Genomic DNA, 113,853 nt, shown 5'->3' on the forward strand with positions numbered 1-113,853 from the left:
GGCGCCCAGGGTGTGGCCCATGTAGCTCTTCAGGGAGCTGATCGGCATGCGGCTGCCGAACAGCGCGTGCGTGGCCTGGGTCTCGGCCAGGTCGCCCTGCTGGGTGGCGGTGCCGTGTGCGTTCACGTAGCCGATCGCGTCCGGCGCCAGGCCGGCGTCGTCGAGCGCCAGCTGCATCGCCACCTGCATCGTGGCCGCATTCGGCTGGGTCACGTGGGTGCCGTCGCTGTTGGTGCCGAAGCCGACCAGTTCGGCGTAGATGGTGGCGCCGCGCGCCAGCGCATGTTCGTACTCTTCCAGGATCAGGCAGCCGGCGCCCTCGCCGATCACCAGGCCGTCGCGCGCGCGGTCGAAGGGGCGCGGCGTGGCCTCGGGCGTGTCGTTGCGGGTGCTGGTGGCGAACAGGGTGTCGAACACCGCGGCCTCGGTGGCGCACAGCTCCTCGGCGCCGCCGGCGATCATCGCAAGCTGCTTGCCGCTCTGGATCGCCTCGAAGGCGTAGCCGATGCCCTGGCTGCCCGAGGTGCAGGCCGAGGACGTCGTGAACACGCGCCCGGTCACGCCGAAGAACACGCCGATGTTCACCGGCGCCGTGTGCGCCATCATCTTGATGTAGGTGGTGGCGTTGATGCCGCGCGTGGTGCGCTCTTCCATCATGCGCCCGAAGTCGCCGATGGCGCTCGGGGTGCCGGCCGAGGAGCCGAACGACACGCCGACCTGGCCGCTACTCAGGATGGGATGGTCGAGCAAGCCCGCGTCCTGCAGCGCCAGTTCGCTGGCGCGGGTGGCGAGCAAGGCCACGCGGCCCATGCTGCGCGTGGTCTTGCGGTTGAAGCGCGGCGACAGTTCGAACGGCATGGCCGGCGCACCCAGGCGCGTGTTCAGGCCTTCGTAGTCGGCCCAGTCATCCATGCGCACGATGGCGTTCTGGTAGGCGCCGAGGCGCGCGCGGACCGTGGCCCAGTCGTTGCCGAGCGGGCTGATGCCGGCCATGCCGGTGACGACGACGCGGCGCTTCATGCCAGGCCTCCGTTCACCGACAGCACCTGGCGCGTGACGTAACCCGCGTCTTCCGACATCAAATAGCTCACCGCCGCCGCCACTTCGTGCGGCCGGCCGACGCGGCGCGCCGGGATCATCTTCAGCGCTTCTTCCATCGGTACCTCCTCGATCATGTCGGTCTCGATCAGGCCCGGCGCCACGCAGTTGACCGTGATGCTGCGCTTGGCCAGTTCCAGGGCCAGCGCCTTGGTGGCCCCGATGATGCCGGCCTTGGCTGCGCTGTAGTTCACCTGGCCGCGGTTGCCGACCAGGCCCGATACCGAGGCCATGGTCACGATGCGGCCGGGCTTGCGGCGCTGGACCATCGGCATCACCAGCGGGTTCAGCACATTGAAGAAACCGTCGAGATTGGTGCCCAGCACCTGGTCCCATTCCTCGCCGGTCATGGCCGGGAAGGCGGTATCGCGCGCCACGCCGGCATTCGCCACCACGCCGTAGTAGCAGCCGTGGGCCTCGATGTCGGCCAGCAGCGCGGCGCTCGCCGCATCGCGCTCGGCGATATCGAACTGCAGCACGCGCGCCTGGCCGCCATCGGCCTGGATACCGGCGGCGACCGCATCGGCTTCCTCGCGGCGGCTGCGGCAATGCACGACCACCGTGTAGCCGTCGCGCGCCAGGCGCTGGGCGATGGCCTTGCCGATGCCGCGCGACGAGCCGGTCACCAGCACACTCTTGTCCTTACTACTCATTCTGAACTCCGTTGCAAAAACTCTTCAACATTTTCTGGTTGGAAGACGGTGATCGTGGCCGTGGCCAGTTCCCGGCCCGTGGGGCCGTCTTCAATGCGGCAATCGAAGGCGCCCAGGCCGTTCTCGCCCTGCAGCGCGCGGTGCACGTGAATGGTGAGCACGCTGCCCAGCGCAAACGCCGGCACCGCGCAGGCGTAGCGCCGCGTGCCGAGCAGGAAGCCGACGCGCACCGGTTCGCCGCGCTGCGTGGCCAGGTAGCCCGCGTGCGCGGCCACCGCCTGCGCCATGTACTCGACGCCGACCCAGGCGCCGACCGCGCCATCGGCCAGGAACATGGTGTCAGGTCCGATGCGCACCTCGGCCGTCAGGTTTTCCTCGTCGGCCGACACAAAACTGCCGAGCAGCGACATGGCGCCGCTGTGCGGTACCAGGCTGTGGATGTCGGGCATGTTCATGCTTTTCTCCCGAACACCAGGGCCGCGTTCGAGCCGCCAAAGGCAAACGAATTGCTCAGCGCGTAGCGGATCGGGCGGTCCAGGCGCGCGCCGGGCGTGGCCACGTTCAATGCCGGCAGTGCCGGGTCGGCCGTGCCGTCCCACAGGTGCGGCGGCAGCTTGCCCTCCGGGTTATCGTCCTGCATCGCCAGCCAGCAAAAGGCCGCCTCCACCGCTCCCGCCGCGCCCAGCGTGTGGCCGGTGAAGGGCTTGGTCGAGCTCACGGCGACTTCATGACCGAAGAGTTCGGCCACGGCGCGCGATTCCATGGCATCGTTCTGCACGGTCGCGGTGCCGTGCAGGTTGATGTAGTCGATGTCGCCCGCCGCGATGCCGGCGCGGCGCAAGGCCTCGTTCATGGCGATGCGCGCGCCGCCGCCTTGCGGGTCGGGCGCCGACATGTGGTGCCCGTCCGAGGATTCGCCCCAGCCGCACAGGGCGACCGCCGCCGGCTCCCTGGTCATCAGGAACAGCGCGGCGCCCTCGCCCAGGTTGATGCCCTTGCGGCTGGCGCCGAGCGGATTGCACGGCACCTCGCTCACCGATTCCAGCGCGCTGAAGCCGGCCACCGTGAAGCGGCACAGCGTATCGACGCCGCCGCTGACCACCGCATCGACCAGGCCCATGCGGATCAAACGCGCGGCGCTGGCCATGGCCTTGGCGCTCGACGAGCAGGCGCTCGAATGCACATAGGCCGGGCCGGCGGCGCCGAGTTCGCGCGCCAGGAACAGGGCCGGCGAAGCCATCTCCTGCTGGCCGTAATGGAAGTCCGCGGGCAGCGCGCCCGTCTCCAGGTGCGCCGCCAATGCCGCTTCGGTGGCGCCCACGCCCGAGGTGCTGGTGCCGATGATGACGCCGACACGGCCCGCGCCATAACGCGCAATTGCGGCGTCCACCGCCGGGCGGATCTGCGCCAGCGCGGCCAGCGCCAGCGCGTTGTTGCGGCTGCGCAGGGGCAGCGGCAGGTGGTCGAGATTCGGCAGCACGGCCTCGGCCTGGCCCAGCGGCAGCGGGCGGCCCGGCGAGCAGGCGTCGGATACGGCCAGGCCCGAGCGCGCCTCATCCAGCAGGCGGCGCCTGATCGCCTCGCGCTCCGCGCCCAGCGCGCACACCAGTGCGCATTCGTTCAAATAGACCATCTCGGTTTTCATTCGCTCGCCGACACGATGGTCAGCTTGTATCGGTAGCGCTGGTTGTCCAGCACCGCGGTGCCCTGCCAGCGCGGCAGGCCGCTGTATTGGATCGTCGCCACGACTTCACCGTTCAGCTTCAGGGTGCGGCGCAGGCCTTCTTCGGAAATGGTCCAGCCGGCCGGCAGCACGCGCGCGATCTCGGCCACCGGCCACAGGGTCAGCTGCACGTCTTCGAGCACGTCGGCGGCGCGCACCTGGGCCGGCAGCATGGCGTGGCGCCATTCGGTGAGCTCCTTGCCGTCGTACTCCAGGCTCAGCACGCGCATGCCGAGCGCCAGGCCGACCAGGCTGACCTTGTTCGCGTCGACTTCGAGCGCGGCGTCGAGGTCGTTGGTATTCCCGGCGCGCTGCACGGTCAGGTGCTGCTGCACGCTGATGGTTTCGCCCAGCGCGCCCGGGGCCAGGCGCAGGCCAAGGCGCGCCGGGCCTTCTTTGGTGGCGCAGCCGCCGAGAGCGATGGCCGCAGCGAACAGCGCAACTGCCTTAAACGAGGACAGGCTTCGCATGGATGGTTTCCTTTTTCACGATGAAGCACGGGGCGGCGAACCAGACCAGGGTGGTCCCGACCAGCATGGTCATGCCAAAGGCCTGCAGGGCCGGCGTGCCGCTCAGGCCCAGCAGGCCGAATGCGAGGATGGCGCTGGCCGCCGACAGGCCCACCGCCAGCCAGGGCGCATCCCCGGCATGTTCGGTGTCTTCCTGCATGAAGATGCCGTAGTCGACACCCACGCCCAGCAGCAGCATCAGCGCCAGCACGTGGAACAGGGTCAGGCTCTGGCCGGCAAAGCCGAGGAAGGCAAGCGTGGCGATGCTGCCCAGGGCGGTCGGCGCCAGCACGCGCCAGGTGCGGCCCTTGTATCGCGGCAGCAGCACCAGGAACACCACCAGGTAGGCACCCAGCACCACCCAGCCCATGTCGGCGCGGTAGCGGCCCAGCACCGAGGAAATGCCGCCGACCTTGTCGACCCATTGCACGCCCTGCAGCCCGTCGCCCGCCTGGGCCAGCACCGGGATCGAGGCGTAGCGCATGCCGCGCAGGGCGACGATGCTGGCGTTCACGCCCTCGACTTCGCCCAGCCACAAATGGCGCCAGGGCTGGCTGGCCGGGGTGCGCATGAAGGCGTCCAGGTCCATGGGGCGGCCGTTGGCGCGCAGGTGTGCGGCGGTGGCCGCGGCCCATGCCGGGTCTTCGCCGATCTCGCGGCCGAGCGCGGCCAGCGGACCGTCCGCGTCCAGCAGCTTCTCGTTCACCAGCGCCAGGCGCGCGGCCTGCGTCTGCCGTGAGGGCACCCAGTTCGACAGCGCCTGGTAGCCGGCGATGTGGCCCTGGACGATCAAGGCATCCAGGCGCCGCTTGAGCGCTTCCTCGCGCTGTAGCACCTCTTCGGCATTCGCGCCGCGCACCAGGTAGTACTGCACCGGGCTTGGGGCGTCGAGCAGCTTGCCGAGCTTGATCTGGTCCCCGATCAGCCCGGGCGGCGAGGATTGCAGCGAGCGGATGTCGTCGTTGGTGGTCAGGCGCGACCAGCCCAGCGCCGCGAACAGGGCCATCGCGGCCAGCGGGAGCGTGGTGCGCCAGCCCTTCGCATAGCGCGGCCAGGCCAGCACCAGGCCACGGTAGCGGCGCGCAAGCCAGCCCGGCTTCAGGGTGTCGGCGTGGATCAGCACCGGGAACCAGCACACCACGGTCAGCCAGGCGAACACCAGGCCCAGGGCCGAGAACACGGCCATGTGGCGCAGGCCGGGGAAAGGCGTCAGGGCCAGGCCCAGGTAGCCGATGCCGGCGGCCAGCAGCGTGAAGCCGAGGCCAGGCAGCAGGCGGCGCAGCAGGCGCGGCGAATCGAGCGTCTTGTCGGCGCCGAGACGGTGGCAGAGGAAGTAGATGCCGTAGTCCTGGGCCACGCCGATCAGGCTGGCGCCGAACACCAGGGTCAGCAAGTGGATGCGGCCGAACAGCAGCCAGCACAGCGACAGCGCGCCGAGGAACCCCACGCCGATCGACAGCAGGGTCAGGCTGATCGGCTTGACCGAGCGGAAGGTGAGCCAGGTCAGCAGCACGATGCCGACCAGCGAACCGACGCCGATGGTGTGCACTTCGCGGCTGGCCTGGGCGCCGGCGGCGGCCGCGTGCAGGACCACGCCGGCGGTGATGATCTCGCTCGACGGCACGGCGTGCATCGCGGCGGCCTTGGCCGCGTCCAGCAGCGGCACCACGCTTTGCTGGGCGCCGAGCGAAAAGGCCGAGGGTTTCAGGGTGTAGGTGAGCAGCACGTACTCGCGGCCCTCATTTTCCCCATTCGCGGCCACGAACAGGCGGCCGTCGCGCGGACGCACCGGGGTCTCCCTGGCGCGCTCCTGGGCCCAGCCGGCGAACAGCCCGAAGGGGTCGTCGCGGAAGGCGCCGAGCTTGGGGCCGGAGAAGGCGCTGTACAAACGTGCCAGCGCGGACTCGGTCCAGAACCGGGCCGGCTGCTCGCGCAGTTCTTTTTCCTGCGCGGCGCCGATCAATACCGCCGCATGCGGCTGCAGGCTGGACAGCCAGTTGGCCTGGGATTCGTCGCCCATCGCATCGAACGTAATCAGCCCGGCATGCGGCTGTAGCACTTTGCGGTAGGCATCGGCGGCCTGCCCCGCGTCCTTCCATTCTTTTGCGCCGACCAGCACCACCACGCGCTGCTGGGCGCTGTCGACCATGTGGGTGAACGACTGCTGCAGCACCGGATCGCGCTCGTCGAGCGGCAGCAGCGCCAGGATGTCGGTATCCGGCGTAATGCGCTGGCCCAGCCACAGCCAGGCGTTATGCCCGAGCAGCAGGCAGACCACCAGCGCCCACAGCAGGGCCAGGCGCTTGCTTGCGTGTCCCTGCATGCTCACAGCAGCGCCGCCTCTTCCGGCAGCATGGCGCCGGCGCCGGTCTTGATGTCGGAGAAGGTGATGTCGGTACGGTCGCCGCTTTCCTCGGCCATGTGGATGGTGCGCACGTAGGCGCCGCCGTCGAGCGAGATGGCGCCGACCGCGCGCGCCAGCGCGGCATTGCGCGCCTTCAGCGACACCTTCCAGCTGTCGTTCGTGGCCGAGCCCTCGACCTCGAACAGCGCATCGAGCTGGCCCAGGTCGCCGGCCAGCAGCGAGAACAGGACGCCGTTAATCATGCGCACGGTCGGCTCCTGGCTGGCGTCCAGGCGCATCGCCACGCGCTCGCCCTGCAGGTGGACGATCTCGTCGCGTTTCAGGCGCAGCGTGTTCGGGAAAGGCTTCAGGGTGCGCCACAGCACGCCCTTGCCGGCCACCACGCAGAAGCGGCCGCTCGAGGCCAGCGGCTTCTTCATGCCGGCCAGGGTCTTGGTCTGGCTGAAGGTTCCGCACAACTGGTCCGGCTTGGCCAGCATGGCCCCGATCTTCGCAATCGGGGCAGCTGCATGGGCGCCGGCGCAGGCCAGGGCCAGCGTGGCAGCAATCAGGATGCGTTTCATGGTGCGGGTACTCCCAGTTTCTCGAACAGGATGGCGGGCGAGGCGAAGCACATCTCGCCGCTATGGACGTCGACCGCCACTTGCGTGGTGGTGGCACGGTTCAGGCGCTTGCCGCTGGCAGCGTCCGAAATCAGATAGTCGATGCGCAGGCGGTTTTCCCACTCGACGATCTCGGCGCGCAGCCGCAGGCGCTGGCCGAAGGTCGCCGGACCGGCATAGCGCAGGTTCATCTCGATGATCGGCCAGGCGTAGCCCGACTCCTTCATCTGCTCGTAGTTGTAGCCGATCTGGTCGAGCAGCGCGCAGCGCGCCACTTCCAGGTATTTCACGTAGTTGCCGTGCCAGACGATCTGCATCGGGTCGAGGTCGAAGAACTGGACCTGCATCTCGACTTCGGCCCACCAGCGGCTCGGTTCCTTCGATTTACGCATACAGGCTCCAGGCCTGGTCGCGGATGCGGCCCAGCAGCAGGCTCAATTCCGGGTCGAGGCGGCGGTCTTCCAGCACCGGCGCCACGTCCTGGCCGAGCAGGTCCATCATGCGCGCCAGCGGCGCCGGCAATGCACGCGCCGTTTCTCCATTCGTATCCAGGCGCTGGCGCAGCCACACGCCCTGGCGCACCGTGACCAGCAGCGCCGCCGCCACCTGTTCGGTCAGTTCCAGCACGCGCAGACAATCGCGCGCGGCAATCGTGCCCATGCTCACCTTGTCCTGGTTGTGGCATTCGGTCGAGCGCGAGAACACCGAGGCCGGCATGGTCAGCTTCAGCGCTTCAGCGGTCCAGGCCGAGGCGCTGATCTGCAGCGCCTTCAGGCCATGGTTGATGGCGGCGCGCTCGCCGGTCATGCCGGACAGATTGGCCGGCAAGCCCTGGCTGTAGCGGGCGTCGACCAGCAGCGCCATCTGGCGGTCGAGCAGGTCGGCCAAATTCGCCACCGCGTTCTTCATGCCGTCCATGGCAAAGGCGATGTGGCCGCCGTAGAAGTGGCCGCCGTGCAGCACGCGCTCGCCTTCGGCGTCGATGATCGGGTTGTCGTTGGCGCTGTTCAGTTCATTTTCGATGGACTCGCGGAAGAAGGGCAGCGCATCCGCCAGCACGCCGATCACGTGCGGCGCGCAGCGGATCGAATAGCGGTCTTGCAGGCGCTTGCCGTTGCGCTCCAGCTGGCCGGCATACTCCAGGTCCTGGCGCAGCCAGGCCGCGACATTCTGCATGCCGGCGTGGGGCTTGACCGAGAACAGGGTTTCGTCGAAGTGGTGATCATTGCCGTCCAGCGCGAACGAGGCCAGCGCCGTGATGCGCGTGACCAGGCGCGCCAGGTAGTCGGCGCGGTCCCAGGCCAGGCAGGCCAGGCCCGTCATGACGGCGGTGCCGTTCATGATCGCCAGGCCCTCCTTCGGGCGCAGTTGCAACGGTTCGATGCCGGCCTCCTTCAGTGCCTGGCCCGCCGGCACCTGCACGCCATTGCGCAGCACTTCGCGCTCGCCGCACAGCACCGCCGCCAGGTAGGACAAGGGCGTCAGGTCGCCGCTGGCGCCGACCGAACCTTCGCTCGGGATCAGCGGCAGCAAGCCGGCGTCGAACAGGCGCACGATCTGTTCCAGCAAACCGACGCTGACGCCGGAAAAGCCTTTCGACAGCGAGGCCAGGCGCGCGCCCATCACCGCGCGCGTCTGCGCCGGCGTGAGCACCGCGCCCAGGCCGCAGCCGTGGTAGGTGTACAGGTGGTGCGGCAGCTCGGCCACCAGCGACAGCGGCACGGCCACGGTGCAGGAGTCGCCATAACCCGTGGTCACGCCGTAGATGGCGCCGTCCTCGCGCAGCAGGCGGTCCAGGAAATCGGCACCCTTGGCGATCGCGGCGCGGAAGGCAGGGTCATCGGACAGCTCGGCGCGGGCCGTGCCGCGCGCCAGGTCGACGATGTCCTGCAGCGCCAGGCGCTCGCGGTCGAAGCGCACGGTGCGCTGCGGAGTATTGATGTCAGTGAGCTGCATGGACGGGTTCCGTTCCGGGTAGATGCCAAAAATCGTAGAAGTTGAACCACTCCAGCGGCGCCCGCCGGGCATGGTGTTCGAGGCGCGCGGCGTACTGCGCGGCCAGTTCGGCCAGCGCCGCTTCGCGCCCGCGGCGCGGCAGCGTCACGCGCTCGCGCAGCAGTTCGAAATGCAGTTCGTGGCCGCTGGCGAACAGCGCGTACATCGGGCAGCCGAGCACCGAGGCCATCACGTAGGGGCCGACCGGGAAAGCCGCGTCGTGGCCAAGGAAAGGGGCGACGGCCACGCGCGGGTTGTCGGACACCGGCACGCGGTCGCCGGCGATCACCACGAATTCGCCGCGCTCGATGCGCTCGGACAGCATCATCGCCATGGCCGGCGTCATCTCGGTCACCTGCATCAAATTCAGCTGGCTGCGCGGGTCGAGTTTCGCCAGCATGTCGTTGAAGGCCTGGGCGTGGCGGGTGTGCACCAGCACGTTGATTTTCAAGCCGGGCGTGCGCAGCGAGAGCGCGCGGCACAAGTCCAGGTTGCCCAGGTGGGCGCAGACCAGCAGCGCGCCGCGGCGCTCCCCGATCATGTTCCACAGCGGCTCGGCGCCGTGGATGCGCACTTGCTTGAAATCGTACAGGCCGCCCCAGAGCAGCATCTTGTCGAGGATGGCTTCGGCAAAGGCGCCGAAGTGGCGCAGCACGCCCATGACACCGCTCGGCGCGCCGGCGCGGGCCAGGTAAGTGGACGAGGCGCGGCGCGCCCGCCCCTGGGTCAGCACGTACCACGCCAGCACCGGATACAGCACCACGCGGAAGGGCCAGCGCCCGAACACGCGGCAGACCCAGAACAACAGGCGCATGCCGCCCACGAAGCTGGCTTCGTTGATGGCGGCCCAGTGGCGCGAATCGTGTGGACGGCTCAGCGCCATCTGCGCACCAGCAGGGAAGGAATACGCGGCAGCATGCCGAAGAACAGGGCCACGTGCATGCGTGTGATCAGGACGTTGTCGGTCCAGGCCTGGAAGTGGGACACGCCGTCTTCCGGGTATCCGACTTTCGTCGGCAGGTTCACGACCTCGACACCGTCCCAGTACAGGCGCACCAGGATCTCGATGTCGAAGTTCATGCGCAGGCCGAGGCGGCGGCGCTTGGCCAGCGCCAGCACCGGCGCCACCGGATAGACGCGGAAGCCGCACATCGAATCGCGGATCGCCAGCGACAGCGTGTTGATCCAGACCCAGACGTGGGTCAGGTAACGGGCGTACAGGCGCAGCGCCGGCACCGATTCGTCGTAGACCGGGCAGCCGGCCACCACCGCCTGCGGACGCGTACGTGCGGCCTCCAGGAAGCGCGGGATGTCGGCCACCGCATGCTGGCCGTCGGCGTCGACCTGCAGCACGTGGCTGTAGCCTTCGCGCGCTGCGCGCGCAAAACCGGTCAGCACGGCCCCGCCCTTGCCCTGGTTGACCGTGTGCCGTTCCAGCACCACGCGGCCCGGGTGCAGCGCGGCCAGGCGGTCGAGTTCGGCTGCGCAGGCGGGCGAGCTGCCGTCGTCGACCAGGATGCAGGGCATGCCGTAATCGAGCACCTGCGCCAGCACCTTGCCGATCGCATGCTCGTGGTTATAGACGGGAATGACGACGCAGGCGTTGAACACGTCAGGCAGCCCTGGCAAAGCGCAGCAGCGAGTGGCAGTAGCCGATGCCGTCGCGCGCGGTCACGAGTTCCAGGCCGGCCGCTTTGGCCAGGCGGATGTAGTCGTCGCTCTCGTACACCTTGCTGTTGCCGCTGGCGAGGTTGTTGAAGTAAGGCGAGGTATTGATCAGGCAGTAGGAGGCGATGTCGTAGCGCTGGCGGTCCCAGAAGGTGTCCATGATCAGGACCTGGCCGCGCGGGCCGAGGGCGGCAGCCGCCCGCTCCAGGATCGAGGCGATTGCCTCTTCCGAGAAGCAGCTCAGGAACTGACTCATCCAGATCACGTCCATGTCCGCTGGCAGCGCGGCAGCCTTGTCCAGCAGGTTCGTCGGATGCAGGGTCGCGCGTTCGCGCAGGCCGGCTTCCTGCAAATGCTTGTCGGCCACCGCCAGCTGGCCCGGCAAGTCGACCAGGTGCAGTTCGATGCCGGCGTTCGCCTGCAGGGCAGCCAGCGTGAACTTGCCGGTGTTCGCGCCGATGTCCATCACGCGGCTCGGCGCGGTGGCAAACACGTCGGGCAGGATGTCCGGGAAGGAGGTGTCCGAATAATAGTGGTCGAACGCGAACCAGCTGCTGCGCGCCGGTTCCGGCAATTGCGACAGGCCTTCATAAATGGTCGGCCACTCGCCGAAGACCTTCAGGCCCAGCGGCTTTTGCTGGTCCAGCGTCTGCTCGAGCGAGAACATGGCCTGGTAGCAGACGTCGTGGTTGAAGTCGATGTTGATTTGCGTGATCGGGTCGGTGAGGACGACGAAGCCGGCCTTGTCGAGCGCGTAGCTGCCCTCGCTCAGCAAGACCACGCCGGCGGACAGGCAGGTTTCCAGCACCACCTTCAGCACGTAGGGCGTCCATTGGCCGGTGGCCGCCAGCTCCTCGACCGACAGTCCCGCCTCGCCGGCATCGGCGATGGCCTGCAGCATGCCGCGCTTCCAGGCATAGCGCACGCACTGGAACACCACCGGGCCATAGGCGATCTTCTGCGCTTCGAAACGGGCTTCGAAGGCACTCTGGCGCTCCGGCGAAAACTTCTTGTTCAACATGCTGTATCAGGTCCCCAGGAGTATGCGGCCGCTGGCATGGGCGCCGGCGTCGGAAAAGTAACGGAAGTTCAGGCTGTTTTTATTCGTGTCATGGACCAGTTCCAGCTGCACCGGGTGGCCGGGACGGATCATCTGCTGGAATTTCAAAGCGTTGATGCCGGCAAAGCCGCCGCCCAGGCCCAGGTACTGCCTGCCGTAGGCAATCGCCCAGTCGACCTGCACCACGCCCGGCAGTACCGGCGCCACGCTGAAGTGGCCGTCGAAGTACAGCAGGTCGGGCGGCACGGTGAGTTCCAGCAGCACCCGCGCAGGGGCCTGTTCCAGCACGCGCAGCGCTGGGCGGCGCGGGCGAGCATCCTGCGTCGGCTCCAGCAGCGCCAGCAGCAGCGCCTGGGTGGTCTTGCCCTGGGCATTCACCGGCAGGCGCTCGAGATAGCGCCAGCGGCGCGGCAGCGCCACCGCCTCCACGCTGGATACCAGCAGCGTGCGCAGGCGCGTGTTCATGGCGTTCTTGCCGCCCGCTTCCAGCAGCGCGGCGCCCTCCCCGGTCAGCACGACAAAGGCGGCCAGCGACTGGCGCTGGTGGCTTTCCTGGTGCCCAGCGGTGAGCGCGAGCACGCGTGCTTCGCGCACCAGGCCGCCTGCCACGAGCGCCGCCTCCACCGCATCGAGCGAGACGCGCTTTTCTTCGATCTTGACGATGCGGTCGGCACGGCCGCGCAGCAGGAAGCGCCCGCCATCCAGGGCTTCGACGCGGTCCGACAGGGTTTGCCAGCCGCCTGGTCCGGCCTGGACCGAATCGACTTCCAGCAAGCCATCGTCGCCCGCGCGCCAGTGCACGAAAGGCAGCGGGCTCCAGCCCTCGTCCGGTTGCTGTCCGCGCTGGCGCCAGCCGATGCCGCCGGTCTCCGAGCTGCCGTAGACTTCGATCGGCGCCTGGCCGAGCAGCGTGCGTGCGTGAATCGAAGCGTCGGCTTCGAGCATGCCGCCGGACGAGAATACGGCGCGCAGCCGGTCGCGCGCGCCCTGCCAGTCGAGGTGCTCGGGCAGGCGCTTCAGGTGGGCCGGGCTGCCGAGCAGCACGCAAGGCCGCTCGGCCAGCGCGCGCGCCAGGGTTTCCGGGTATTCGTGGCGCTCGGCGTGGATCGCGCGGCCGGCCGTCAGGGGCCAGAGCACGCGGAACAGCAGGCCGTAGATGTGCTGGTGCGAGACGGTGGCCACTACCTCAGCGTCGCCCAGCTGCGCGCCGAACCGGGTGTCCAGTGCCTCGATTTCGCCGGTCAGCTGCGACAGTTGCTTGCGGATCGGCGTCGGCGCGCCAGTGCTGCCCGAGGTGTAGACCACCATGGCCGGGAAGTCCGGCGCCGGCGCGGTCCAGTCGATGTGGCCATCGGCGCCCTCGGCGGGGACGGCAGGCGCGCAGGATGCCGGGAACTCGCCCCAGAAGGCACCCACTGCGCCAGCCAGCGCGGCGCAGTTGGCCGGCAGCGTGTCGGCCGGCATCCACACGGTTTTGCCGGACAGCCAGGCGCCGGCCAGGGCGGCGCCGAATTCCAGGCTGTCGTCGAGATACAGGGCGATGTGCGTGGCGGAGGTAGCGCGTCCGAGCGCAGCCCAGGCGCGCACGCGCGCCAACCATTCGCCATGGGAGACCGGCTGGCCGGCGCGCCGGCCAGCCAGCGCGTTCACATCGCGCGTGGCGAGACGGGCAAACAAATCAGACATGATGCAGCCGCTTGAAGCGTATGCGCAGCAGGTATTCGCCGCCGAACATCAGCCCCATCAGCAGATAGGAAATCACGCCGGTGTAGAGCGACCACACGGCTTCAGAACAGAACAGCGCCGTGCCCAGTGCAATCGCGCCGTTCACGACAAAGAAAGCGCACCAGGCCTGCGTCACGCGGCGCGTATAGGCCACGCCTTCGGGCGGCAGGTCCGGCTCGCGCAGGCGCGCCAGGCGCTCGACCATCGAGGGGCCGTGCACCAGGCTGTAGCCGAAGGCGGCCAGCAGCGCCCCGTTCACCAGCACCGGATACAGCTTCAATGGCAGCACCGCGTTCGAGGCCACCGCGACGGCGACCAGCGCCAGCGCACCCGCGGCCGACCAGCGCGCCGAGGCGTTGATTCTCAAGGCCGGCAGGCGCACGGCGACGGTCGCCAGCAGCAGGCTGGCCAGCCAGCGCGGCTCGACCGCGCCGTGGCCGAACCAGATCGCCAGCGGATACAGCAGCGTCAGCGCCGCCGCGAGGACATTCCAGACCACTGTTACGCCGGCTGCTCTTCGGCCAGGCCGGCCGGCGCCAGGTTGGACACTGCCAGGTCGGACAAGGCATCGACGACGTCGCCGATGGTGCGGATGGTCTTGAACACTTCCGGCGCCAGGCGCTTGCCGGTCATCTGCTTGAGTTTCACGGCCAGGTCGACGGCGTCGATGCTGTCGATGTCGAGGTCGGCGTACAGGTTCGATTCCGGGGTCAGCGCGTCGCGGTCGAGTTCGAACATCTCGGCCAGCAGGTCGGCGGTCCAGACAAACAGTTCGTCGCGGTTCATGTCGTTAATGGCTACCATGGCCTTCTCCTACTTCTTGCGGTTAGCTTCAATCATCGCTGCGAGCGCGCGCACCGATGCGAAATGGCGGCGCGTTTCCTGCGACTCCGCCGACAGCGTGATGCCGTAGCGCTTCTGCAGCGCCACGCCGATCTCGAGCGCGTCGATCGAATCGAGGCCCAGCCCTTCCACGAACAGAGGCGCCTCGCTGTCGATGTCGGCGGGAGCGATGTCTTCCAGCTGGAGGACGTCGATGATCAGTTCCTTCACTTCCTGTTCAAGCATGTTGCTGGCCTTCTTCCAAAAAAAGATGTTGCAGGTGTTCGGTGAGGCGGCGCGCGGCCAGGACCTCGCTCACGCCGGTGTCCCTGAAGCGCTCGACGCCGATGTCGTCCAGCACCTCGATGCGAAAGCTGGCCTGGCGCGGCGGCACGTGCCACCACTTGTCGCCCTTGCCGAGCGTGGGCGGCGTGCAGGTGATCAGCACCGGCGTCACGGCGCGCGCGCCGCGCACGGCGATATTCGCGGCGCCGCGTTTCAGCTGCATGGCGCCGCCGCGCGGGGTGCGCGTCCCTTCCGGGAACACGATCAGGTTGCCGCCGGCGCGCAGCGAGGCGATGCAGTCGTCGACCAGCTCGGGGCCGCGGTCGTTGCAGATGTAGCGCGCCGCGCGCACCGGGCCGCTTGTGAACGGGTTGTTCCAGAGGCCGCCCTTGACGATGCAATCAGCGTTGCGCACAAAGGCGATCAGGAACACGGTGTCGATCAGGGTCGGGTGATTTGCCAGGATCAGCTGGCCCTGGCGCTCGAGCTTGTCGAGGCCGTGGATTTCGTAGCGCAGCACGCCAAGGCCGCGCATGATGGCGACAAAGGCGCGGAAGCTGGCGCGGATGGTGGCGCGCGCCGCATGCATGCGCGCCTGCGGGTCGCGCAGGCACAGCGCCAGCAGCGGGAACACGAGCACGCGCAGCAGCAGGCCGCCCAGGCCGAACAGCGCGAAGCTGATGCCGGTGGCGAGCACGCGCCAGCCGTGCCAGAGCCGCTCACGCATCGCGGCTCCAGGTCCAGCGCATGGCGCCGGTGTCGCGCACCAGCGCGGGCGTGGCGCCAAGCTGGAAGCGCAGCACATCCAGGCCGCCCGGCGTGCTCGCCGTCTCCCCGGCCTGCGCGCCCTGCCAGGACAGGCGCAGCGGCTTGGCATCGGCCGCGGTCATGAGCCAGGCAAAGGCCCAGGGCTGCTCGTCGCAATCCTCGAAGGCGGCAAACAGGCCCGGCAGCGGCGCGTCGCAGGCGACCAGCAGCACGCGCGGCGCGCCGTCGGCCAGCATGCCGCAGGCTTCGATCACGGCATGTTCGACGGTGGCGCTGCCGCCGGCCAGGGCCACGTGGTTGGCGCGGTCGGCGCGCGCGATCGAGAACAGGCCGGCGCTGGCGTTGTGCACGGCCAGGCCGAAGGCGGTGGGCGACAGGGGTTCGCCGCGCGCCAGGTCGCTCAGGAGTTCGATGGAGCGCGCCACCTCGCCGTGGCGCGAGCAGAAGACGGTGGGCACGTCGGCCTGGCCTTCCAGGCAGTCGTAGGCCACTTCGAGCGCCATGCGGCCGAGGAAGCCGGCGCGCCGGCGCAGCATGGCGGGCATGGCGGCGACCTTCGGCTCCTCGCCCATGGCGATGGGCCAGGGCGTATCAACCCACGCGGCCCATGCGTCGGACGAAGTCACGCCAGGGGCCCAGGCAGCGTGCCGGGCAATGGAGAAGGCGACTTCGTGAGTGGACATAGACGAGAGATGCGTAGGAAGTGAGGGCGAATTCGACAGCAAGGTTCAATCGTGCGACCGGGTGTTGCCGTTCAAATTATAATCGCGCGACTTGCCTTCGAGAACAATGTCGCTAGTGGCAAGCCTCTTTTGCAACACTTGACAGTCGACGTTTATGCAGCGGGGATGCGCTTTCCGGTTGCCGGTTCCGAAAGCGCGTCATATTGCCACATCGCAAGGTGGTAAAAACTCACACATTTTCACAAGCGACGGGATTACAACGGTCTGGCTATGGGGCTTGACGGTTGAGTGGTGTTAGCACGTAGATGGGACGAAGCGTATCCCGTACGGTGGGCACTCCGTGCCCACGCGGTACGTGCGCATGCTTGCACCCGTGGCCGTGAATTGCCGCTCCCCGGCTTCAAGCGGAGCCGGTCGCCGTGCCTGGTTTGTCGTGGATGGAGGCGTTTCGAGCGATGCCTCGCTGCTGCGGACTGGCGGAGGGGTGCGTACCGCGTGGGCACGGGGTGCCCACCGTACGGGAGACGTTTCCGCTTCGGCTAGTTGCGCGAATGTAGAGGTTACAGGTGCCAATAAAAAAGCGCCCTCCGGGCGCTTCGCATCATGCAGCCGGCAGCAGGCTGCGTATCTCATCCGGCAGCGGCACCGACTTCTCCGCCGCGAAATCGACCCAGACGATCTTGGCCGCGCCTTCGGCATGCAGCGCGCCGGCCTCGCCATTCGCCTCCACGAGGCGAATCTCGTGCGACACCTCGAAGCTCGACCGTCCCGGCGGACCGGCCCAGGACGTGACCTCGATCTCGGCCGGGTATTTCAATTGCTTCAGGAACGAACACTGCGCATTGATCAGCACCGGCCCGCTCCTGCTCGGGTCGGGCAAGGCGCCCACCTGTTCCAGCCAGGCGATGCGCGCCGTTTCGATGTAGCGGAAATAAACCGTGTTGTTGACATGGCCCATGGCGTCCATGTCGCCCCAGCGGACGGGCATCCGCATCGTGTGTACCAACTTCTTGTTGCTCATGCTTCCTGCTCTTGTTGCTAAAAAATCGGTGCTGCAAAAACTTACTGCGCCGTCATGCCGTCGTCGGCCGTGATGATGGCGCCGTTGATGAAGTGGGCTTCCTCGGCTGCCAGCAACAGCAGCAGGCCATCCAGGTCTTCCGGCTTGCCCGGGCGCTTGCGCGGCAGCAGTTCGATCAGCTTCTTGCCCTGCTCGGTCTCGAAATAATCCTCGTTCATCTCGGTGGAAATGTAGCCAGGGCAGATGGCGTTCACGTTGATGCCGTACTTGCCCCACTCCACCGCCATTGCCTTGGTCATCTGCACCACGCCGGCCTTGCTCATGCAGTAGACGCCGATCTGCGGCAGCACGCGCAGGCCGGCCACCGAGGCGATGTTGACGATGCGGTGCTGCTTGCGCGGGTCGCCCTTGGCGCGCTGGATCATGCGCTTGGCCGCCTGCTGCGCCACGAAAAAGGCGCCGCGCAAATTGGTGTCCATGATGTACTGGTAATCGTCTTCGGTGACGTCGAGCAGGCGCTGGGTGCTTTGCACGCCGGAGTTATTCACCAGGATGTCGATCGGGCCGGCTTCGGTTTCGGCGTGGGCAATCGCCGACTTGATGCTGGCCAGGTCGGTCACATCCAGCGTGACCACGTGGGCGGCGCCGCCGTCGGCCTCGATTTCGGCGCGCAGCTCCTTCAGGCGCTCGATGCGGCGCGAGGCGAGCACCACCTGGGCGCCGGCGCCGGCCAGGGCTTTCGCGAAGCGCGCCCCGAGGCCGCTCGAGGCGCCGGTGACCATGGCGATCTTTCCTTCAAAATTCACTTCAATGCCCACGTTGGCTCCTGTCTGGGGTGGCGCTGCACGGATGACTATGAAGGCATAATGATGTCATAAAACGCAGCCGCGGACCGCCGGGATTAGATTAAGGCACCTAAAAGTTGCCCTAAACCGGCGTGCCACATTGCAAACGGCAGCAAAAACCCGCACACTCGTGCTTAAATTTTTTTAACCCATTTTACGACCATGACAGAGCCTACCAACATCCTCGAACAATACGGACCGCGCGAAGCAATGGAGTACGACGTTGTGATCGTCGGCGGCGGCCCGGCGGGCCTGTCGGCGGCGATCCGCCTGAAGCAACTGGCGGCGGAAAAAGGCCAGGACGTCTCGGTCTGCGTGCTGGAAAAAGGCAGCGAGGTCGGCGCCCACATCCTGTCGGGCGCGGTGATGGACCCGATCGCGCTGAACGAGCTGTTCCCGAACTGGAAGGAACTCGGCGCGCCGCTCAACACCCCGGTCACCGAAGACCAGGTGCTGTTCCTGACCGAGACCAAGTCGTACGCGACGCCGGGCTTCATGGTGCCGAAGTCGCTGACCAACCACGGCAACTACATCATCTCGCTGGCCAACGTGACGCGCTGGCTGGGCCAGCAGGCGGAAAACCTGGGCGTGGAGATCTTCCCCGGCTTCCCGGCGGCCGAGATCCTCTACAACGAAGACGGCTCGGTGAAGGGTGTCGCCACCGGCAACATGGGCGTGAAACGCGACGGCGAACCAGGTCCGGACTTCCAGCTCGGCATGGAGCTGCACGCGAAGTACACCTTCTTTGCCGAAGGCTCGCGCGGCCACCTGGGCCGCCAGCTGATGGCCAAGTACGACCTGAACAAGGGCAAGGACCCGCAGGTGTACGGCATCGGCATCAAGGAACTCTGGGAAATCGACCCGGCCAAGCACAAGCCGGGCCTGGTGATCCACACCGCCGGCTGGCCGCTGCCGACCGATACCTATGGCGGCTCTTTCCTGTATCACCTGGAGAACAACCAGGTGGCCGTCGGCTACGTGGTGGGCCTGTCCTACCAGAACCCGTATCTGTCGCCGTACGAGGAATTCCAGCGCTACAAAACCCACCCGTCGATCCGCGGCTACTTCGAAGGCGGCAAGCGCATCTCCTACGGCGCGCGCGCCATCACCGCGGGTGGCTTGCAATCGCTGCCGAAGACCGTGTTCCCGGGCGGCGCCCTGATCGGCTGCGACGCCGGCTTCCTGAACGTCAGCCGCATCAAGGGCAGCCATGGCGCGATCAAGACCGGCATGCTGGCTGCGGAATCGGCCTTTGCCGCACTCGGCGCAGGCCGCCAGCACGACGAACTGACGAGCTATCCGGAAGCCTTCAAGAACTCCTGGCTGCACGAAGAACTGCACGTGGCGCGCAACTTCAAGCCGTGGATGAGCAAGGGCCTGTACCTGGGCACGGTGATGACTGGCATCGACCAATTGATCTTCAAGGGCAAGGCGCCATGGACGCTGCGCCACAAGCACGCCGACAACGAATGCCTGCGCCCGGCCTCGGAATTCACGCCGATCGTGTATCCGAAACCGGATGGCAAGCTGACCTTCGACAAGCTGTCGTCGGTGTTCATTTCGAACACCAACCACGCGGAAGACCAGCCGGTGCACCTGACTCTCAAAAATCCGGCGATTCCGGTCGAGGTGAACCTGGCCAAGTACGCCGGCCCCGAGCAGCGCTACTGCCCGGCGGGCGTGTACGAGTACGTGAAGACCGATGCGGGACAGGACCGCTTGCAGATCAATGCGCAGAACTGTGTGCACTGCAAGACGTGCGACATCAAGGACCCGACGCAGAATATCGTGTGGGTGACGCCGGAGGGTGGCGGCGGGCCGAATTATCCGAATATGTAATCGGATCGCCCCTTGGAAAGACAGCTCGCTTTGGCGGGCTGTTTTTGTTTGTGGCGGTGGGGTGTGCATGGACACGAAAGACCGCGTGGGCACAGGTGCCTGGCGCGGCCCGGCCCACCCTACATCCGCTCTGGGCCACACTGCGCTAGGTACTCGTGTCTTGCTTTGGTAGGGTGGACACCTGTGTCCACGCGGTACGGCATGCGATCGTTCGAAACGTGGGCAATATCAGGCACGCTGACATTTGTTACCTAAGCACAACAAATGTCCACCCCGCCTCGCTGGTGACGCACATTATCCATATGCAATAATGCGCGCCATCAATTTCACCCACCTTTCCTCCATGCCAAGCTCCTTCCGCCGCGCCCTGCTCTGCACCGCCCTCGCCTGCGCTTTCACTCATGCCAGTGCCCAGACCACGCCCTCCTACCTGATGACCCGCCTGGCCCAGCTGCCCGAATTCAGCCGTGCCGCCAGCACCACGGTGGTCTACGGCACCGTCGACCTCGGCGCGCTGTACACGAAGACCGACCACGCCGCGGGCAAGTGGCAGATGCAAAGCGGCGGCACCTACAGCTCCAAGCTTGGCTTCTACGCATCGGAAGATCTGGGCGGCGGCCTGAAGGCGGAGATCAAGCTGGAAGCGGGCCTGAATGCCGACGACGGCAGCCAGCAGGCCGCGGCCCTGTTCAACCGCGAATCCTGGGTTGGCTTGCGTTCGGCCACCTGGGGCACGGTGCGCATCGGTAACCAGATCAATGCGATGCTGCCGCTGTTCATCGATCCCTACGGCCTGCCGGTCACGAACTCGGTCTACACCTGGGTCGGCGGCGGCATCATGCAGACCCCACGCGGCCTCGGCTCGAACACCGACCTCGGCCCCGGCGCGGCGACGATTCCGGTGCGCGTTCCGAAGTCGATTACCTACGCCACGCCGCGCGTCGGCCCGCTGTCGGCCCAGTTCATCTACGCCACCAACCCGACCGGCACCAACGAACCGCGGACCGGCGCGCGCGGCGGCGTGCTGTCGTACAACAGCGGACCGTTCTACCTGGCGGCCAGCCTGACCCAGGGCTTCAGCAGCCCGGTCGTGGTCACAGCCGGGACGCCTGCGCGCAGCGTCCGCACGGATATCCCGTCGGTCGGCGCGATCTTCGACAATGGCCGGCTGGTGTTGTCGACGTCCTGGGTCCAGATCAAGCCGCGCGAGGCGCAGAGCGGCGAGGCCTCGCTGGTGACGCTGGGGCTGATCGTGCCGCGTGGGCAGTTCACCTACCGGGCCTCGGCCGTGTACCGCGATACCGAGCGGGCGCGCGATTTTTCCGGCCAGCTGGCCGAGTCGTCGGCGCTGGGCATCATGCTGGGCGCGGATTACGATTTGTCGCGCCGCACCGGCTTGTACCTGCGGGCCGGGTCGGTGCGCAATTTCGGGGTGTCGACGGTGATCCTGAACGGCACCGCCCTGCCGCTGGTGGCAGGGACGACGATGCCGCAGATGGGAATCGAGACGCGGACGCTGGCGATGGGCGTAACGCATCATTTCTGATGCGGATACGCCGCGGCCGCTGCATGCAGCAAGATGCGCGGCGTGCCGCGCCAGGGATCGTTAATAGCTCATGCGGCGGCCATGGGAGCCGAAGCGGTGGCCGACCACCAGCGTGGTGCTGGCAACCAGGCTCGACAAGCCGATGACCAGCTGCACCAGCCTGTCCGCCGGCAGCAGCCAGTATTGGCCCGGCGGCGGCTCGGCGCCGGTGGCCGCCGTGATCAGGGGCGCGATCCAGGCCGCGTCCGGCTCGACGTCGAGCACGATGGCGTCCTCGCCGGTCTGCAGGTAGATGTCGCCGCCTTCGGCCAGCGTGAACTTGACGCCATAGCCGGTTTCCTGCGGCTTGATCAGGTCCTGCATCGCCTGGTCGTGTTCGGCGATCCAGAGCTCGACATCCTGCGGGGTCTCGAGGTGGATCCAGGGACGGGGACGAAAGCGCGGCGGGGTGTCTTGGGATTCGTTTGATGCGGTCATGACATGCGATAAGAATAACGTAAGAGCCGTATGCTACGGCATTTACATGCATGCGTGTGCCGCGGCTTCAATCGTCGACGATGGTGACGATGCGCGGCGTCACCACATCACCCTCGATCAGCAGTTCGGCGCAGGAAACCGGAAGCGTGAAGCGGCGGCGGCCGGCGCTACCCGGATTGACATACAGGACGCCGCCGCGCTCGCTGCAGGCCGGCTTGTGCGAATGACCGGAGACGACCACGCGCACCCCGGCCGCGCGCGGGTCGATGTCGAGTTCCTTCAGGTCGTGGATCGCGTACAGGGTCACGCCCGCGCAGTGCAGCGTCGCCGTCACGGGGATGGCGGCGGCCCAGGCCTCGCGGTCGTTGTTCCCGCGCACCACGGTCAGGGGCGCAATGCGCGCCAGCTCGTCGAGGATGCCGGGTTTACCGATGTCGCCGCCGTGCACGATACGGTCGCAGCCGGCCAGGAAGCTCAAGGCTTCCGGGCGCAGCAGGCCGTGGGTATCGGAAATCAGGCCGATGCGCACGGCCGCGGGCGACGCCATCAATGGCGCTTGGCAGTGGCCATCTTCGCCGTCGTGTAGATCGAGTACAGCGCGGCCAGGCCCACCACCACGTACACCAGGCGTGTTGCCGGGCTGCCCGGGCCAAAGATGGTGGCGACGATATCGACGTCGAACAGGCCGACCATGGCCCAGTTCAGGCCGCCGATGATCAGCAGCGCCATGGCCAGGTAATCGAGCGCCGACATGGCGGAGCGGCGGCCTTCGCGCAGGGCGAGGCGGCGTTCCGGGCTGGTGCGGCGGTCCATCGTGGGTGCGTTCATCGTTGCCATCGTTTTCTCCTCGGATCGAATGAGTCGGGATGCGTCGATACGGCGGCGCAAGCGGCGCCGCACACCCCTACGATAGCAAGAATCGCTGCGAACCGGCGCACCGCGGTGCGATCATCCCTTCCAGGTGCGGTTCAGGCCGGTATCGGCGTGAATCCAGCCGCCTTTCGGGCCGGAACGGTAGTAGTACCCCACCCCACCGGTACGGAAGCTGCGCACGAGGCCGCCCAGCACTTCCTCGTTCAGGCTGGCGATGCGGATGTCGGCCGCCTTCCCCGTCATGTGCAGCGACTTGCGCGCGGCGGGCACGCCGGCTTCGATCAGGCGTGCGTTCGAGGCCGGGGTGCGGTAGCCCGACAGGATCTCGAGCGGCTGCTCGAGGCCGTAGCGGGCGATAAAGGCCTGCGTGCTCCACAGGATTTCCAGCAGCTTCGGATCGATCGGCGCGGTCTGCTTGCCATTCACGTCGCGCAGCAGGTGGCACAGTTGCTGGTAGGCGGAATCGATCATCTCGCCGTCCTTCCAGTACAGGATCTTGGCCTTTTCGCCACTGGCCGGACGGGTGACGGTGAGCGTGCGCGGCTTGACCCAGAAATCGAGGTCGAGCAATTGCGCGTCGAACAAATCGGGAGGCGGAGTCAGGTCGGCCGGCGCTGCCTGCGCTGCAGCCTGGGCACTGCCGATCAGGGTCGGGCTCAGGACGCCGAGGGCGGACAGGTGCATGCCCTGTCGAAGGAAATCTCTACGGGAAGACATAAGCTACTCATCGATGCGAAGTTGCGTACTATAACTTAACAACTTCGCACAAAGAAGTGCTTACTTGTTGCTTATTGACTGCAATTACAAAATCGTTTGCCTTGTTTCGCTGCAACCGCTGGATCGATATCCAGTGCTTTCCACAACAGGTTGCTTTCCATACCAAAGCAGGACCTTTCTAGGCCCGCATTCGTGTAGCCATGGCGCTCGAAAAATTGCGCCGCGCTGTGCGGGCTGTGCAGGTGCAGCTTGCGGATGTTCCAGGTACGCGCCTGCGTTTCCAGGGCCGCCAGCAGGGCGCGGCCGACGCCGATGCGCAAGGCGTCCGGCTCGACGTAGCACAGCGGCACCTTGCCGGCCTGGGTTAGCAAGGCCAGGCCGAGCAGCTTGCCGTCCTGCTCGGCAACGATGGCGTAATTGGTCGGCGCGGCGAACCAGGCGGCGACATTTTCCGGCGTCTTGTTGCCGAGCCAGGTGTCGAGCAGCCCTGGCTGGTCGCGATGATCGGCCTCGCAGCCGAGCGCGATCGAGCGGCGGAGCAAGGCGCAGGCGGAAGCGGCGTCGGCCGGTGCTGCTATGCGAATATCGATACCCATACCATCTAACCTGTACATCCTTGTCTCACTATTCTTTTGCAAAGCGCTTTTGCAAAGCGCTATCCCGTCGGGGTAACGCAATGACCGGACTATACACCGAAAGCGGGTTCGTCTGCCGGAAGCCATGCATACCTCCGCCCAGGCGCGCGCAGCTTCTAAGCATATGACGAAAGTATTCTTCCGTTTCGTGCCGAAATTAAGGAACATGCACACTGTCCCAATAGCATACAAAAAGCGAGAACATATGCCGAATCAACACTTCCTGCCCCTGCGCCGCCTGGCGCTGTCGCTTGGCGTCGCACTGGCCCTGGGCGCCGCCCTGCCGCTGAGCGCAAGCGCCGCCAACGTCGAGCTGCTGAACGTGTCCTACGACGTGGCGCGCGAGCTGTACAAGGATATCAACCCGGCCTTCATTGCCGACTACAAGAAAGCAACCGGCGACACCGTCAACATCAAGCAATCGCACGGCGGCTCGAGCAAGCAGGCGCGCGCCGTGGCAGACGGCCTGGAAGCCTCGGTCGTCACCATGAACCAGGCCAACGACATCGACATGCTGGCCGACCGCGGCCTGGTGGCCAAGGACTGGGCGAAGAAGTTCCCGAACAATGCGGCGCCCTACTACTCGACCATGGTGTTCCTGGTCCGCAAGGGCAATCCGAAAGGCATCAAGAACTGGGACGACCTGGCCAAGCCGGGCGTGCAGGTCGTGATCCCGAACCCGAAGACCGCCGGCAACGGCCGCTACACCTACCTGGCGGCCTGGGGTTCGGTGCTGAAAAAGGGCGGCAACGAAGCCCAGGCACGCGACCTGGTCGGCCGCATCTTCAAGAACGTGCCCATCCTTGACGGCGGCGGCCGTGCCGCCACCACCACCTTCACCCAGCGCCAGATCGGCGACGCGCTGGTGACCTTCGAGAACGAAGTCAGCATGGTGCGCAAGGAATTCGGCGACAACTTCGAGGTCGTGTATCCGCAAGCCTCGATCCTGGCCGAATCGCCGGTGGCCGTGGTCGACAAGGTGGTCGACCGCCGCAACGTGCGTAAACCAGCAACGGCTTACCTGAACTTCCTGTACTCGCCGGCCGGCCAGGAAATCGGCGCCAAGCACTTCCTGCGCGTGCGCAACGAAGCCGTGATGAAGAAGTATGCGGCGAACTACAAGCCGATCTCGCTGTTCACGGTCGACGAGCTGTTCGGCGGCTGGCGCAACGCCCAGAAGGTCCACTTCGACGACGGCGGCGAATTCGACAAGATCTATCAGCCGAAGTAATCGGCTTGACGAAGCAGTCAGCTTCTTGCAACTCTAAAAAGGCCCTGCAGCAACGCAGGGCCTTTTTTTCGGGAAAATATGCATATCAGGGTCGTTTTTTCCTGTGCGCCATAGACATAGGGAAATGGCGATGCTATCTTTCAAGCTTCGGTGTGCCTTACAGCAAGACGCGATGCCGCCCTGGCATCCTGGCCCTCAACCCGACTCCCCATTCCGACACCATGATGAAAAAACTGTTCGCTGCCGTCCTATTGTCGATCTCGTCTGCTGCCGCACTCGCGGTGCCGTTCGGTTCGCAATCGGTCCTGGTGGTGGAAGATGACACCGGCAAGGTCCTGCTGGAAAAGAACGCCAGCGCCGTCATGCCGATCGCCTCGCTGACCAAGTTGATGACCGCCATGGTCATCCTGGACGCGAAGCAGGACATGCAGGAACTGATCGAGATCGACCGCAGCGACGTCGACACCCTGAAGCACAGCAGCTCGCGCGTACCGGTGGGCGCCAGCATTCCGCGCGAAGACGTGCTGCAGCTGGCCCTGATGTCCTCGGACAACCGCGCCGCCGCCTCGCTGGCCCGCACCTATCCGGGCGGCGTGCCGGCCTTCAAGGCCGCCGTGCGCCGCAAGATCGCGGCGCTGGGCATGACCAACACCGTGATCGAAGAGCCGACCGGCCTGTCGCCGAACAACCGCTCGACCGCGGCCGACCTGGTCAAGATGGCGAACGCCGCCAGCGGGTACAAGGAAATCACCGACCGCACCACCGATGCCAAGAACCTGGTCAGCATCAACAGCCGCGAAGTCGAATTCCACAATACCAACCGCCTGGTCGGCGCCAAGGGCTGGGACGTCGGCCTGTCGAAGACCGGGTACACCCAGGAAGCGGGCCGCTGCCTGATCATGAGCATCAAGGCCGCCGGCAAAAACGCGACCATGGTGCTGCTGAACGCCGGCGCCTCGTCGGCGCGCATCATGGACGCGCTGAACATCCGCCGCTACATCAACGGCAAGGACCCGGTCGTCGCCAGCGCCCCGCGCGCCGTCAAGATGAAGGCCAGCAGCCGTGCGCCGCGCATCAAGGCCTCGAGCGGTGGTGTGAAGATGAAAGCCAAGGCTTCGAGCCGCAGCAAATCGAAGGTCGTGGTGACGCCGAAGAAGAAAAAGGCGGTCGTGACGCGCAAGCGCCGCACTTGATCCGGGGCCGCCCGCGGGCGCCTGCATCAACCGACAAAGGGACTTCCGTTAGCGCGGCAGTCCCTTTTTTTGGCTTGCGCTAGCTTCGTCCCCTACCCGGCGGCCCGTGCAACCGGCGCCATCAAGGTAAAACCTTTCAGCGGCAGCCGCATCGACACGGCCGCCGCGATCACCAGCAGCACGCCGGACATCCCGAAGGCGACCCAGTGCGTGCCGAAGCGGTCGAAGGCCCAGCCGCCCAGCCAGGAGCTGAGCATGGCGCCGACCTGGTGGCCGAGATAGGCGGTGCCGTACATCACGCCGACCAGGCGCACACCGTAGATATCGGCCAGCATCGCCGACGAGGTGGCGATGCTGCCAGCCCAGACCATGCCGCCAATGGCCGCGGCGATATACAGCTCCCAATGGGTGCCGACGGCCAGCAGCGCGAAGAAGCCTAGGCCACGCACCAGGTAGATGGTGCCGAGGATGTTGCGGCGCGGCAGGCGGTCCGACAGCCGGCCCAGCACCAGCGTGCCGAGGATGGCCACCAGGCCGATCAGGCCGATACCGTACGAGCTGGTCATGGCATCGAAACCATGGTCCATCAGCATCGGCACGCCGTGGGTGCCGAGCAGGTTCATGCTGAAGCCGCAGGCGAACAGGCCGATCACGATTTTCCAGAACGGTGACGTCTGGACCGCCGCAACGAACGTCAGGCTGACCGCCGGTGCCTTGCTACCGGCCTTGTGGACGCTGACCTGCTCGGGCAGCAAGTCGGTATGCTCGGGCGCCCCCTCGCGCATGCACAGCAGCGCCGCCGGGACGGTCACCACCGTGAACAGGATGGCGAAGCCGATCAGCGTCGATTGCCAGCCGATCGCGTGGATGGCCGCGGTGAGAATCGGCGTGAGCAGCGCCATGCCGGCCATCGATCCGGTGGACAGGAAGAACAGCGCCATGCCGCGCTGGCGGGTGAACCAGCGGCTGATGATGGGCGTGAGCGCCACCGGGCTGGTGAAGCCCAGACCGACCGACATCAGCACGCCGAACGCCAGCAGGAAGGCCAGCGGCGAGCGGGCGTTCACGGTCCAGATCACCGAGCCGAACACGACGGCGGTGCCGAGCAGCAGCACGAAACGGGTGCCGAAGCGCCCGACCAGGTAACCCGCCAGCGGCATCGCCAGGCCATAGCACAGCATGCCGATGGCGATGATCGAGGCCAGCAGGCTGCGGCTGAAGCCGAGGTCCTCGACCATCGGCAGGAAGAAAGGCCCGATGCCGAGGCGCATGCCTACCGTGAGCGTGGTCAGGAGGGTGGCGGCGGCAACGATGTTCCAGCCGAAGTACCAAGTGCGATCAGTCATCATGCAAAACCAGTCATCGTGGATCGCGGCGCCGATGGCGGCGTTCCGGCGCGTGCAACCATGTGAAAGCACGCCGCTCGGTGGCGGCGCTTGAAACAGACCCTGCCCGCAATACTATCGCCGGCTTTCCTGGCAAATACCATCGTCAAGCCTGTAGCTCAGGGCGACGGCATACGTCCCTGCCGAGTAACGGGTGATCAGCAGCCCGCTCGTCGTGTCGTAGGTTCCGCCATTCAGGGCCCGATCGGTGAAGCATACCTCCAGGTCCTCGATGCCGTCGTTGTTGACGTCGCGCCGCCCCACGATTTTCAGTTCATACAACCATTTGCCCGGCGTCTCGAACACCAGTGTATCGTTGGTGGCCCGGCTGGCTTGCATGCCGAAATCGGCGAAGGTCCTCTGCGCCGGAGTGCGCCGTGGCCCAAACGAGCTCCGGATACTGGCCAGGTCGAATTGCTCGGCCAGGAAGGACCCAAGTCCATGCGCGGGGAAGTGACTCGTCACCGGTGCGGCGTGTACCTGCCCCATCATGACCAGTCCGGCCAAAGCTGCAATGCGGAAATTGTTCATCGACGCTTTCTCTCTATCGTTTCGAAAACTCGGATACAGCAGAGGCCGTGTCTGAATCCCAGACCCGACCCCGGCTGTTCTATTGACCGCCTAATTGCTCTGCTTGTTTGCCGCTTATTTGCTGCTTATTTGCTGCTCATTTGCTGCTTATTTGCCGCTTATTTGCCGATCACGACCGGCTCCTCGAAGCCCAGCTCCTGCATGCGCGGCAACTGGGTCTTGGCGTCGCCCACGACCAGCCAGACCATCTTCGACGGGTCCAGGTACTTCTGCGACAGCGACTGGATCTGCGGCAGCGTCATGGCCTTGACGATGGCTTCGCGGTCCTTGACGTAGCTGGCGCGCCAGCCGAACTTGCTGATGTTGTCCAGCATGTTCAGCTTCGCCGCCGAGGTCTCGAAGGCGCGTGCATTGCTCTTCACCAGAAAGTTCCTGGTCGTTTCCAGGTCAGCCGCCGAGTAGGTGGCCGGGTATTCCTGCAGCACCTGCTTCACCAGCTGGGCCGACTCGAGCGTGACGTTGCTGCGCACGCCGCTGGCAATGGTGAAGGGGCCGGCGCTGTCGCTGCCCGTAAACGAGGAGTTGATGCCGTAGGTGTAGCCCTTGCCCTCACGCAGTTGCTGGGTCAGGCGCGAGGCGAAGCCGCCGCCGCCGAGGATGTAGTTGGTCACGATCGCCGGGTAGAAGTCCGGGTCGGTGGCTGCCAGCGCGCGGTAGCCGATACGCAGCACCGACTGCTTGGCATCCGGCACGTCGACGAAGTAGACCCTGGCCGGCGCCGGGGCCGGTGCAGGCACGGCGGCCGGCAGCGCGACCGGCTTGGCCTTCCACTCGCGGTTGAGTTCGGCCAGCGAACGCGTCACCGTCGCCTTTGGCAAGGCGCCAACGACGTGCATGCGCGCCACCGAAGGCGACAGGTTGGCGCGGTAATACGCCTTCAGGTCGTCGATGGTGATCGCATTCACGCTCTCCACCGTGCCCAGGATGTTGCGCGAACGCGGGTCGTCCTTGCCATACACGAGCTTGCCGAAGTTCAGGCTGGCCACGGCATTCGGCTCGGCTTCCTGCTGGCGGATCTGGCTCAGCACGCTCTGCTTGATGAGCGCGAATTCCTTCTCGTCCCAGCGCGGCTGCAGCAGGATTTCCTCGACCAGGTCGAGCGTTGCCGCATAGTTGCGGGCCAGCGTGGTGACGCCGATGCGCACGTCTTCGTTGCGCGCGAACACGCTGATGTTGGCGCCCAGCTGCTGGATCGCTTCTTCCAGTTCCTGCGGCGTTTTCTTCGCCGTGCCCTGGGTCATCAGGCGCGCCATCAGGTTGGCCACGCCCACCTTTTCCGGCTTGTCGAGCAACAGGCCGCCGTCGATGGCGATGTCGAACTCCACCAGCGGCACTTCGTCGTTCTCGATGCCGACCACACGCATGCCGTTCGCCAGCCTGGTGTCCCACACCTGCGGCACCTTCACCACCGGCGCCGGGCCGTAGGGCGGCTCTTTGCTGCGGTCGATCTTCGACGGGGTACGGGCGTATTCGGCGCTCGCGCTCGGATCGACCGCGTTCTCGGCGCCCTGCACCACCTTTTCCTCGACCACGTCGGCCTTGCTGGAACCGCTCAGGGCCAGCGCCAGCTTGCCGCGCGGGACAAAGCTGGTCGCAACGTAAGGCTTGCCCTTGATGTAGGTGTCGTACACGCGGCGCACGTCGGCCGTGGTGACGGCCAGGGTCTTGCGGATGCCTTCTTCGATGTGGCCCGGGTTGCCGGTCAGGTAGTTGTATTCGGCCAGCAGCGCCGACTTGCCGAGCACGCTCGACACCGCGTTATAGAAACGCGTCTCAAGGCCGGCCTTGATGCGGTTCAGGTCGCGCTCGGAGATGCCTTCCTTCTCGAACTTGGCAAAGGCGTTGTCGATCGAGGCGGCCACGTCGTCGAGCGGCTTGCCTTCGAAGGCGCGCACCTTCAGCATGAACTGGCCGGCCAGTTCCGCCGTCTGGTTGCCCATCTGGACGGCGGGCGCCAGCTTGTCGTCTTCCACCAGCACCTGGTAGAACGGGGCGCGCTTGGTGTCGGACAGGTATTCGGCCAGCACTTCCAGCGCGTACGAATCCGGGTGCAGGTCCTCGACCGTCGGCCAGGCCATGGTCAGCTCGGGCAGCTTGGCGAAGTTGTCTTCGTGCGCCAGTTTCACGGTCTGCTTCACCACGCCGGGCCGCTTGGCCATGGCCTGGATCGGCGCGCCGCGCTTGATCTCGCCAAAATACTTCTCGACCCACTTGCGCGCCTGGGCCGGATCGAAGTCGCCGGCAATCACCAGGGTCACGTTGTTCGGCACGTACCACAGGCGGTAGAACTCCTTGACGTCGTCCAGGGTCGCGTTCTGCAGGTCTTCCAGCGAGCCGATCACCTGCCAGTTGTAGGGGTGATCAAGCGGGTACAGGGCCTTGTTGATGACGTAGCAGGTGTGTCCATACGGCGCGTTGTCCACGCCCTGGCGCTTCTCGTTCTTGACGACCTGCTTTTCCTTGGCCAGCACCGGCTCGGTGACGGTGTTGATGAACCAGCCGAGTTTATCAGCTTCGGCCCAGATCATCTTTTCCAGCGCATCCTTCGGCACCGTCTGCAGGTAGTTGGTGCGGTCCTGCGAGGTCGAGCCGTTGGCGCCGGAGCCGCCGATGCGCGCCGTCATCTTGTCGAGGCCGCCCTTGCCCAGGTTTTCCGATTCCAGGAACAGCAGGTGTTCGAACAGGTGGGCAAAACCGGTGCGGCCGGCCTTTTCGCGCGAGGAACCCACGTGCGCGGTCAGGTTGACGGCCACCACCGGGTCGGAACGGTCGATGTGGAAGACCACGTCCAGGCCGTTGGGCAGGGTGAACTTCTGGAAGTCCACTTTCAGGCCGGCTTGCGATGCGCTGGCCGCCGGCTTGCCGGCGGCGTGGGCCGGCGCCAGGGCGGTCGACGCGAAGGCCGACGCAATGCATGCGGCCAGTATCAGCTTCGATGGAATAGTCTTCATGCAATCAGATCCTCAGGATAGAACGGTGCGTTACAACACAGGTTATAGATAGTATTGCAATTTCCTGATTGCTACAATCTTGACGCCGGGGCCGATCATTTGCCGGGCGTGTTGGGGCAATGCCGCGCTTTCCCCGCAAAAAATCGTTGCGGCCGCTAATCCGCTATTTGCCAATTTGAAACAGTGCTAATCTGGCTGCTTTCATCACGCGAGGGCGATCATGTTCAAGAGACTGGCAGCGGAAGCACTGGGGTTCAGCGATATCGGCGTCATTGTCGGCGCGGCCGATTACGACAAGGTCGATGCGGACGATTACCTGTTCAGCGAAGACGGCGAGCAGATCTTCTTCCTCATCAAGAGCAAGAAGGACGAATACTGCTTCACCAACCTCGCCCTGATCCACGTGGACGGCGACTCGGCCGTGTCCTCGAAGCGCTCGATCAAGCGCTACGATTATGCGTCGTACCAGATCACCGACGTCAGCATCGAAACCGCCGGCACGCTGGACATGGACATCGAGCTGAAATTCAACCTGGAAGGCACGAAGTTTTCGATCGACGTGAAGAAGAGCTTCATCGAGCAGCTGAAGGATATCTATAAAGCCCTGATCACGATCGGCAAGCAGCAAAAGCGCAATGCGCTGTCGCGCGATAACGCCCTGCGCGCGCTCGATGCCACAGCGTCGGTGCACAAGCTGAATATCGCGCCGGGCGCGGGCAGCCTGGTGAGCCAGTATGGCGAACTGCTGGAAGCGCTGAATACGGCGATGTTCGATACGCACACCAAGCGCGATTTCAGCGACGTGTTCGCCAGATACATTCACAATTGAGCAGGCGGCGCGCCGGGCGCTGTCGCTTACCGGGGCGGCGGGCGGTGCCCGCCTTGCATGCATGCGCGACAGTTGTAGGAAAAATACTACAAAGCAATGATTTTGGGATGTCGGAAACTTTCCGTGAGGCTACAATAGCGCGTCTTTCACCCAGTCAACAATACGCATCATGAACGCCATCGATTCCGCAGCGATCACCGAGCAGTCCATCCCCGCGCCGGCAGCGCCGTCCAGCACGCTCAACTGGTATCCCCTGCTCGGCCTGCTGATGATCGTCCTGGGTGCCATCGCCGTGTATACGCCGCTGGCCCTTTACCTGCTCCGCGATTGATGCACCTGGCGGCGCTCAGCCGCCAAGCAGGGCACGCAATCCACTCGCACGGTGCGTCCTGCGCGCCACCGCCTCCGCCAGCACCGACCCTGCCGGCGACACCAGCGTGAACTCCGCACTCGCACGCGTGATCCCGGTGTAGACCAGCTCGCGCGTCAGGATGCCGTGCCGGTCCTCGGGCAGCACCAGCACCGTGTGCCGGAATTCCGAACCCTGCGACTTGTGCACTGTCATCGCGAACGCCGTCTCGACGTTGCGCAGGCGCGTGGCCAGCACCGAGCGCACGGCGTCGCCTTCCATGAAGTACACGCGCAAGGATCCCGGCCGGGCCGGGTCGCTCAGGGTCAGGCCGATGTCGCCATTGAATACGCCGGTGCCGTAGTCGTTACGCGTCACCATCACCGGCCGCCCGACATACCATTCGCCACCGCGGCGCAGCAGGCCCGCCGCTTCCAGGCGCTGTTCGATGGCGGTGTTCAAACCCGATACGCCCCACTCGCCTTCGCGCACGGCGCACAGGATGCGGAAGGCCTCGAAGCGCCCCAGCACCGCACGCACCCAGTCCTCGTGGGCGCTGCCCTCGGGGCGGTCCACCAGCAGCTCCAGGTAGGGCTGGTAGCCCTCGAGCGCCAGGTTGACCACGTGGTGCTGGTGCGCGCGCTCGATCCAGCGCACCTGGGCCGCATCGGCGCCGCGCAGCACGGCTTCCGCGCCCTCGGCGTCGCCGGCGTTCACGGCCAGCGCCAGTTGCCCGATCGGTCCGCCGAAGCGGCGGCTGTGGCGCAGCATCACGGTCTGCTGGGCCAGCGGGCCGGCGTGGCCGAGGAATTCGGCCGGCAGCTCCTCGCCGCTGGCGCGGTGCACGTAGTCCGCAGTCTCGGCGCTGTAGCCGCCGCGCTGGGCGTCGTGGCACAGGTCGCCGAGCACGGCGCCGGCTTCCACCGAGGCCAGCTGATCCTTGTCGCCCAACAGCACCAGCATGGCGCCGGGCGGCAGCGCATCGAGCAGGCTGGCCATCATCTCCAGGTGCACCATCGAGGCTTCGTCGACGATCAGCACGTCGACGTCGAGCGGATTGCCGGCGTGGTGGGCGAACGAGCGGGTGTCGGGCCGCGCACCGAGCAAACTGTGCAGGGTGCGGGCGGCGCCCATGCGCTCGGTCAACTGGCGCAGCGGCAGCGCTTCGCCCACGCGTTCGGCCAGCTCGCTCAAGGCCTTGTCGATCGACTGTTTCAGGCGCGCGGCGGCCTTGCCGGTCGGCGCAGCCAGGGCGATGCGCTGGCGCGCGGCATCCGGGGCGGTGGCGAACAGCAGCGCCAGCAGGCGCGCCACCGTGTAGGTCTTACCTGTGCCGGGGCCGCCGGTGATGATCGCCACCGAGCCGCGCAGGGCCACGGCGCAGGCCAGCTTTTGCCAGTTCGGCTGTTCGCTGGCGCGCTGCGAGAAAAACAGCAAATCGAGCCAGGAATGGACCTTGGCCGTGTCCACCGACCGGGTGCCGGCGGCGCGGGCGCGGATGCTGGCCGCGACCACGGTCTCGTCGCGCCAATAGCGGCGCAGGTACAGGCGCTCGCCGTCGAACACCAGCGGCTCGCCGTAATCGAGGTCGCCCACCTTCCACACCTGTTCGCAGGCCGCGATCTGGCTGGCCCAGGCCCTGGCGGTCTTCGGCAGCGGCGCCACGGTGGCGGCCAGGCCCTGCCACTGCTCCCCGGTCCAGCCGAGCAGGCTGGCCGGGTCACCGGCCAGGTCGCTCAGTTGCAGGCAGCTGTGGCCGCGTCCTTCGAGTTCGGACAGCACGGTGGCGGCCAGCAGCATCGCCGGCGAAGCACCTGTCGATGCGCGCCCCAGCGAGGCAACAAAGCGCGCAAAGGCGCCCGACAGGCGGCGCAGTTCGCCGGCCTCGGTCAGGCGCGCCACTTCCAGCCACAGGGCGCCGATTTTTTCTTCTTCTGTCATTCGAAACTTCCATTCGCAAGCAGGCGGTCCAGGCCGTCGAGCAGCACTAGGTCCGGCTCCAGCACATAGCAGCCGTGGGTCGCGGTGTTGGCGATCCCGCGCAGGAACAGGAACACGGCGCCGCCCAGTTGTTCGGACGGGTCGTAGTGGTCGCCGAGGCGGCTTTTCAGCAAACGGTGCAGGGCCAGCATGTAGATCGCGCCCTGGATGTCGTAGCGGTGGCCGGCCATGCCCTCTTCCATCGCGCGTTTGGTATAGGCGGCGTCGCTCGTGCCGAGCGCGTTCGACTTGTAGTCGAGCACCCAGTAGCGGCCCTCGTGCTCGAACACCAGGTCGGCAAAGCCCTTCAGCATGCCGTGCAGGGCGCGCTCGGGCAGGGTCGGGCGCGCGACGTTGCCGAGCAGGCGGCGCCGGCACAGGCGATCGAGTTCGCCGATGGCCAGCTCCTCGCTCGGGAACCAGAACTCCATCTCCGGCAGCGGCGCCTCGATCTCGGCCAGGCTGGCGCCGAACGGCGGCAGGCGCGTGGTGGCGATCATGCGCAGCCAGGCCAGGGCGTCGTCGAGGCGGTTGCCCCAGCCGGCGCGCTGTATGCGCTGGACCAGGCGCGATTCGAAGCCCGGGTCGTCGACGGCGAAGCCTTCCTGGGCCATCCATTCCAGTTGCTCGTGCAGGAAGTTGCCCGGCACCGAGCCGCGCGGGAAGCGGTGCCAGGGGGCGTCCTCGCCACGCGGGGCGGCCACCGCCACTTCCTCTTCTTCGAGCAGGGTTTCCTCGGCCGCGCGCTGCGGCGGCGCCGTGGTGTGGCGCGTGATCGAGGTAAACGAGCCGACCGCCCAGTTGCGCTCGAAGCGGGCGTCGAACGGCGCCGGCTCGATTAGCGGCGCGCGCGTTTCCACGCGCTCGAGCATGGTGCAGCCGTCCAGGTCGTCTTCCAGGGTATGCAGTTCGATGCCGCTGCATTCGCCGCGCAGGCGTTCCAGGTGCTCGGCCAGGTGCGGCACCGCAACCGCGTTGCCGCCGCTGAGCAGGTAGCCGAGCGCCGACTCGTGCAGGCGGTTCTCGCCCTTCCTGCCGGCGGCAACGGCCGCCACGCCGAGCCACAGGAAGTGGCGCGCGCGGGTCAGCGCCACGTACAGCAGGCGCAGGTCTTCTTCCAGGCGCGCGCGGTCCACCGCTTCCAGCGCCGCATCCGACAGGGCCAGGTCGATTTTGCGCCCGCCCTCCTCGTCCACATAGTCGAAGAAGGTGCGGTTGCGGCGCTCGGTCTTGCGCGCGGTGACGGCGAACGGCAGGTAGACCAGTGGGTACTCCAGGCCCTTCGACTTGTGCACCGTGATCACCTTCACCAGCTCGGCGTCGCTTTCCAGGCGCAGCACGCGCTCGTCGCCGCCCTCGCCCAGGCCTTCCACCTGCTCGGCGAACCAGCGGATCAGGGCCTGCTCGCCATCGAGCTGGCCTGAGGCTTCCTGCAGCAGCTCGGCCAGGTGCAGCAGATTGGTCAGGCGCCGTTCGCCGCCGGGTTCGCGCAGCAGGCGTGCCGGCAGGCCGAGTTCGTGGATGAAGCGGCGCAGCATGGCCAGCACGCCCTGGCGCTGCCAGCAGTTGTGCAGGTTCTTCAGCTGCTCGACGCGGGTTTCCCACGCCGTTTCGTCGCTGGAGAGCAGCGCCAGTTCGGCCAGCGGCAGCCCGGCCGTGCGCGTGGCCAGCGCCGCGCGCGCCAGGGCGCCGTCGAGCGGATTGGCCACCGCGTGCAGCCAGCGCAGCACGTCCTGCGCTTCTTCGCTTTCGACCACCGAGTCCTTGTCGGACAGGTAGACGCTGGCCACGCGGCGCCGCATCAGGGCCTGGCGGATGGCCGCGGCTTCGCGCCGGTCGCGCACCAGGATGGCGATATCGGCCGGCATCAGGCGCGTGAACGTGCTCCCTTCCCTGAAACCAACCGCCTCGTCGTTCAGCAGCTTGACGATGTGTTCGGCGCAGTGGTGAGCGAAAAATGCGCGGTATTCGTCCGCCTTCATGTCTTCGCGCGCGCTGGCGCTCATGGTCAGCGCCTGGTAGGGTCCGTCGACGCCGACCAGCTCGGCCTTGCCGCCGGCCGCTTCGACCGGCTCGAACGGCAGCGGATTTTCCTCGCCCTTGCGGAAGCGGAAGGCGCCGCTGGCATGGCCCGGATGCGACGGGTCCCGCTCCGCGTACTCGAACACGCGGTTCACCGCCTGCACCAGCGCGGCGGTGGAACGGTAGTTGGTGCCGAGCTGGTAGTGCCGGCCCGCGGTGGCGCGGCGCGCCGACAAATAGCTGTGGATGTCGGCGCCGCGAAAGCCGTAGATCGACTGCTTGGGGTCGCCGATCAGGAACAGGCCCTGCTCCGGGTCGTTCGCGGCCACGCGGTACAGCAGGTCGAAGATGCGGTACTGGTCGGGCGAGGTGTCCTGGAATTCGTCGATCAGCGCCACCGGGTACTGGGTGACGATGCGGCGGCGCAGGGCCTCGCCGTTCGGTCCTTCGAGCGCATCCTTCAGGCGCACCAGCATGTCGGCAAAGCCGAACTGGCGCGTGCGCTGCTTGAGTTCGGCCATGCGCGCGGCGATGTGGCCGGCGGCGTGGCGCAGCAGCGCGTGGGCCAGCGGGTCGATCGCGTCGAGCGCCGCGCGCAGTGCTTCGGTGCCGTCGAAGCAGCCCGGGACCTCGGCGCTGAATCCCTTGCTGAAGGCGTCCTCGATGCCGTGCGGCGTGAGGCGCTTCCAGGCGGTGTCGCTGAATTTGGCGGCGTCTGGTGCCAGCATGGCCGGGTCGGCGGCCCAGGCGCGCAGGGCGTCGAACCACTTGACCAGCGAATCGGCGCGCATCTTGTTGCCGTTGAAGCACTTGGGGTTCAGGTCGCGCTGGCCGGCGATCCAGCGTTCCATCTCGTCGGCGCGCTCGGTCCAGCCTTTTTTCAGGCGGGCGAGTTCCGCCTGCTGGCTGCGCTGCACGCGCGCCACCAGGGCGGCCAGCGGCTCGGGGTCGGGCGCACCCAGCACCGCCGTGCGGCCAACCAGGTCGCGCACCGCGCCTTTCAATGCCTCGACGTCGCGCCAGGTGTCGATCACGGCGGCCAGCGCGTGGCTGCTCAAAGGGTAGACGTGCTGGCGCCAGTAATCGTGGGCGGCATCTTCGAACAGGGCGCGCTCGTCGCTCACCAATTCTTCGTCGAATAAACTGCCGCTATCGAAGGCGTGTTCGCGCAGCATGCGCTGGCACCAGGCGTCGATGGTAAAGATCGCCGCTTCGTCCATGGTTTCGGCGGCCAGCACCAGGCGGTGGGCGGCGACGACGCGCGCGCTGTCGTCGGCGTAGCTCGCAGCCAGGTCCTGCAAATAAGGGTCCTTGCGCGCCGGATCGTCGTGCCCCAGTTCGCCGCGGAAGTAAGCCGCGGCCTGGACCAGGCGCTCGCGCACGCGGTTCGACAGTTCGCGCGTGGCGGCGCGGGTAAAGGTCATCACCAGGATGTCCGAGGGCAGCAGCGGGCGCACAAAAGCCGCGTCGCCGCCATGGCCCAGCACCAGGCGCAGGTAGAGCGCGGCGATGGTCCAGGTCTTGCCGGTGCCGGCGCTGGCCTCGATCAGGCGCGAGCCATGCAGCGGGAATGCCAGGGGGTCGAGCAGCTGGCTCATGCTTCTTCTCCATCGAGCTTGGTGATGTCCACGCCCTCCAGCCAGCGCGCCAGTCCTCCATACACTTCGTCGGCCAAGGCGGGCCAGTTGCCGCTTGCGCTCAGGTGCGCGAAATCGGGCCAGAGGCGCGCCAGACACGGGTCGGCCACTTCGCCCGAGACCTCGAAGCCGCCTTCGTACACGGCGCGCGCGTCGCCATCCTGTACCTGCGCCAGCGCGGTCTTGCAGGCCAGCGGCAGCGGCGCGTCGAGGTTGCGGCGCCACAGGCGCGCCAGGTTCGCCAGCTCGTCGCGGGCGGCGGCGCTGTCGATCGGCGCCATGGTGACCACCGCGTCGCGCGCGACCAGGTAGCCGGTGATGGGCGTCGAATCTGCCGCAGCGGCTGCGCCGGCGGCCAGCTGGCGCAGCCAGGGCACGATCAGCTTGTCGCCGCGCGGCTTGCCGGTCTTGTCGAGCACCTTCGAGGAAATCTGCATCAGCCAGGCGGTTTGCTCGCCATTGCTGCGCAGGCGGTCGATCCAGTCGTCGAGCAGCAGGCCGCCAAGCTCCAGGCTCACCGCCAGCTTGGGCGCCGCCTGCGGGAAGCGCGCGCCGAGGCGCAGCCAGGCGCTTCGTACCGGCACCAGGCCTTCGACCAATTGCTCCTGCCACTGGCGGCCCAGCAGGCCGATCGGCAGCACGCCTTCGCGCGCCAGGCGTTCGGCGCGCGCGTCGAGCGTGGTGCGCACTTCGTCGAGTTCCTCGGGCTTGCCGGCGTCGTCGAGCAGGCTGTCTTCCAAAAAGTAGCGTTCGAGGGCATCGAGGGCGAACGGTTCCTCGTCCTCGCCGATCACCTCGGCCTCGCCGAACATCACGCCCAGGCGGCGCCGGAAGAAGTAGCGCGCCGGCTGCTTCAGGAAGCTGGCCAGGTCCGACAGTTTCAGGCGGAACTCGGAATCGAGTTCATACGGCGGCAAATCGCCGGCCGCGCCGCCTTCCTGCGCGCCGTGCGCCGCGCGCCATTCGCGTGCATAGGTCAGCAGGCCGCCTTCCTCGAAGTAGCGGCGGCTGAAGGGCTGCAGCGCGTGCTCCACGGTGATGTCGTGCAGGTCCAGGTGCCAGCCCAGCTTCAGGTAATCGCGCAGCTGCGACACCAGCACCGACGGCGGCTGCTCGCTGTTGTCGCGCACGTTGCGGCCGACCCAGCTGATGTACAGCTTGTCGCGCGCGGCCAGCAGGGCTTCGAGCATCAGGTAGCGGTCGTCGTCGCGGCGCGAGCGGTCGCCGGGGCGGTGCATGCCGGGCAGCGCCAGCAAATCGAAGTCGGCCTGCGGCGCGCGGCGCGGGAAGTCGCCGTCGTTCAGGCCGAGCAGGCACACCACGCGGAAAGGCACGGCGCGCATCGGCATCAGGGTGCAGAAGGTCACGCCGCCCGAGACGAACTGGTGGTTCAGGGTCGGCTGGTCGATCTGGCTCAGCCAGGCTTCGCGCAGCACGGCCAGCGGCACCGGCTCGTCGAAGCCGCCCGCCTCCGCCATTTCGAGCCAGCATTGCAGGCCCTCGTTCAATTGCGACAGGGTCAGGCGGTCGCCTTCCTCGCGGCCGTCGAAGAAGGTGGACAGCAGCTCGCGCGCCTCCGCGCCCCACTCCGTAGGGGTGCGCGGCTGGGCCAGGCGCGCGCGCCAGTCCAGCAGGCTTTCGACCAGCTGGGCCAGCGAACCGGCCAGGGCGGCGTCCAGGCCGCCGACTTCGGCGTAGGGCTCGATGTCGCCGTAGCGTTGGCCGGCGCCGCTGGCGTAACCGAGCAGCATGCGCCGCACGCCGAAGATCCAGGCATTCTGTTCGCCGGCGGCGCCCAGGCCCAGGCCGGCACGGTGTTCGCCGTCCAGGCCCCAGCGCACGCCGGCGCCTTCGATCCAGTGGCCGAGCGTGGGCAAATCGTCTTCATGCAGACCGAAGCGGGTGGCCACGGCCGGCACGTCGAGCAAATCGCGTACTTCGCTCTGGCGGCAGCGCTGCTGCGGCAGGCGCAGCAGCCACTCGAGGGCGACCAGCAGCGGATTGACGCTGCGGTCGCGCGTGTCGCCGATCTCGAAGGGGATGTAGCGCGGGTCGCTCCTGCGGTGCTGGTCGAACACGGCGTGGATCGCCGGCGAGAAGGTGTCGATGTCGGGCACCATCACCACCACGTCGCGCGGGCGCAGCGTGCCATCCCGGGCGAACATCGCCAGCAGCTGGTCGTGCAGCACTTCGACTTCGCGCTGGGTGCTGTGGGTAACGTGTAACTCGATCGAACGGTCTTCAGGCTCGGGCGGCATCTGCGGGTGCTCGGATAGCGGCAACAGGTCGCGCACGGCCGCCTGCACCTGCTGCAGCAGGGTCTCGCCCTGGCCGTCGGAGAACAGGTCGATGCGCAGCTTGGTCATGCCGGCGGTTTCGGGGCGCCCTTCCTCGTTGTCAAATTCGTCGAGCATGCGCACGAAGTCGCGCCCCTGCCGGCCCCAGCTCGCCAGCAGCGGGTGGCTGTGCGCGTGCAGTTCCTCGATGGGGAGTGAAGCCAGGTCGATACCGCCGCGTTCCGGATGGCGCTTATGGGCCGCCTTCAGCAGTTCGCGGCCCTCGATGATGTCGCCCCAGTAGAACTGGCAAGGGTTTGGCACCGCCAGCAGCACCTGGGTGTGGCGCGACAGCGCGGCGATCGCCTGCAGCGTCTGGTACGGCAGGGCCGACATCCCGAACAGCACCACGCGGCGCGGCAGGCGGTGCTTCGGCTGGTCGCCCGAGAGGATCGCGGAAACGAAGACTTCGTGGATGGCGGCGCGCCCGGTGCCGCGCTGCATGGCCGGCACGCTCTCGTGCACCGCGCGCCACAGGCGCGCCTGCCAGCACTGGTCGGCGCTAAGGGGCACCGGGTCGCCGCCTGCGCGGCGCAACTGGTCGCGGCCGATTTCCCAGTCCGTCAGCCAGTCGGCGCGGTACACCTGGTACTGGTCGTACAGATCGGCCAGGCGCTCGGCCAGCTGCAGGCGCCGCTCGGGGCAACCGTCGCCCAGGAAGTGGGTGAGCGGCGCGAACACGGGTTCCTTCAGCAGCGTCGGCAAGAGACGCATCAGGCGCCAGGTAAGCGGGTCCTTGTCGAACGGGGAACGGGTGGGCACGCGCTCGCGGCCCAGGGTGGCGCGGTAGGCTTCCCACAGGAAGCGCGCCGGCAGCGCCACGCGCGTGGCGGCGCACACGCCCAGGTCCTGGGCCAGGGCAATCTTGAGCCACTCGGCGAAACCGTTCGACTGCACCAGGATCGTTTCCTGTTCCAGCGGCCCAAGCGGGTGCGTGCGCAGCCAGTCGAAGACGGCTTCGCGCAGCATTTCCATCTGGTTGCCGTGCAGGATCAGCAGGCCGGGCGTGATAGTCGAGGACATGGTGAAAGTGGGCGCAGTATGCTTGGGCAGTTCGGCGCCACAGCATACTCTTTTTGCCCCGCCGGCGGAAGGCGGCCGGTGCTTCAGCGATGATCCGTCGCGCGCGCGCCAAGTTCCGCCGCGACCTGGCGCTCCAGCCGTGCAAACAGGCTGCGCAGGCGGGCCCCGAGGGCACGCGCCTGGGCCACGGCGCCGCGCGCGTGCTGCTGTTCGAGCTCGGCGCAGACCTCGCCGAAGGCCATCGCGCCCACCGCCCTTGCCGACGACTTCAGGCGGTGCGCCACCGCGCCGGCGCGTTCCAGGTCGCCCGACGCCAGCGCGATGTCGATCTCGGCCAGGCCTTCGCGCGCGCTGTCGAGGAACATGAAGGCATATTTACGCAGCTTTTCCGGGTTGTCGCCGAAGGTGGCGGCGAGCACGGCGATGTCCAGCAGGGGCGCGGCGCCGCCGGCGTTCTTCCCCTCGCTGCGCGGCGCGGTCTCGGGAGCACGGGCGTCCGGCATAGGGGCGTCCGGCATACGGGCATCCGGCGCAGGGGCGTCCGGCATATAGGCGTCCGGCATACGGGCGTCCGGCGTACGGGCATCCGGCACCGTGACGGCCGCCTGCGCCGCCGCGCCGCGCCGGATCGCGCGCGCAATGGTCGCCGCCAGGTGTTCGGGCGCCACCGGCTTGGTGAGGAAGTCGTTCATGCCGACCGCCATGCAGCGCGCCTGGTCCTCGACGCCGGCGTTCGCGGTCATGGCGATCACCACGGTGTCGGCCAGGCGCGGGTCGGCGCGGATGCGGCGCGTGGCCTCGAAGCCGTCCATCACCGGCATCTGCACGTCCATCAGCACGCAGTCGAACATCTGGCGGTACATCTGCACCAGGGCCTCGGCGCCGTTGTTCGCCACCACCACCGTGGCGCCGGCCTCGCCCAGCAGCTCGCGCCCGACCTGCTGGGAGAATACGTTGTCCTCGACCAGCAGGATGCTGCGCCCGTCCAGGCGCGCCGGCGCGCTCGGCGCCGCCTGCTCCACGCGCCGGCGCGGCTGCTCGTCGCGGCCCAGGCGCGCCGTGAACCAGAAGGTGCTGCCGCGCCCCGGCACGCTCTCGACGCCGACCTCGCCGCCCATGGCCTCGGCCAGCTGCTTGCTGATCACCAGGCCCAGGCCGGTGCCGCCGTAGCGCCGCGTGGTCGAGGGGTCGGCCTGGTGGAAGGACGTGAACAGCCGTCCCAATTCCTCGGGCGCGATGCCGATGCCGCTGTCCTCGACCTCGAAGCGCACCAGGGTCTCGTGGCCGAAGGCGTTCAGCGAGCGGGCGCGGATCACGACGCTGCCGCGCTCGGAAAACTTGATGGCGTTGCCGGCGAAGTTGAGCAGCACCTGCTCCAGGCGCAGCGGGTCGCCGCGCAGGGGCCGCGCCAGTTCCGGCGCGATGTCGAATTCCAGGCGCAGGCCCCTGGCGGCTGCCGCTTCGCCGAGCTGGGTTTCCAGGCCCTGCATCAGGGTGTCGAGGCGAAATTCGAGCTGCTCGAGCTCCAGGCGCCCTGCCTCGATCTTGGAAAAGTCGAGGATGTGGTTGATGATGCCCAGCAGGTGCTGGCCCGAGTGGTAGATTTTTTCCAGGTAGTCGCGCTGCCTGGGGTCGGGTGCATTTTTCAGTGCCAGATGGGTCATGCCGATGATGCTGTTCATCGGCGTGCGGATTTCGTGGCTCATGTTCGACAGGAAGTCGCTCTTCGCCTGGTTGGCGGCGTCGGCCTGGGCCTTCAGCTGGTGCAGCTCGGTGACGTCGGTGGCCACGCACAGCACTCCGCTGACATCGCCCTCCAGGCGCACCGGCACCTTCACTTCCCACAGCTGCAGGGTGGCGCCGTCGGGCAGCTCGACGCCGACCTGGCTGGCGCGCCGGGTGCCGTCGAAGACGTTGCGCTCGCGCTGCCAGGCGGCGTCGGCCTGGGCCACGGACATCACCTCGCGGTCGGGGCGCCCGACGATGTCCTCGGCCGGCTTGCCCAGGGCCAGCGCCATCTTCGCGTTCACGTAGCGGTAACGGCGGTCGCGGTCCTTCATGTAGACGTAGGCGTCGAGGTTGTTGAGCACGGTGTCGAGCAGGGTGCGCTGGTCGATCGCGCCGCGGCGCGACCAGTACAGCGACAGGAACAGGCTGTACACCAGCAGGGTCCCGAGGAAGCCGCCGGCCAGCGCCAGCCAGGGGAACCAGCGGTCGAAAGGCGAATACAGCTCGCTCTTGCGCGCGCTGAAGTGGGCCTTCCAGAGCGAGCCGCTGAAGTCGACCGGCAGCACGGTAGCGAAGCGCGTGTCGTCGCGCCGCGCCGTGCGCACACCGGCGTCGCCCGACAGCAGGCGGTCGTCGGGCGCCAGCGCCAGCCGCGGGCTCTGCGCGGCCTTGTCGGCCCCGCTGCCCTGGCTGGCCGCGAACAGCGACAGCGTCAGGGCCGGCCCCTGCTGGCCGGAGAGCGCGCGCTCGACCATGGCCTGCACCGAGAATGCCACGCCCACCGCGCCGGCATAGGCGGCGCGCCGGCCCGCCACGTCGGTCGGGGCGGCATCGGCCAGGTAGACCGGGGCGCGCATGCCGAGCGCGATGTGCGGCGCCGGCAGCGCCACCTGGATCGGGTGGCCCGAGGCGCTCATGCCGCCGCTGTCGCGCGCCCGCGCCATGGCCTCGGCCACCGGGCGGGCGGCGCTCAGGTCGACGCCCAGCTTCTCGGGCAGCATCTCGGGCGGCTCGATGTAGGTCAGCACGTTGTAGCTGGCACGCCGGCCCGCCGGGCGGATGTCGAATTCCGGGTAGCCGCCGGGTTCCAGCGTACGGTCGGCGCGCACGGCGGCGACGAAGCTGTCGCGTTCGGCGTCCTTCACTTCCTGGGAAAACGAGACGGCATCGATGGCCGGGTAGTTGGCGCGCACGTCGAGCAGCGCCACGTAGCGGTGGAACTGCAGGCGCGTGACCGGCGTTTTGCTCGACGAGAACAGGGCCGCCAGCGCGCGCGTGACCTCGGAATACGACTTGATGGAATTGGCCAGGCGCTCCTGGGCGGCGTGCGCGCGGTTCTCGAAACGGCGCCGCGCTTCTTCCTCGACGTTGCGGCTGGCGCCCATGTGCAGCAGCGCGCCGACCAGCAGCGCCAGCCATGCTCCCGCCGCCCACGACACGATGCGGGTGGTGCCGCGCGCACCAAAGGCGGCGCCGATGCTGCGGGGGATCGAAAGATTCATCGCATTGCCCTGCCAGGTCGCTTACTGATGGGTACGATAATTCATTGGTAATATACGCGATCAGTGCGCCGGGGGGCGCTCGACAGTAAATACACGAACATGCGAAAAATGGCAGCGAAAGTAGTGATCGGATTGGCGGCAGGATTGGGCGCAGGACTGGCAAGCGCGGGCGACGCGCCGGCATCGGCATCGGCACCCGCGCCGGCATCGGGTGCGGCCGACCCGCACCTGTGGCTGGAAGACGTGGCCGGCGACAAGCCGCTGGCCTGGGTGCGCGAGCACAACGCGGTGGCCGAGCGCGAACTCGGCGGCGCGGCCCACGAGGCACTGCGCGCGCGCCTGCAGACCATCCTCGACGCCAGGGAGCGCATTCCCTACGCCAGCAAGCACGGCGACTACCTGTACAACTTCTGGCGCGACGCCCAGCACGTGCGCGGCATCTGGCGCCGCACCACCCTGCTTGAATACCGCAAGGAAGCCCCGAACTGGGAAACCGTGATCGACCTCGACGCCCTCGCCCGCAGCGAGAACGAGAACTGGGTCTGGGCCGGCGCCTCCTGCCTCGAGCCGCGCGGCGACCGCTGCCTGGTGTCGCTCTCGCGCGGCGGCGGCGACGCCCAGGTGGTGCGCGAGTTCGACCTGAAGACGCGCGCGTTCGTGGCGAACGGCTTCGCGCTGCCGGAAGCGAAGAGCAGCATCGCCTGGATCGACCAGGACACGGTCTTCGTCGGCACCGACTTCGGCAAGGACACGATGACCACCTCGGGCTATCCGCGCATCGTCAAGGAGTGGAAGCGCGGCCAGCCCCTGGCCAGCGCGCGCACCGTGTACGAGGCCGGCGCCACCGACTTGTCGGCCTCGGCCAGCCGCGACCTGACGCCCGGCTACGAGCGCGACTTCGTCTCGCGCCAGATCGACTTCTATACCTCGGAACTGTTCCTGGTTGATGCCGGCAAGCTGGTCAAGGTCGACAAGCCGCTCGACGCGAACGCCTATGCGGTGCGCGACCAGATGCTGGTCGAACTGCGTTCCGACTGGACGACCGGCGGGCGCACCTGGCCGCAGGGCAGCCTGCTGGCCATGAACTTCGACCGCTTCATGCGCGGCGAGCGCGATTTCGAGGCGCTGTTCACGCCGAGCGCCACCACCTCGCTCGACGGCGTGGCGGTCACGAAGAACGCGCTGCTGCTGACGGTGCTCGACAAGGTCAAGAACCGCGTGGTCGAACTGCGCCGCGTCGGCAACGCCTGGCAGCGCCGCGACGTCGCTGCGCCCGGCATCGGCACCCTGGGCGTGTCGGCGCTGGATCACATCGGGTCCGACCAGTATTTCCTGACCGTGACCGACTTCCTGAACCCGACCACGCTCTACCTGGGCGAAGCCGGCGCCGATGCGCGCGAGCGCGTGAAGGCCATGCCGGCTTACTTCGACAGCAAGCCCTATACGGTGACGCAGCACGAGGCGAAGTCGAAGGACGGCACCCTGGTGCCCTACTTCGTGGTCATGGACCGCAAGGCGAAAATGGACGGCAAGAACCCGACCGTCCTGTACGGCTACGGCGGCTTCGAGGTCTCGCTCAAGCCGTCGTACAGCGGCTTGATCGGCAACGCCTGGCTCGAGCAGGGCGGCGTGTACGTGCTGGCGAACATCCGCGGCGGCGGCGAATTCGGCCCGCGCTGGCACCAGGCGGCGCTGAAGGAAAACCGGCAAAAGGCCTACGACGATTTCATCGCCGTGGCCCAGGACCTCATCGCGCGCAAGGTCACCAGCCCGCGCCACCTCGGCATCATGGGCGGCAGCAACGGCGGCCTGCTGGTTGGCGCCACGCTGGTGCAGCGCCCGGACCTGTTCAACGCCGTGGTGTGCCAGGTGCCGCTGCTCGACATGGCGCGCTACCACAAGCTGCTGGCCGGCGCCTCATGGATGGGGGAGTACGGCGACCCGGACGATCCTAAGCAGTGGGAATATATCTCGAAGTATTCGCCTTACCAGAACGTGTTCAAGGACAAGCACTACCCGCGCGTGCTGTTCACCACCTCGACCCGCGACGACCGCGTGCACCCGGGCCACGCACGCAAGATGGCGGCGCTGATGCAGGAACAGGGGCATGACATCCTGTACTGGGAGAATACCGAGGGCGGACATGGCGGCGCGGCCAACAATGCGCAGGCGGCGCGCATGTGGGCGTTGACGTATTCGTTCCTGCTCAAGCAGTTGAAATAAGACGAAGAAGCGCCGCTCCTCGCGGCGCTTTTTTTCGTTGACGGTGGATATCGTAGGGTGGGCACCCCGTGCCCACGCGGTACGTGCGCCTCCATTTTGCGTTGGCGGCGACGTGTCGCTCGAATCGCTCGACAACGGCCCGCGGCCATCGCATGCCTTGCGGGCGACACCTCCCCGCCGCTGACTGCGGATACGTGCGTACCGCGTGGGCACGGAGTGCCCACCCTACGTTCGTGCTGCGGGCCTCGATAACGTCATCACGACGCGCATGGCGCCCCTCAACTCGCCAACCGCCGATCGAACAACACCCTGCACGTCGGCTCGATATCCACATACAGCGCCACCGCCGTCTCGACCCCGATCACCAGCGGCGGCCCGAGGCGCTCGGTCACCACGCCGGCCCTGCGCAGCAGCCGTTCGATTGCCGTGGTGGTCACCGTCACGTAGCGCTCGATTCCCTGCTCGTGCCCGTAGCGGATGATCGCGGCGATCGACTCCATCGTGATTTCCGAGAAGCCGAAGTGGCTACAGCCCTCGGTTTCGATGGCGAAGCGCGACAGTTCCCAGATGTGTTCGTCGCACGGCGCCGGCTGGCCGTGCAGCAGCTGGGCGAAGGAGTCCTTCAGCATGTAGGGGCCTTCGGTCGGCAGGATGCGCCAGCAGCCGCGCAGCACGCCGCCGCCCGGCTCGCGCATCATCATGTAGTGCGGTTCCAGGGCGTCGTAGCCGTCGATCTCCATTCCCGAGAGCACCGGCACTTCCCAGCCCAGCCGGCCCTGGAACACTTTTGCGCGAAGCGTGTGCATTTCCCACAGATCGCGGGATTTGAATTCGCGCCGTGCTGCGATATTGATCTGCAGTACCATGTTGTTCTCCCTGTGTCGTGAATGAAAAAGTATGCGAAGCGCATAAAGAGTCATGCAATATGGGCAGCATGGGAACTAGCAGCTCTGCTAGGTGGGCTATGGGGAACGGGAGTGGAATACTAAGGTTTTGCTACCGAACAACCAGGAGACCGCATCATGCCGAACGACTTCGTAAGCGAAACCATGCTGGCCCGCCCGCAGCTGCAGCCAGCCCTGCACCAGCCCCCGCGCGCGGCGCACGTGGACCTGCGCCAGTTCCGCATCAGCAAGCGCGAAAGCCAGGAAAAGTTCTGGGGCCGCTTCGGCGTGACCCAGTCGAGCGGCAGCCGCTTCGAGACGGGGCTGGCGATTCCGGCCCCGGTGGCGATCCTGCTGAAGCTCTACGTCAACGGCAAGCTCAACGATGGCGATCTTCAGGGCTGATCAGCCCGAGCGCAATCGCCTTCACCACCGCCTGCTGGCGGGTGTTGACGTTGAATTTCTGGCGCACGTTGGCCAGGTGGAAATTGACGGTCGCCTCGGAACAATTGGTGATCTTTGAAATTTCCCAAGACGATTTGCCCGCCATGACCCAGTTGAGCACTTCCAGCTCGCGCCGGGTCAGGCGTGGCACCGGCTCGCTGCCGAGGCCGTTGTTCATGAAGCGGATCGCCGAGGCGAACGCATAATCGCGCACCAGGGTCAGCGTCGGCATCACATGGTCGATCGAGCGTGTGAAGTCCTGGTTCGCCGGCGCATCCGATGCGAAGCTGAGCACGCCGAATTCGCCGTTAGGCCCATGCACCGGCAGCGTCACGCCGGTACGAATCCCGTAGGCACAGGCTTCCTCGTACAGCGCACGCCCCTCTTTCCCGGCAAAGGTGCCGGGTTCCCAGACGATCGGCAGCGTGCTGCTCAGGCAATGGTCGACCGTCGGGTCGACATAGGCCAGGCGCTCGGCATCGTAGTGTTCTCGCCATGCCGACGAATAATTGCTACGCAAAAAAGCGCGCTCGAATTGGGCATGGCGCGAGCCAACCATGCCATACAGCACCTGATCGAAGCCGAGCTGGCGTGCCAGCCCGAACAGGATCTGGCTCCAGACGCCAGGATCCTGTATCTCCATCAGCTGCACCAGTTGTGCAGTCTCGACCATGTGTGCTCGCTTCTGACTGAAATGTGAAATCACAATGGTAATCCAATCGCCCGCCAGCATAATGCAAAATGGCAATTTTATTAAGTCGCGGCGATGGAATGTGAGAATTCGTGGTCGTCATCCGACAACACAATTTTGTTAAATAAAAGAAATACGGATGACGTTGGTATTTTTACTCCAAGTAATACGGTTATGTCCATTACTTATTTCAATCGTGCAAGAAGACGCTCTGCCATCATGTGATAAGGATTTCAGGCGCACCGCTTATATTGACCAGGCATGCAGCAAGTTCACCGCACCCAATCAAACGTGCGCCACGCGTTTGCCGCCTGGGCTAAGCTCCGCGCGCCTGTATAAAAATTATTTCAATCCTGCAAGACTTTCCAGTGCGTACTTGACTTGACCCTGCACAAGCGTATCGTTGAATACTTTCCGTTTAACAGTTTCTATGCGCTTAGCCCAGTGGCACGAGCACATGGCGCGACTGGCCCGGCACGGCCGCCAGCCGCATACAACACCGCACCCACCCTACTTTCCACAACGAGGATTTACCGTCGATGAACACCATGACCGACATGGCTGAACAGCTGGATGTCAAGCTCCTGCTGACGACGCTGATGGCCCTGAAAAAAGGCGACTTTTCGGTACGCATGCCTTCCGACTGGACCGGCGTCTCGGGCAAGATCGCCGATACGCTGAACGACATCATCGAGACCAAGCAGAAGATGGTCGAAACCGTCACGGAAGTATCGCGCGTGGTCGGCCGCGAAGGCCACCTGACCCAGCGCGCCGATGTGCCGGGCGTGGTCGGCGGCTGGAGCACCATCATCAGCTCGGTCAACACCCTGATCGACGACCTGGTTCGCCCGACCACGGAGATGGCGCGCGTCATCGGCGCCGTGGCGAAAGGCGACCTCTCGCAGACCATGGCGCTCGAAGTCGACGGGCATCCGCTGAAGGGCCAGTACCTGCGCGCGGCGCAAACCGCGAACACCATGGTCGAACAGCTCTCCTCGTTCTCCTCGGAAGTCACGCGCGTGGCGCGCGAAGTGGGCACCGAAGGTAAACTCGGCGGCCAGGCGCAAGTAAAAGGCGTGGCCGGCACCTGGAAGGATCTCACCGACTCGGTGAACTCGATGGCGGGCAACCTGACCTCGCAGGTGCGCAACATCGCGGAAGTGACGACCGCCGTGGCGAACGGCGACTTGTCGAAGAAGATCACGGTCGACGTGCGCGGCGAAATCCTGCAATTGAAGGACACCATCAACGTCATGGTGGACCAGCTGCGTTCCTTCGCTTCGGAAGTCACGCGTGTGGCGCGCGAGGTCGGCACCGAGGGCAAGCTCGGCGGCCAGGCCTATGTGCCGGGCGTGGGCGGCACCTGGAAGGACTTGACCGACAACGTTAACTTCATGGCCTCGAACCTCACCGGCCAGGTGCGTAACATCGCGACCGTGACCACCGCGGTGGCGAACGGCGACCTGTCGAAGAAGATCACGGTCGACGTGAAGGGCGAGATCCTGGAGCTGAAGAACACGATTAACGTGATGGTCGACCAGTTGTCCTCGTTCTCGTCGGAAGTCACGCGCGTGGCGCGCGAGGTCGGCACCGAGGGTAAACTCGGCGGCCAGGCGCAGGTGAAGGGCGTGGCCGGCACCTGGAAGGACCTGACCGACTCGGTGAACTCGATGGCGGGTAACCTCACGGGCCAGGTGCGTAACATCGCCGACGTGACCACCGCCGTGGCGAACGGCGACCTCTCGAAAAAGATCACGGTCGACGTCAAGGGCGAAATTCTCGAGCTGAAGAACACCATCAACGTGATGGTCGACCAGTTGAACTCATTCGCCTCCGAGGTGACCCGGGTGGCGCGCGAAGTCGGTACCGAAGGCCGCCTCGGCGGCCAGGCCAACGTGCCGGGCGTGGCGGGTACCTGGAAGGACTTGACCGACGGCGTGAACTCGATGGCGGGCAACCTGACGGGCCAGGTGCGTAACATCGCGGAGGTGACCACCGCCGTGGCGAACGGCGACCTGTCGAAGAAGATCACGGTCGACGTGAAGGGCGAGATCCTGGAGCTGAAGAACACGATTAACGTCATGGTCGACCAGCTGTCTTCCTTCGCATCGGAAGTCACGCGCGTGGCGCGCGAGGTCGGCACCGAGGGCAAACTCGGCGGCCAGGCCTATGTGCCCGGCGTGGGCGGCACCTGGAAGGACTTGACCGACAACGTCAACTTCATGGCCTCGAACCTCACCGGCCAGGTGCGTAACATCGCGGCGGTGACCACCGCCGTGGCGCGCGGCGACCTCTCGAAGAAGATCACGGTGGACGTGAAGGGCGAAATTCTCGAACTGAAGGACACCATCAACGTCATGGTGGACCAATTGTCGTCGTTTGCGTCGGAAGTGACGCGCGTGGCGCGCGAGGTCGGCACCGAGGGTAAACTCGGCGGCCAGGCCAACGTGTCGGGCGTGGCCGGTACCTGGAAGGACTTGACCGAGAACGTCAACCAGCTGGCGGCAAACCTCACCAACCAGATGCGCGCGATCGGCGAGGTGGCCACCGCGGTGACGCGCGGCGACTTGTCCCGTTCGATTCAAGTCGAGGCGCGCGGTGAGGTGTCCTACCTGAAGGACAACATCAACGAGATGATCCGCAACCTGAAGGAAACCACGCAGAAGAATGCGCAGCAGGACTGGCTGAAGACCAACCTGGCGCGCTTCACGCGCCTGCTGCAGGGCCAGCGCGACCTCGAGGCGGTGACCAAGCTGATCCTGTCCGAGCTGGCGCCGCTGGTCTCGGCCCACCACGGCGTGTTCTACATGATGGATTCGCAGGACGACGACGCGCGCCTGCGCATGATCGCCTCCTACGGCTACCGTTCCAGCCGCAAGCTGCCGACCTCCTTCCTGCCGGGCGAAGGCCTGGTCGGCCAGTGCGCGGTCGAGAAGACCCGCATCTGGCTGCTCGATGTCCCACGCGACTACATCGTGGTGTCCTCGGGCCTGGGCTCGGCGCCGCCGAACAACATCGTCGTGCTGCCTATCCTGTTCGAGCAGCAGGTGAAAGCCGTAATCGAGATTGCCTCGCTGGATCGCTTCACCGAAACCCACCTCTCCTTCCTCGACCAGCTGATGGAGTCGATCGGCGTGGTGTTGAACACGATCGAGGCGAACAGCCGTACCGAGTCGCTGCTGACCCAGTCGCAGTCCCTCGCCCAGGAACTCCAGCAGACCAACCAGGAGCTGGCGGAAAAGGCGCGCCTGCTCTCGGAGCAGAATATCGAGGTGGAACGCAAGAACCGCGAGGTGGAACAGGCGAAACTGGCGCTGGAAGAAAAGGCGACCCAGCTGGCGCTGTCCTCGAAATACAAGTCCGAGTTCCTGGCGAATATGTCGCACGAACTGAGGACGCCCCTGAATTCGCTGCTGATCCTGGCGCAGCAGCTGTCCGACAACCCGGAGGGCAACCTCTCGGGCAAGCAGGTGGAATTCGCAAAGACCATCCACGGCTCGGGTTCCGACCTGCTGACCCTGATTAACGACATCCTCGACCTGTCGAAGATCGAGTCCGGCACCGTCACGCTGGACGTGTCGGAATACCGCTTCTCGAACCTGCGCAACTACGTCGACCGCACCTTCCGCCACATGGCCGAAGCCAAGCACCTCGGCTTCCACGTCGGCCTGGCGGACAATTTGCCGACCGCCGTGATGACCGACACCACGCGCCTGCAGCAGGTGCTCAAGAACCTGCTCTCGAACGCCTTCAAGTTCACCAGCCACGGCCAGGTGTCGCTCGACATCAGCCTGGTCACCAGCGGCTGGACGGCGGACCACCCGCACCTGCTGCATGCGGACGCGGTGCTGGCCTTCTCGGTCAGCGACACCGGCGTCGGCATCCCGCAGGACAAGCTGCAGCTGATCTTCGAAGCCTTCCAGCAAGCCGACGGCTCGACCGCCCGCAAGTACGGCGGCACCGGCCTGGGCCTGTCGATCTCGCGCGAACTGGCGCGCCTGCTGGGCGGCGAGATCCGCGTCGAGTCGACCGTCAACGCCGGCTCCACCTTCACCCTCTACCTGCCGTACAACCGCGCCGGCTTCATCAACTACGAAGCCACCACGCGCCAGCCGCAGCAGGCACGCCTGGCGCCGCCGGCCCTGCCGGCCGCACGCAGCGCACCGCTGGCCTACGGCACGTCGGAAACCGAGGGCGGCACCATCGCCACCATCGAAGTACCGGCGCCGGGCGGCGGCCTGGTCGAATACGCCTCGATGCTCGACGACCGCGCCCTGATCGCCCCGGGCGACCCGTCGGTGCTGATCGTCGAGGACGACGACCGCTTCGCCAAGGTGGTGCTGGAGTACGCACGCGAGAAAAACTTCAAGGCGATCGTCACCCACCGCGGCGACTCGGCCCTGTCGCTCGCGCGCGACTACCTGCCGTCGGCGATCCTGCTCGACATCGATTTGCCCGACATCGACGGCTTCACGGTGCTGGACCGCCTGAAGCGCGACCCGAGCACGCGCCACATCCCGGTGCACGTGATGTCGTCCCTGCGCGAGCGCGAGCGTGCGCTGCGCCAGGGCGCCATCTCTTACCTGAACAAGCCGGTCGAACGCGAGGCGCTGCAGGAAGAATTCACGCGCATCCAGAAGTTCCTGATGGGCGGCAAGCGTTCGCTGCTGGTGGTGGAAGACGACATGGCCCAGCGCGAAGCCATCGTCTCGCTGATCGGCGACGCCGATCTGCGCATCGTCACCGCCGTCGACGGCAAGTCGGCCCTGGAAGCCCTGGGCGCTTCGCACTTCGACTGCATGGTGCTGGACCTGACCCTGCCCGACATCTCCGGCTTCGACCTGCTCGACCAGATCGGCAGGCAGCCCGAATTGCGCGATTTGCCGATCGTGATCTACACGGCCCAGGAATTGAACCGCAAGGAAGTCACCAAGCTCAAGAAATACGCGAAGACCATCGTCATCAAGGATGCGCGCTCGCCGGAACGCCTGCTCGACGAAACGGCGCTGTTCCTGCACCGCTCGCACGCTTCGCTGCCTGAACTGCAGCGCAAGATGCTGGAAGATATCCACGCCCAGGACGGCGGCCTGGCCGGACGCAAGGTCCTGATCGTCGACGACGATTTGCGCAACATCTTCGCCCTGTCGTCGCTGCTGGAGCGCCAGCAGATGCAGGTGTCGTTCGCCGAGAACGGCCGCGACGGCATCGAGGTGCTGGAAAAGGACCCGGGCATCGAGATCGTCCTGATGGACATCATGATGCCGGAGATGGACGGCTACGACACGATGCGCGCGATCCGCCGCATCCCGAAATTCAAGTCGCTGCCGATCATCACCCTGACCGCAAAGGCGATGAAGGGCGACCGCGACAAGTGCATCGCCGCCGGCGCCTCGGACTACATCACCAAGCCGGTCGACGTGGCCCAGCTGCTGTCGCTGATGCGGGTGTGGCTGCATTGAGCACACCGGTGTCTCCCGCTGCCTGCGGCGCCGGGTCGACGATCGACCCGGCGCTCGAGGCGCTGGAAATCGCCCTGCTGCTGGAGGCGCTGCACGCGCGCCACGGCGACGATTTCCGCGACCACGACCGCGCGCTGGTGCGGCGCAGGCTGCTCGGCGTCATGGCCGAGCGCGGCCTGGCCACGGTATCGGGTCTGCAGGAGCGCGTGCTGCACGAACCCGGCGCCGCGGCCGCCGTGCTGCGCGCGCTGGCGCTGCAGCAGGGCGCCCTGTTCGACGACCCGCCGCGTGCCAGGGAGGCGCGTGCGGTGCTGGGAAAGTGTTTGTCCTCGGCCCCGGTGCCGAAGGTGTGGCTGGCCGACTGCGCCGGCGCCGGCCAGGCCTGGGCGCTGGCGATCCTGCTGTCCGAGGAAGGGGTATTCGCGCGCACCGAGCTCTTTGCCACGGTCGCCAACGAGGAGTTGCTGGCCGAGATGCGCGCGGCCTCGCTTGACGCCGCCACCTTGCCCGCGCTGCAGGCGCAGTACCGGCATGGCGGCGGGGGCGGCCGGGTAGCCGATTATTTCGAGGTGCGCGACGGCCGCGCGGTCCTGCTGCCGCACCTGCGCGCGAGCATCACCTGGGCCAGCTACAGCCTGGCGACCGACGCCTCGTGCAACGAATTCCAGGCCATCGTCTGTTGCCGCGACCCGCGCGACTTCGGCCCCGCCCTGCGCCAGCGCGTGCTGCGCCTGTTCCACGAGAGCCTGGCGCGTTTCGGAGTATTGGGAATCGGCGGCGAACTGAGGGCCGGCGACGCGATCGCGGCGGCCTACCAGCCTGTCAGGGGCTATCCGGCCTGGTACAAGCGGGTGGCGTGATGGCGGGTGATGTCATGCGGGGAGGACGGGCCGCGCCGGCTGGCGCGGCCCGGAAAACTGCTTAACCGACCAGGCGGATCGTCATCGGATAGCGGTAGGTCTCGCCGTTGCTGGCCTTGACGGCGGCCAGGATGCAGAGGATCAGGTTAGCCAGGATCACGATCCACAGCAGGAAGATGCCGATCAGGACGAACGAGAGGATGAAGCAGACGACATAGGCGATCACCAGCGTGATCTGGAAGTTCAGGGCCTCGCGCGCATTCGCCGTCGTGAACTCATCGCCGCTGCCCTTCTTGATCAGATACACGACCAGCGGCGCCAGCCAGCTGAAGAAGATCGCGCCGATGTGCACCAGGATGGCGAGCGTCTTGTCGCCGGTTTGCGTCGTCGCGACGGGGGTGTGTTCCATTCTGCTTCTCCTCGATAGGTAGTGGTGTGGTTCACCAGGCCGGGCCGGATGATCCGGGCCATTATACGTACGATTGCAAAACGGAAACTATCAAATTGTCACCGCCGGCGGACTATCTCGCCGGCTTCGCATGCCGCCGCTTACTTCGACGCCTGTGCGCTCGGCCGCGCCGCAATGCGGTCGCGCCAGGCCTGCAGGTGGGCCATGCCTTCCTCGCCCGGCCGGAATCTCAATAGCCCGCGCCCGAACTCGAGGGCGCAGAAGGCCGTGATGTCCGCGACCGTGAAGCGGTCTCCCGCCACGTACTCCTGGCGCGCCAGCAATTGGTCAAGCCAGCGCGCGGTGATGCGCATCTTGTCGCCCTGGGCCGCGCCGTAGTCGGCGAACTGGGGCTGTTCCAGCACCGCCAGGGCCGGGTGGGTGTGGCGCGCGGCGCTGGCCGTTTCCAGCAGCAGGTGCAGTTCCATGCGGCGGTCCGCCATCTCGATAAAGGCGCGCTCCTCGAAGTCCGCGCCCATCAGGTTCGGCTCCGGATGCAGGCCTTCGAGGTAGGTGCAGATCGCGCGCGCTTCGCTCAGCACGCGGCCGTCGTCGAATTCCAGCGCCGGCACCCGGCCCAGGGGATTCTTGCCCAGGTAGGCTTCGCTGCGGTGCTCGCCCTTCATCAGGTCGACCATCACGGTGTCGATGCCGGTGATGCCCTTTTCGGCGATGAACATGCTCACGCGGCGCGGATTCGGCGCATGGCTGCTGATATACAGTTTCATGGGTCTCCTTTGTTGATTGTTGACTGCCTGGCCAGATCATAGCGCAAGCCTGCGCCACCGGCGCAGCGAAGTTGATGGATTGACACCTTCCTGCTTTCGGGCCAAGATGCCCGCGCACGGCCGCCTTCCGCCGCCGGCTCCACGACGAAAGCCCCCATGTACCGCAGCCTGATGTCCCTCGCCGTCGCCCTGGCCCTTGCCGGCGGCGCGGCCGCCTCCGCCCCCGCCCCCGCCTTTGCCGCACCTGCACCAGCACCCGCATCCGGCAGCGCCGCCGCCAGCACGACCACCCAGCTTCCGCGTGGCGTGCGTCCGCTGCACTACGACATCGCGCTCGTGCCGGACGCCCAGGCCTCGCGCTTCACGGCCCGGGTGGCGATCGACCTCGAGGTCGCGGCGGCGACGTCCAGCATCACCCTGAACGCGGCCGACCTGGCCTTCGCCGGCGCTACGTTGACGGCGAAAAACGGCGTTCCACAGACCGCCCGCATCGCCGTCGACGAAGAAGCCCAGACCGCGACCTTCCGCTTTGCCAGGCCGCTGGCGAAAGGCCGCTACCGCCTGGCCATCGACTACAGCGGCGTGATCGGCACCCAGGCCGCCGGCCTGTTTTCCCTCGACTACGACGGCGAGACCGGCAAGCGGCGCGCCCTGTTTACCCAGTTCGAGAACTCGGACGCGCGGCGCATGGTCCCGTCCTGGGACGAGCCGGCCTACAAGGCCAGCTTCGCGTTGGAAGCGACGGTGCCGGCCGGCGAGATGGCGGTCAGTAACATGCCGGTGAGGTCCACCACCACCCTGCCCGACGGCCGCGTGCGCGTGCGCTTCGCCGACTCGCCGAAGATGTCGACCTACCTGCTGTTCTTCGCGCTGGGCGACTTCGAGCGCGCCACGGCCAGCGTGGACGGCACCGAACTGGGCGTGGTCACGCGCCGCGGCGCGCTGCCGCAGGCCGCCTTTGCGCTGGACGCCTCGAAGGCGATCCTGCGCGAGTACAACGATTACTTCGGCATGCGCTATCCGCTGCCGAAACTCGACAACGTGGCCGGCCCGGGCCGCAGCCAGTTCTTCTCCGCGATGGAAAACTGGGGCGCCGTGTTCACCTTCGAGTACGCGCTGCTGCTCGACCCGAAGATCTCGACCCAGTCCGACAAGCAGGAAATCTTCATTACCGCCGCCCACGAGATGGCGCACCAGTGGTTCGGCGACCTGGTCACCATGGCCTGGTGGGACGACCTCTGGCTGAACGAGGGCTTCGCCTCGTGGATGGAAAGCCGCACCACGGCGCGCCTGCACCCGGAATGGAACACGGCCCTGAACGCGGTGGGCGTGCGCGACGGCGCGATGGTGCGCGATTCGGTCGCCACCACGCACCCGGTGGTGCAGCACGTCGAGACCGTGGAGCAGGCCAGCCAGGCCTTTGACGAGATCACCTATTCGAAGGGCGAAGCCGTAATCCGCATGCTGGAAGCCTATGTCGGCGAGGATGCCTGGCGCCGCGGCGTGCGCAGCTACATGCGTGAGCACGCCTACGGCAACACGGTCTCGAACGACTTGTGGCGGAGAATCGAGGCTGCCGCCGCCAAGCCGGTGACGGCCATCGCCCACGACTTCACGCTGCAGCCGGGCGTGCCGCTGATCCGCGTGGCCGACCCGGTGTGCAAGGACGGGCGCAGCACCGTGGCGCTGGTCCAGGGCGAGTTCTCGCGCGACCAGCCGGCGCGCAAGCCGCTTTCCTGGCGCGTGCCGGTGATCGCGCAGATCGCGGGCGGCGCCGCGCAAGGGCGCACCCTGGTCGCCGGCGGCAAGGGCAGCGTCAGCCTGCCCGGCTGCGGCGCCGTGGTCGTGAACGCGGGCCAGAGCGGCTACTACCGCACCCTGTACGCGCCGAAGTCCTTCGCGCAGCTGGCCGGCGCCTTTGCCGGCCTGGCGCCGATCGACCAGCTCGGCCTGCTGGCCGACAGCTGGGCGCTCGGCATGGCCGGCCTGCAGCCGGCATCGAGCTTACTCGACCTGGCCCAGGCCACGCCGCCCGGCGCCGACCCGCAGGTCTGGGGCCGCATCGCCGCGACGTTTGCCGCGATCCACGCCCAGTACGCGGGCGATCCCGCCGGCCAGCAGCGCTTCGACGCCTATGCCCTGGCGCGCCTGGCGCCGGTAATGGCGGACATCGGCTGGAACGCGGTTGCAAACGAAGCGACGCCGCGCACCAACCTGCGCGCCCAGCTGATCGAGGTGCTCGGGCACCTGGGCGACCCGGCCACCCTGCGCGAGGCGCGGCGCCGCTACGCCGCCATGGCGAGCGACCCGCAGGCCGTGCCGGCCGCGCTCAGGAAGAGCATCCTGGCGGTCGTGGCCGCGCATGCCGACGCCCCGACCTGGGACGCGCTGCGCGCCGCCGCCCGCGCCGAAGCCTCGCCGCTGGTACGCGACACCATGTACGGCCTGCTGGCCACCGCCAACGATCCGGCCCTGGCCGCGCGCGCGCTGGCGCTGGCCATTACCGGCGAGCCGGGCGAGACGATCGGGGCGGAGATGATCTCGACCGTGGCCGAGACCCACCCCGACCTGGCCTTCGACTTCGCGCTGGCCAACATGGCCGCCGTGAACGAGCGCATCGACGCCAGCTCGCGCAGCCGCTTCTTCCCGGCGCTGGCGCAGGGGTCGTCGGACCCGGACATGGTGGGCAAGGTGCGCCGGTATGCCGAGGCGAACCTGGCGCCGGAAGCCCGGCGCGACGCGGAGACGGCGGTTGCGGCCATCCAGGACAGGCTGAAGGTGCGCGGGGAGCGGGTGCCGGAGATCGATGGGTGGTTGAAGCGCAAGGGGATGTAAGGTTGGCGTTCGAGGGCAGTGGCCGCCGGGTGTTCGCGGCGTCGCTTGTGACGCTCGTGGCGCTGTTGCGTGAGGCATGATTGGTACGCATGATCCGCGTGGGCACGGGGTGCCCACCGTACGGTCACCACTATCAGCGAGTTCACGCAAAACCCAGGTACGCGGCGTGTCCCGTACGGTGGGCACTCCGTGCCCACGCGGATTCAACACACCGATAACAGCACAGGCAACAGCCCCGATAACGCCTGCCAACCGCCCTGAAACGTCCTACTCCACCTCCACCTGCCCCACCCCGCGCGCCTCCAGCCACGCATCCAGCTCCCCCGCACTCCCCGGCGCCACATGCAAGCCCAGCTTACTGCGCCGCCACAGGATATCCGCCGCAGACCGCGCCCACTCGTGCTCCACCAGGTAGGCCACCTCTACCGCATACAAACCCGGCACCACTTCGTCCCCTAGATCCGCCAGCGCATTCCTGCGCGCCAGCAGCAGGTCGATCCGCGTCCCATACGCCCGCACCCAGCGCCGCAGCAGTGCCGGCGGCACCCATGGATATTTCACCGCCTGGGTCGCTTCCCAGGTCCCGAACTCGAGCACCCCGCGCTTGTCCGGCCCGCGCCCGTACAGGTCGCCGCCCGGCAGGCAGGCTCCCGCCGTCCAGGCCGGCGCGCGCATGCCGAGTGCCGGCCCGATCCAGTCCACCGCCTCCTGCGCCAGCTTGCGGCTGGTCGTGATCTTGCCGCCGAACACAGACAGCAGCGGCGCCCCGTCGCTATCGGTGTCGAGCCGGAAGTCGCGCGTCACCGCCGCAGCCGCCCCTTCGCCAACGCCATCCTGCACCAGCGGCCGCACCCCCGCATAACTCCACACCACGTCGCCCGGCGTCACGGCGCGCACGAAGTAGCGATTCGCCAGCCGGCACAGGTAGGCGATTTCCTCGGGGCCGATCGCCACCCGGTCCAGGTCTCCCGTGTAATCGACGTCGGTGGTGCCGATCAGCGTGAACGCTCCCTCGTAAGGCAGCGCGAACACGATCCGCCCGTCGGGATGCTGGAAGATATACGCCTGCTCGTGCTCGAACAGGCGCGGCACCAGGATGTGGCTGCCCTTGATCAGGCGCAGCGCGCCGCGCGCGGGCAGGTCGGGCAAGCCGTCGAGGAAGCGCGCCGCCCAGGGCCCGGCCGCGTTCACCAGGCAGCGCGCTCGTACCTGCAGCCTGGCGTCATCCTGCACCAGGGTGGCGATCCAGTACGCGGCATGGCGCTGCGGCGCCAGGCAGCGCGTGCGCGTGAGGATGGTGGCGCCGCGCTCGCGCGCATCGACCGCGTTCAGCACCACCAGGCGCGCATCGTCGACCCAGCCGTCGGAATACACGAAGCCGCGGCCATAGTGCGGCTGCAGCGCGGCGCCTGCCGGATGCGCGCGCAGGTCGACGGCCTGCGAGCCGGGCAGGATTTCGCGCCGCGCCAGGCGGTCGTACAGGAACAGCCCGGCGCGGATCAGCCAGGCCGGGCGCTGGCCGCCGTCGTGCGGCATCACGAAGCGCAGCGGGCGCATGATGTGCGGCGCACTGCGCAGCAGCACTTCGCGCTCGGCCAGGGCCTTGCGCACCAGGCCGAATTCGTAGTGCTCGAGGTAGCGCAGGCCGCCGTGGATCAGCTTGCTCGATGCCGACGAGGTATGCTGGGCCAGGTCGTCCTTTTCGCACAGCAGCACGCGCAGGCCGCGCCCGGCGGCGTCGCGCGCGATGGCCGCGCCATTGATGCCGCCGCCGACAATCAGCAGGTCGCAATCGATGTGGTTCATTCGGTGCTCCGAAAACGCAACCGGTCCAGTGTAGGTCTGCCGCCCCGCCCCATGTTCGCACAGATCAAGCGGGGCGTTGCACGCGCCGATGTGTAGAATCGCAGCATGATGACGAGATGCACGCAACAACCGATGTGGGAGCCCCGGTGCTGATGGAGCAACAACGCGCCTGGGTGCGCATGCCTTCGGGCAAACGCCTGGATTTACTGAATCCCACGCCCTTCGACTGGGACGACGCCGACCTGGCCCTGGGCCTGGCCCGCACCTACCGCTGGGGCGGGCACTCGGCCTGGCCGCTGCCGCTGTCCGTGGCCCAGCATTCGATCACCGTCATGCTGCTGCAGCGCGCCGCGCTCGGCGGACGGGTCGACCCGTTGCTGGAACTGCGCGAACTGCTGCACGACGCCGAGGAAGGCCTGCTCGGCTTCGATGCGCTGTCGGTCATCAAGCCTTTCTTGGGCGAAGGCTTCCGCGCCCTTACCAAGCGCCTGGAACACGCGGTCTTCCTGCGCTATCGCCTGCCCTCCTGGACCGCAAGCGAGCATGCCCGCCATAAGCGCGCCGACCGCCTGGCCGCCGCCAGCGAGGCGGTGCACGTGGCCGGCTGGTCGCGCGAGGAGGTGCGGCGCACCCTGAAGATCCGCGCCGCCGTGCTGCAGGACGATCCGCTGGCAGCGGTGTACGGCGGCCAGCCCTGGGAACCCTGGCCGCCGGCCCTGGCCTGCGAACGCTTCCTGGCCGAGCTCGACCGGCTTACCCGGCTGGTGAGCGAGGGCGAACATGCCTGAGCAGGACATCGCCCGCGCCGCCGCCCTCATTGCTGGCGCCGACGCCCTGCTCATTTGCGCCGGCGCCGGCATGGGCGTCGACTCCGGCCTGCCCGACTTCCGCGGCGACGCCGGTTTCTGGAAAGCCTACCCGGCCCTCGGCGCGGCGCGCACGCCCTTCCACGAGATTGCCAATCCCGCCAGCTTCCGCGCCGACCCGGCGCTGGCCTGGGGTTTCTATGGCCACCGCCTGGCCCTGTACCGCAGCACCGTCCCGCACGCCGGCTTCGGCATCCTGCTCGATCTGGCGCGCGCCATGCCGCAAGGCGCGTTTGTGTTTACCAGCAACGTCGACGGCCAGTTCGGGCGCGCCGGCTTCGGCGAGGACCAAATCGTCGAGTGTCATGGTTCGATCCACCACCTGCAATGCAGCCAGCCCTGCAGCGATGCGATCTGGCCCGCCGGCGCCTTCCTGCCCGAGGTCGACGCGGCCGCCTGCCGCCTGCGCAATGCGCCGCCGCGCTGCCCGCATTGCGCCGCATTGGCGCGGCCGAACATCCTGATGTTCAACGACAGCGCCTGGATCGACACCCGCACCGAGGCGCAGTATGCGCGCCTGCAGGCCTGGCGCGCCGGCGTGCGGCGCCTGGTGGTGGTCGAGCTCGGCGCCGGCGTCGATATTCCTTCGGTGCGCCGCATGAGCGAACGGCAACGCGCGCCGCTGGTGCGCATCAATCCGCGCGCGCCCCAGCTCGATGGCGCCGGCGGCGTCGGCCTGGCGCTGGGCGCGCGCGATGCGCTGGACCGGATCAGGCAGGCACTGGTGGGAGGACGCCCTCATCAGGCTTCAATGGTCTCGCCGTTGATCTTTTGCCGCAGATCAACACCTCGCCTCTAAATCCTTGATTTTATTAGGATTACACTGATATCCACAAGAAATGTGGATAAGTGTGTGGAAAAGCATCCCTTGACAAGCCGCAAGCGCAGTATTGATGCGGGTTTCAACAAAATGCCCGTTCCGGAGGCAAAAATAAGTCCCTTTAAAATCAAGGACCTGCACGAACCCGCTTTGGGCGTTGCGCAGCCTTATCAGAAAATTCCTACAGGGCAGCTGCGCAGGGGATAAGTCATCAAATCAGCTTCCGCTGATCCTCATTTTTGCCACATCGGCAAGCCCATCTTTTCTTTATTTCCAGGCATTGCGCGCGCGGTCGCGCACCAGCATGCGCACGCTGTCCGGCATTGGTTTACGCGACTGGGCCAGGTCGGCCGTCATCCACACACACTCCTCGAAATGCTTGAGCATGGCCGGCGTCACGAAGCGGGTGCGCGCCGCGTACATGTGGCGGTCGCCCATCTGCGCCTGCTGCTTCACGTAAAAGCGGTTCGGCACCACCAGGTGCAGGTGCTCCTTGGCGCGTGTCATCGCCACGTACAGCAGGCGCCGTTCTTCCTCGATCTCGTCGGCGCTGCCGGTGCTCATGTCCGAAGGAATGCAGCCATCGACCACATTCAGCACGTGCACCGATTTCCACTCCTGGCCCTTGGCCGAATGGATGGTCGACAGGATTACATAATCCTCGTCCAGCAGCGGCGGGCCGGCGCGGTCGCTGGTCGCTTCCGGCGGGTCGAGCGTGATCTCTGCCAGGAAACTTTCGCGATTGCCATAGCCGCCGGCCAGTTGCGCCAGCTGGTCGAGGTCGGCGGCGCGCACCGGTGCATCGTCGTGCAGGCGCTCCAGGTGCGGCTGGTACCAGTCCTTGGCCAGCTCGATGTCGGCCGGCCAGCGCAGGCCGGGCGTGCGCAGGCGGCGGTAGAGTTCGACAAAAGCTTGCCAGTCGCCCTGCGCCCTGGCCGGCACCTCGAAGGCTTCCACCGCCGCCAGCGCTTCCGGCGCTTCGGCCACGGCGTCGAGCAGGCGCGCGGCGGTGGCCTGGCCTATGCCGGGAATCAGTTGCGCCACACGGAAGCCGGCCAGGCGTCCGTTCGGATTCTGGGCAAAGCGCAGCACGGCCAGCACGTCCTTGATGTGCGCCGCTTCCAGGAACTTCAGGCCGCCGAATTTCACGAAGGGGATATTCCGGCGCATGAGTTCGAGTTCCAGCGCCGCACTGTGGCTGGCGGCGCGGAACAGCACGGCTTGCTGGGTAAGCTTGATGCCGGCTTCGCGGTGCTCGAGAATGCGATTGCAGACCCAGCGCGCCTGCTCGGCTTCGTCAGGAATCAGGATCAATTGCGGCAAGGCAGTCGCGGCCTTGTCGGTCCACAGGGTCTTGGCGTGGCGCTCGAGCGCGGCGGCGATCACGGCGTTCGAGGCGTCCAGGATCGGCTGCGTGGAGCGGTAGTTGCGCTCGAGCGTGATCATGGCGGCGGGCTGCGAAAACTGCGTCGGGAAGTCGAGGATGTTGCGCACGGTGGCGCCGCGGAAGGAATAGATCGACTGGGCATCGTCGCCGACCACCATCACGCCCTGCCCGTCGGGCTTCATGCCGGTGATGATGCTTGATTGCAGGCGGTTCGTGTCCTGGTATTCGTCGACCAGGATGTGGTCGAACAGGGCGCCGAGCTCCGGCCCCAGTTCCGGGTCGGACGCCATTTCCGCCCAGAACAGCAGCAGATCGTCGTAGTCGAGCACGTTCTGCTCCTGCTTGGCGTCGACGTAGGCGCCGAACAGGCGCTTCAGGTCGCCTTCCCATTCCGCGCACCAGGGAAACATGCCCTGCAGGACCAGGTCGAGCGGCTCGCGCGAATTCACCACCCGCGAATAGATCGCCAGGCAGGTGCCCTTCAGCGGAAAGCGCTTCTGGGTGCCGGTCAGTCCGATCTCGTGGCGCACCATGCCCATCAGGTCTTCGGAATCGCCGCGGTCGTGGATGGTGAAGGATTCGTCCAGGCCGATGCGCCTGGCGAACTCGCGCAGCAGGCGCGCGCCGATGCCGTGGAAGGTGCCGGCCCAGGGCAGCGTGACGGTCCCGTTGCTGCCGCCGATGATTCGCTGCAGCACATTGCCGGCGCGCTGGCTCATCTCGTTGGCGGCGCGCCGCGAAAAGGTCAGCAGCAGGATGCGCTGCGGGTCGGCGCCGCTCAGGATCAGGCGCGCGACGCGGTGCGCCAGCGTGTTCGTCTTGCCGGACCCGGCGCCGGCCACCACCAGCAAGGGGCGCGGGGCTGCCACGCCGATGTCGTGCTCGACCGCAGCGCGCTGGTCGGGATTCAGGCTGGCAAAGGGGTCGTCGATGGTGGCATCGAGGGACGGATCGGTGGCGGCGGCAGTCATGGAAGCGATGGCGATGATGAACCAGCGCAACTGTATATCTGTCCAGTAAGCGTGCGCAAGTGCATTTTCGCTACGCAGCCGACGAAGTTGTCGTAAAAAGGCTGCGTTCGCATTAGAGCCACTTCAAACGGCTTGCGAAGAGTGTGTGCTAAGTCTTCGGAAACAAACGGGTTTTCTGGATATCCACAAACTTTGTGAATAACTTTGTGGAAAACGCGGGGCTTGACATCGCGAAAGCGTGTCGGAATGCGGCTTTCAACAAAATGCCCAAACCGGAGGCAAAGCCGAAGCCACGTAAAATCAATGACTTGCACGCATTTGCGCACTCTGGGAAGAAAACCCGTCGGAATTACGAAAAAGAAATTTTTGTGTATAACCGGGCTTACCCGAAATCCACAAAATTGCTTTGTTTGCAATCTAAATCCGAACTGTAGAGCAACTTTACTGGCGAGAACGGCGCCGGGCGGGTTCGAGCAGCACGCGTTCGATGACCGTGCGGGCGATATCGCGCGAGCGCAGGTATTCGACGGCAGACATGGTGTTGGCGCTGCACTGCACGGCGATGCCGTCGTCCACGATCGCGCGCTGGTGCATATCGGTACGTTCTTCTGCGACCATGCTGCGCAGGATGGCTGGAGCCTGCTTCATCGTTCCCCCGGGCTGTCGTGGCTGATCATCGGACATTGCTTGGTATCTTTGCTTGCGTAACGAGTATTGTTCACTCATGGCCAAAGTCAATGTCATTCTCGTATTCGACTGCATAAAGTTGTGTAGGCATGCCAAACGGCAGCGTAGCGCCGCTGTCCGTACAAGGCGCCTAGAATGGCTGCGTTGATCCCCATTCCACTACCAGCGAGGCAGCGATGAACACGACACCGCAACCGGACCTGAACCCCGGCGACGAAGCCGCTCCCGGCACGCCCGGCGCCGGCGAAGACATTTGCGACGCCTGCTCCGGCAGCGGCAAGCTGGGCGACGGCAAGCCCTGCCCCGAGTGCGGCGGCAGCGGCAAGGTGATGCGCGGGATCGGCGGCGGCTGAGGCCCTTGCCGCCGGCGCACGCCTGGCGCTGTCTCGTGACAGAAATAGCAAGTAGCGTCTTAGTTCCGGGTAACATCGGGGGATGACTCCTGCGCCATCCGCCGACCGCCCGCGTCCTGCATCCCTGCGCCACCTGTTCGTCGCCTTCACGCTGCTGGCCCTGCAAGGCTTCGGCGGCGTGCTGGCCGTGGTCCAGCGCGAGATCGTCGAGCGGCGCGGGTGGCTGACCCAGGCCCAGTTCAACGATGCCATTGCCCTCGCCCAGGCATCGCCGGGACCGAACGTGCTGTTCGTGGCATTGATGGGCTGGCAGGTCGGCATGAACGCCGGCAGCACCACGGCCGCCTTCCTCGGCGTGGCGGTGACCATGCTCGGCATCATGCTGCCCTCGACCGTCTTCACTTACCAGGTCGCGCAGTGGGGCCACCGCAACCGCAAGCTGCGCGCCGTGCGCGCCTTCAAGCAGGGCATGGCGCCGGTGGTGATCGCGATGCTGCTGTCGACGGCGTGGATACTGGCCAGTTCGGCCGGGCGCGGCGTGGCGAACTGGCCGCTGTAGACCCTGGCGCTGGCAAGCTGCGTGGTGATCTGGCGGACCAGGCTGCACTTGCTGTGGGTGCTGGGCGCGGGGGCCTTGCTGGGGGCGCTCGGTATCGTGTAAGCGGCTGGCGGCTTTTTCTCTCGACCATCATGCGTTGTACCGCGTAGGCACAAGTGCCTGCGCGGCCCGGCCCACCCTACAAAAACCGCTCGATAGACGATTCGGTCGCTCAAGCGTCATGGGTTCGTAGGGTGGACACCTGTGTCCACGCGGTACAACGCATGTCGGTCGAACATCAACCGACGTCCCACACGCAAACGGACACATAACGTCCGCTACCACCGCCCCATGCCAAACTGGCATACTTGCACCATCGATCACACGACGGATACCACCATGCCCCAACTCCTGAGCGAACACGCCTGCTTCGGCGGCGTCCAGCGTTTCTACCAGCACGACGCCAAGGCCATCGGCCTGCCGATGAAATTCTCGGTCTACCTGCCGCCCGGCCACGAAGGCAAGCAATTGCCAGTGCTGTTCTACCTCGCCGGCCTCACCTGCACCGAAGAAACCTTCATGACCAAGGCCGGCGCCCAGCGCGTGGCCGCCGAACTCGGCATCATCCTGGTCGCCCCCGACACCAGCCCGCGCGGCGCCGGCGTGCCGGGCGAAGCCGACAGCTGGGACTTCGGCGTCGGCGCCGGCTTCTATGTCGACGCCACCGCCGAGCCCTGGTCGCGTCACTACCGCATGTACAGCTACATCCTGGAACTGCGCGAACTGGTGATGGCGGAATTCGGCGCCGACCCGGCGCGCTGCGGCATCTTCGGCCACTCGATGGGCGGCCACGGCGCCCTGATGCTGGCCCTGCGCAACCCGGACTTGTTCCGCTCGGTCTCGGCTTTTGCCCCGATCGCCGCGCCGACCCGCTGCCCCTGGGGCGAAAAGGCCTTCGGCGGCTACCTGGGTGCGGATCGCGAGGCCTGGAAAGCCTACGACGCCACCGAACTGGTGGCCGGCGGCCCGGTGCGCTTCCCGCAAGGCATCCTGGTCGACCAGGGCCTGGCCGACAAGTTCCTGCCGGACCAGCTGAACCCGGACGCCTTCGAGACCGCCTGCCGCGCCGCCGGCCAGCCGCTGGAACTGCGCCGCCATGCCGGCTACGACCACGGCTATTACTTCATCTCCACCTTCGTCGAAGACCACCTGCGTTTCCACGGCCGCCAGCTCGGCTGAGGCCTCCGGCAGCCGCAACTCACCATGCCCTGCAACGCCCGCCGCGTTCCAGCCTGACGCCGTCAGACCATCCGGAACGCGCCCGGGTTCCCTTCCGCTCCAGGTTCGCTGGCGGCGCGCAAAAACCCGCGCGCATGCCCCTGCAAACCCGTCCCGCACGCCTTGAAAACGCCGCGCCACTGCCCTATAAATCAGGTGCGGCGGTCCTGCCGCCATCTCAACCATGCACAAGGGAGGCCTATCATGAATCTCGTCAGGAGAGGCAGTACACCACTGCCGGCTTATCGTCCCAATTCGGTCGAAGAAGGCTTCGGCCGGCTCGTCGAAAGCATGTTCGAAGACTTCTTCGCGCCCTTCGGGTCGTCGGCAAGCCGCTGGCGCGAAGCCGATGCCGCCGTGCCCCGGCTCGACATGACCGAGACCGAGCAGGCCTATGAAATCCAGGCCGACATGCCTGGCGTAAACAGGGAAGACCTGAAGGTCGCCATCGACCGCCAGCGCGTCACCATCGAAGGAGAATGCCGTCAGGCAAACGAGCGGCGCGAGGGCGAAAACGTGGTGTATTCTGAACGTTCAGCACGCAAGTTCATGCGCAGCTTCAGCTTGCCGACCGAGGTCGACGACGCGGCGGCGCAGGCGAAACTCGAGAACGGCGTCCTGCACCTGACGCTGCCCAAGAAACAGGGCAGCGAGGCGCGGCGCCTGACCATCGGCTAATCGTCCGCGCCTTCGTCCGCGCCTTCGCCTCGACCTTGCGGGCAGGCCCGGCGCCACATGCGCAAGCGCACGCACATGACAGACGCACATCGCTTCAGGAACCGGGCGCAGGCCGGCAGGCTGCTGGCGAAGCAGCTGAAGGCTCACGCCCGGCGCCCCGGCACTGCCGAGGCCGGTGCCATCGTGCTGGCCTTGCCGCGCGGCGGCGTGCCGGTGGGCTACGCGGTGGCGGCGGCGCTCGGCCTGGAGCTCGATTTGCTGCTAGTGCGCAAGCTCGGCCTGCCCTACCAGCCCGAGTTCGCCATCGGCGCGGTCGGCAGCGGCGGCGTGCAAGTGCTGCAGCCGGGCGTACCCGGCCTGATGGGCGTGACGCAGGAACAGGTCGACGCGATCAGCGCGCGTGAACTGGCGGAAATCGAACGCCGCGCGCGCCTGTACCTCGGCGGGCGGCCCGAGCCGGCGCTGGCGCAGCGCCCGGTGATCATCGTCGACGACGGCATCGCAACCGGCTCGACGATGGAAGCGGCAGTAAAAATTGCGCGCGGGCGCCATGCCGCGCGCGTGATCGTGGCGGTGCCGGTGGCGCCGCCCGATACGCTGGGCCGGCTCGAGCCCGAAGTGGACGAGCTGGTCTGCCTGGTGGCGCCGCTGCGCTTTCGCGCGGTGAGCCAGTGGTACGACGCGTTCGATCAGACGAGCGACGCGGAAGTGCAGGATTTGCTGGCGATGGCCTGGAGCAAACAGGCCTCGCCCCTTTGACAAGCAAGCTAACGGAAAGGAAAAACGATGAAACATACCCGCACCGAGACCGGATACGAAGCAGGCGACCTTGCCAAGCTGCTGGGCGGCGCCGCCGCCGGCGCCCTCCTGATGTACATGCTCGACCCCGACCGCGGCAGCGCCCGCCGCTCGACCTCCACCGCGGCCCTGCGCAACGCCGGTTCGCGTACCGGCAGCGCGCTCGGCAATGCCTGGCACGGCGTCAGCGAACGCATCGGCTCGCTCGCGCACAGCGCCGCCGACAGCGCGGGCGACCTGTACGACAAGGCCGGCAGCAGCGCCGGCGACCTGGCCGACGCCGCCGGTTCGCGCGCCAGCCGCGCACTCGAGGCGGCCAAGCCCGACGGCGCCGCCCACCGCGCCTGGGACAACACCGTCGACAGCGTCTCGCGCATGGCCAGTTCCAGTGCTTCCGATCTCGATGCCGCCACCTCGCGCCTGGGCCGCCTGGCCAGCCAGGCCGGCAGCAGCGTCATGGGCGCCCTGCATCTGAACGACCGCGACGACCTCGCCTCGCTGCTGCGCAACCCGGCCGTCGTCAGCGGCGGCCTGCTCGGCATCTTCGGCCTGATGCGCCGCTCGCCGCTGGTCGGCGTGCTGGGCCTGGCCGGCCTGGCGCTGGCGGCGCGCAGCGTTGGCAATCCAGGTGGCGGCTATGAAAACGGCAACGGTCTGCTCTCGAACCTGATGGGCAGCCGCCGCAGCCGCGGCCAGAGCGTCGACCTGGAAAAAACCATCCGCATCGACGCCTCGCCGGAAGACGTGTACGAACTCTGGAGCAACTACGAAAACTTCCCGCGCTTCATGTCGCACGTGGTCGAGGTACGCGACACCGGCCGCCGCCGCTCGCACTGGGTGGTGCAGGGTCCGGCCGGCAGCCAGTTCGAGTGGGATGCGGTGCTGACCGAGCAGTCGAAGGGCAAGCGCCTGGCCTGGCGCAGCGAACCGGGCGCGCAGATCGCCAACGAAGGCTCGATCACCTTCGAGCCGCACCGCGGCGGCACCCTGGTCACGGTGCGCCTGTCGTACACGCCGCCGGCCGGCATCGTCGGCCACGGCCTGGCGGTGCTGCTCGGCGCCGACCCGAAACGGCAAATGGACGATGACCTGGCGCGCATGAAGCACTTCGTCGAGCGCGGCGTGATCCCGCGTGACGCGCAGGCCAACGCCCCGTCGCGCGATAACGGGCGTGCAAAATCCGGCAGCCGCTTCCTGCATTAAGGCGAGGGAGCGCATGGTCACGGCAACCGACATCGGCGCGGCCGCCCTGGCCGACGCCGCCCACCCGCTCACCGGTGGGCCCGGCGACTACGACGCCCTGCTCAATCTCGTGGGCGACGCCCGCTTCGTGCTGATCGGCGAAGCGACACACGGCACCCATGAGTTCTACGAGGAACGGGCGCGCATCACCCAGCGCCTGATCCGCGAGAAGGGCTTCACGGCCGTGGCGGTCGAGGCCGACTGGCCGGATGCCTACCGTGTCAACCGTTACGTGCGCGGCGAGGGAAGCGACCAGAATGCCGACGAAGCCCTGTCCGGCTTCGAGCGCTTCCCCGCCTGGATGTGGCGCAATACCGACGTGACCGCCTTTGTCGACTGGCTGCGCACGCATAACGATGGCCTGCGCGCCGGGCCCAGGGTCGGCTTCTACGGGCTCGATTTGTACAGCCTGTTCACCTCGGTGCGCGAAGTGCTGGACTACCTCGACAAGGTAGACCCGACCGCGGCCGCGGAAGCGCGCCGCCGCTACGCCTGCTTCGACCATTACGACGAAGATAGCCAGCACTACGGCTACGCCACCGGCGTCGGCCTGTCCGAATCCTGCCAGCAAGGCGTATTGAAGCAGTTGCAGGAACTGCAGGGACGCGCCTTCGATTACATGCAGGCCGATGGCGCATCGAGCGAAGACGCCTTTTTCTACGCCCAGCAGAACGCACGCCTTGTGAAAAATGCCGAGGAATACTACCGGACCATGTTCCGTGGCCGCGTGTCGTCCTGGAACCTGCGCGACAGCCACATGGCCGAAACCCTGGACGCGCTCACGCGCCACCTGTCGCGCGACGGCGAGCCGGCCAAGATCGTGGTCTGGGAACATAACTCCCACATCGGCGACGCCCGCGCCACCGATGTCGGCAACCTGGGCGAATGGAATGTCGGCGAACTGGCGCGCAAAGCCTATCCGGGCCAGACCTGCTTGATTGGCTTTTCTACCTACGACGGCCACGTGACGGCGGCATCGGCATGGGACGGCCCGGCCGAGCGCAAGCGCGTGCGCCCTGCCCTGCACGGCAGCTACGAGGAATTGTTGCACCACGTCGGCCTGCCGCGCTACTGGCTGAACCTGCGCGACGACACGCCGGTGCGGCGCATCATGATGGAGCGTCGCCTGGAACGCGCGATCGGCGTGCTGTACTTGCCGCGCACCGAGCGCCAGAGCCATTACTTCAACGCCCAGATGGCCCAGCAGTTCGACGCCGTGATCCACATCGACCGCACCGAAGCGCTGGTGCCGCTGGATGCGACCAGTGGCTGGCATTCGGGGGAACCGCCGGAGACCTACCCGGAAGGGATCTAGAAATCAGGCCACGGCAGCCGAGCCGGCGTCCGGGCCTGATTGCTCGATGCACCTCGGGCGACCCGGATACTTGTTCAGCTCTGCCGTGTACCGCACTCGGTACAAAACTTGGTTCCCGGCTGCAGCAGCGTCGGGCAACTGATGCAGGACACCTGCTGCGCCATCTTGAATCCGCATTCCGGACAAAACTTGGCGCCGTGGGTCTCGGCGCGGCATTGCGGGCAGACCAGTTGCATGGCTTGCGTGACGTCGCGCCGGGCGCCGCGCACCTTGCCTTCGTCGTTGGCAATTTCCGATGCGGCACTGACTTCGCCCTGGGCGCGGGCCTGCGAAATCTTCACGTTGACGTTCGGCGCGCAGTTGTAGCAGAGGCCGTTCTGGCTGTCGAAGCAGGTGGCGCACACATAGTCGTGGCAGTTGCCGCAGCGGTTGAAGTGGGCCTTGCCGGCCGCGATGGCTTCCGTAAACGCTTCGTCGCGTGCGCTGTGCCAGCCGGCCTGCGCCATGCCGGACAGCACGTTGCTGGCATTGCCCAGCATGCCACCGAACATGCTCGCCCCTTTTTGCAGCCAGCCCGAGGCCTGGGCGCTGCGGTAGGGCTTGAAGTGCGTGCGCCAGCGGTCGCTGCAGCGCTCGCAATAAAACTCGAACTGGAACCCGGCGTCGACGCCTTGCGAATCGCTCAGGTCACGGTAATTGTTTGAGAACTGCATTTCCGACATATCGGTGGCCACTTGTCTGTACAGGGAGAAGCCGATTATATCCACTTAGCAAAAAAACAGCAGCTTCCCGCCGCGCCCGGACCGCAAGCGTCGCATGGCCGCCACGCCGCGCCTGTACCGCACATCCAGGGAACATGAGGTCGCGCCCTGCCACACTTGACGCGCACCGCCTTGCAACAATTTGCTAACAATAAACTCATCGACCTGTATTTTTTTCTTGTCGGCTTTTGGTAGCATGCTCAGGTTTATCATCCGGCAAGGAACGGTTCATGAGTAAATTTACGCTGAATATCAACGGCAAGCGCCAGCAAGTCGATGTCGAACCCGATACCCCGCTGCTCTGGGCCCTGCGCGATTCGCTCGGACTCGTCGGCGCCAAGTATGGCTGCGGTGCCGGCATGTGCGGCGCCTGCACCGTCCACATCGACGGCGTGCCCACCCGTTCCTGCCTGATGCCGGTCTCCAGCCTGACCACGCAAAAGATCACCACCATCGAGGGCCTGGACAAGCAGCACCAGCACCCGCTGCAGCAAGCCTGGCAGGAACTCGACGTGCCGCAATGCGGCTACTGCCAGTCGGGCCAGATCATGACCGCCTGCGCCCTGCTGAAACAGCACCCGAAGCCAAGCGACGCCCAGATCGACGAGGCCATGGCCGGCAACCTGTGCCGCTGCGCCACCTATACCCGCATCCGTGCCGGCATCCACCGCGCCGCCGAGATCGCGCAAAATGGAAAGGGCAAGGCATGAACGCGCCGCTATCACTTTCGCGCCGCCGCTTCCTGGGCACGAGCGCCATCGGCGCCGGCGCCCTGGTCATCGGCTTCGGCCCGACCGGCGCGCTGGCCGCGCCGGGCAACGCCTCTGGCGCCGCCAGCTTCGATCCGAACGCCTTCATTTCCATCGACCGCAAGGGCATCGTCACCCTGGTGTCGAAGCAGCCGGAAATCGGCCAGGGCATCAAGACCTCGCTGCCGATGGTCATTGCCGAGGAACTGGAGATCGACTGGAAGGACGTGCGCATTGTCCAGGGCGACCTGAATCCGGCCTACGGCAGCCAGGGCGCCGGCGGCTCGACCTCGACACCGACCAACTACGAGAACTTCCACCGCCTGGGCGCGGCGGCGCGCACCGTCCTGGTGCAGGCCGCGGCCCAGACCTGGAAGGTTCCGGTCAGCGAGTGCAGCGCCGCGCATGGCGCCGTCGTCCACGGCCCGACCAAACGCAAGCTCGGCTACGGCGCCCTGGTGCCACTGGCCGCCACCCTGCCGGTGCCGGACGCGGCGCAGGTGCAGCTGAAGGACCCGGCCAGTTACAAGCTGCTGGGCACGCGCATCGGCGGCGTCGACAACGCGGCGATTGTCAGCGGCAAGCCGCTGTTCGGCATCGACATCCAGCTGCCCGGCATGCTGTACGCGGTGTACGCCAAGTGCCCGGTGTTCGGCGGCAAGCCCGTGAGCGCCAACCTGGACGCGATCAAGGCCATGCCGGGCGTGAAGGATGCCTTCATCATCGCGGGCAGCGACAACCTGAACGGCCTGCGTCCGGGCGTGGCCATCGTCGCCACGTCGACCTGGGCCGCCTTCAAGGCGCGGCGTGCGCTGGAAGTGAAATGGGACGAAGGCGTGGGCGCCGGCCACAGCTGGGCCGACTTTGCCGCCCAGGCCGGGGCCGCTGCCGGCAAGCCGGGCACGACCACCCTGCGCAAGGATGGCGACGTTGCCGCCGCCTTTGCCGGGGCCGCGAAAACAATCGAGGCCAGCTACCGCTATCCCTTCATTTCGCACGCCAGCATGGAGCCGCAGAACTGCACCGCCTGGTTCAAGCCGACCGAAGGCACGCTGGAACTGTGGGCGCCGACCCAGAACCCCGGTTCCGGCCAGGCCCTGGTGACCACCACCTTCGGCATTGCGAAGGAAAAAATCACCCTGCACATCATCCGCAGCGGCGGCGGCTTTGGCCGGCGCCTGAGCTCGGACTTCATCGTCGAGGCGGCAGCCATCGCGCAAAAAGTGAATGCCCCGGTGAAGCTGACCTGGACCCGCGAAGACGACTTGCAGCACGACCATTTCCGTCCCGGCGGCTTCCACCACCTGCGCGGCGGCGTCGACGCCAACGGCAAGCTGGTCGGCTGGCACAACCACTTCGTCACCTTTGCCAACCGCGTCGAGCGCGACGGTAAAAGCATCCTGCAGCCGGGCAGCGGCGGCAGCCTGTCCGGCGACGAATTCCCGGGCCGCTGGCTGGCCAACTGCCTGCTGGAACAAACCGCCCTCGAATGCCGGATTCCGATGGGTCCGTGGCGCGCGCCGGGCAGCAGCGTGTTTTCCTGGGTCTTCCACAGTTTCATCGACGAACTGGCCCACGCGGCCGGGCGCGATCCGGTGGAGTTCCGCCTGGAACTGCTGGGCGACAAGGACATCGTCGCGGGCACCGGCGAACGCGGCCAGCCTTACAGCGTGTCGCGCATGCGCAATGTGCTGAAGGAAGTGGCGGAGAAGTCGGGCTGGGGCAAGAAGACTTTCGCCAAGGGGCAAGGCGCGGGCGTGGCCTTCCACTTCAGCCACCGCGGCTACGTGGCGGAGGTGGCCGAGGTCACGGTGTCGAAAGAAGGCCAGCTGAAGGTCGACCGCGTGGTGGTGGTGACCGACATCGGCGCCCAGATCGTCAACCTGAGCGGCGCCGAGAACCAGGTGCAGGGCTCGGTGATCGACGGCTTGTCGACGCTGATGTATCCGGAACTGAACATCGAGAAGGGCCGTGTCGTGCAAAGCAACTTCCACGACTACAAGCTGCTGCGCATGCCGGACACGCCGACGAAGATCGACATCCACTTCCTGAAGACGGATTACCCGGTGACGGGCCTCGGCGAACCCGTGCTGCCGCCGCTGGCGCCGGCCGTGTGCAATGCGATCTTCGCGGCGACCGGCAAGCGGGTGCGTGAGCTGCCGCTCAGCAAGACGGACTTGAGCTGGAGCTGAGCGGCGTTTGTTCCGGTGGGTTCACGCGGAAATCGACCGTAGGGTGGACCGGGCCACGAAAGGCGGCTATGCCGTCCACGCGTTCAACCACAGGAAGATTCGTCGTAGGATTGCAGACGCTAGTTGAACGCGTGGACGGCGAAGCCGTCCACCCTACAAGGCTACAGGGCCGAGCCGCTGCGCTGGGCGGCGGCGTGCGCAGGGTCGTTGTCCTTGCCGCCGTGGTACTCGATGATCTGGGCGGCGCGGGCCGCCTGCGCGGCATCGAGCGTGGTGACGGTAATGATGCACTTGCCGATCTCCAGCCCCGGCGTGTACACATCCTTGTAATCGGTGCCGCCCTTCACGGCCGGCGAATCGCCCACCGTGAAATTCGCTTCCGAGGGACCGGCTTCGTCACCGGTATGGCTGATCTCGATGCCGTTGGCATCGAATCCTTCGCCCAGCAGCGCCTGGCGTGCGCGCTCGGCTTCTTCGACGGTTTCCACTACACGTACGATCTGGTTCATGGCTGCTCCATTGTTACGGTTAAAACAACCGTACCAGAATCGGGCAGGCGGCGGCGCTCAGTCGGGGATCACTGCGGTCACCTCGATCTCGACCCGCGCCCGGTCTTCCATCAAGCCCGCCACCTGCACCGCGCTCATCGCCGGATAGTGGCGCCCGATGAGGTCGCGGTAGGCCGCGCCCAGTGCCGCGCCGGCGTCCAGGTATTCGCGCTTGTCGAGCACATACCAGGTCATGCGCACGATGTGCTGCGGTCCGGCCCCGGCCTCGGCCAGCACCGCCAGGATATTCGCCAGGGCCTGGCGCGCCTGGCCGACGAAATCGTCGGTCTGGAAGCGTCCTTCGGCATCCCAGCCGACCATGCCGCTGACGTGCACCTGCACGCCGCGCGCCGCGACGCCGTTCGCATAGCCTTTCGGGCGCGGCCAGCCCGGCGGCTGCAGTATCCGCAGCAGCTCGCTCATGGCGCGCTCCCGGCCAAGGCTTCGCCCAGCAGCTCGCGCGCGATGATCAGCTGCTGCACTTCGCTCGCGCCTTCGTAGATGCGCAGCGCGCGGATGTCGCGGTACAGCATCTCCACCGGCTGGCCGCTGACCACGCCGAGCCCGCCAAACAGCTGCACGGCGGCGTCGATCACGGCTTGCGCGTGCTCGGTGGCGGTCAGCTTGGCCATCGCCGCCGCCTTCGTGACCCGTTGCCCGCGGTCGCGCTCCCAGGCGGCGCGGTAGGTCAGCAGCGCGGCGGCGTCGATCTTCGTCGCCATGTCGGCCAGCCTGGCCTGGGTCAGCTGGAAGTCGGCCAGGGTCTTGCCGAACATGCGGCGCGACCTGGCCCGGGACAGGGCTTCGTCGAAGGCGCGCCGCGCGAAGCCGAGCGCGGCGGCGGCCACCGAGGTGCGGAACACGTCGAGCGTGGCCATCGCCACCTTGAAGCCCTGCCCGCCCGCGCCGATGCGCCGCCCCGCGGGAATCCGGCAGCTCTCGAAGCGCAAGCGCGCCAGCGGGTGCGGCGCGATCACCTCGATGCGTTCGGCAACCGTGCAGCCCGGCGTATCGGCGTCGACGACGAAGGCCGAGATGCCGCGCGCGCCCTCGGCCTCGCCCGTGCGCGCGAACACGACGTAGAAATCGGCGATGCCGCCGTTCGAGATCCAGGTCTTTTCGCCGTCCAGCACGTAGTCGTCGCCATCGCGCCGCGCGGCGCAGGCCAGGGCGGCCACGTCCGACCCGGCATCCGGCTCGGACAAGGCAAACGCCGCGATCGCGGAACCGGCGGCCACGCGCGGCAGGTAGCGCGCTTTTTGCTCCTCGCTGCCGAACAGCGCGATCGCGCCGCTGCCCAGGCCCTGCATGGCAAACGCGAAGTCGGCCAAGCCGGCATGGCGCGCCAGGGTTTCGCGGACCAGGCAGATGCTGCGCGTGTCGATGGCATCCTGCGCCCCGCCGTAGCCGCGCCCGCCGACCGCGTGGCGCAGCCAGCCGGCTCCACCAAGTTCGGCCACCAGCGCGCGGCAGGCGGCGTCGACGTCGTGGCCATGCCCCATCGACAGGTGTTGGCCGGCCCAGGCATCGAGCTCGCGCGCCAGCGCGGCGTGGCGCGGCTCGAAGAAGGGCCAGTCGAGATAGCTCGTGTCGCTCATTCAGTCTCCTTCAGTCGCCTCGGTCGCCTCAGTCACCTTCGAAGCGCGGCGTCTCGCGCGCCACGAAGGCGTGGTAGGCGCGGTGGAAATCGTTGGTCGCCATGCAGATCGCCTGCGACTGGGCCTCGGCCTCGATGGCTTCGTCCACGCCCATGTTCCATTCCTGCTGCAGCATCTTCTTGGTCATCGCATGGGCGAAGGTGGGACCGGACGCCAGTCCGGCGGCAAAGGCCCGGGCCTCGGCCAGCAAGTCGTCCGGCTCGACCAGGCGGTTCAAAAAGCCCCAGCGCTCGGCCTCCTCGCCACGCAGAGTGCGTCCGGTGTAGAGCAATTCGGCGGCCCGCCCCTGCCCGATCACGCGCGGCAGCAGCGCGCAGGCGCCCATGTCGCAGCCGGCCAGGCCGACCCGGGCGAAGAGAAAAGCGGTCTTGCTGCGCGCGGTGCCGTAGCGGATGTCCGAGCCCAGTGCCAGCATGGCGCCGGCGCCGGCGCAGACGCCGTCGATGGCGGCGACGATCGGCTGCGGGCAGGCGCGCATGGCTTTCACCACGTCGCCGGTCATGCGGGTAAAGGCCAGCAGGCCGGGCATGTCGAGTTCGGTGAGCGGCCCGATGATCTCATGCACGTCGCCGCCCGAACAGAAATTGCCGCCACTGCCGGCCAGCACCACGGCGCGCACGTCGTCGGCCAGCGCCAGCGCGCGAAACAGTGCGCGCAGCTCGGCATAGGAATCGAAGGTGAGCGGGTTCTTGCGCTCGGGCCGGTCGAGGGTGAGCGTGGCCACGCCCTCCTCCACCTCGAACTGGAAATGCTGGGCCGGGTAGCCGGCCAGGCTGCCGCGGTGGCCGGGCAGCGCGTGCGGCTCGCCCCTCAGGTAACGCATGGTGTGCTCCTCGTTCAGGTGTCGGAAGGCCGCGCCGGCGGCACGGCGGCCTGCTGGCGCTCGCGCTCGAGATTGCGTTCGAGCTGCAGCTTGCCGGCCCGGTACTGCTTCGGCCAGGCCGCGCCGGTATAGCCGATGCGCGCCGCCTCGGTCAGGGTCCAGGCCGGATTGGCCAGGTGCGGGCGCGCCACCGCGCAGAGATCGGCGCGGCCCGAGGCGATGATGCCGTTGGCGTGGTCGGCCTCGTAGATCGACCCCACGGCAATCGTCGGGATGCCCGCCTCGTTGCGGATGCGGTCGGCGAACGGGGTCTGGAACATGCGCCCGTAATGCACTTCCTCGAGGCGGCTGACCTGGCCCGAGGAACAGTCGATCATGTCGGCCCCGGCGGCGCGGAACAGGCGCGCGATTGCCACCGCGTCGTCGGGCGTGATGCCGCCTTCGACCCAGTCGTGGGCCGAGATGCGCACGCTGATCGGCAGGTCCTGCGGCCAGACGGCGCGCACGGCCGCGAACACCTCGAGCGGGAAGCGGCAGCGGTTGTCCAGGCTGCCGCCGTAGCCGTCGCCGCGGCGGTTGGTCAGCGGCGAAATGAAGCTCGATAGCAGGTAGCCGTGCGCGCAGTGCAGTTCCAGCCAGTCGAAGCCGGCCTCGCGCGCCGCCAGCGCCGCGCGCACGAAGTCGGCGCGGATGCGCAGCATGTCGGCCCGGCTGGCCTCAAGCGCCCATTGCGACACGCCCGCGATGTACTGCTGGCTTGACGCCGCCACCAGCGGCCAGTTGCCGGTGACGAGCGGCTGGTCGATGCCTTCCCAGGCCGGCCGGGTCGAGCCCTTGGCGCCGGCGTGGCCGAGCTGCACGCCGATCTTCGCATCCGAGTTCTGGTGCACGAAGTCGACGATGCGGCGCCAGGCCGCCGTGTGTTTTGGTGCATATAAACCCGGGCAGCCCGGCGTGATGCGGGCGTCGCTTGACACGCAGGTCATCTCGGCCATCACCAGCGCCGCACCACCGAGGGCGCGCGCGCCCAGGTGCACCAGGTGGTAGTCGCCCACCAGGCCGTCGACCGCCGAATACTGGGCCATGGGCGAGACCACGATGCGGTTCTTCAGCACCACGCCGCGCACCCGGTAGGGTGTGAACATTGGCGGCGGCGCGGCTTCCTCGTCGTCGGGCGCATGATGGAAAGTATCGCAGCGCGGCGGTTGCCCGGCCTGCTCGCAGGCGCGCCGCGCCAGCCAGCGCTCGAAGCCGGCCACGTAGGCCGGGTCGCGCAGGCGCAGGTTTTCGTGCGACAGGCGCTGGCTGCGCGTGAGCAGCGAATACGCGAACTGCTCGGCTTCCATGGCGCTGTAGCGCGCCACGTTCTCGAACCATTCCATCGAATTGCGCGCCGCGCTCTGCAGCTTGAGCACCTCGACCGCACGCGCGGCGCGGTAGCCGTCGAGCACGGCGGGCAGCTCGGCCGCCGTACGGCCGCGGCAGCGCACGGCGAGTTCGATCGCGTCTTCCAGCGCCAGCTTGGTGCCCGAGCCGATCGAGAAGTGGGCGCTGTGGGCGGCGTCGCCGAGCAGCACGATCGGCAGGCAGCGCCCGTCGAGATCTTCCCAGTGCACCCACTCGCGGCACACCAGGCGCGGAAAGCGCGCCCACATGGCCGCGCCGCGGCTCTCGATGCGGTCGTGGCCGGCGGCGGCCAGCAGCGGGTGGCCGTCCAGGTGGCGTGCGAACAGGCGCTCGCAGAAGGCCAGCGTCTGGGCGGTGTCCAGCCCCTCCAGCCCGGCGGCCCGCCACACGCTTTCCGGGGTCTCGACGATGAAGGTCGAGGTCGTGTCGTCGTAGCGATAGGCGTGCGCCTGGAACCAGCCTTCTTCGGTATGCTCGAACGCAAAGGTAAACGCATCGAAGCGCCTGGTGGTGCCGAGCCAGACGTAGCGGCAATGGCGCTGGTCGATCTGCGGCTGGAAGGTGGCCGCGTGGCGCGTGCGGATGCGGCTGTGGATGCCGTCGCCGGCGAGCAGCAGGTCGGCATCGAAGCGGCGCGCCAGGGCCAGCTCGTCGTCCACCGGGGTGTCGAACAGCAGGCGCACGCCCACTTCCTCGCAGCGCGCCTGCAGGATGGCCAGCAGGCGCCGGCGGGCGATGCCGCAAAAGCCATGGCCGCCAGACGTCACGGTGCGGCCCTTGAAATGGATGGCGATGTCGTCCCAATGGTTGAAGGCGCCGAGGATGGCCGCGGCGCTGGCGGCATCGGCGGCCTGCAGCTTGCCCAGGGTCTGGTCCGAGAACACCACGCCCCAGCCGAAACTGTCTGCGCGGCCGTTGCGCTCGACCACGGTCACCTCGTGCGCCGGATCGTCCTGCTTGAGCAGCAGCGCGGCGTACAGGCCGGCCGGTCCACCTCCCACGCACACGATCTTCATTGCAGCTCCGGTTATCGATCCTGCAGCATATTAGATGAGCATATAGTTTAGATGTCAAATACTTCCACGAAGGCCGTGAAAAAAATCGCCGTGGCTGCGTTGCCCCGTGGCGCCCTGCGCTCTTCCTGGCTTCGGCCGGCCCCTGCCCTGAGGTTTGTTTCACATCCTCTACAAACGGGGCCCCATGCTTCGATTGGGCGCCGCTATTGACCTGGAATTTAGTACAATCAGGAAATGTTGTGCTGGCCGATACACTGAGAAACATTTGGAATCGCCTTTTCCTTTTATAAGAACGATGAACATCTCGCAAAGGATTGCCCACTCCCGCCCACTGGCCTCTCGCGCCATGCACGGCCGCGTCGAACGCCAAGCCCTTGGCGGCTGGACTCACGCGACCGGCGCCCAGGCAATCGTCGACGCAAGCCACGAGCACCTTTCGTTCGGTACCGCGCACGCCCGCTTTGCCGCGCAGCGCAACGGCGTGCGCCGCGTGATGGCCTTTGGCGACCGGCGGGCCGCGCTCCAATGAAGCCGTCCGCCTCCTTCCTGAAGCTGAGCAGCCTGCGCAGCCGGCTGATGCTGCTGGTCGCGCTGGCGATCCTGCCGCTGGCGGTGATGACCGTGGTCGGCGGCATGCGCGAGCGCGAGCAGGCGGTCCAGGCCTCCGAGGAAAACCTGCGCCGTCTGACCAACCTGGCCGCGGCCAACGAAGCCCAATCAATCGAGCGCGCGCGCCAGATCCTGGTCGACCTGGCCAGCGTGCCCGACCTGCTCGGCCCCACGGCCGGCTGCAACGCCCTGCTGGCCGATGTCCTCGACCGCAACGAAGGCTACGTGAACTTCGGCCTGATCCAGCTGAACGGCGACGTCAGCTGCAGCGCGGTGCCGATGCTGCATCCGGTGAACCTGGGCGACCGCAGCCACTTCAAGCGCGCCATCTCGGAACGCCGCTTCATCGCCGGCGACTACGTGTTCGGGCGCGTGATCCGGCGCCACACGATCAACCTCACCTACCCGGTGATCGACCGTTCCGGCACCGTGGCGGCGGTGGTATTCGCGGCCATGGACCTGGCCGGCCTCGACACCTTCGTGAACGACATCAACCTGCCGCCCGGCTCGGTGCTGGTGACGGCCGACGCCAACGGCACCATCATCTCGCGCCGCCCCGACCCGGAACGCTGGTTCGGCTCGCGCGTGCCGGCCCGCCTGCGCGAGGCGATGCAGGGCGCCGGGCGCCGCGCCGTGGTGATCCAGGACGAGGACGGCGTCGAGCGCCTGCACACCTTTGCCCGCGTCGGCGCCCCCACCCTGTCCGACTACACGGTGACGATCGGGATTCCGACCGAGATCGTCACCGCCGGCGCGCGCCGCGCCCAGCTGATGTCGCTGGTCGGCCTGGCCGCCACCACCATGCTGGCCCTGCTGGCCGCCTGGCTGGCCGGCGACGTGCTGATCGTACAGCGCGTGCGCAAGCTGAAGGACACCGCGACCCGCATCGCCGCCGGCGATCTCGATGCACGCTCGGGCATCGCCTACGAGCGCGAAGAGATCGGCCAACTGGCCGAGGCCCTGGACGGCATGGCCGCCATCCTGCAGAAGAAGGAAGCCGCGCGCGGGCTGGCCGAACGCGAACTACGCGCCGCCGACCAGCGCAAGGACGAGTTCCTGGCGATGCTGGCGCACGAGCTGCGCAATCCGCTGGCGCCGATCAGCACCGGGGCGCACCTGCTCAAGCTGCTGCACTCGGATAACGCCCAGATCACGCAGACCTGCGCCATCATCGCGCGCCAGGTCGAGCACATGACCGGCCTGGTCGACGACCTGCTGGACGTGTCGCGCGTGACGCGCGGCCTGGTCTCGCTGTCGACCCAGGTCCTCGATTTGCGCAAGGTGGTCGACGACGCCGCCGAGCAGATCCGGCCCCTGATCGCCACGCGCCGCCACACCGTGGTGCTCGACCTGCCGCTGGACGCCGCCACCGTCAAGGGCGACCACAAGCGCCTGGTGCAGGTGGTGGCCAACCTGCTGAACAACGCCAACAAGTACACGCCCGAAGGCGGCCGCATCGAACTGCGCCTGCGCCAGGAGGATGGCGACTACGTGCTGACCGTCAGCGACGACGGCATCGGCATGGAGCCGGCGCTGGTGGCGCGCGTGTTCGACCTGTTCAGCCAGGCCGAGCGCACCCCGGACCGCTCGCAGGGCGGCCTGGGCCTGGGCCTGGCGCTGGCCAAGAGCCTGGTCGAGCTGCACGGCGGCAGCGTGCAGGCCGAAAGCGCCGGCCTGGGCAAGGGCAGCAGCTTCACGGTGCGCCTGCCGCGCCACACCCAGGACCTGCCGGTGTCGATCGCCCAGAGCCGCGGCCAGGCCACCGCCGCCACGCCCCTGAAGGTGCTGCTGGTCGACGACAACCTCGACGCCGCCCACACCCTGCAGCTGTTCCTGGGCGCCGGCGGGCACACGGTGGAAGTGGCCTATTGCGGCGCCGACGCGGTGGACGTGGCGCGCGTGTTCGAGCCCGACGTCTGCCTGCTCGACATCGGCCTGCCCGATTTCGACGGCAACGAACTGGCGCGCCGCCTGCGCCGCATGCCGCAGTCGACCGGCGCCACCCTGATCGCCATGACCGGCTACGGCCGCCAGCAGGACCGCGAAGCGGCAATGGCGGCCGGCTTCGACCACTACATGGTCAAGCCAGTGAATACGGTGGAACTTTCCGACCGGCTGGCGGAGGTGGCGGCGCAGCAGCATCCGCGCTAGCGCACCGCGTCAACCAACCACGAGCCCGGCCCAGCGAACGCTGCGCCGGGCTTTTTCTTGCCCGCGTGTTAATCCTATCCCGCACCGCAGCACGATTGAATTTCAGAAAATCAACTTTCTGTATTGACTCCTGTATAATTTGAACAACAACCAATCAAGCAATTGAAGCCTATGCATGACGGGTGCTAGCATGCGTCATTACACCTGACCTTGCTTTCCCGCCTAGCCGGGCCATGCTCCATGATCGACAACCATGCCCGCCCACGTATGCCTTCCCTGCTGCGCCAGCTGAACCACCAGTTCCTGCGCTTTGCCGCCGCCGGCGCGCTGGGCACCGCCTGCCACTACCTGGTCCTGCTGGCCCTGAGCGCCGGCGCCGGCATCGCCCCCGGTCCTGCGGCCGCCTGCGGCGCCCTGGTCGGCGCCGTCGTGAACTACTGGCTGAACCGGAACCTCATTTTCCGCAGCGAGCGCCGCCATGCCGAAGCCCTGCCCCGCTTTGCCGCCATGGCCCTGTTCGGCGCGCTCCTCAATGGCCTGATCGTCGGCGCCCTGGCGCGGCTCGGCCTGCATTTCATGGCGGCGCAGGTCTGCGCGACGCTACTGGTCCTGGTCCTGAATTACGTGATAAGCAAAAAATGGATATTTCCAAGCCAACGATGAATACCCTCGCCCAGCCCGCGGTGCCCGATTCGCTACTGAACCCCGCCCTGAATCCGCGCCCCGCCGCGCACCTGCCCAGCATCTCGGTGGTGGCGCCGGCCTACAACGAGCAGGAAGTGCTGGGTGAATTCCACCGCCGCGTCAGCGAGGTACTGGTAAAACTCGGCTGCGACTACGAGATCGTGCTCGTCAACGACGGCAGCCGCGACCGCACCCTGGCCCTGATGCACGCCCTGCGCGAGCGCGACCCGCACGTCGCCGTGGTCGATTTGTCGCGCAACTTCGGCAAGGAGATCGCCCTCAGCGCCGGCCTCGACCACACACGCGGCGAGGTCGTGGTGATCCTCGACGCCGACCTGCAGGACCCGCCGGAACTGATCCCGGCCATGCTCGAGGGCTGGCGCGAAGGCTACGACGTCATCTACGGCGTGCGCACCAAACGCGACGGCGAAACCTGGTTCAAGCAGCTCACCGCCAAATACTTCTACCGCTTCATCAAGTCGGTCAGCCGGGTGCAGATCCCGACCGACACCGGCGACTTCCGCCTGATGACGCGCCGCGCCGTCGAGGCCGTGGGCAAGCTGCGCGAGGAGCATCGCTTCATGAAGGGCCTGTTCGCCTGGGTCGGCTTCCCGTCGCGCCCGCTGCATTACCGACGCGAAGCGCGCGTGGCCGGCACCACCAGCTGGAGCTACTGGAAGCTGTGGAACTTCGCCCTCGAGGGCATCACCTCGTTCACGGTGGCGCCGCTGAAGGTGGCGACCTACCTCGGCCTGTCGGTGGCCGTGCTGGCCCTGCTGTTCGCCGCCTTCGTGATCTGGAAGGCGCTGGTGTTCGGCGAGCCGGTGCGCGGCTACCCCTCGCTGATGGCGGTGGTGCTCTTCCTCGGCGGCGTGCAGCTGATTTCGGTGGGCCTGCTGGGCGAGTACGTGGGCCGCATCTTCAATGAGGTCAAGCAGCGTCCGCTGTACCTGGTGAACCGCCTGCTCGGCTCGGACATGGGCGCGGCCGGGGCAGAATCGCCGGCCGCCGCCCAGCATGGCTCGCTGCCCGAGGCCCAGCCCCGGGTGCATCCATGACCCTGGCGCGTCGCCAATCCTGGCCGGGCCTGCTGGCCATCTGCGCCATGACCGTGCTGCTCTGGCTGTACGCACTGGCGACGCTGCGCCTGCCCTACCAGGTCGACATGCTGGTCCACCTGCGCTGGGCCGAACAGTTCCTGGCCGCGCTGCGCGAAGGCTGGCTGCTGCCGCGCTGGGCATATGCCTCGATCGAGGGCCTGGGCGACCCCACCTTCTTTTATTACCAGCCGCTGTTCTATTACCTGACTAGCGGCCTCCAGCTGCTCGGGCTGCGCAGCGAAGCGGCGCTGGTCGGCGCCGCAATGGTCCCCTCGCTGCTGCTCGGGATCGTGGTGCGCCAGCGCTTCCTGCGCGGCTACCGCCCCGGCCCGGCGCTGGCGGGCACGCTGTTCGTGCTGGCCTGCCCGGTGCTGCTGTTCCTGGCGGTGCAGATGGCGGCCTATCCCTGGACCCTGGCCCTGCCCTTCTGCCTGCTATTCGTGGCCGAGAGCGTCCGCACCGGACCCGGCGCGCAGCCGCGTGCGCCGCAGCTTGCGCTACTGCTGGCCCTGGTCTGCCTCAGCCACCTGCTGAGCGCCCTGATGGTCCTGGCCTGCACCGGCCTGGCACGCCTGGCGCTGGCCTGGCCGACCCGGCGCACCCTGGCCAGCCACCTGCACTGGAGCGCGGGCGTGCTGCTGGGCCTGGGGCTGGCCGCCTTTTTTGTGTGGCCAGCCGTCACCCAGCTGCACCTGATCAACCCGGACGGCTGGACCGGCGGCGCCAACTTCGACTGGCGCCGCGCCTTTGCCCTGCCCACCTTCTCGTTCCTGGCGCACGGTTTCCGCTGGTTCGCGATCCAGGGGCCGCTGTCGTTGCTGGCCCTGGTGCTGTGCCTGTTCGTGCTGTATTCCAGCCGCCGCGCCGCCACGCCGGGTTCGGCCGGGGCGCGCAAGCTCGCGGTCGCGGCGCTGGCGGCAATGCTGCTGGCGAGCGAACTGGCGTACCCGCTGTACGCGCTGCTCGAGCCGATGCGCAAGATCCAGTTCCCCTACCGCTACATGTTCCTGGCCCTGCTGCTGGCGAACATCGCGCTCGTCATCGAGCTCAACGAAGGCGCCTGGCGCCGCTGGAGCACGCCCCTCCGGGTGCTGGCCGTGGCCCTGATGGCGGCGCAATGCGCCATGACCCTGCAGCTGCAGCTGGGCATCGTGCGCGGCGGTAAACCGATTCCCGAAGCGGCCAGCTTCATGCAGGGCCGATTTGGCCAGCCTGAGTACATCCCGGCGGTGCGCGGCCCCGAGTGGAAGGCTTACCTGGCCGGCGGCAAGCTGGGCGGCGAATGCGCACGCCTGGGCATCGCCTGCAGCCAGACCCTGAACCGGACCCACGAGCTGGCCTTCGCCATCGACACGCCGCGCCCGGTCGCGCTGCGCCTGCCACTGCTGGCCTATCCGGCCTGGACCATGACGGTGGACGGCGAACGGCGCCCATTGGCGGCCGACCCGGCAACCGGCCTGGTGCTGGCAAACCTGTCATCCGGCCGTCATACGGTGGCGCTAAGCTGGGTTGGATTGCCTGCGGAAACGGCGGGACGCATCGCCAGCGCCCTGGCCTGCCTGGCGTGGCTGGTGTGGTTCCTGGCTCTACGTCGCCGTGCGCGGACGGCGCCGGTGGCGCTGGAAGCCGGCGCCGGGCGGCTCATGCATACTGGATAAACAGGAACCGGGCGAGGAGCGCGGCGCGGGGAGGCCGCGCACGGTTGGTGACGGCTGGAAAGTTGACCACCATGCTATGATCCGCAGTATTTTTTTGGCATTTTTTCATACCATGCGCACACGTGTCTGCATCACCATCGATACCGAATTCAGCATCGGCGGCGCGTTTTCCAACGCCGCCCGGACGCCCGTTGCCGAGCCCCTGGTCTGGTGCGAGGTCGGCGGCCAGTCGCAAGGCCTGGGCTTCATGCTCGACACCTTCGGCCGCTACGGTGTGCAGGCCACGTTTTTCGTGGAAACCCTGCAGCGCAATTATTTCAAGCACGACCCGATGCGCGCCATCGCGCGCCAGATCCACGACCAGGGCCACGAGGTGCAGCTGCACTCCCACCCCTGCTGGACCATGTTCCAGCGCGACGACTGGCGCGAAGTGGCGAGCAAGGGCCGCCCGAAAGACAATTACCACAGCCGCGACATCGACGACTCCGCCGCGCTGATCCAGCAAGGCATCGACACCTTTGCCGACTGGGGCCTGCCGCGCCCGCAGGTTTTCCGCAGCGGAAACATGCACCACGACGACGCCCTGTACCAGGCGCTGGCCAAGGCCGGCATTCCGTATGCCTCGAACGTGGCGGTGGCGATCTTCGACTGCGGCGACGCCAAGTACCGCCTGTACAGCGGCCAGCACGAGCGCCACGGCGTGCGCGAATTCCCGGTGCTGACCTTTGCCGACTGGGCGCTGGGCAGCAAGCAACACATCAAGTCGCTGACCATTGCCGGCTCCAGCTTTGCCGAAACCCGGCGCCTGCTGGAACAGGCGCGCGCCGCCGGCATCCCGCTGGTGGTGATCCTGACCCACCCCTTCGAATACGTGCAGAACCGCGACCTGGCCTTCAGCCAGACCCGCACCAACAGCCAGACCCAGCGCCGCCTGGTCCAGCTGTGCGCCTTCCTGCACGAGAACCGCGACCGTTTCGACGGCTGCGGCCTGGCCACGGCAGCGAATGCGCTGCCGGTATCGGCCCCGTCCGCCGGCAACATCCTGCTGAAGGGCGCCCTGCGGCACACCGTGCCGCGCATGGCGGCCCAGGTTGCCTATCACAAATACGGCCGCTGGCTGCTCTCGCGCAAGCACGGCCCCTATACCCGTCCCACATGAAAGAAACGATAGACCGCCGTTACGGCACCTGGCGCGGCATGATCCGCGCCGCCCTCGCCCACCTGGAACATGCCACCGGCCGCCTGCGCAGCTTTGCATTGCGCGACCCCTCTGGCGTCCGACGCGCGGTCTTCGTTTGTCACGGAAATATCTGCCGCAGCGCCTTTGCACACATGGAAGCCATTCGCCACGGCCTGAACGTGGCCTCGCTCGGCCTGTCGACCAGTACCGGCGGCCGCTCGCCGAAACAGGCGCTGGCCGCGTCGGCGCGCGCCGGCGTCGACATGACCGCCCACCGCGCCACCTCCTGGCCCGACTTCAAGGTGCTGCCGGGCGACCTGTTCCTGGTGATGGAAGTGCGCCAGGCCCACGAAGTGCGGCGCCGCCTGGGCCCGCGCGACGACGTCCAGGTCGCCCTGCTCGGCATGTGGTGCAAGCCGCCCATGCCTCACCTGCACGACCCGTACACGCTGGGCGACCCGTATTTCGACACCTGCTTCGTGCGCGTGCGCGAAGCCGTCGCCAATCTCAGCCTTGATCTGCCGAACGCGCGCATCGAACCACCGACTACCCGTAACAAGACCGCCTGATGGACCGCGCCCAGATACCTGCCACCGCTTCGATTTCCACCCTTCCCGCCGTCGTATTCGGCATCGACACGCCGATCGGCCTGACCATCGTGCGCGACCTCGGGCGCCACGGCGTGCCCGTGTACGGCGTGGCCCGCAACAACGAAGGCCTGGGCCTGTCCTCGCGCTGGCTGCGCCGCGGCCTGGTGCGCGAGGCCGGCGAGGAGGCGCAGGTGGCGCAGCTTGTGAAGCTGGGCCAGGAACTCGGCACGGCCTGCCTGTTCGCGGTATCCGAGGGCGACATCGCGATGCTGAACCGGCACCGCGCGCGCCTCGGCAATTTCAAGATCATGTTCGCCGACCAGGCGCGCCTGGACAGCGTCTTGAACAAGGACCGCACCTACGAGGCCGCCGCGCGCGTGGGCGTACGCGCCCCGCGCAGCGAACAGATCACGCGCCTGGAGGAGCTCGACGCCCTGTGCGGCGTGCTGCGCTTCCCTGTGGTGCTGAAGTGGGCCAATCCGCACGGCGTCGGCGCCAGGCTGCGCCCGCACGGCCTGACGGTCGCCAAGACCCACTACTGCGACACGCCCGAGCAGCTGCGCGCCTACATGGCGCGCTTTGAACCGGCCGGCATCTGGCCGCTGATCCAGGAATACTGCGCCGGCTACGGCCTGGGCCAGTTCGTGCTGATGAAGGACGGCCAGGCCCACTACACCTTCCAGCACCGCCGCCTGCACGAGTGGCCGCCCGAAGGCGGCTTTTCCAGCCAGTGCGAATCGGTGGCGCGCGAGCAGCACGCGGCGCTGATGGAAAAGTCGATCGCCCTGCTGCGCGAGCTGGCCTGGGAAGGCATCGCCATGGTCGAGTACCGCTACGATCCGGTGCGCGACGAGGCTGCGCTGATGGAAGTGAACGGGCGCTTCTGGGGCAGCCTGCCGCTGGCCTACCACGCCGGCGCCAGCTTCCCCTGGCTGTGCTACCGCCTGTTCGGCCTCGGCGAGAACGTTGTCAACACGCCCTACCGCAGCGGCGTGCGCTGCCGCTTCATGGTGCCCGAGACCAAGCGCCTGCTGCGCATCCTGTTCGGGCAAAGCAAGATCAAGGACAAGACCATCCGCTTCCGCCGCCTGCCCGAGCTGGCCGGCTATTGCCTGGATTTCGTACGGCCGTCGAGCCGCTACTACGTGTTCGAGGCGAACGACCCGAAACCCTTCGTCAACGACGTGCGCAACATGCTGGGCAAGGCGCTGAAGGGTGCACGCTCTCGCGGCCAGGGAAACTGACAATTCGACAATGCCGTATCATGGAGGCTCGACGTAACAGGGAGACTCGATGGAATCGGTAAGTGTGGTGCTGGCAATGCTGCTGGCGGTAATCGGCAGCGGCTACCTGGTACGCATGCTGCCTTTCGGCGTGCCCCTGCCGCTGGTGCAGATCGCCCTGGGGGCCGTCATTTCCGGCGTGTTCGGGCATGGCGTGACGCTCGATCCCGAGATGTTCTTCCTGTTGTTCCTGCCGCCGCTCCTGTTCCTGGACGGCTGGCGCATCCCGAAGGTGGGCCTGTTCCGCGACAAGGGCACCATCCTCGAACTGGCCCTGGGCCTGGTGATCTTCACCGTGGTCGGCGCCGGCTTCCTGATCCACTGGCTGGTGCCGTCGATGCCGCTGCCGGTGGCCTTTGCCCTGGCCGCCATCGTGGCGCCGACCGACCCGGTGGCGGTGTCCGCGATCACCTCGCGCATCCACGTGCCGCACCGCCTGATGCACATCCTGGAGGGCGAATCGCTGCTGAACGACGCCAGCGGCCTGGTCTGCTTCCGCTTCGCCGTGGCTGCCGCCATGACCGGCGCCTTTTCGCTGGCCAACGCCTCGCTCACCTTCCTGTGGGTGGCGCTGGCCGGCATCGCGATCGGCGTGGCGATCACGGTGGCCGTCTCGTTCGTGCAGCGCGTGATCGGCCAGCGCTTCGGCGAGGAGCCCGGTTCGCCGATCCTGGTCAATCTGCTGCTGCCTTTCGGCGCCTACCTCGTGGCCGAACACATCCACGCGTCGGGCATCCTGGCCGCGGTGGCGGCCGGCATCACCATGAGTTACGTGGAACTGTCGGGCCGCGCCCTGGCCACCACCCGCGTGCGCCGCGCCGTGGTCTGGGACACGGTGCAGTTTTCCCTGAACGGCGGCATGTTCGTGCTGCTCGGCGAGCAGCTGCCCGAGATCATCGAGCGCGCCCTGCGCCAGGCCGGCCCCGACGCCGCCCTCACACCCTGGAAACTGTTCGGCATCGCCCTGCTCATCAGCCTGGCCCTGATCGTGCTGCGCCTGTTGTGGGTGTGGGTGTCGCTGCGCCTGACCCTCCTGAACGCGCGCCTGCAAGGCCAGAAAGTCTACAAGCCCAACTTCCGCCTGGTGCTGGCGACCTCGCTGGCCGGCGTGCGCGGCGCGATTACCATGGCCGGCGTGATGACGCTGCCGCTGGCGCTGCCCAGCGGCGCCGCCTTCCCGGCGCGCGACCTGGCGATCTTCTTCGCCAGCGCGGTGATCATCGTCTCGCTGATCGTGGCCAGCATCGGCCTGCCGCGCGTGCTGCGCGGGCTGGAATTGCCGGAAGAGTCGACCGAGGAAGCGCAGGAAGACCTGGCACGCCACAACGCGGCGGTGGCGGCGATTGCGGCGATCGAACGCGTCGGCCATACCCACCTGGGCGACAGCGAGCACGCCGACGTGCACGCCAGCGCGGTCGACCACGTGCGCGGCATCTACGAACACCGCCTGGGGACCGGATTGGCCGCGAACGAGCCCGCGCGCATCCGCGTTGCGGAGCAGGCCGAGCGCGAGTACCGGCTGGCGGCGCTGCAGGCCGAGCGCGAGGCAATCCTGGCGCTTACGCACCAGCGCAAGGTGTCGGACGATATCGCAAGGAAGGTGCTGCGCGAGATCGACTTGGTGGAGGCGCGGTATCGCTAGTGAAAACAGCCGGGGTCAAGTCTGACATTCGGACGCGAGCTCGGCTGTAGTAAGCTGTTTTTCCTTGTCGATCAGCTGGACGCAGGGATCGTTTTGAAAACATGCTGCCGTTGATCGAGGTTACGGCTGAGGCCGTGTCCGAATGTCAGACCTGCCCCCCGCTGCGTCATCTCAGCAGCGCCAGGTTGTACTGCAAGCGCTCGGACAGAAGCTGGCGCCAGGCGCCATCGAGCACCTGCGCGGCTTCGTCGAAGCTGCCGCCGATCCGGTCCAGCAGCGCATCGAGCCAGGCAGCCGCTTCCTCGCGGCCACCAAAGCCGAAGCGATGCGCGTCTGCCAGCACCGCCTCGCGCGCAATGTCGAAGCGGCCGGTCGACAGCTGCATCGCCAGGTAAGCCGGCGTTTCGACCGGATTCGGCACCACGTCGAATGCCGGCGCCAGACGCCACCCTCCGTCATCGGCATCGAACACGATGGCATGGTTGCGCGGATGGTCGTCGTCGTTCCCGCAAACTGCGTTGAACACCATGCGGCCGAACAGTTCGCGCCGGTCTTGCGCCGGGGCGCCGATCCAGCGCAGTTCTTCGGCCAGGCGCGGATAGCTCCAGCGGTCGTTCGACAAGTTGCCCGGATATTCGGTCTGCAACAGGCTGGCGGCGCTGACGCACAGTGCGCGCCGTTCCCGGTTGCGGTCGAAGCGCAATACCCGTACCGCACTGCGTCCGCCTTGTCCGGGTGCAGCCGGGTGCAGGACCGTCGGCGCAAAGCGCAGGCCGCTGGCAGCGCCCCACTGCCGGGCGAAGTGCTCGAGACGCGGGATATCGGCCACATCGCTGGGGAGGCCGGGTTTCACCAGCCAGTAGCCGCCTTCTTCGTCCTGTAGCGTGGCCTTGGGACGGGCGCCGCCGACGCTGGCGGTTTCCACCAGGCGCCGGCGCAGCCGCGCGTGCACGGGCGGCTGCTGCGCATTCAGGGCAGCGAGTTCCTCGACGACCTGCTGCAGCTGCGGCAACTTGGGGATGGCCAGCGCCGCCACCGAAGGCTTAGGCCGCGTACCCACAGCCAGCGCACCCCAGCGGTCAGCATTGCTGGCCAATATCAGATAGCGCGCCATGGGCGTATTCTGGGGAAGATTGTGCTCGCGGCGCAGCAAGGCCTGGCCCCAGCCATCCGGACAGGCGTCGCGCAACACGTCGTGCAGGCCGCCATAACGCGGCGCTCCAATCTCGACGTCAGGGTGGAAGGGCAGGTTCAAGGGATCGATTGCCCAGTTGAGACCGGCGTCGACATAACTCGGGGCATACCTGAAATAGCCAGTGCCTTCCATGCCGGCCTGGTAACGCCCCACCGTGACCCAGTCACCCGTATCAGGGCGCTGGAGGTAGACAAACAAAGGTTTAGAAGTAATCAACATTTGTTTTCACTCCATCAGGGGTGCGCACTCGCCTGTTTCCAGTGTCCTGCCAGAAGACCGGGTCCAGGGCCGGAGCGGCTTTGTCGATCACACCCAGTATCAGCAGCGCCGTCATGTAGATGCCAACGCCGGCCCCAGGGTCGCCATGCTCCAGGCGACGCAACGTGGCCTGCGAAATCCCCATCCGTTCGCACAGGTCCGCTGCCTTGACGCGCTGGCGCAGACGCTGGGCATGAATACACCGGCCCCAGACATTCAGGCGTTCAGCAACCAGACTCGGCAAATCCTGATTATCAAGCAGCTTTTTCGGCATCTCCTACCCCTTATAGATAAGGCATTATAAGCAATAAAAGTAGTTCTATGATAGGCAAACCGATACGGGTATGTCTATAGATGGATTTTTAAGTTTCGTAAGACGCTATCTATGATCTAGTCGGAAAGTACTTCGAGTCATCGCCGCCAGATGCGGCGCGACTGGCCGGCATAGGCATGCCTGGTATCTCATACTGTTTTGTACAGTGCGGTCCCGAACAGTGCGCAACAGCGGAAAGCGTAAGATCGATCCCAGGCACCACTTCGGACCGGTAACGACGATGAGCACAGACCCAGCCGCAGACACCACCCTCCCCCTCGCCGACCCGCCGGCCGCTGCGAAAGCCGCCGGCCTGCGTTACGTGAGCGACAGCAAGCCCGGCATCCGCCGCGAACAGGATGGCGAGGGTTTCCGCTACCTCGACGCCAAGGGCGAGCCGGTCGAGGACGAGGCCACCCTGAAACGCATCAAGTCGCTCGTCATCCCGCCGGCCTGGACCGACGTGTGGATCTGTTCCCAGGCCAACGGCCACCTGCAAGCCACCGGCCGCGACGCGCGCGGGCGCAAGCAGTACCGCTACCACCCGAAGTGGCGCAACGTGCGCGACGAAGTGAAATACGAGCGCATGATCAACTTCGGCAAGGCCCTGCCGACGATCCGCGCCGAAGTCGACAAGGCCCTGAAGCAGCCCGGCCTGCCGCGCGAGAAAATGCTGGCGACCATCGTCTACCTACTGGAAGCGACCATGATGCGGGTCGGGAACGAGGAATACGCGCGCACCAACAAGTCCTTCGGCCTCACCACGCTGCGCAACCGCCACGTAAAGGTCGACGGCAGCGACGTCGAATTCAAGTTCCGCGGCAAAAGCGGCGTGTACCACAAGATCCACGTGCACGACCGGCGCCTGGCCCGCATCATCCGCAGCACGCGCGACCTGCCCGGCCAGGAGCTGTTCCAGTACATCGACGAGGACGGCGAGACCCACAGCATCGACTCCTCGGATGTGAACGAGTACCTGCGCACCATCACCGGCGAGGACTACACGGCCAAGGACTTCCGCACCTGGTCGGGCACGGTGCTGGCGGCGCTGGCGCTGCAGGAATTCGAGAAGTTCGATTCCGAAACCCAGGCCAAGAAGAACATCGTGCGCGCCATCGAATCGGTGGCCGAGAAGCTCGGCAACACGCCCTCGATCTGCCGCAAGTGCTACGTGCACCCGGCCGTGCTCGAGTCCTATCTCGAAGGCTCGGTCGTGGAAGCCATGCGCGAACGCACCGAGCAGCATTTGAGCGAAGACCTGCACGCGCTGCAGCCCGAGGAAGCGGCGGTACTGGCGATGCTGCAGCAGCGCCTGAAGCACGAACAGGAAAATCCATCGCCGCCGGCGCGCAGCCAGCGCAAGGCGGCTTGAGCCAATCTATCGAAAGGAACACGCATGAGCGCAAACGAGCAGGCAGATTTCAAGGCAGGCAGCTTCACCATCGAGCAAGTCGCGGCCTTCGAGCACCAGGTCACGGGTGTCTCGGTGTCCGAGGACAACCGCATTTTCGTGAACTTCCCGCGCTGGACCGAAGACACGGCAGTATCGGTGGCCGAAGTGCTGGCCGATGGCGGCGTCAAGCCCTACCCCGACGCGGAATGGAACGCGTGGCGCAATGCGAAGAAGGACGAGGTCTCGCCCGAGGACCACTGGGTCTGCGTGCAAAGCATCGTCGCCGATGGCCGCGGCAGCCTGTGGGTGCTCGATCCGGCCGCGCCGGCGCAAAGCCACATGGTGTCGGGCGGCGCCAAGCTGGTGCAGATCGACCTGGCCAGCAACAAGGCCACCCGCACCATCGCCTTTGACGAAGACATCGCCCCGCAAGGCTCCTACCTGAACGACGTGCGCTTCTCGCCCGATGGCAAATACGCCTACATCACCGATTCCGGCGTGGTCGGCGCGATCATCGTGGTCGAACTCGAAAGCGGCAAGCCGGTGCGCCTGCTCGACGGCGACGATGCCACGCAAATGAAAAAAGGCCGGAACGTGAAGGCCGACGGCGAAGTGCTGCGCCGCCCGGACGGGCGCGGCGTCGAGTTCTCGGCCGACGGCATCGAACTTTCCGGCGACGGCGCATACCTGTATTGGCAGGCGATCAAGGGCGACACCCTGTACCGCATCCCGACCGAGGTGCTGTACACGACGGGCATGGCCGGCGGCGACGTGTCGGGCAGTGTCGAGGAATACGGCCTGAACGAGGTGGCCGACGGCCTGTTGATCCCGAAGGGCACGAACGTCATGCTGTTGACGTCGGTGGAAGTCGATTCCATCCGCGCCCGCAACCTCGACGAAGGCCCGCAGGCGCCTATCCGCACGCTGGTGCAGGACGAACGCCTGCGCTGGCCGGACACCTTCTCCCAGGGTCCGGACGGCACGGTGTACGTGACCACCTCGCACATCCAGGACTCCGCCTTCTTCAAGCCGGACGCGCCGCCGGCCCTGCCGACCCAGCTCTGGAAGCTGAGTCCGAAGAAAGGCTGATCAGCGAATCAAATACGTCGTCACCTTCCAGCTGCCGTCCGGCAGGCGCATCGGGACCACGGTCTCGGTGACGCCGGCGCGGTTGGCGAAGTCGGTGGCGTACTGGATCACGACGTATTCGCCTTCCGGCACGCCGGGCAGGGTCTTGGTGAAGTTGGCCGAGGTCTGCTTGCGCGACTTCACGGCGCCCAGCGGAGCCCGAGCGTCGGTGCCGACCTTGTTCCACATGTCGCGCGTGATCGCGGACTGCATCACGGGCGCGCCCGCGTCCCAGGCTTCGGCGGCCTTGCCGGCATCCATCACGGCGAGCCAGCGGGTGGCAGCATCAAGAGCGGGGGCGATCTGCGGTGCCTGGGCAGCGGCTGGGGACGCAGCAGCCGCAGCCTCCTGCGCATGCAGGGCGGGCGTGGCGAAGGTGGCAGCCGCGGCGGCGGCGGAAAACACGATTGCGGCGATGGCTTTCAAGTCGTTCTCCTTTGGTTGGGGCTTGCAGGATGTGCAAGCACGAGAATAACAGAAGCCCCGCCCTGCTCTGCCAATATGCAGGGCAGCGGTAACGATGCTGTCATATTTGCTACCTAGACTGGCATCTTCGAATCACTCCGTGGCCCCGCATGGACAAGAAGGTGCAACCCGAATCGCCGCCCCAGCCAACCCTGGACGATGGCGCCCCATTCCTGAACCGCGAACTGTCGCTGCTCGAATTCAACCGCCGCGTGCTGGCGCAAGCCGAGGACGAGCGCGTGCCGCTGCTGGAACGCCTGCGCTTCCTGTGCATCGTCAGCAGCAACCTCGACGAGTTCTTCGAGGTGCGCGTGGCCAGCCTGCTGGCGGCCCAGCAGCTCGAAGGCGGCCCGGACGGCGTGGCCGATAACCTCGACGTGACGCTCGGCCGCGCCAGCGACGAATGCCGGCGCCTGATCGCGCGCCAGTACGGCCTGCTGAACGACACCATCCTGCCGCGCCTGTCCGAGCAAGGCATCCGCCTTCTGCGCCGCAGCGACCGCAACGCCGCCCAGCGCGCCTGGGTCAAGCAGTACTTCGACCGCGAAGTGCGCCCCCTGCTCACGCCCGTCGGGCTGGACCCGGCCCACCCCTTCCCGCGCGTGATCAACAAGAGCCTGAACTTCATCGTCGAACTGTCGGGCAAGGACGCCTTCGGGCGCGGCACGGGGATTGCCATCATGAAGGCGCCGCGCGTGCTGCCGCGCGTGATCCGCCTGCCCGACGAACTGTCTGACACGCCGGGCGCGGCCTACTGCCTGCTGTCGTCGGTGATCCAGGCCCACCTGCCGGACCTGTTCACGGGCCGCGAAGTGGTGGCCTGCTCGCAGTTCCGCGTCACCCGCAACAGCGATCTGTGGGTGGACGAGGAGGAAGTGAAAAACCTGCGCCAGGCCCTGCAGAGCGAACTGCACAGCCGCCAGTACGGCTTTGCCGTGCGCCTGGAAGTGGGCCGCAACTGCCCTGCGCATTTGTCGGACTTCCTGCTGGAGCAGTTCTGCATCGACCGTACGCGCCTGTTCCAGGTCGACGGCCCGGTGAACATGAGCCGCCTGCAGGAGATCGCCAACAACGACGGCCGGCCCGACCTGAAGTTCCCGCACTTCGCGGCCAGCTACCCGGTGCGCCTGGCGAACCACGACATGTTCGCGTCGCTGGCGCGCCAGGACCTGCTGCTGCACCATCCTTTCCAGTCCTTCCAGCCGGTGATCGACTTCATCGGGGCCGCCGCCAGCGACCCGGCGGTGGTGGCAATCAAGCAGACCATCTACCGCGCTGGCATGCACTCGGACCTGATGGAAGCCCTGATCGGCGCCGCCCGCCGCGGCAAGGAAGTCACCGTCATCGTCGAGCTGATGGCGCGCTTCGACGAGGAAGCCAACATCAACTGGGCCGAGCGCCTGGAAAACGCCGGCGCCCAGGTCGTGTACGGCGTGGTCGGCCTGAAGACCCACGCCAAGATGGCCCTGGTGCTGCGCCGCGAGCCGGCCGGCCTGCGCCGCTACGCCCACCTCGGCACCGGCAACTATAACCCGACCACGGCGCGTTTTTATACCGACTTCGGCTTGCTGACGGCGGATGCCAACCTGACCGCCGACGTGAACGAGGTCTTCATCCACCTCACCAGCCTGACGCGTCCCAAGCAACTGGCCAGCATCTGGCTGGCGCCGTTCTCGCTGCAGAAGGACATCGTGCGCGCGATCCGCAACGAGGCGGGCATCGCGCGCGAAGGCAAGCCGGCGCGCATCATCGCCAAGATGAATTCGCTGACCGACGAAACCGTGATCCGCGCGCTGTACGACGCCTCGAACGACGGCGTGCGCATCGAGCTGATCGTGCGCGGCGCCTGCGCGCTGCGCCCGGGCGTGAAGGGGCTGTCCGAGAACATCAAGGTGCGCTCGATCGTCGGGCGCTTCCTGGAGCACACCCGGGTCTATTACTTCCGCAACAACCTGAAGCACGATGTGTACCTGAGCAGCGCGGACTGGATGAACCGCAACCTGCTGCGGCGCGTCGAGGTGGCCTTCCCGGTGCAGTCGCCGGCACTGAAGAAGCGCGTGCTGCGCGAGGGCCTGCACCCCTACCTGAAGGACAACGTCACGGCCTGGGAGCTGGGCAGCGACGGCCACTACCGGCGCCGCAAGCCGCGCGCCGGCCAGGCGCCGTGCAGCGCGCAGCAGGTGCTGATGGACATGCTGGGCGCAGCCGCGCCGGGCGAACCCGACAAGGAAAGCAGACATGGAACTGATCCTGTGGCGCCACGCCGAAGCCGAACCCGGCGAACCTGACGCGCAGCGCGCGCTGACCGCCAAGGGCATCCGCCACGCGGCGCGCATGGGGGCCTGGCTGGACCGCCAGCTGCCGGAGGGCTGCCGCATCTTCGTCAGCCCCACGGTGCGCTGCGTGCAGACGGCCGATGGCCTGGGGCGGCGCTACACGATCCACGAGGCGCTGGGGCCGGAATCGACGCCGCAGGCGATGCTGGCGGCCTGCGGGTGGCCGAACCACCGGTTTCCTGCCTTGTTGGTGGTGCACCAGCCGCAGCTGGGGGAGACGGCGGCGCTGGTCCTGGCGGGGGAAAGCCAGCCGTGGAAAATCCGAAAGGGCTCCGTATTGTGGCTGCGCGGGCCGGAGCCCGAACCGGATGGCGATCCGGCGTTCATCAAGCTCGCCGTCGGACCGGAGTTGATCGGCAAATTACGCTAGGTTTACGTAGGGTGGGCACTTGTGCCCACGCTGTCTCACCCTACGCATGTGGGATGGCGTGACAACGATTGCGCCATTCGCATCAAACGGTTTTTTCAAACGGTATGGTACGCATCGGCACCATACCGCGTGGGCACAAGTGCCCACCCTACCTACACGCCGCGCAACACGAACTTGCGCCCCAACTCCTCCCACGCCAGCCGCTCGCGCTCGATCCACGCGCTCAAGGTCGGATGCCGCTCCAGCCAGTCCACCTCCACCGTCAACTCGATGCGCGGCCCCATCGCCAGCCGCACGCCGTCGAGCTCCCCGTCCACGCGGGCATGCATGCAGGCCACGGCCAGGCGCATCGCCAGCACCATGCGCGCGAACGCCGGCTCGTTCAGCGACTCCTTCACCTTGCGCAGATTGCCCTTGTGCCCCAGCACCAGCGTCGCCATCAGGCGCTGCTCGCGCGTGGTAAACCCCGGCAGATCGGCATGCTCGACGATGTAGGCGCCATGCTTGTGCGCCCCGGTATGCGACACCGCCAGCCCGACTTCGTGCAGCAGGCAGCTCCAGCTCAGGTAATCGAGGCAGCTGGCGTCCACCGCTTCCAGCTGCAGGTAGAAATGGCGGGCGATGTCGGCCGTGCGCCGTGCGCGGGCGCTGTCGGCGCCGAAGCGGCGCATGCAGTCGCCGATGGCCAGTGCGCGCCGGTCCTGGTGCTTCGAGCGCAGCTCGAGGTCGGACAGCACGCCCAGGCGCAGGCCGGCGTTGATGGCCGTGAGCTGCGTCACGCCGAATTCCTCCATCGCCCCGATCAGCACGCTCGCGCCGCCCACCACCGCCACCACGCGTTCGCGCTTCAGGCCGGGCAGCGCCACCGCGTCCACGTGGCCGAAGCCGAGCAGGCGTTCGCGCAGCGCGTACAGGCTGGGCAGCGAGAGCAGGCCGTCGCCGAGGCCGCTCCTGGCGATCGTGTCGGCGATCGCGCGCATCGTGCCAGACGAACCGTAGGCCGGTCCGCCGCTGTAGTCGCGGTAGTTCGGCGCCGCGTCCTCGAACACGGCGCGCGCGGCGGTGACGGCGGCGTTGAAGGCGCTGCGCCCAATGCGCCCGTCGCCGAAGAAGCGCCCGGCTTGCGGCTGGGTGCCGATGCTGAAGGATTCCACCTGCGCGATGCTGTCGCCGTGGCCAGCGATGACCTCGGTCGAGCCGCCGCCGATGTCGATCACCAGGCGCGCCTCGTGCTTATTTAACGCGCGTGCCACGCCCATGTAGATCAGGCGCCCTTCTTCCTCGCCCGAGATGATCTCGATCGGCTGGCCGATGGCCGCCTCGAAGCGCTTCAGCACCTCGGCGGCGTTGCTGGCCACGCGCAGCGTGTTCGTGCCGACCACGCGCACCGCGTCGAGCCGGTATTCGGCCAGGATGGCGGCAAAGCCCTGCAGGCTGCGCACGCCGATGCCGATCGCGGCCTCGCCCAGGCGCCCGCTGGCGTCCAGGCCGGCGGCCAGGCGCACCGGGTCGCGCGCGCTGCGCAGGATGCGGATTTCGCCGCCGGCCGGCTCGCCGACGTGCAGCCGAAAACTGTTCGATCCGAGGTCCACTGCTGCGAACATGCTGTGCTTTCCAAAGGTGATACGGGAAGTATATCGGGCAAGCGCAAGGGCGGCGCTACGCAGCGCGGCCCGGGCGCCGTTGTCGGCCCGGTTTCGATGTCAGGCGCAGGCCTCCGCCTCGGCCTCGGCAGGCAGCGCCAGGTAGCGCCCGGCGATGTCGTCGGCGCCGAGCGGACGCGAGATGAAGTAACCCTGCACCTCGTTGCAGCCCAGCTCGCGCAAGACCTGCAGCTGGGCCGCGGTCTCCACGCCTTCGGCCACCACCGCCATGCCCAGCGCATGCGCCATCGAGACGATCGCCTCGAAGAATACGCGCCCCTCGCCGCCGCCGTCGAGTTCCGCCGTAAACGCGCGGTCGACCTTCAGCACGTCCATGCGCAGCGTGCGCAACTGCGACAGCGAGGAATAGCCGGTGCCGAAGTCGTCGATGTGCAGCTTGACGCCGAGCGCGCGCAGCGCCGCCAGTTCGGCCAGGATGTCTTCGCGGTGGTCCATCATGGCGGACTCGGTGATCTCGACTTCGAGCAGCGCGGCCGGCACGCCATGGTGCTCCAGCGCCGCCGCGATGCGCCCGGCGATGCCGCCGCGCTCGAACTGGCAGGCCGAGACGTTGATCGACACCGGCACCAGCCGCGCGCCCTGGCGCCGCCAGGCGGCCAGCTGGGCGCAGGCCTGCTCGATGACGATGTCGCCGATCGGCACGATCAGGCCGCTGGCCTCGGCAAACGGAATGAATTCGCCTGGCGCCACCATGCCGTGTTCCGGATGGCGCCAGCGCAGCAGCGCTTCCATGCTGAGCAGGCGCTTCGACACCGGGTCGACGCGCGGCTGGTAGTGCAGCACGAACTGCCTGCCGGCGATCGCGTCCAGCAGTTCCTGTTTCAGTCGCGCGCGCTTCTGGATTCCGCCCGACAGCGTCTCGTCGTAGAAGCGGTGCTGGCCCTTGCCCTCGTGCTTGGCCGCGTACATGGCGATGTCGGCATGGCGGATCAGGGTGCCGGCATCGGCGCCGTCGCGCGGGAACATGGCGATGCCGATCGAGGCGCCGACGCTCGCCTGCAGTCCTTCGCCCAGCGCGAACGGGCGCGCAAAGGCGGCCACGATGCGCTCGGCCACGGCGGCCACCTGGAACTCGTCGCGCGCCGGGCGCATCAGCACCACGAATTCGTCGCCGCCGAAGCGAACGATTTCATCCCCGGGCCGCATCAGGGCGCCCAGGCGGCGCGCCGCGGCCACCAGCAGCCCGTCGCCGACGGCGTGGCCGTGGGTATCGTTGACCTGCTTGAATTCGTCGAGATCGACGAAGAGCAGCGCCAGGCCGCCTTCGCGCGCGGCGGCGTCCAGCAGGGTCGGCACATGGTTCAGCAGCCAGCTGCGGTTGCGCAGGCCGGTGAGCGAATCCTGGTTCGCCAGGCGCTCCATCTCGGTTTCGTATTTCTTGCGCTCGCTGATGTCCTGCAGGGTCACGGCCAGGCCGTCGCCGACGCGCACCAGGCGCCGCCGGCCCCAGGCGAACGCAAGGCGGGTATCGACCGGCATGCGCCGGTCTTCCTCGAAGAAGCCGGTCGACATCGCCATGCGGTAGGTGGCCACGATCTCTTCGCCCGACGCGCCGCGGTCCATGGTCGACACCGCGCGCCCGACCAGGTCGCCGCGCGTCATGCCGTAGAAGGACGCACCGCGCTCGTTGCAGTCGACGATGCGGAAGTCGACGATCTGGCCCTTGCGGTCGCGCACCGGGGCGGCCATGTAGAAGCCGTCGTTGGCGCTTTCGGTGGCGGTGCGGTAGGCCAGGCGCACCGCTTCGTGCTCGCGCGCCCGGCCCGCCGCGCGCAGCGACAGCAGGCTGGCCAGGCCCGCCATCAGGGCCAGGGCCACGCTGCCGGCCACCGCGCGGTCGCGGCTTTCTTCCCAGTAGGCCTGGGCCGCGGCGCTGCCGTCGCGCTGCGACAGCGCCACCATCGCCACCACCGGATACACGGCTGAATCGCGCCAGCCCATGGCGCGCGCGATGCCGTCGGCAAAGCCTTCGCCCACCACCAGCCGCGGGCCGCCGGCGCGCGCCGCGAGGCTGCGCTGCTCCAGCACGCGCGGCCCGCCCGGCCGGCCGGTTTCGTCACCGGCCTGCTCGATCCAGAAGCGGCCGGCGGTATCGGCCATGGCCAGCAGGCCGTCGGCGCCCAGGGTCGACTGGCCGACAAAGGAAGTGAAATAGGCGGCATCGACCGCCATCACCACGATGCCGTCGAACTCCTCGTCGGCCCGGTCGAGGCGGCGCGTGAACAGCACCACTTCGCGCGTGGCGTCGAAGCCGCCCGGGGCGATGTCGACCCGCAGCGCGCTCGAATTGCTGTCGCGGTGCTGCACGAAGAAGGCGGCGTCGAGCAGTTCCTCGGGCAGGCCGTTGCGGCGCGTGCTGGAGCGCACCTTGCCGTCGGGGCCGACGATGCTGACGGCCACGAAGGCGTGGTCGGTGAACATGCCGTCGGCGCGCATGTCTTCCAGCAGGGTCTGGCGCCGGCCATGCTCCCAGCTGTGCTTGAGCTGCATGGTGATCTGGTCCATCTGCGCGATCGAGCGCGTGACGTACTGCTCGTAGGCCTGGGCGTAGGTGTCGGCTTCCTTCAGCAGCAGCAGGCGCGCGCGCTCGGCATCGCCGTCGGCGCGCAGGATGGTCACGGCCCAGAGGGCGGCGCAGCAGAGGACGGCAAGGACGGGCCAGACGATGGCCAGGATGGTGTTGGTGCGGGAGGGACTGGAAGCGGCTGGTATCTTCATGCGCGGTCAAGGGGCAGCGGGCGTTGTACCCGCTGGCCTCTCGGCCGCCATGGCGGGCAGCGCAGCTTAAGCCCGCAATGTGACCGCTTGATGACGCTTGACCAAGTCGTAGGGTGGGCCGGGCCGCGAAAGGCGGGTTCCCCGTCCACGCGGTGATCGTTTGCAGCGAGATCATCCGGCACGAAAACGCAGCTTGCACTGATCACCGCGTGGACGGCAAAGCCGTCCACCCTACGGACGAGCCAGCTGCAGGGGCGGGCCAGCCCCCGTCAGCTGCGCGGCGGCTGCATGCCCTGGAACTCGCTCACCGCCTCGCGGTACTGGCGCGATTCCTGCAAACGGTTCATGTAGCGGATCGGCCGGCGCGCCTTGCGCTCGATGGTGTAGCCGCTCAGGGTGCCGCGCGCGCCGCACTTGGCCTGGCAGGTGGCGGCGCCGGCGGCGTCGCGGTCGTCGAGCACGATCTTCCCGGGTTGCACGTTCACCTTCAGCGTGCACGGCGCCTCGCCCGCGGCCGGCATGGCCTGCTGGCGGTAGACGAAGTCCTCGCCCTCGCGCCCGGCGATGCCCCACACGCTGCAGGTGTGGCCGTTGGCGAATTCGAGGTAGGCGCGCAGGTAGACGTGGTCGGCATCCTGGCGCACGATCTCGACCACGTCCTCGGCCAGGTAACGTTCGGCCGGGCGGTCGGCGCCGGCGTTGATCGTGTTCATGAAGCGGCGTTTGTACACGCCCTCGATGCTGCCGGCGACGTCGTCCGCAGCGAATGACGCTGCGGCGGGCAGCGCCAGCAGCGCCGCGCACACAAGAGCGAACTTGGCCATCGCGCGCGTCATGGCTGGCCTCCGCGCTGCTCCGGGTGGTTGAACACCTGGCGCAGGTAGGCCAGGAAGGTCTCGTCGGTGCACTGCGACTTGCCTGGCGTGTCCGACAGCTTGGCCACCGGCTGGCCGTTGCAGCGCACCAGCTTCATGACGATGTTGATGGCTTTATAGGGCGTGTCGTTGGTGAGCTGGGTGCCGATGCCGAAGCCCAGCATGACGCGGTCGGCGAAGTGGCGGTACAGGGCCAGCGCCTTTGGCACCGTCAGTGCATCGGAAAACACCAGGCGCTTGGTGCGCGCGTCGATGCGCAGCTTGGCGTAGTGGGCCAGGGCCTTTTCGCCCCACTCCATCGGGTCGCCCGAGTCGTGGCGCAGGCCGTCGAACAGCTTGGCAAAATAGAGGTCGAAGTCGTTCAGGAAGGCGTCCATGCCGACCACGTCGGTGAGCGCTGTGCCCAGGTCGCCGCGGTATTCCTGGACCCAGTCTTCCAGCGCCGCCTTCTGGAAGTCGCGCAGGCGCACGCCGAAGGATTGGAAGGCCTGCATGTATTCGTGGGCCATGGTCCCGATCGGCACCAGGTTGTACTTGCGCGCCAGGTAGACGTTCGAGGTGCCCTTGAAGAACTGCGGCAGCTCGCGCTGCAGGGTCTCGACCACTTCGTCCTGCCACTCGCCCGAGAAGCGGCGGCGCACGCCGAAATCGAAGAAGGCGAAGTTGTTGGCGCGCTTCGGTTCGAGCTCGAAGGCGCGGAACTGCTCGATCTTCTCGGCCAGGCGCACGCGCGCTTCGCGCAGTGCATGTTCCTTGTCGAAGCGGCGGAAGTACAGCTCGTTGACGATGTAGAGCACGTAGATCTCGAAGCCCATCACGTGCACCACCGGGCCGACGGCGCGGATGCGCAGGTGCGGGCCGTCGGTTTCCACGGTGATGAACTTGCGCTGGAAGCGGAACACCGTGAGGAAGTCGGCGAAGTCGCTTTTAATGAAGCGCAGGCTGCGCAGGTAGCTGATCTCGTCCTCGCTGAACAGCATCTCGCACAGGTGGTCGAGTTCGCGCTCGACTTCTTCCTTCAATTCGGCCAGCGGATAGGCCGGCTCGTTACGGCAGCGGAATTCGTATTCGCCGTGGGCGTTCGGATGCCGGTGCAGCAGCGCCTGCCACATGGTGAATTTGTACAGGTCGGTTTCGAGCAGGCTGCGAACGATGGGCTTCATGGGTGCGATCCTTGGACTTCAGGTTTTCTTTTTTTGTCGGCGCTTCGGCGCCAGCATGGTGCCGCTGCAACCGGGTGTGCCGCAGCGGCATTCGAATTTCTTCTTCAGGGCCGGCGTGTGGCGCTCGTCGTAGATGAGGGCGTAATTGTAATTCAGTTCCTGCCCGGGCTCGATGGGATGCAGCGCATGGATGTAGACGCGGCCGTCTTCCTCATAGGCTTCGCAGTTCGGGCTGCAGGCATGGTTGATCCAGCGCGCCTCGTTGCCGCGCCGTCCGCCGTCGATCACGCGGCCGTCGGCCAGGCTGAAATAAAAGGTGTGGTTCACCGGGCCGCCGGCTTTCGCGGCGCGCTCGGTGGCTTCATCCCAGCTGATGCGCTCGCCTTTGTATTCGACGATGCGCTCGCCGGGCTCGATGTGGCGGCGGGCGAAGACGCCGTTGCCGTGGATGGGGGACTGCTTCACTTCATAGGCTGGATCGGCCTTGGCTGCGGATGTGGTCGGCATGAGGGATTCGAAAGTGAGACGGCGTCGTGTTCAACGGGCATTGTTACCATTATTGTACGTTTTTCCGTTTGACGCCGCACATTCGCTCGCATGCCGTACCTTGTCATTACCTGGAATGTCATCGCCGCCGTGCCACCCATGGCCGGCGCCGGGCACGACGTCAGAGCCGGCCTGCCGCCAGCAACTCGCGGGTACGCTTCAGGGTCGACAGCAAGGCGGCCCAATAACCCTGCTCGCTGTCCATCATCGCCTGCTCCGCCTGTTCCTCCGCGCTGCCCGGCGCCTTGCCGCGCAGGCCGAGGTAGCAGTAAAACCGCAGTTGCAGCACGCCGTCGGCATCGTCGAACAGCTCGTTGACGATCACGCCTTCGCGTGGGCCGCTGGCCTGGAAAAAGGAGACCTTCGTCGCGTACTCGAAGGCGATGATCTCGCGCAGGTCCTTGCCGCCGATGGTGGCTTCGCGCACGATGTGGTCCTTGCCTTCTTCGACGACCTCGCAGCGCGTGCACAGGCCGGGCGGCAGGAACAGCCTGGCGTCGCGCGCTTTCAGGACCAGGCCGGCCCAGGCCTGGGCACGGGTCAGCGGGAGTTCGTTTTCCGGGTTGACCGGAACGGTGGCGGTCGAATAGATCATGATGGGTTCCTTTGTATTGAATGGTGATCAGGCGGAAGCGGCGACGCGGGTGGCGAAGTCGCGGTAGGAACGCAGCGGCCGTTTCAACAGCGCGGTGAGGCGTTCGACGTCGCCGGTCTCCGGCACCATGCCGTCAATTAGGAAACGCTCGGCCATCAGGCGCATGTCGTAGGCCATCCAGGGCGGCATGAACTGGCGCAGGTTGTGCTCGAAAGCGGCGGTATCGTCGCCACCGTAGGCGACGGGGCGTTGCAGCACGTCGGTCCAGATGGCGGCGATGTCCGCGCCGGCCAGGGTGTCGGGGCCGACCAGGTTGATGCGCTCGAGCGGCAGCGGGCCGGCGGCGGCGTCACGGCGCAGCAGTTCGATGGCGGCGATCTCGCCGATATCACGCACGTCGATCATTGCCAGCCCTTTCGAACCGATCGGCATCGGGTACACGCCGTAGTTGCGCACCACATCCGTGATGGTCGCATCGTTGTCGATGAAATAGGCCGGGCGCAGGATGGTGGCCGAAAAGCCCAGCGCCTCGATCATGCGCTCGACACCGAACTTGCCGGCGAAGTGAGGCACGTTCAGGTAAACGTCGCTGTGGATCACCGACAGGTAGACCACGTGTTGGACGCCGGCTTCGCGCGCCAGGTTCAGGGCGACCAGCGCCTGGGTGAACTCGTCGGGCACGACGGCGTTCAGCAGGAACAGGGTCGACACGCCCTGGAAGGCGCTGCGCAGCGAATCGACGTCGAGCAGGTCGCCCTGCACGCGCTCGACGGCGGCAGAGAAGTTTTCCTTGGCAGGATTGCGCACCAGGGCGCGCACTCTGGCGCCGCGCCCGACGAGTTGGTCGACGACATGGCGGCCGACATTGCCGGTAGCGCCGGTAACGAGAATGGTCATGGTGTGAACTCCTTTGGGTGGGTTGAAAGTGTCGGTTGACGCTTTGCATGGTAGATGTCCCACTGGCGATGCGATAGACGTTAGAATTGGACAGACCGTCTCACTTATGGAACATCTATGGACCTGCTCGCGCTCGCCGATTTCAACCTCGTTGCCCGTCATGGCGGCTTCGGCCGCGCCGCGCGCGCCAGCGGCCGCCCGAAAGCCACGCTCTCGCGCCGTGTCGCCGAGCTGGAAAGCAGCCTGGGCGTGCGCCTGCTGGAGCGCGGCGCGCGCGTGCTGAAGCTGACGCAGGAAGGCCAGGCCCTGTTCGAGCGCACCGCCGCCCTGCTGGGCGAGATCGACGAGGCGGCGGCGGACGTGGCTTCGGGTGGCGCCGCGCCGCGCGGCAGGCTGCGCATCAGCGCGCCGCTGCTGTTTTCGCAGACGGCGATGGGCAAGCTGGCGGCATCGTTTGCCCTCGCCTATCCGGAAGTGCAGCTGGAAGTCACGACCGAGGACCGGCCGGTGGACATGGTCGAGGAAGGCTACGACCTGGCGATCCGCGTGAACCCGGCGCCGGACGCCAACCTGGTCGGCCGCATTCTCCTGCGCGACCGGCTGGCCCTAGTGGCGCCGCCCACGCTGGCGCGGCCGCCGGCAGGGTCGCCGGTGCCGGCCGTGGTGCGCGGCGCAGCGAACGGCTCACCCTGGCCGCTGAAGGGTGACGGCGGCGCCATCGCCATCGATCCCGTGCTGCGCCTGTCCTCGCTGATCATGGTGCGCGATGCGGTGCGGGCCGGGGTTGGGGTGGCCTGCCTGCCGATATCGTTGGTTAGTTACGATATTGGCGAGGGACGGCTGGCGCATTGGGGCGACCTGGATGCACCCGAGATCGCGGTCTGGGCGCTGTATCCGTCGCGCCGCCTGCTCAGCACGCGTGTGTCCGCCTTCCTCGATCACCTGAAGGCTGCCTTCCCGCAGGGGACGCCGCAAGAACTGGCGGCGCATATCGCAGGAACCTAACGAAGGAACTTGGCGAACGAACTTGGCAACGGCGCCTGGCGCAGGCAGCCAGCAGGGTAACCTGGCGGCGCCTCATGGCGCCGGCCGTGCCGCATCGTTGTGGATGAAATCGACAAACGCGCGCAGCGGCGCCGGCAGCAGGCGCCGGCCGGGATAGTAGAGGAAGGGACCGGAAAAGCTCGGCCACCAGGCTTCCAGCACCGGTTCCAGCTGGCCGCGCTCGATGTGGGGCCGCAGCCAGTCTTCGAACAAATACACGATGCCGGTGCCGGCCAGCGCCACGTCCACGGTCAGGTCGATGGCCCCGCCCACCTGCACCAGCAGCGGGCCGGCTGGGTCAACCGTCACCGTCTCCCCACCCTGCTCGAAAGTCCAGCGGATCATGGCCCCGCTGGCGAAACGCGCGCGCATGCAGGTATGCTCCAGCAGCTCGCGCGGATGCGCCGGCCGCCCATGCCGCGCCAGGTAATCCGGCGACGCCGCAGCCGCCATGCGCTGCACGCGCGGCCCGATCGGCACCGCGACCATGTCCTGCTCCAGCCTTTCCTCGTAGCGGATGCCGGCGTCGCAGCCGGCCGCCAGCACGTCGACGAAGCTTTCGTCAGCGATGACTTCCAGGCGGATTTCCGGGTAGGCAGCCAGGAAGCGCGGCACGATGGATGGCAGCACCAGCCGCGCCGCGCTCACCGGCACGTTCAGGCGCAGGGTGCCGGTGGGCGTGTCGCGAAAGCCGTTGACGACATCGAGCGCGCTCTCGACTTCGCTCAGCACCGGCTCCAGCCGCGCCAGCAAACTCAGGCCCGCTTCGGTCGGCACGACGCTGCGCGTGGTGCGGTTCAGCAGGCGCACGCCGAGCCGGGTCTCGAGGCGGCGTACCGCATCGCTCAGTCCCGAGGCGCTGCTGCTGGTGGCGCGCGCCGCATCGCGAAAGCCGCGGGCGCGCGCTACGGCCACGAAAGCGGAGAGGTCACCGAGATCGGCTTTCATCGCTCATCCTTATTGTTCGTTTTTACGTACAACCCGTCCTGACTATACCGGATTGTCATACGGGTGTTCCGGATTTATCGTGGCGACACCAACAACGAACCGGAGCACACCATGAACAGCATCGACCAGGCAGGCACTTATCAACTCGGCGGGCGCACCGTGCGCCGCCTCGGCTACGGCGCCATGCAATTGGCCGGCCCCGGCGTGTTCGGCCCACCGCGCGACCGCAGCGCCGCCCTCGCCGTGCTGCGCGAAGCCGTGGCGCTGGGCGTGAACCACATCGACACCTCGGATTTCTATGGCCCGCACATCACGAATGAACTGATCCGCGAGGCCCTGCATCCCTATGCCGACGACCTGACGATCGTTACCAAGATCGGCGCGCGCCGCGATGCCGAGGGAGCCTGGCTGCCGGCATACTCGAAGGAAGAACTGCGCCAGGCCGTGCACGACAACCTGCGCAACCTGGGGCTCGACGTGCTCGACGTGGTCAACCTGCGCGCCATGTTCGACGTCCACGGTCCGGCCGAAGGCTCGCTCGAAGAGCCATTGAGCGTGCTGGCCGAGCTGCGCCGGCAGGGATTGATCCGGCATATCGGCCTGAGCAATGTCACGCTGCGCCAGGTGGAAGAAGCGCGCCGCCTGCTGCCCATCGCCTGCGTGCAGAACATGTACAACCTGGTGCACCGCAACGACGACGCGCTGATCGATGCGCTGGCGCGCGACGGCATCCCGTATGTGCCCTTCTTCCCGCTGGGAGGCTTCTCGCCGCTGCAATCCGATGCGCTGTCGAGCGTCGCCAGGGACCTGGGCGCGACGCCAATGGCGGTGGCGATTGCCTGGCTGCTGCGCCGTTCGCCCAACATCCTGCTGATCCCGGGCACCTCGTCGGTGACGCATCTGCGCGAGAACCTGGCGGCAGCCGACTTGGTGCTGCCGGACGAGGCGATGGCCAGCCTGGAGCGCATTGGCACGGCATAAAGACCGCACCGGCGCGGCATGCATGAACGCGGTTAATGAGGCCTGACGCCAGCTTGACACGCAATCAGGCTGGCCGTACGCGGCCTGTTGGGTTACATTGCCGGCAACTTGCGCGCGGCATCCCGGTCACGCCTGCTTTCATGGAGCCCATGTGAAACGATTCCTGGCCATTGGCCTTGCCCTCCTGTGCGTGCTCGGCGTCAGTGCCTGCGCCTATGTCACGCCCTCGCTCGGCCAGGTGGCCGACAGCGCGCAGCTGCAAGCCTCGCCCCAGTACCGGGACGGCCAGTTCCAGAACGAGGTGGCCTCGCCGCCGCGCCGCGGCGGCCTGGGCTTCGTGCTGGCGGTGATCCGCGGCCGCTTCGAGCCGCGCGACCGGCCTGCCCCACCGGCGCCCCTGCCGGCGGTGAAGACCGACCTGGCGGCCCTGCCCCTGGCGCACAACACCGTGGTCTGGCTCGGCCACTCGTCCTACTTCGTCCAGGTGGGCGGCAAGCGCCTGCTGATCGACCCGGTATTCAGCGACTATGCGGCGCCGGTGCCGTGGATGGTGCGCGCCTTCGAGGGCACCAGCATCTATTCGGTGGATGATCTGCCGGCCATCGACGCGGTGCTGATCTCGCACGACCACTACGACCATCTCGACTACGCCAGCATGAAGGCCCTGCTGCCGAAGACCGCGCTGGTGGTCACCGGCCTGGGCAACGGCGCCCACCTGCGCCACTGGGGCTATCCGGACGCGAAGATCCGCGAAATGAACTGGCACGACAGCGTCGACCTTGGCGATGGCCTGCAGGTGCACGTGCTGCCGTCGCAGCATTACTCGGGCCGCTTCATGAAGCGCAACCAGAGCCTGTGGGCCAGCTTCGCGCTGCAGCACCCGGCGCGCAAACTCTACTTCAGCGGCGACACCGGATTCGGGCCGCACTTCAGCGCCATCGCCGCGCGCTTCGGCAGCTTCGACTTCGTCGCGCTCGACGGCGGCCAGTACAACGCGCGCTGGGCCGACATCCACATGACGCCCGAAGAAGCCGCGCGCGCCGCCGAGATCCTGGGCGCGCGCACCCTGCTCAGCGGCCACGCCGGCCGCTTCAGCCTGGCCCGCCACGCCTGGGACGAACCCTTCGAACGGGCGCTGGTAGCCAGCGAAGGCAAACCCTTCCGCCTGCTGACGCCGCGTATCGGCGAACCGGTGCGCGTGGACGTGGCGCCGCAATCGTTTGCACCGTGGTGGAAGGGGATCGAATAAACTGCGTGGCGCGGCCCGCGACGTCGTCCCTGCCGAATCGACCATCCCGTGTTGAACCAACCGAGGGAAAGCGCATGCTCTTCAGGACAAAGGTAACGCTCTCAAACAGCTTGATGACACTGGGCTTGCTGCCCTACCTGGTCGTTTTCGGCTACCTCGTCGGAACCAGCAATTACCGCGCCGATGCTGCCCTGGCGGCCGTGCTGACGGCGGGATTGGGTGTCGCACTGTCGTACGTGATGGCGTTGACGATCGCCTTCCCCGCCTTCCTGTGGTCGTCTTCGCTCGCGAAGCACGCCGGCACCGATACGCGCCATGCGAGGATGCTGCGCCTTGGCGTCATCATCGGCGTGTTTCCGTTTCCGCTGATCCTGCCGGCACTCGCCCTCGCCTGGTAAGCGTAGGGTGGGTTCTCGAACCCACCACATCACCGCGCGATCATTCGCTGGGCGTTTCGATGCGATACGCGCCGTAACGGTGGGTTCAAGCCGCACGCGGACCGACCCACCCTACACACTAACCGAGGTCCTCTTCGCGGAATTCGATACCGGTCGTCGACTCGTCGCGCGCCGCTTCCGCCTTGCGCAACTCCACGCGCCGGATCTTGCCCGAAATCGTCTTCGGCAGCTCGCGGAACTCGATGCGGCGAATCCGTTTATACGGCGCCAGCCGCTCGCGCGCAAAGGCAAAGATCTCGCGTGCCAGTTCGCGCGACGGCTCCACGCCCTGGCGCAGCGTGATGAAAGCCTTCGGTACCGACAGCCGCACCGGGTCCGGGCTCGGCACGATGGCCGCTTCCAGCACCTGCTCGTGCTCGATCAAGACGCTCTCCAGCTCGAAGGGACTGATGCGGTAGTCGGACGACTTGAACACATCGTCGTTGCGGCCGACGTAGAAGTAATAGCCGTCTTCGTCGACGGTGGCCGTGTCGCCGGTGTGATAGAAACCGGCCCGCATCACCTCCGCCGTTTTGTCCTCGTCGCCCTCGTAGCCCAGCATCAGCGCAATCGGTTGCGCATCCAGCTGCACCGCGATCTCGCCCTCCTGCGCCGGCTGGTCGTCGACGTCCAGCAGCGCGATCTTGTAGCCCGGCAGCGGACGGCCCATCGAACCCGGCTTCACCAGCTGGCCCGGCGGATTGCCGATCTGCGCCGTGGTCTCGGTCTGGCCGAAGCCGTCGCGGATGCGGATGCCCCAGGCGCGCTCGACCTGTTCGATCACTTCCGGGTTCAGCGGCTCGCCGGCCCCGACCAGTTCGCGCAGCGGCGGCTGCCACTGGCTCAGGTCTTCCTTGATCAGCATGCGCCAGACCGTCGGCGGCGCGCACAGCGAAGTCACGCCGCAGCGCTGCACGGTTTCCAGCGCGGCCTTGGCACTGAAGCGTTCGTAGTTGTAGATGAAGACGGTGGCGCCGGCGTTCCAGGGCGCGAAGAAGCAGCTCCAGGCGTGCTTGGCCCAGCCGGGCGAGCTGATGTTCCAGTGCACGCCGCCCTTCTCCAGGCCGATCCAGTACATGGTCGACAGGTGGCCGGCCGGGTAGCTCTGGTGGCTGTGCAGCACCAGCTTCGGGCGCGCCGTGGTGCCGGAGGTGAAGTACAGCAACAGCGGATCGGTGGCCCGCGTGACGCCTTTCGGCGCGAACACGCTCAGCACCTGGCGGCACTCGGAAAAGTCGCGCCAGCCGTCG

Annotated in this window: 96 protein-coding genes and 1 pseudogene (2 of these 97 running past the window's edge); 40 read left to right on the plus strand and 57 right to left on the minus strand. The window is 67.1% G+C overall.

The genetic code is table 11. The features are described 5' to 3' along the window. The 20 genes from ACWYRN_RS24425 to ACWYRN_RS24520 all read right to left on the minus strand — a co-directional run. Positions 1-1,020: the 5' portion of a beta-ketoacyl-ACP synthase gene (locus ACWYRN_RS24425; protein ID WP_488690380.1), read on the minus strand. The gene continues 228 nt to the left of window position 1, outside the view; the window shows 1,020 of its 1,248 coding nt (coding positions 1-1,020); its start codon is at positions 1,018-1,020; its stop codon lies beyond the left edge, outside the window. Beyond that, positions 1,017-1,751: a 3-oxoacyl-ACP reductase FabG gene (gene fabG / locus ACWYRN_RS24430; protein WP_488690381.1), complete on the minus strand. Its 735-nt coding sequence runs from the start codon at positions 1,749-1,751 to the stop codon at positions 1,017-1,019. The genes ACWYRN_RS24425 and fabG overlap by 4 nt, the downstream gene beginning before the upstream one ends. Further along, the gene (locus tag ACWYRN_RS24435) at positions 1,748-2,206 is read right to left on the minus strand and encodes a hotdog family protein (RefSeq protein WP_488690382.1); all 459 of its coding nucleotides are present in this window, start codon (positions 2,204-2,206) and stop codon (positions 1,748-1,750) included. The genes fabG and ACWYRN_RS24435 overlap by 4 nt, the downstream gene beginning before the upstream one ends. Beyond that, a complete protein-coding gene (locus ACWYRN_RS24440; protein WP_488690383.1) occupies positions 2,203-3,396 on the minus strand; it encodes a beta-ketoacyl-ACP synthase in 1,194 nt (397 codons plus the stop codon). Before ACWYRN_RS24440 ends, ACWYRN_RS24435 begins: the two co-directional genes overlap by 4 nt. Then, entirely contained in the window at positions 3,393-3,944 is a 552-nt protein-coding gene (locus ACWYRN_RS24445; protein WP_488690384.1) for a DUF3261 domain-containing protein, read from the minus strand. The genes ACWYRN_RS24440 and ACWYRN_RS24445 overlap by 4 nt, the downstream gene beginning before the upstream one ends. After that, complete coding sequence (locus ACWYRN_RS24450; protein WP_488690385.1) at positions 3,922-6,306, minus strand: MMPL family transporter; 2,385 nt, start codon at positions 6,304-6,306, stop codon at positions 3,922-3,924. The genes ACWYRN_RS24445 and ACWYRN_RS24450 overlap by 23 nt, the downstream gene beginning before the upstream one ends. A gap of 2 nt (positions 6,307-6,308) precedes the next feature. Beyond that, the gene (locus ACWYRN_RS24455; RefSeq protein ID WP_488690386.1) at positions 6,309-6,911 is read right to left on the minus strand and encodes an outer membrane lipoprotein carrier protein LolA; all 603 of its coding nucleotides are present in this window, start codon (positions 6,909-6,911) and stop codon (positions 6,309-6,311) included. Then, on the minus strand, positions 6,908-7,342 hold the full coding sequence (locus ACWYRN_RS24460; RefSeq protein WP_488690387.1) for an acyl-CoA thioesterase: 435 nt from the start codon (positions 7,340-7,342) through the stop codon (positions 6,908-6,910). The genes ACWYRN_RS24455 and ACWYRN_RS24460 overlap by 4 nt, the downstream gene beginning before the upstream one ends. After that, positions 7,335-8,906 (minus strand): HAL/PAL/TAL family ammonia-lyase, encoded by a 1,572-nt coding sequence (locus tag ACWYRN_RS24465; protein WP_488690388.1) that lies wholly within the window; start codon positions 8,904-8,906, stop codon positions 7,335-7,337. The genes ACWYRN_RS24460 and ACWYRN_RS24465 overlap by 8 nt, the downstream gene beginning before the upstream one ends. Beyond that, positions 8,893-9,828 carry a lysophospholipid acyltransferase family protein gene (locus ACWYRN_RS24470; RefSeq protein WP_488690389.1) on the minus strand — a complete coding sequence of 312 codons (936 nt, stop codon included), beginning with the start codon at positions 9,826-9,828 and terminating at the stop codon, positions 8,893-8,895. Before ACWYRN_RS24470 ends, ACWYRN_RS24465 begins: the two co-directional genes overlap by 14 nt. Further along, a complete protein-coding gene (locus ACWYRN_RS24475) occupies positions 9,819-10,565 on the minus strand; it encodes a glycosyltransferase family 2 protein (RefSeq protein ID WP_488692883.1) in 747 nt (248 codons plus the stop codon). Before ACWYRN_RS24475 ends, ACWYRN_RS24470 begins: the two co-directional genes overlap by 10 nt. After that, entirely contained in the window at positions 10,558-11,634 is a 1,077-nt protein-coding gene (locus tag ACWYRN_RS24480; RefSeq protein WP_488690390.1) for a class I SAM-dependent methyltransferase, read from the minus strand. The genes ACWYRN_RS24475 and ACWYRN_RS24480 overlap by 8 nt, the downstream gene beginning before the upstream one ends. Before the next feature lie 6 nt (positions 11,635-11,640). Then, the gene (locus tag ACWYRN_RS24485; RefSeq protein WP_488690391.1) at positions 11,641-13,359 is read right to left on the minus strand and encodes an ApeI family dehydratase; all 1,719 of its coding nucleotides are present in this window, start codon (positions 13,357-13,359) and stop codon (positions 11,641-11,643) included. Continuing rightward, on the minus strand, positions 13,352-13,897 hold the full coding sequence (locus ACWYRN_RS24490) for a COG4648 family protein (protein WP_488690392.1): 546 nt from the start codon (positions 13,895-13,897) through the stop codon (positions 13,352-13,354). Before ACWYRN_RS24490 ends, ACWYRN_RS24485 begins: the two co-directional genes overlap by 8 nt. A 2-nt stretch (positions 13,898-13,899) precedes the next feature. Next, entirely contained in the window at positions 13,900-14,202 is a 303-nt protein-coding gene (locus ACWYRN_RS24495; RefSeq protein ID WP_229436663.1) for an acyl carrier protein, read from the minus strand. A gap of 9 nt (positions 14,203-14,211) precedes the next feature. Further along, positions 14,212-14,466 (minus strand): phosphopantetheine-binding protein, encoded by a 255-nt coding sequence (locus tag ACWYRN_RS24500; RefSeq protein WP_229436664.1) that lies wholly within the window; start codon positions 14,464-14,466, stop codon positions 14,212-14,214. Further along, the gene (locus ACWYRN_RS24505) at positions 14,459-15,232 is read right to left on the minus strand and encodes a lysophospholipid acyltransferase family protein (RefSeq protein WP_488690393.1); all 774 of its coding nucleotides are present in this window, start codon (positions 15,230-15,232) and stop codon (positions 14,459-14,461) included. The genes ACWYRN_RS24500 and ACWYRN_RS24505 overlap by 8 nt, the downstream gene beginning before the upstream one ends. Then, complete coding sequence (locus ACWYRN_RS24510) at positions 15,225-15,956, minus strand: beta-ketoacyl synthase chain length factor (RefSeq protein ID WP_488690394.1); 732 nt, start codon at positions 15,954-15,956, stop codon at positions 15,225-15,227. Before ACWYRN_RS24510 ends, ACWYRN_RS24505 begins: the two co-directional genes overlap by 8 nt. 601 nt (positions 15,957-16,557) lie before the next feature. Further along, positions 16,558-16,977 (minus strand): acyl-CoA thioesterase, encoded by a 420-nt coding sequence (locus tag ACWYRN_RS24515; protein WP_488690395.1) that lies wholly within the window; start codon positions 16,975-16,977, stop codon positions 16,558-16,560. 41 nt (positions 16,978-17,018) lie between these two features. Beyond that, entirely contained in the window at positions 17,019-17,759 is a 741-nt protein-coding gene (locus ACWYRN_RS24520; protein WP_308633724.1) for an SDR family oxidoreductase, read from the minus strand. Between the two features lie 225 nt (positions 17,760-17,984). Between ACWYRN_RS24520 and ACWYRN_RS24525 the strand changes: the two genes are divergently transcribed. Together ACWYRN_RS24525 and ACWYRN_RS24530 are read left to right on the plus strand one after the other, a co-directional pair. After that, positions 17,985-19,661 carry an electron transfer flavoprotein-ubiquinone oxidoreductase gene (locus ACWYRN_RS24525; RefSeq protein WP_488690396.1) on the plus strand — a complete coding sequence of 559 codons (1,677 nt, stop codon included), beginning with the start codon at positions 17,985-17,987 and terminating at the stop codon, positions 19,659-19,661. Between the two features lie 343 nt (positions 19,662-20,004). After that, positions 20,005-21,207: a porin gene (locus tag ACWYRN_RS24530; RefSeq protein WP_488690397.1), complete on the plus strand. Its 1,203-nt coding sequence runs from the start codon at positions 20,005-20,007 to the stop codon at positions 21,205-21,207. 60 nt (positions 21,208-21,267) lie between these two features. Here ACWYRN_RS24530 and ACWYRN_RS24535 read toward each other — a convergent pair whose 3' ends face one another. The 5 genes from ACWYRN_RS24535 to ACWYRN_RS24555 all read right to left on the minus strand — a co-directional run bounded on the left by ACWYRN_RS24535 (position 21,268) and on the right by ACWYRN_RS24555 (position 23,870). Further along, on the minus strand, positions 21,268-21,684 hold the full coding sequence (locus tag ACWYRN_RS24535) for a hypothetical protein (RefSeq protein WP_488690398.1): 417 nt from the start codon (positions 21,682-21,684) through the stop codon (positions 21,268-21,270). Between the two features lie 67 nt (positions 21,685-21,751). Beyond that, complete coding sequence (locus ACWYRN_RS24540) at positions 21,752-22,231, minus strand: metallophosphoesterase family protein (protein WP_488690399.1); 480 nt, start codon at positions 22,229-22,231, stop codon at positions 21,752-21,754. Further along, entirely contained in the window at positions 22,231-22,521 is a 291-nt protein-coding gene (locus ACWYRN_RS24545; RefSeq protein WP_488690400.1) for a DUF378 domain-containing protein, read from the minus strand. Before ACWYRN_RS24545 ends, ACWYRN_RS24540 begins: the two co-directional genes overlap by 1 nt. A gap of 111 nt (positions 22,522-22,632) precedes the next feature. Beyond that, positions 22,633-23,241 (minus strand): YcbK family protein, encoded by a 609-nt coding sequence (locus ACWYRN_RS24550; protein ID WP_229436674.1) that lies wholly within the window; start codon positions 23,239-23,241, stop codon positions 22,633-22,635. Between the two features lie 104 nt (positions 23,242-23,345). Further along, complete coding sequence (locus ACWYRN_RS24555; RefSeq protein ID WP_488690401.1) at positions 23,346-23,870, minus strand: GNAT family N-acetyltransferase; 525 nt, start codon at positions 23,868-23,870, stop codon at positions 23,346-23,348. 244 nt (positions 23,871-24,114) lie between these two features. Here ACWYRN_RS24555 and ACWYRN_RS24560 point away from each other — a divergent pair, with 244 nt between their 5' ends. Together ACWYRN_RS24560 and ACWYRN_RS24565 are read left to right on the plus strand one after the other, a co-directional pair. Then, positions 24,115-25,140 carry a sulfate ABC transporter substrate-binding protein gene (locus ACWYRN_RS24560; RefSeq protein ID WP_488690402.1) on the plus strand — a complete coding sequence of 342 codons (1,026 nt, stop codon included), beginning with the start codon at positions 24,115-24,117 and terminating at the stop codon, positions 25,138-25,140. A gap of 221 nt (positions 25,141-25,361) precedes the next feature. Beyond that, positions 25,362-26,333 (plus strand): serine hydrolase, encoded by a 972-nt coding sequence (locus tag ACWYRN_RS24565; RefSeq protein WP_488690403.1) that lies wholly within the window; start codon positions 25,362-25,364, stop codon positions 26,331-26,333. Positions 26,334-26,425: 92 nt separating this feature from the next. Here ACWYRN_RS24565 and ACWYRN_RS24570 read toward each other — a convergent pair whose 3' ends face one another. The 3 genes from ACWYRN_RS24570 to ACWYRN_RS24580 form a co-directional block, all read right to left on the minus strand. After that, on the minus strand, positions 26,426-27,679 hold the full coding sequence (locus ACWYRN_RS24570) for an MFS transporter (RefSeq protein WP_488690404.1): 1,254 nt from the start codon (positions 27,677-27,679) through the stop codon (positions 26,426-26,428). A 114-nt stretch (positions 27,680-27,793) separates the two neighbouring features. Then, on the minus strand, positions 27,794-28,249 hold the full coding sequence (locus ACWYRN_RS24575) for a hypothetical protein (protein ID WP_488690405.1): 456 nt from the start codon (positions 28,247-28,249) through the stop codon (positions 27,794-27,796). A 158-nt stretch (positions 28,250-28,407) separates the two neighbouring features. Then, positions 28,408-31,260 carry a M16 family metallopeptidase gene (locus ACWYRN_RS24580; RefSeq protein WP_488690406.1) on the minus strand — a complete coding sequence of 951 codons (2,853 nt, stop codon included), beginning with the start codon at positions 31,258-31,260 and terminating at the stop codon, positions 28,408-28,410. A gap of 220 nt (positions 31,261-31,480) precedes the next feature. On the opposite strand from ACWYRN_RS24580, the gene ACWYRN_RS24585 reads away from it, so the two are divergent. Together ACWYRN_RS24585 and ACWYRN_RS24590 are read left to right on the plus strand one after the other, a co-directional pair. Further along, positions 31,481-32,089: a PH domain-containing protein gene (locus ACWYRN_RS24585; protein WP_488690407.1), complete on the plus strand. Its 609-nt coding sequence runs from the start codon at positions 31,481-31,483 to the stop codon at positions 32,087-32,089. 169 nt (positions 32,090-32,258) lie between these two features. Next, a complete protein-coding gene (locus ACWYRN_RS24590) occupies positions 32,259-32,420 on the plus strand; it encodes a hypothetical protein (RefSeq protein ID WP_488690408.1) in 162 nt (53 codons plus the stop codon). Positions 32,421-32,435: 15 nt separating this feature from the next. Here the strand turns inward: ACWYRN_RS24590 and recD are convergent, their stop codons facing one another. From recD to ACWYRN_RS24610, 4 genes are all read right to left on the minus strand, one after another. Further along, positions 32,436-34,379: an exodeoxyribonuclease V subunit alpha gene (gene recD, locus ACWYRN_RS24595; protein ID WP_488690409.1), complete on the minus strand. Its 1,944-nt coding sequence runs from the start codon at positions 34,377-34,379 to the stop codon at positions 32,436-32,438. Then, a complete protein-coding gene (recB, locus tag ACWYRN_RS24600; protein WP_488690410.1) occupies positions 34,376-38,038 on the minus strand; it encodes an exodeoxyribonuclease V subunit beta in 3,663 nt (1,220 codons plus the stop codon). Before recB ends, recD begins: the two co-directional genes overlap by 4 nt. Beyond that, entirely contained in the window at positions 38,035-41,436 is a 3,402-nt protein-coding gene (gene recC, locus ACWYRN_RS24605; RefSeq protein WP_488690411.1) for an exodeoxyribonuclease V subunit gamma, read from the minus strand. The genes recB and recC overlap by 4 nt, the downstream gene beginning before the upstream one ends. Before the next feature lie 83 nt (positions 41,437-41,519). After that, complete coding sequence (locus tag ACWYRN_RS24610) at positions 41,520-44,666, minus strand: CHASE domain-containing protein (protein ID WP_488690412.1); 3,147 nt, start codon at positions 44,664-44,666, stop codon at positions 41,520-41,522. Between the two features lie 108 nt (positions 44,667-44,774). Here ACWYRN_RS24610 and ACWYRN_RS24615 point away from each other — a divergent pair, with 108 nt between their 5' ends. Further along, positions 44,775-46,889: a prolyl oligopeptidase family serine peptidase gene (locus tag ACWYRN_RS24615; RefSeq protein ID WP_488690413.1), complete on the plus strand. Its 2,115-nt coding sequence runs from the start codon at positions 44,775-44,777 to the stop codon at positions 46,887-46,889. A 278-nt stretch (positions 46,890-47,167) separates the two neighbouring features. Here ACWYRN_RS24615 and ACWYRN_RS24620 read toward each other — a convergent pair whose 3' ends face one another. Beyond that, positions 47,168-47,755, minus strand: coding sequence for an acyl-homoserine-lactone synthase (locus ACWYRN_RS24620; protein WP_488690414.1), 588 nt, complete (start codon positions 47,753-47,755; stop codon positions 47,168-47,170). A 156-nt stretch (positions 47,756-47,911) separates the two neighbouring features. On the opposite strand from ACWYRN_RS24620, the gene ACWYRN_RS24625 reads away from it, so the two are divergent. Beyond that, positions 47,912-48,178, plus strand: coding sequence for a helix-turn-helix domain-containing protein (locus ACWYRN_RS24625; protein ID WP_488690415.1), 267 nt, complete (start codon positions 47,912-47,914; stop codon positions 48,176-48,178). Here the strand turns inward: ACWYRN_RS24625 and ACWYRN_RS24630 are convergent. After that, the gene (locus ACWYRN_RS24630) at positions 48,153-48,950 is read right to left on the minus strand and encodes an autoinducer binding domain-containing protein (protein WP_488690416.1); all 798 of its coding nucleotides are present in this window, start codon (positions 48,948-48,950) and stop codon (positions 48,153-48,155) included. The genes ACWYRN_RS24625 and ACWYRN_RS24630 overlap by 26 nt on opposite strands. 497 nt (positions 48,951-49,447) lie before the next feature. Between ACWYRN_RS24630 and ACWYRN_RS24635 the strand changes: the two genes are divergently transcribed. Then, on the plus strand, positions 49,448-54,367 hold the full coding sequence (locus ACWYRN_RS24635) for a response regulator (protein WP_488690417.1): 4,920 nt from the start codon (positions 49,448-49,450) through the stop codon (positions 54,365-54,367). An 8-nt stretch (positions 54,368-54,375) separates the two neighbouring features. Next, a complete protein-coding gene (locus tag ACWYRN_RS24640; RefSeq protein ID WP_488690418.1) occupies positions 54,376-55,227 on the plus strand; it encodes a CheR family methyltransferase in 852 nt (283 codons plus the stop codon). Between the two features lie 61 nt (positions 55,228-55,288). Here ACWYRN_RS24640 and ACWYRN_RS24645 read toward each other — a convergent pair whose 3' ends face one another. Further along, positions 55,289-55,636, minus strand: a complete 348-nt coding sequence (locus ACWYRN_RS24645) for a DUF4870 domain-containing protein (protein ID WP_229436700.1) — start codon at positions 55,634-55,636, stop codon at positions 55,289-55,291. Between the two features lie 140 nt (positions 55,637-55,776). Next, positions 55,777-56,403, minus strand: a complete 627-nt coding sequence (locus ACWYRN_RS24650) for a glutathione S-transferase family protein (protein WP_488690419.1) — start codon at positions 56,401-56,403, stop codon at positions 55,777-55,779. 156 nt (positions 56,404-56,559) lie between these two features. Here ACWYRN_RS24650 and ACWYRN_RS24655 point away from each other — a divergent pair, with 156 nt between their 5' ends. Beyond that, positions 56,560-59,238, plus strand: coding sequence for a M1 family metallopeptidase (locus ACWYRN_RS24655; protein ID WP_488690420.1), 2,679 nt, complete (start codon positions 56,560-56,562; stop codon positions 59,236-59,238). A gap of 267 nt (positions 59,239-59,505) precedes the next feature. Here the strand turns inward: ACWYRN_RS24655 and glpD are convergent, their stop codons facing one another. After that, positions 59,506-61,044, minus strand: a complete 1,539-nt coding sequence (gene glpD / locus ACWYRN_RS24660) for a glycerol-3-phosphate dehydrogenase (RefSeq protein ID WP_488690421.1) — start codon at positions 61,042-61,044, stop codon at positions 59,506-59,508. Between the two features lie 179 nt (positions 61,045-61,223). On the opposite strand from glpD, the gene ACWYRN_RS24665 reads away from it, so the two are divergent. The 3 genes from ACWYRN_RS24665 to ACWYRN_RS24675 are packed head-to-tail and all read left to right on the plus strand — an operon-like array spanning position 61,224 to position 62,937. Continuing rightward, a complete protein-coding gene (locus ACWYRN_RS24665; RefSeq protein WP_488692884.1) occupies positions 61,224-61,832 on the plus strand; it encodes a phosphohydrolase in 609 nt (202 codons plus the stop codon). Then, entirely contained in the window at positions 61,825-62,709 is an 885-nt protein-coding gene (locus tag ACWYRN_RS24670) for an SIR2 family NAD-dependent protein deacylase (protein WP_488690422.1), read from the plus strand. The genes ACWYRN_RS24665 and ACWYRN_RS24670 overlap by 8 nt, the downstream gene beginning before the upstream one ends. 54 nt (positions 62,710-62,763) lie before the next feature. Beyond that, positions 62,764-62,937 (plus strand): hypothetical protein, encoded by a 174-nt coding sequence (locus ACWYRN_RS24675; protein WP_488690423.1) that lies wholly within the window; start codon positions 62,764-62,766, stop codon positions 62,935-62,937. Positions 62,938-62,997: 60 nt separating this feature from the next. On the opposite strand, the gene ACWYRN_RS24680 is transcribed toward ACWYRN_RS24675, so the two are convergent. Both ACWYRN_RS24680 and ACWYRN_RS24685 read right to left on the minus strand, forming a co-directional pair. After that, complete coding sequence (locus ACWYRN_RS24680; protein WP_488692885.1) at positions 62,998-65,088, minus strand: ATP-dependent helicase; 2,091 nt, start codon at positions 65,086-65,088, stop codon at positions 62,998-63,000. A 441-nt stretch (positions 65,089-65,529) separates the two neighbouring features. Continuing rightward, positions 65,530-65,736 (minus strand): hypothetical protein, encoded by a 207-nt coding sequence (locus tag ACWYRN_RS24685; protein WP_488690424.1) that lies wholly within the window; start codon positions 65,734-65,736, stop codon positions 65,530-65,532. A gap of 215 nt (positions 65,737-65,951) precedes the next feature. Between ACWYRN_RS24685 and ACWYRN_RS24690 the strand changes: the two genes are divergently transcribed. The 7 genes and pseudogenes from ACWYRN_RS24690 to ACWYRN_RS24720 all read left to right on the plus strand — a co-directional run bounded on the left by ACWYRN_RS24690 (position 65,952) and on the right by ACWYRN_RS24720 (position 71,977). Continuing rightward, positions 65,952-66,128, plus strand: a complete 177-nt coding sequence (locus tag ACWYRN_RS24690) for a hypothetical protein (RefSeq protein ID WP_229436713.1) — start codon at positions 65,952-65,954, stop codon at positions 66,126-66,128. A gap of 82 nt (positions 66,129-66,210) precedes the next feature. Further along, positions 66,211-66,789: pseudogene (locus ACWYRN_RS24695) on the plus strand (chromate transporter). A gap of 276 nt (positions 66,790-67,065) precedes the next feature. After that, entirely contained in the window at positions 67,066-67,905 is an 840-nt protein-coding gene (fghA, locus tag ACWYRN_RS24700; protein WP_488690425.1) for an S-formylglutathione hydrolase, read from the plus strand. 243 nt (positions 67,906-68,148) lie between these two features. Then, positions 68,149-68,622, plus strand: coding sequence for an Hsp20/alpha crystallin family protein (locus tag ACWYRN_RS24705; protein WP_229436717.1), 474 nt, complete (start codon positions 68,149-68,151; stop codon positions 68,620-68,622). A 75-nt stretch (positions 68,623-68,697) separates the two neighbouring features. After that, positions 68,698-69,381, plus strand: coding sequence for a phosphoribosyltransferase (locus ACWYRN_RS24710; RefSeq protein ID WP_488690426.1), 684 nt, complete (start codon positions 68,698-68,700; stop codon positions 69,379-69,381). Positions 69,382-69,408: 27 nt separating this feature from the next. After that, complete coding sequence (locus ACWYRN_RS24715) at positions 69,409-70,623, plus strand: SRPBCC family protein (protein WP_488690427.1); 1,215 nt, start codon at positions 69,409-69,411, stop codon at positions 70,621-70,623. Between the two features lie 13 nt (positions 70,624-70,636). After that, positions 70,637-71,977, plus strand: a complete 1,341-nt coding sequence (locus ACWYRN_RS24720) for an erythromycin esterase family protein (RefSeq protein ID WP_488690428.1) — start codon at positions 70,637-70,639, stop codon at positions 71,975-71,977. Between the two features lie 74 nt (positions 71,978-72,051). On the opposite strand, the gene ACWYRN_RS24725 is transcribed toward ACWYRN_RS24720, so the two are convergent. Continuing rightward, positions 72,052-72,690: a zinc ribbon domain-containing protein gene (locus ACWYRN_RS24725; protein ID WP_488690429.1), complete on the minus strand. Its 639-nt coding sequence runs from the start codon at positions 72,688-72,690 to the stop codon at positions 72,052-72,054. 278 nt (positions 72,691-72,968) lie between these two features. On the opposite strand from ACWYRN_RS24725, the gene ACWYRN_RS24730 reads away from it, so the two are divergent. Both ACWYRN_RS24730 and ACWYRN_RS24735 read left to right on the plus strand, forming a co-directional pair. After that, on the plus strand, positions 72,969-73,448 hold the full coding sequence (locus tag ACWYRN_RS24730; RefSeq protein ID WP_488690430.1) for a (2Fe-2S)-binding protein: 480 nt from the start codon (positions 72,969-72,971) through the stop codon (positions 73,446-73,448). Next, complete coding sequence (locus tag ACWYRN_RS24735; RefSeq protein ID WP_488690431.1) at positions 73,445-75,679, plus strand: xanthine dehydrogenase family protein molybdopterin-binding subunit; 2,235 nt, start codon at positions 73,445-73,447, stop codon at positions 75,677-75,679. Before ACWYRN_RS24730 ends, ACWYRN_RS24735 begins: the two co-directional genes overlap by 4 nt. A 161-nt stretch (positions 75,680-75,840) precedes the next feature. Here the strand turns inward: ACWYRN_RS24735 and ACWYRN_RS24740 are convergent, their stop codons facing one another. The 5 genes from ACWYRN_RS24740 to ACWYRN_RS24760 are packed head-to-tail and all read right to left on the minus strand — an operon-like array spanning position 75,841 to position 81,131. After that, a complete protein-coding gene (locus ACWYRN_RS24740) occupies positions 75,841-76,188 on the minus strand; it encodes a hypothetical protein (RefSeq protein ID WP_488690432.1) in 348 nt (115 codons plus the stop codon). A 57-nt stretch (positions 76,189-76,245) separates the two neighbouring features. Next, positions 76,246-76,638: a RidA family protein gene (locus tag ACWYRN_RS24745; RefSeq protein ID WP_488692886.1), complete on the minus strand. Its 393-nt coding sequence runs from the start codon at positions 76,636-76,638 to the stop codon at positions 76,246-76,248. Positions 76,639-76,646: 8 nt separating this feature from the next. Next, complete coding sequence (locus ACWYRN_RS24750) at positions 76,647-77,825, minus strand: acyl-CoA dehydrogenase family protein (RefSeq protein WP_488690433.1); 1,179 nt, start codon at positions 77,823-77,825, stop codon at positions 76,647-76,649. A 28-nt stretch (positions 77,826-77,853) separates the two neighbouring features. Then, the gene (locus ACWYRN_RS24755) at positions 77,854-78,708 is read right to left on the minus strand and encodes an enoyl-CoA hydratase family protein (RefSeq protein WP_488690434.1); all 855 of its coding nucleotides are present in this window, start codon (positions 78,706-78,708) and stop codon (positions 77,854-77,856) included. Between the two features lie 14 nt (positions 78,709-78,722). Beyond that, positions 78,723-81,131, minus strand: a complete 2,409-nt coding sequence (locus ACWYRN_RS24760; RefSeq protein ID WP_488690435.1) for a bifunctional salicylyl-CoA 5-hydroxylase/oxidoreductase — start codon at positions 81,129-81,131, stop codon at positions 78,723-78,725. Between the two features lie 295 nt (positions 81,132-81,426). Here ACWYRN_RS24760 and ACWYRN_RS24765 point away from each other — a divergent pair, with 295 nt between their 5' ends. The 9 genes from ACWYRN_RS24765 (at position 81,427) to ACWYRN_RS24805 (ending at position 92,028) form a co-directional block, all read left to right on the plus strand. After that, positions 81,427-81,660, plus strand: coding sequence for a hypothetical protein (locus ACWYRN_RS24765; protein ID WP_488690436.1), 234 nt, complete (start codon positions 81,427-81,429; stop codon positions 81,658-81,660). Beyond that, positions 81,657-83,891 (plus strand): hybrid sensor histidine kinase/response regulator, encoded by a 2,235-nt coding sequence (locus ACWYRN_RS24770; RefSeq protein WP_488690437.1) that lies wholly within the window; start codon positions 81,657-81,659, stop codon positions 83,889-83,891. The genes ACWYRN_RS24765 and ACWYRN_RS24770 overlap by 4 nt, the downstream gene beginning before the upstream one ends. 240 nt (positions 83,892-84,131) lie before the next feature. After that, positions 84,132-84,554, plus strand: coding sequence for a GtrA family protein (locus tag ACWYRN_RS24775; RefSeq protein ID WP_488690438.1), 423 nt, complete (start codon positions 84,132-84,134; stop codon positions 84,552-84,554). Then, entirely contained in the window at positions 84,551-85,633 is a 1,083-nt protein-coding gene (locus ACWYRN_RS24780) for a glycosyltransferase family 2 protein (protein ID WP_488690439.1), read from the plus strand. The genes ACWYRN_RS24775 and ACWYRN_RS24780 overlap by 4 nt, the downstream gene beginning before the upstream one ends. Beyond that, entirely contained in the window at positions 85,630-87,333 is a 1,704-nt protein-coding gene (locus tag ACWYRN_RS24785) for a 6-pyruvoyl-tetrahydropterin synthase-related protein (protein WP_488690440.1), read from the plus strand. Before ACWYRN_RS24780 ends, ACWYRN_RS24785 begins: the two co-directional genes overlap by 4 nt. Positions 87,334-87,445: 112 nt before the next feature. Continuing rightward, the gene (locus tag ACWYRN_RS24790) at positions 87,446-88,492 is read left to right on the plus strand and encodes a polysaccharide deacetylase family protein (protein WP_488690441.1); all 1,047 of its coding nucleotides are present in this window, start codon (positions 87,446-87,448) and stop codon (positions 88,490-88,492) included. Next, positions 88,489-89,082: an arsenate reductase/protein-tyrosine-phosphatase family protein gene (locus tag ACWYRN_RS24795; protein ID WP_488690442.1), complete on the plus strand. Its 594-nt coding sequence runs from the start codon at positions 88,489-88,491 to the stop codon at positions 89,080-89,082. Before ACWYRN_RS24790 ends, ACWYRN_RS24795 begins: the two co-directional genes overlap by 4 nt. Next, entirely contained in the window at positions 89,082-90,347 is a 1,266-nt protein-coding gene (locus ACWYRN_RS24800) for a carboxylate--amine ligase (RefSeq protein ID WP_488690443.1), read from the plus strand. The genes ACWYRN_RS24795 and ACWYRN_RS24800 overlap by 1 nt, the downstream gene beginning before the upstream one ends. Positions 90,348-90,396: 49 nt before the next feature. Then, positions 90,397-92,028 carry a Na+/H+ antiporter gene (locus ACWYRN_RS24805; RefSeq protein ID WP_488690444.1) on the plus strand — a complete coding sequence of 544 codons (1,632 nt, stop codon included), beginning with the start codon at positions 90,397-90,399 and terminating at the stop codon, positions 92,026-92,028. Positions 92,029-92,194: 166 nt separating this feature from the next. On the opposite strand, the gene ACWYRN_RS24810 is transcribed toward ACWYRN_RS24805, so the two are convergent. Further along, positions 92,195-93,442, minus strand: a complete 1,248-nt coding sequence (locus tag ACWYRN_RS24810) for a type II toxin-antitoxin system HipA family toxin (RefSeq protein ID WP_488690445.1) — start codon at positions 93,440-93,442, stop codon at positions 92,195-92,197. Beyond that, positions 93,426-93,755: a helix-turn-helix domain-containing protein gene (locus tag ACWYRN_RS24815; protein ID WP_488690446.1), complete on the minus strand. Its 330-nt coding sequence runs from the start codon at positions 93,753-93,755 to the stop codon at positions 93,426-93,428. The genes ACWYRN_RS24810 and ACWYRN_RS24815 overlap by 17 nt, the downstream gene beginning before the upstream one ends. Before the next feature lie 280 nt (positions 93,756-94,035). On the opposite strand from ACWYRN_RS24815, the gene ACWYRN_RS24820 reads away from it, so the two are divergent. Together ACWYRN_RS24820 and ACWYRN_RS24825 are read left to right on the plus strand one after the other, a co-directional pair. Continuing rightward, entirely contained in the window at positions 94,036-95,166 is a 1,131-nt protein-coding gene (locus ACWYRN_RS24820; RefSeq protein WP_488690447.1) for a DNA topoisomerase IB, read from the plus strand. A 24-nt stretch (positions 95,167-95,190) separates the two neighbouring features. Next, positions 95,191-96,276: an L-dopachrome tautomerase-related protein gene (locus ACWYRN_RS24825; RefSeq protein WP_488690448.1), complete on the plus strand. Its 1,086-nt coding sequence runs from the start codon at positions 95,191-95,193 to the stop codon at positions 96,274-96,276. Here the strand turns inward: ACWYRN_RS24825 and ACWYRN_RS24830 are convergent, their stop codons facing one another. Beyond that, entirely contained in the window at positions 96,277-96,741 is a 465-nt protein-coding gene (locus ACWYRN_RS24830) for a DUF4019 domain-containing protein (protein WP_488690449.1), read from the minus strand. Positions 96,742-96,890: 149 nt separating this feature from the next. Here ACWYRN_RS24830 and ppk1 point away from each other — a divergent pair, with 149 nt between their 5' ends. Together ppk1 and ACWYRN_RS24840 are read left to right on the plus strand one after the other, a co-directional pair. Then, on the plus strand, positions 96,891-99,068 hold the full coding sequence (ppk1, locus tag ACWYRN_RS24835) for a polyphosphate kinase 1 (protein ID WP_488690450.1): 2,178 nt from the start codon (positions 96,891-96,893) through the stop codon (positions 99,066-99,068). Next, positions 99,019-99,486 carry a SixA phosphatase family protein gene (locus ACWYRN_RS24840; RefSeq protein WP_488690451.1) on the plus strand — a complete coding sequence of 156 codons (468 nt, stop codon included), beginning with the start codon at positions 99,019-99,021 and terminating at the stop codon, positions 99,484-99,486. The genes ppk1 and ACWYRN_RS24840 overlap by 50 nt, the downstream gene beginning before the upstream one ends. A 152-nt stretch (positions 99,487-99,638) precedes the next feature. Here ACWYRN_RS24840 and ACWYRN_RS24845 read toward each other — a convergent pair whose 3' ends face one another. The 7 genes from ACWYRN_RS24845 to ACWYRN_RS24875 all read right to left on the minus strand — a co-directional run bounded on the left by ACWYRN_RS24845 (position 99,639) and on the right by ACWYRN_RS24875 (position 107,944). Next, on the minus strand, positions 99,639-101,090 hold the full coding sequence (locus tag ACWYRN_RS24845) for a Ppx/GppA phosphatase family protein (RefSeq protein WP_488690452.1): 1,452 nt from the start codon (positions 101,088-101,090) through the stop codon (positions 99,639-99,641). Between the two features lie 99 nt (positions 101,091-101,189). Next, the gene (locus ACWYRN_RS24850; RefSeq protein ID WP_488690453.1) at positions 101,190-103,868 is read right to left on the minus strand and encodes a bifunctional diguanylate cyclase/phosphodiesterase; all 2,679 of its coding nucleotides are present in this window, start codon (positions 103,866-103,868) and stop codon (positions 101,190-101,192) included. A 269-nt stretch (positions 103,869-104,137) separates the two neighbouring features. Continuing rightward, positions 104,138-104,704 (minus strand): hypothetical protein, encoded by a 567-nt coding sequence (locus tag ACWYRN_RS24855; RefSeq protein ID WP_488690454.1) that lies wholly within the window; start codon positions 104,702-104,704, stop codon positions 104,138-104,140. After that, on the minus strand, positions 104,701-105,906 hold the full coding sequence (pncB, locus tag ACWYRN_RS24860) for a nicotinate phosphoribosyltransferase (protein ID WP_229436757.1): 1,206 nt from the start codon (positions 105,904-105,906) through the stop codon (positions 104,701-104,703). The genes ACWYRN_RS24855 and pncB overlap by 4 nt, the downstream gene beginning before the upstream one ends. An 18-nt stretch (positions 105,907-105,924) precedes the next feature. Next, on the minus strand, positions 105,925-106,413 hold the full coding sequence (locus tag ACWYRN_RS24865; protein WP_488690455.1) for an SET domain-containing protein: 489 nt from the start codon (positions 106,411-106,413) through the stop codon (positions 105,925-105,927). A gap of 160 nt (positions 106,414-106,573) precedes the next feature. Beyond that, on the minus strand, positions 106,574-107,047 hold the full coding sequence (locus ACWYRN_RS24870) for an AtaL-like protein (protein ID WP_488690456.1): 474 nt from the start codon (positions 107,045-107,047) through the stop codon (positions 106,574-106,576). 27 nt (positions 107,048-107,074) lie between these two features. Next, positions 107,075-107,944, minus strand: coding sequence for an NmrA/HSCARG family protein (locus ACWYRN_RS24875; RefSeq protein ID WP_488690457.1), 870 nt, complete (start codon positions 107,942-107,944; stop codon positions 107,075-107,077). Positions 107,945-108,061: 117 nt separating this feature from the next. Between ACWYRN_RS24875 and ACWYRN_RS24880 the strand changes: the two genes are divergently transcribed. Then, a complete protein-coding gene (locus ACWYRN_RS24880) occupies positions 108,062-108,949 on the plus strand; it encodes a LysR family transcriptional regulator (protein ID WP_488690458.1) in 888 nt (295 codons plus the stop codon). Positions 108,950-109,021: 72 nt separating this feature from the next. On the opposite strand, the gene ACWYRN_RS24885 is transcribed toward ACWYRN_RS24880, so the two are convergent. Next, on the minus strand, positions 109,022-109,936 hold the full coding sequence (locus tag ACWYRN_RS24885; RefSeq protein ID WP_488690459.1) for a LysR substrate-binding domain-containing protein: 915 nt from the start codon (positions 109,934-109,936) through the stop codon (positions 109,022-109,024). 111 nt (positions 109,937-110,047) lie between these two features. Here ACWYRN_RS24885 and ACWYRN_RS24890 point away from each other — a divergent pair, with 111 nt between their 5' ends. The 3 genes from ACWYRN_RS24890 (at position 110,048) to ACWYRN_RS24900 (ending at position 112,564) form a co-directional block, all read left to right on the plus strand. Beyond that, positions 110,048-110,917, plus strand: a complete 870-nt coding sequence (locus ACWYRN_RS24890; RefSeq protein ID WP_488690460.1) for an aldo/keto reductase family oxidoreductase — start codon at positions 110,048-110,050, stop codon at positions 110,915-110,917. A gap of 151 nt (positions 110,918-111,068) precedes the next feature. Continuing rightward, positions 111,069-112,166 carry an MBL fold metallo-hydrolase gene (locus ACWYRN_RS24895; RefSeq protein ID WP_488690461.1) on the plus strand — a complete coding sequence of 366 codons (1,098 nt, stop codon included), beginning with the start codon at positions 111,069-111,071 and terminating at the stop codon, positions 112,164-112,166. Positions 112,167-112,279: 113 nt separating this feature from the next. Then, positions 112,280-112,564 (plus strand): hypothetical protein, encoded by a 285-nt coding sequence (locus tag ACWYRN_RS24900; protein ID WP_488690462.1) that lies wholly within the window; start codon positions 112,280-112,282, stop codon positions 112,562-112,564. Between the two features lie 118 nt (positions 112,565-112,682). Here the strand turns inward: ACWYRN_RS24900 and ACWYRN_RS24905 are convergent, their stop codons facing one another. Further along, positions 112,683-113,853, minus strand: partial view of an AMP-binding protein gene (locus ACWYRN_RS24905; protein WP_488690463.1) — the 3' portion only. Its footprint extends 503 nt past the window's final position; the window shows 1,171 of its 1,674 coding nt (coding positions 504-1,674); its start codon lies off the right edge, out of view; the stop codon is at positions 112,683-112,685.

It is taken from the genome of Massilia sp. BAP21, from assembly GCF_057801335.1.

Excerpts from the sequence above, each read along its gene's own strand:
- fabG (WP_488690381.1), bottom strand. The coding sequence starts at position 1,751 with ATGAGTAGTAAGGACAAGAGTGTGCTGGTGACCGGCTCGTCGCGCGGC.
- ACWYRN_RS24435 (WP_488690382.1), bottom strand. The coding sequence starts at position 2,206 with ATGAACATGCCCGACATCCACAGCCTGGTACCGCACAGCGGCGCCATG.
- ACWYRN_RS24440 (WP_488690383.1), bottom strand. The coding sequence starts at position 3,396 with ATGAAAACCGAGATGGTCTATTTGAACGAATGCGCACTGGTGTGCGCG.
- ACWYRN_RS24445 (WP_488690384.1), bottom strand. The coding sequence starts at position 3,944 with ATGCGAAGCCTGTCCTCGTTTAAGGCAGTTGCGCTGTTCGCTGCGGCC.
- ACWYRN_RS24450 (WP_488690385.1), bottom strand. The coding sequence starts at position 6,306 with ATGCAGGGACACGCAAGCAAGCGCCTGGCCCTGCTGTGGGCGCTGGTG.
- ACWYRN_RS24455 (WP_488690386.1), bottom strand. The coding sequence starts at position 6,911 with ATGAAACGCATCCTGATTGCTGCCACGCTGGCCCTGGCCTGCGCCGGC.
- ACWYRN_RS24460 (WP_488690387.1), bottom strand. The coding sequence starts at position 7,342 with ATGCGTAAATCGAAGGAACCGAGCCGCTGGTGGGCCGAAGTCGAGATG.
- ACWYRN_RS24465 (WP_488690388.1), bottom strand. The coding sequence starts at position 8,906 with ATGCAGCTCACTGACATCAATACTCCGCAGCGCACCGTGCGCTTCGAC.
- ACWYRN_RS24470 (WP_488690389.1), bottom strand. The coding sequence starts at position 9,828 with ATGGCGCTGAGCCGTCCACACGATTCGCGCCACTGGGCCGCCATCAAC.
- ACWYRN_RS24480 (WP_488690390.1), bottom strand. The coding sequence starts at position 11,634 with ATGTTGAACAAGAAGTTTTCGCCGGAGCGCCAGAGTGCCTTCGAAGCC.
- ACWYRN_RS24485 (WP_488690391.1), bottom strand. The coding sequence starts at position 13,359 with ATGTCTGATTTGTTTGCCCGTCTCGCCACGCGCGATGTGAACGCGCTG.
- ACWYRN_RS24495 (WP_229436663.1), bottom strand. The coding sequence starts at position 14,202 with ATGGTAGCCATTAACGACATGAACCGCGACGAACTGTTTGTCTGGACC.
- ACWYRN_RS24500 (WP_229436664.1), bottom strand. The coding sequence starts at position 14,466 with ATGCTTGAACAGGAAGTGAAGGAACTGATCATCGACGTCCTCCAGCTG.
- ACWYRN_RS24505 (WP_488690393.1), bottom strand. The coding sequence starts at position 15,232 with ATGCGTGAGCGGCTCTGGCACGGCTGGCGCGTGCTCGCCACCGGCATC.
- ACWYRN_RS24510 (WP_488690394.1), bottom strand. The coding sequence starts at position 15,956 with ATGTCCACTCACGAAGTCGCCTTCTCCATTGCCCGGCACGCTGCCTGG.
- ACWYRN_RS24515 (WP_488690395.1), bottom strand. The coding sequence starts at position 16,977 with ATGAGCAACAAGAAGTTGGTACACACGATGCGGATGCCCGTCCGCTGG.
- ACWYRN_RS24520 (WP_308633724.1), bottom strand. The coding sequence starts at position 17,759 with ATGGTCACCGGCGCCTCGAGCGGCCTCGGGGCGCGCTTCGCGAAAGCC.
- ACWYRN_RS24525 (WP_488690396.1), top strand. The coding sequence starts at position 17,985 with ATGACAGAGCCTACCAACATCCTCGAACAATACGGACCGCGCGAAGCA.
- ACWYRN_RS24530 (WP_488690397.1), top strand. The coding sequence starts at position 20,005 with ATGCCAAGCTCCTTCCGCCGCGCCCTGCTCTGCACCGCCCTCGCCTGC.
- ACWYRN_RS24535 (WP_488690398.1), bottom strand. The coding sequence starts at position 21,684 with ATGACCGCATCAAACGAATCCCAAGACACCCCGCCGCGCTTTCGTCCC.
- ACWYRN_RS24540 (WP_488690399.1), bottom strand. The coding sequence starts at position 22,231 with ATGGCGTCGCCCGCGGCCGTGCGCATCGGCCTGATTTCCGATACCCAC.
- ACWYRN_RS24545 (WP_488690400.1), bottom strand. The coding sequence starts at position 22,521 with ATGGCAACGATGAACGCACCCACGATGGACCGCCGCACCAGCCCGGAA.
- ACWYRN_RS24550 (WP_229436674.1), bottom strand. The coding sequence starts at position 23,241 with ATGCACCTGTCCGCCCTCGGCGTCCTGAGCCCGACCCTGATCGGCAGT.
- ACWYRN_RS24555 (WP_488690401.1), bottom strand. The coding sequence starts at position 23,870 with ATGGGTATCGATATTCGCATAGCAGCACCGGCCGACGCCGCTTCCGCC.
- ACWYRN_RS24560 (WP_488690402.1), top strand. The coding sequence starts at position 24,115 with ATGCCGAATCAACACTTCCTGCCCCTGCGCCGCCTGGCGCTGTCGCTT.
- ACWYRN_RS24565 (WP_488690403.1), top strand. The coding sequence starts at position 25,362 with ATGATGAAAAAACTGTTCGCTGCCGTCCTATTGTCGATCTCGTCTGCT.
- ACWYRN_RS24570 (WP_488690404.1), bottom strand. The coding sequence starts at position 27,679 with ATGACTGATCGCACTTGGTACTTCGGCTGGAACATCGTTGCCGCCGCC.
- ACWYRN_RS24575 (WP_488690405.1), bottom strand. The coding sequence starts at position 28,249 with ATGAACAATTTCCGCATTGCAGCTTTGGCCGGACTGGTCATGATGGGG.
- ACWYRN_RS24580 (WP_488690406.1), bottom strand. The coding sequence starts at position 31,260 with ATGAAGACTATTCCATCGAAGCTGATACTGGCCGCATGCATTGCGTCG.
- ACWYRN_RS24585 (WP_488690407.1), top strand. The coding sequence starts at position 31,481 with ATGTTCAAGAGACTGGCAGCGGAAGCACTGGGGTTCAGCGATATCGGC.
- ACWYRN_RS24590 (WP_488690408.1), top strand. The coding sequence starts at position 32,259 with ATGAACGCCATCGATTCCGCAGCGATCACCGAGCAGTCCATCCCCGCG.
- recD (WP_488690409.1), bottom strand. The coding sequence starts at position 34,379 with ATGACAGAAGAAGAAAAAATCGGCGCCCTGTGGCTGGAAGTGGCGCGC.
- recB (WP_488690410.1), bottom strand. The coding sequence starts at position 38,038 with ATGAGCCAGCTGCTCGACCCCCTGGCATTCCCGCTGCATGGCTCGCGC.
- recC (WP_488690411.1), bottom strand. The coding sequence starts at position 41,436 with ATGTCCTCGACTATCACGCCCGGCCTGCTGATCCTGCACGGCAACCAG.
- ACWYRN_RS24610 (WP_488690412.1), bottom strand. The coding sequence starts at position 44,666 with ATGAATCTTTCGATCCCCCGCAGCATCGGCGCCGCCTTTGGTGCGCGC.
- ACWYRN_RS24615 (WP_488690413.1), top strand. The coding sequence starts at position 44,775 with ATGGCAGCGAAAGTAGTGATCGGATTGGCGGCAGGATTGGGCGCAGGA.
- ACWYRN_RS24620 (WP_488690414.1), bottom strand. The coding sequence starts at position 47,755 with ATGGTACTGCAGATCAATATCGCAGCACGGCGCGAATTCAAATCCCGC.
- ACWYRN_RS24625 (WP_488690415.1), top strand. The coding sequence starts at position 47,912 with ATGCCGAACGACTTCGTAAGCGAAACCATGCTGGCCCGCCCGCAGCTG.
- ACWYRN_RS24630 (WP_488690416.1), bottom strand. The coding sequence starts at position 48,950 with ATGCTGGCGGGCGATTGGATTACCATTGTGATTTCACATTTCAGTCAG.
- ACWYRN_RS24635 (WP_488690417.1), top strand. The coding sequence starts at position 49,448 with ATGAACACCATGACCGACATGGCTGAACAGCTGGATGTCAAGCTCCTG.
- ACWYRN_RS24645 (WP_229436700.1), bottom strand. The coding sequence starts at position 55,636 with ATGGAACACACCCCCGTCGCGACGACGCAAACCGGCGACAAGACGCTC.
- ACWYRN_RS24650 (WP_488690419.1), bottom strand. The coding sequence starts at position 56,403 with ATGAAACTGTATATCAGCAGCCATGCGCCGAATCCGCGCCGCGTGAGC.
- ACWYRN_RS24655 (WP_488690420.1), top strand. The coding sequence starts at position 56,560 with ATGTACCGCAGCCTGATGTCCCTCGCCGTCGCCCTGGCCCTTGCCGGC.
- glpD (WP_488690421.1), bottom strand. The coding sequence starts at position 61,044 with ATGAACCACATCGATTGCGACCTGCTGATTGTCGGCGGCGGCATCAAT.
- ACWYRN_RS24665 (WP_488692884.1), top strand. The coding sequence starts at position 61,224 with ATGCCTTCGGGCAAACGCCTGGATTTACTGAATCCCACGCCCTTCGAC.
- ACWYRN_RS24670 (WP_488690422.1), top strand. The coding sequence starts at position 61,825 with ATGCCTGAGCAGGACATCGCCCGCGCCGCCGCCCTCATTGCTGGCGCC.
- ACWYRN_RS24680 (WP_488692885.1), bottom strand. The coding sequence starts at position 65,088 with ATGACTGCCGCCGCCACCGATCCGTCCCTCGATGCCACCATCGACGAC.
- ACWYRN_RS24685 (WP_488690424.1), bottom strand. The coding sequence starts at position 65,736 with ATGAAGCAGGCTCCAGCCATCCTGCGCAGCATGGTCGCAGAAGAACGT.
- ACWYRN_RS24690 (WP_229436713.1), top strand. The coding sequence starts at position 65,952 with ATGAACACGACACCGCAACCGGACCTGAACCCCGGCGACGAAGCCGCT.
- fghA (WP_488690425.1), top strand. The coding sequence starts at position 67,066 with ATGCCCCAACTCCTGAGCGAACACGCCTGCTTCGGCGGCGTCCAGCGT.
- ACWYRN_RS24705 (WP_229436717.1), top strand. The coding sequence starts at position 68,149 with ATGAATCTCGTCAGGAGAGGCAGTACACCACTGCCGGCTTATCGTCCC.
- ACWYRN_RS24710 (WP_488690426.1), top strand. The coding sequence starts at position 68,698 with ATGACAGACGCACATCGCTTCAGGAACCGGGCGCAGGCCGGCAGGCTG.
- ACWYRN_RS24715 (WP_488690427.1), top strand. The coding sequence starts at position 69,409 with ATGAAACATACCCGCACCGAGACCGGATACGAAGCAGGCGACCTTGCC.
- ACWYRN_RS24720 (WP_488690428.1), top strand. The coding sequence starts at position 70,637 with ATGGTCACGGCAACCGACATCGGCGCGGCCGCCCTGGCCGACGCCGCC.
- ACWYRN_RS24725 (WP_488690429.1), bottom strand. The coding sequence starts at position 72,690 with ATGCAGTTCTCAAACAATTACCGTGACCTGAGCGATTCGCAAGGCGTC.
- ACWYRN_RS24730 (WP_488690430.1), top strand. The coding sequence starts at position 72,969 with ATGAGTAAATTTACGCTGAATATCAACGGCAAGCGCCAGCAAGTCGAT.
- ACWYRN_RS24735 (WP_488690431.1), top strand. The coding sequence starts at position 73,445 with ATGAACGCGCCGCTATCACTTTCGCGCCGCCGCTTCCTGGGCACGAGC.
- ACWYRN_RS24740 (WP_488690432.1), bottom strand. The coding sequence starts at position 76,188 with ATGAACCAGATCGTACGTGTAGTGGAAACCGTCGAAGAAGCCGAGCGC.
- ACWYRN_RS24750 (WP_488690433.1), bottom strand. The coding sequence starts at position 77,825 with ATGAGCGACACGAGCTATCTCGACTGGCCCTTCTTCGAGCCGCGCCAC.
- ACWYRN_RS24755 (WP_488690434.1), bottom strand. The coding sequence starts at position 78,708 with ATGCGTTACCTGAGGGGCGAGCCGCACGCGCTGCCCGGCCACCGCGGC.
- ACWYRN_RS24760 (WP_488690435.1), bottom strand. The coding sequence starts at position 81,131 with ATGAAGATCGTGTGCGTGGGAGGTGGACCGGCCGGCCTGTACGCCGCG.
- ACWYRN_RS24765 (WP_488690436.1), top strand. The coding sequence starts at position 81,427 with ATGAACATCTCGCAAAGGATTGCCCACTCCCGCCCACTGGCCTCTCGC.
- ACWYRN_RS24770 (WP_488690437.1), top strand. The coding sequence starts at position 81,657 with ATGAAGCCGTCCGCCTCCTTCCTGAAGCTGAGCAGCCTGCGCAGCCGG.
- ACWYRN_RS24775 (WP_488690438.1), top strand. The coding sequence starts at position 84,132 with ATGATCGACAACCATGCCCGCCCACGTATGCCTTCCCTGCTGCGCCAG.
- ACWYRN_RS24780 (WP_488690439.1), top strand. The coding sequence starts at position 84,551 with ATGAATACCCTCGCCCAGCCCGCGGTGCCCGATTCGCTACTGAACCCC.
- ACWYRN_RS24785 (WP_488690440.1), top strand. The coding sequence starts at position 85,630 with ATGACCCTGGCGCGTCGCCAATCCTGGCCGGGCCTGCTGGCCATCTGC.
- ACWYRN_RS24790 (WP_488690441.1), top strand. The coding sequence starts at position 87,446 with ATGCGCACACGTGTCTGCATCACCATCGATACCGAATTCAGCATCGGC.
- ACWYRN_RS24795 (WP_488690442.1), top strand. The coding sequence starts at position 88,489 with ATGAAAGAAACGATAGACCGCCGTTACGGCACCTGGCGCGGCATGATC.
- ACWYRN_RS24800 (WP_488690443.1), top strand. The coding sequence starts at position 89,082 with ATGGACCGCGCCCAGATACCTGCCACCGCTTCGATTTCCACCCTTCCC.
- ACWYRN_RS24805 (WP_488690444.1), top strand. The coding sequence starts at position 90,397 with ATGGAATCGGTAAGTGTGGTGCTGGCAATGCTGCTGGCGGTAATCGGC.
- ACWYRN_RS24810 (WP_488690445.1), bottom strand. The coding sequence starts at position 93,442 with ATGTTGATTACTTCTAAACCTTTGTTTGTCTACCTCCAGCGCCCTGAT.
- ACWYRN_RS24815 (WP_488690446.1), bottom strand. The coding sequence starts at position 93,755 with ATGCCGAAAAAGCTGCTTGATAATCAGGATTTGCCGAGTCTGGTTGCT.
- ACWYRN_RS24820 (WP_488690447.1), top strand. The coding sequence starts at position 94,036 with ATGAGCACAGACCCAGCCGCAGACACCACCCTCCCCCTCGCCGACCCG.
- ACWYRN_RS24825 (WP_488690448.1), top strand. The coding sequence starts at position 95,191 with ATGAGCGCAAACGAGCAGGCAGATTTCAAGGCAGGCAGCTTCACCATC.
- ppk1 (WP_488690450.1), top strand. The coding sequence starts at position 96,891 with ATGGACAAGAAGGTGCAACCCGAATCGCCGCCCCAGCCAACCCTGGAC.
- ACWYRN_RS24840 (WP_488690451.1), top strand. The coding sequence starts at position 99,019 with ATGGAACTGATCCTGTGGCGCCACGCCGAAGCCGAACCCGGCGAACCT.
- ACWYRN_RS24845 (WP_488690452.1), bottom strand. The coding sequence starts at position 101,090 with ATGTTCGCAGCAGTGGACCTCGGATCGAACAGTTTTCGGCTGCACGTC.
- ACWYRN_RS24850 (WP_488690453.1), bottom strand. The coding sequence starts at position 103,868 with ATGAAGATACCAGCCGCTTCCAGTCCCTCCCGCACCAACACCATCCTG.
- ACWYRN_RS24855 (WP_488690454.1), bottom strand. The coding sequence starts at position 104,704 with ATGACGCGCGCGATGGCCAAGTTCGCTCTTGTGTGCGCGGCGCTGCTG.
- pncB (WP_229436757.1), bottom strand. The coding sequence starts at position 105,906 with ATGAAGCCCATCGTTCGCAGCCTGCTCGAAACCGACCTGTACAAATTC.
- ACWYRN_RS24865 (WP_488690455.1), bottom strand. The coding sequence starts at position 106,413 with ATGCCGACCACATCCGCAGCCAAGGCCGATCCAGCCTATGAAGTGAAG.
- ACWYRN_RS24870 (WP_488690456.1), bottom strand. The coding sequence starts at position 107,047 with ATGATCTATTCGACCGCCACCGTTCCGGTCAACCCGGAAAACGAACTC.
- ACWYRN_RS24875 (WP_488690457.1), bottom strand. The coding sequence starts at position 107,944 with ATGACCATTCTCGTTACCGGCGCTACCGGCAATGTCGGCCGCCATGTC.
- ACWYRN_RS24880 (WP_488690458.1), top strand. The coding sequence starts at position 108,062 with ATGGACCTGCTCGCGCTCGCCGATTTCAACCTCGTTGCCCGTCATGGC.
- ACWYRN_RS24885 (WP_488690459.1), bottom strand. The coding sequence starts at position 109,936 with ATGAAAGCCGATCTCGGTGACCTCTCCGCTTTCGTGGCCGTAGCGCGC.
- ACWYRN_RS24890 (WP_488690460.1), top strand. The coding sequence starts at position 110,048 with ATGAACAGCATCGACCAGGCAGGCACTTATCAACTCGGCGGGCGCACC.
- ACWYRN_RS24900 (WP_488690462.1), top strand. The coding sequence starts at position 112,280 with ATGACACTGGGCTTGCTGCCCTACCTGGTCGTTTTCGGCTACCTCGTC.